This is a genomic window from Streptomyces sp. NPDC021212, assembly GCF_044332925.1.
Classification (GTDB): Bacteria; Actinomycetota; Actinomycetes; order Streptomycetales; family Streptomycetaceae; genus Streptomyces.
In genome coordinates, this window is the sequence record NZ_JBIRPZ010000007.1 from 1 (window position 1) to 112470 (window position 112470).

Annotated in this window: 104 protein-coding genes and 2 pseudogenes (1 of these 106 only partly in view); 45 read left to right on the plus strand and 61 right to left on the minus strand. The window is 72.5% G+C overall.

The features are described from left to right. Positions 1-80: 80 nt before the first annotated feature. Positions 81-440, minus strand: a pseudogene (locus tag ACH4SI_RS19500) (hypothetical protein); the annotation flags it as partial. Positions 441-578: 138 nt separating this feature from the next. Here ACH4SI_RS19500 and ACH4SI_RS19505 point away from each other — a divergent pair. The 3 genes from ACH4SI_RS19505 to ACH4SI_RS19515 all read left to right on the plus strand — a co-directional run bounded on the left by ACH4SI_RS19505 (position 579) and on the right by ACH4SI_RS19515 (position 3127). After that, positions 579-1346 carry a maleylpyruvate isomerase family mycothiol-dependent enzyme gene (locus tag ACH4SI_RS19505; protein ID WP_398297145.1) on the plus strand — a complete coding sequence of 256 codons (768 nt, stop codon included), beginning with the start codon at positions 579-581 and terminating at the stop codon, positions 1344-1346. Positions 1347-1554: 208 nt separating this feature from the next. Beyond that, a complete protein-coding gene (gene hemC, locus ACH4SI_RS19510; RefSeq protein WP_398297147.1) occupies positions 1555-2490 on the plus strand; it encodes a hydroxymethylbilane synthase in 936 nt (311 codons plus the stop codon). A gap of 136 nt (positions 2491-2626) precedes the next feature. Further along, positions 2627-3127 (plus strand): hypothetical protein, encoded by a 501-nt coding sequence (locus ACH4SI_RS19515; RefSeq protein WP_398297149.1) that lies wholly within the window; start codon positions 2627-2629, stop codon positions 3125-3127. Between the two features lie 24 nt (positions 3128-3151). On the opposite strand, the gene ACH4SI_RS19520 is transcribed toward ACH4SI_RS19515, so the two are convergent. Both ACH4SI_RS19520 and ACH4SI_RS19525 read right to left on the minus strand, forming a co-directional pair. Then, on the minus strand, positions 3152-4564 hold the full coding sequence (locus ACH4SI_RS19520) for a phytoene desaturase family protein (protein ID WP_398297965.1): 1413 nt from the start codon (positions 4562-4564) through the stop codon (positions 3152-3154). Between the two features lie 139 nt (positions 4565-4703). Next, the gene (locus ACH4SI_RS19525; protein WP_398297151.1) at positions 4704-5531 is read right to left on the minus strand and encodes an inositol monophosphatase family protein; all 828 of its coding nucleotides are present in this window, start codon (positions 5529-5531) and stop codon (positions 4704-4706) included. A 191-nt stretch (positions 5532-5722) separates the two neighbouring features. Between ACH4SI_RS19525 and ACH4SI_RS19530 the strand changes: the two genes are divergently transcribed. The 9 genes from ACH4SI_RS19530 (at position 5723) to ACH4SI_RS19570 (ending at position 15372) form a co-directional block, all read left to right on the plus strand. Beyond that, complete coding sequence (locus ACH4SI_RS19530; RefSeq protein WP_398297153.1) at positions 5723-6604, plus strand: transketolase; 882 nt, start codon at positions 5723-5725, stop codon at positions 6602-6604. Next, positions 6601-7572, plus strand: a complete 972-nt coding sequence (locus ACH4SI_RS19535; protein ID WP_398297155.1) for a transketolase family protein — start codon at positions 6601-6603, stop codon at positions 7570-7572. The genes ACH4SI_RS19530 and ACH4SI_RS19535 overlap by 4 nt, the downstream gene beginning before the upstream one ends. Next, complete coding sequence (locus ACH4SI_RS19540) at positions 7559-9121, plus strand: FGGY family carbohydrate kinase (protein ID WP_398297157.1); 1563 nt, start codon at positions 7559-7561, stop codon at positions 9119-9121. Before ACH4SI_RS19535 ends, ACH4SI_RS19540 begins: the two co-directional genes overlap by 14 nt. After that, the gene (locus tag ACH4SI_RS19545) at positions 9118-9906 is read left to right on the plus strand and encodes an SDR family oxidoreductase (protein ID WP_398297159.1); all 789 of its coding nucleotides are present in this window, start codon (positions 9118-9120) and stop codon (positions 9904-9906) included. Before ACH4SI_RS19540 ends, ACH4SI_RS19545 begins: the two co-directional genes overlap by 4 nt. A 34-nt stretch (positions 9907-9940) precedes the next feature. Next, positions 9941-10963: an ABC transporter permease gene (locus ACH4SI_RS19550; RefSeq protein WP_398297161.1), complete on the plus strand. Its 1023-nt coding sequence runs from the start codon at positions 9941-9943 to the stop codon at positions 10961-10963. A gap of 61 nt (positions 10964-11024) precedes the next feature. Then, entirely contained in the window at positions 11025-12002 is a 978-nt protein-coding gene (locus ACH4SI_RS19555) for a sugar ABC transporter substrate-binding protein (protein ID WP_398297163.1), read from the plus strand. A gap of 25 nt (positions 12003-12027) precedes the next feature. Further along, the gene (locus ACH4SI_RS19560; protein ID WP_398297165.1) at positions 12028-13533 is read left to right on the plus strand and encodes a sugar ABC transporter ATP-binding protein; all 1506 of its coding nucleotides are present in this window, start codon (positions 12028-12030) and stop codon (positions 13531-13533) included. A gap of 7 nt (positions 13534-13540) precedes the next feature. Beyond that, positions 13541-14572, plus strand: coding sequence for a sugar-binding transcriptional regulator (locus ACH4SI_RS19565; protein ID WP_398297167.1), 1032 nt, complete (start codon positions 13541-13543; stop codon positions 14570-14572). A gap of 32 nt (positions 14573-14604) precedes the next feature. Then, positions 14605-15372, plus strand: coding sequence for an SDR family oxidoreductase (locus ACH4SI_RS19570; RefSeq protein ID WP_398297169.1), 768 nt, complete (start codon positions 14605-14607; stop codon positions 15370-15372). Between the two features lie 29 nt (positions 15373-15401). On the opposite strand, the gene ACH4SI_RS19575 is transcribed toward ACH4SI_RS19570, so the two are convergent. Genes ACH4SI_RS19575 through ACH4SI_RS19585 form a run of 3 tightly spaced genes read right to left on the minus strand, consistent with a single transcriptional unit; the run spans position 15402 to position 18320 of the window. Further along, a complete protein-coding gene (locus ACH4SI_RS19575; RefSeq protein WP_398297171.1) occupies positions 15402-16217 on the minus strand; it encodes a sugar phosphate isomerase/epimerase family protein in 816 nt (271 codons plus the stop codon). Between the two features lie 29 nt (positions 16218-16246). Further along, on the minus strand, positions 16247-17167 hold the full coding sequence (locus ACH4SI_RS19580) for a sugar phosphate isomerase/epimerase family protein (protein ID WP_398297173.1): 921 nt from the start codon (positions 17165-17167) through the stop codon (positions 16247-16249). A 4-nt stretch (positions 17168-17171) separates the two neighbouring features. Continuing rightward, complete coding sequence (locus tag ACH4SI_RS19585) at positions 17172-18320, minus strand: Gfo/Idh/MocA family protein (protein ID WP_398297967.1); 1149 nt, start codon at positions 18318-18320, stop codon at positions 17172-17174. A 141-nt stretch (positions 18321-18461) separates the two neighbouring features. Here ACH4SI_RS19585 and ACH4SI_RS19590 point away from each other — a divergent pair, with 141 nt between their 5' ends. From ACH4SI_RS19590 to ACH4SI_RS19610, 5 genes are all read left to right on the plus strand, one after another. Then, positions 18462-19745, plus strand: coding sequence for an ROK family protein (locus tag ACH4SI_RS19590; RefSeq protein WP_398297175.1), 1284 nt, complete (start codon positions 18462-18464; stop codon positions 19743-19745). Positions 19746-19897: 152 nt separating this feature from the next. Beyond that, on the plus strand, positions 19898-21022 hold the full coding sequence (locus ACH4SI_RS19595; RefSeq protein WP_398297177.1) for a Gfo/Idh/MocA family protein: 1125 nt from the start codon (positions 19898-19900) through the stop codon (positions 21020-21022). Between the two features lie 59 nt (positions 21023-21081). Further along, positions 21082-22407, plus strand: a complete 1326-nt coding sequence (locus ACH4SI_RS19600) for an MFS transporter (protein WP_398297179.1) — start codon at positions 21082-21084, stop codon at positions 22405-22407. A 246-nt stretch (positions 22408-22653) separates the two neighbouring features. After that, a complete protein-coding gene (locus ACH4SI_RS19605; protein WP_398297181.1) occupies positions 22654-23460 on the plus strand; it encodes a hydrolase in 807 nt (268 codons plus the stop codon). A 134-nt stretch (positions 23461-23594) separates the two neighbouring features. Then, positions 23595-24023: a hypothetical protein gene (locus ACH4SI_RS19610; protein WP_398297183.1), complete on the plus strand. Its 429-nt coding sequence runs from the start codon at positions 23595-23597 to the stop codon at positions 24021-24023. A 585-nt stretch (positions 24024-24608) separates the two neighbouring features. Here ACH4SI_RS19610 and ACH4SI_RS19615 read toward each other — a convergent pair. The 8 genes from ACH4SI_RS19615 to ggt form a co-directional block, all read right to left on the minus strand. After that, positions 24609-25211 (minus strand): TolB family protein, encoded by a 603-nt coding sequence (locus tag ACH4SI_RS19615; RefSeq protein ID WP_398297185.1) that lies wholly within the window; start codon positions 25209-25211, stop codon positions 24609-24611. An 83-nt stretch (positions 25212-25294) separates the two neighbouring features. Beyond that, the gene (locus tag ACH4SI_RS19620; protein WP_398297187.1) at positions 25295-26065 is read right to left on the minus strand and encodes a polysaccharide lyase; all 771 of its coding nucleotides are present in this window, start codon (positions 26063-26065) and stop codon (positions 25295-25297) included. A 67-nt stretch (positions 26066-26132) separates the two neighbouring features. Continuing rightward, complete coding sequence (locus tag ACH4SI_RS19625; protein ID WP_398297189.1) at positions 26133-27134, minus strand: TIGR03842 family LLM class F420-dependent oxidoreductase; 1002 nt, start codon at positions 27132-27134, stop codon at positions 26133-26135. 11 nt (positions 27135-27145) lie between these two features. After that, a complete protein-coding gene (gene hydA, locus ACH4SI_RS19630) occupies positions 27146-28546 on the minus strand; it encodes a dihydropyrimidinase (protein WP_398297191.1) in 1401 nt (466 codons plus the stop codon). Further along, a complete protein-coding gene (locus ACH4SI_RS19635) occupies positions 28546-29856 on the minus strand; it encodes an aspartate aminotransferase family protein (RefSeq protein WP_398297193.1) in 1311 nt (436 codons plus the stop codon). Before ACH4SI_RS19635 ends, hydA begins: the two co-directional genes overlap by 1 nt. Then, positions 29853-30695 (minus strand): nitrilase-related carbon-nitrogen hydrolase, encoded by an 843-nt coding sequence (locus ACH4SI_RS19640; RefSeq protein WP_398297195.1) that lies wholly within the window; start codon positions 30693-30695, stop codon positions 29853-29855. Before ACH4SI_RS19640 ends, ACH4SI_RS19635 begins: the two co-directional genes overlap by 4 nt. Before the next feature lie 196 nt (positions 30696-30891). After that, positions 30892-32685, minus strand: a complete 1794-nt coding sequence (locus tag ACH4SI_RS19645; protein WP_398297197.1) for a hypothetical protein — start codon at positions 32683-32685, stop codon at positions 30892-30894. Between the two features lie 177 nt (positions 32686-32862). Further along, a complete protein-coding gene (gene ggt / locus ACH4SI_RS19650; RefSeq protein ID WP_398297969.1) occupies positions 32863-34653 on the minus strand; it encodes a gamma-glutamyltransferase in 1791 nt (596 codons plus the stop codon). Positions 34654-34868: 215 nt separating this feature from the next. On the opposite strand from ggt, the gene ACH4SI_RS19655 reads away from it, so the two are divergent. Next, entirely contained in the window at positions 34869-35618 is a 750-nt protein-coding gene (locus ACH4SI_RS19655; protein WP_398297199.1) for a hypothetical protein, read from the plus strand. 173 nt (positions 35619-35791) lie between these two features. Then, complete coding sequence (locus ACH4SI_RS19660) at positions 35792-37381, plus strand: alpha/beta fold hydrolase (RefSeq protein ID WP_398297201.1); 1590 nt, start codon at positions 35792-35794, stop codon at positions 37379-37381. A 3-nt stretch (positions 37382-37384) separates the two neighbouring features. Here ACH4SI_RS19660 and ACH4SI_RS19665 read toward each other — a convergent pair whose 3' ends face one another. From ACH4SI_RS19665 to ACH4SI_RS19685, 5 genes are all read right to left on the minus strand, one after another. Next, the gene (locus ACH4SI_RS19665; protein ID WP_398297203.1) at positions 37385-38248 is read right to left on the minus strand and encodes an amino acid ABC transporter permease; all 864 of its coding nucleotides are present in this window, start codon (positions 38246-38248) and stop codon (positions 37385-37387) included. Then, positions 38245-38889 (minus strand): amino acid ABC transporter permease, encoded by a 645-nt coding sequence (locus ACH4SI_RS19670; RefSeq protein ID WP_398297205.1) that lies wholly within the window; start codon positions 38887-38889, stop codon positions 38245-38247. Before ACH4SI_RS19670 ends, ACH4SI_RS19665 begins: the two co-directional genes overlap by 4 nt. A 25-nt stretch (positions 38890-38914) precedes the next feature. Continuing rightward, the gene (locus ACH4SI_RS19675) at positions 38915-39835 is read right to left on the minus strand and encodes a glutamate ABC transporter substrate-binding protein (RefSeq protein ID WP_398297207.1); all 921 of its coding nucleotides are present in this window, start codon (positions 39833-39835) and stop codon (positions 38915-38917) included. 17 nt (positions 39836-39852) lie between these two features. Continuing rightward, the gene (locus ACH4SI_RS19680; RefSeq protein WP_398297209.1) at positions 39853-40599 is read right to left on the minus strand and encodes an amino acid ABC transporter ATP-binding protein; all 747 of its coding nucleotides are present in this window, start codon (positions 40597-40599) and stop codon (positions 39853-39855) included. Between the two features lie 90 nt (positions 40600-40689). Continuing rightward, the gene (locus tag ACH4SI_RS19685; RefSeq protein WP_398297211.1) at positions 40690-41130 is read right to left on the minus strand and encodes a DUF6278 family protein; all 441 of its coding nucleotides are present in this window, start codon (positions 41128-41130) and stop codon (positions 40690-40692) included. A gap of 155 nt (positions 41131-41285) precedes the next feature. On the opposite strand from ACH4SI_RS19685, the gene ACH4SI_RS19690 reads away from it, so the two are divergent. Then, positions 41286-43115 carry an SGNH/GDSL hydrolase family protein gene (locus ACH4SI_RS19690; RefSeq protein ID WP_398297213.1) on the plus strand — a complete coding sequence of 610 codons (1830 nt, stop codon included), beginning with the start codon at positions 41286-41288 and terminating at the stop codon, positions 43113-43115. An 810-nt stretch (positions 43116-43925) separates the two neighbouring features. Here ACH4SI_RS19690 and ACH4SI_RS19695 read toward each other — a convergent pair. The 14 genes from ACH4SI_RS19695 to ACH4SI_RS19760 form a co-directional block, all read right to left on the minus strand. Continuing rightward, positions 43926-44705 (minus strand): exodeoxyribonuclease III, encoded by a 780-nt coding sequence (locus tag ACH4SI_RS19695; RefSeq protein ID WP_398297215.1) that lies wholly within the window; start codon positions 44703-44705, stop codon positions 43926-43928. A 30-nt stretch (positions 44706-44735) separates the two neighbouring features. Beyond that, positions 44736-45380 carry an MBL fold metallo-hydrolase gene (locus tag ACH4SI_RS19700; RefSeq protein ID WP_398297217.1) on the minus strand — a complete coding sequence of 215 codons (645 nt, stop codon included), beginning with the start codon at positions 45378-45380 and terminating at the stop codon, positions 44736-44738. A gap of 38 nt (positions 45381-45418) precedes the next feature. Then, positions 45419-46759, minus strand: a complete 1341-nt coding sequence (pcaC, locus tag ACH4SI_RS19705; RefSeq protein ID WP_398297219.1) for a 4-carboxymuconolactone decarboxylase — start codon at positions 46757-46759, stop codon at positions 45419-45421. 33 nt (positions 46760-46792) lie between these two features. Then, on the minus strand, positions 46793-47398 hold the full coding sequence (locus tag ACH4SI_RS19710) for a hypothetical protein (protein ID WP_398297221.1): 606 nt from the start codon (positions 47396-47398) through the stop codon (positions 46793-46795). 32 nt (positions 47399-47430) lie between these two features. Continuing rightward, positions 47431-48582 carry an ROK family glucokinase gene (locus ACH4SI_RS19715; RefSeq protein ID WP_398297223.1) on the minus strand — a complete coding sequence of 384 codons (1152 nt, stop codon included), beginning with the start codon at positions 48580-48582 and terminating at the stop codon, positions 47431-47433. A 215-nt stretch (positions 48583-48797) separates the two neighbouring features. Beyond that, complete coding sequence (locus ACH4SI_RS19720) at positions 48798-49580, minus strand: ATP-binding cassette domain-containing protein (protein WP_398297225.1); 783 nt, start codon at positions 49578-49580, stop codon at positions 48798-48800. Beyond that, positions 49577-50644 (minus strand): ABC transporter permease, encoded by a 1068-nt coding sequence (locus ACH4SI_RS19725; protein ID WP_398297227.1) that lies wholly within the window; start codon positions 50642-50644, stop codon positions 49577-49579. Before ACH4SI_RS19725 ends, ACH4SI_RS19720 begins: the two co-directional genes overlap by 4 nt. Continuing rightward, positions 50641-51654: a sugar ABC transporter substrate-binding protein gene (locus ACH4SI_RS19730; RefSeq protein ID WP_398297229.1), complete on the minus strand. Its 1014-nt coding sequence runs from the start codon at positions 51652-51654 to the stop codon at positions 50641-50643. Before ACH4SI_RS19730 ends, ACH4SI_RS19725 begins: the two co-directional genes overlap by 4 nt. A 126-nt stretch (positions 51655-51780) precedes the next feature. After that, on the minus strand, positions 51781-52554 hold the full coding sequence (locus tag ACH4SI_RS19735; RefSeq protein WP_398297231.1) for a GntR family transcriptional regulator: 774 nt from the start codon (positions 52552-52554) through the stop codon (positions 51781-51783). A gap of 270 nt (positions 52555-52824) precedes the next feature. Further along, a complete protein-coding gene (locus ACH4SI_RS19740; RefSeq protein ID WP_398297233.1) occupies positions 52825-53265 on the minus strand; it encodes an ATP-binding cassette domain-containing protein in 441 nt (146 codons plus the stop codon). A gap of 36 nt (positions 53266-53301) precedes the next feature. Further along, positions 53302-54150: a transporter substrate-binding domain-containing protein gene (locus ACH4SI_RS19745; RefSeq protein WP_398297235.1), complete on the minus strand. Its 849-nt coding sequence runs from the start codon at positions 54148-54150 to the stop codon at positions 53302-53304. Positions 54151-54284: 134 nt separating this feature from the next. Then, positions 54285-54941, minus strand: a complete 657-nt coding sequence (locus tag ACH4SI_RS19750; protein ID WP_398297237.1) for a bifunctional 4-hydroxy-2-oxoglutarate aldolase/2-dehydro-3-deoxy-phosphogluconate aldolase — start codon at positions 54939-54941, stop codon at positions 54285-54287. Positions 54942-55126: 185 nt separating this feature from the next. Next, positions 55127-56092: a sugar kinase gene (locus ACH4SI_RS19755; RefSeq protein WP_398297239.1), complete on the minus strand. Its 966-nt coding sequence runs from the start codon at positions 56090-56092 to the stop codon at positions 55127-55129. A gap of 227 nt (positions 56093-56319) precedes the next feature. Beyond that, positions 56320-56745 (minus strand): ribonuclease domain-containing protein, encoded by a 426-nt coding sequence (locus tag ACH4SI_RS19760; RefSeq protein WP_398297241.1) that lies wholly within the window; start codon positions 56743-56745, stop codon positions 56320-56322. 167 nt (positions 56746-56912) lie between these two features. Here ACH4SI_RS19760 and ACH4SI_RS19765 point away from each other — a divergent pair, with 167 nt between their 5' ends. The 4 genes from ACH4SI_RS19765 to ACH4SI_RS19780 are packed head-to-tail and all read left to right on the plus strand — an operon-like array spanning position 56913 to position 59518. Beyond that, positions 56913-57560 carry a helix-turn-helix domain-containing protein gene (locus ACH4SI_RS19765; RefSeq protein WP_398297243.1) on the plus strand — a complete coding sequence of 216 codons (648 nt, stop codon included), beginning with the start codon at positions 56913-56915 and terminating at the stop codon, positions 57558-57560. A 5-nt stretch (positions 57561-57565) separates the two neighbouring features. After that, positions 57566-57748 carry a DUF6126 family protein gene (locus ACH4SI_RS19770; RefSeq protein WP_398297245.1) on the plus strand — a complete coding sequence of 61 codons (183 nt, stop codon included), beginning with the start codon at positions 57566-57568 and terminating at the stop codon, positions 57746-57748. 20 nt (positions 57749-57768) lie between these two features. After that, positions 57769-58626, plus strand: a complete 858-nt coding sequence (locus ACH4SI_RS19775; protein WP_398297247.1) for a maleylpyruvate isomerase family mycothiol-dependent enzyme — start codon at positions 57769-57771, stop codon at positions 58624-58626. A gap of 31 nt (positions 58627-58657) precedes the next feature. Continuing rightward, on the plus strand, positions 58658-59518 hold the full coding sequence (locus ACH4SI_RS19780; RefSeq protein ID WP_398297249.1) for a hypothetical protein: 861 nt from the start codon (positions 58658-58660) through the stop codon (positions 59516-59518). Positions 59519-59584: 66 nt separating this feature from the next. Here ACH4SI_RS19780 and ACH4SI_RS19785 read toward each other — a convergent pair whose 3' ends face one another. Beyond that, a complete protein-coding gene (locus ACH4SI_RS19785; RefSeq protein ID WP_398297251.1) occupies positions 59585-61111 on the minus strand; it encodes an alpha/beta hydrolase in 1527 nt (508 codons plus the stop codon). Positions 61112-61325: 214 nt separating this feature from the next. On the opposite strand from ACH4SI_RS19785, the gene ACH4SI_RS19790 reads away from it, so the two are divergent. Beyond that, positions 61326-61799, plus strand: a complete 474-nt coding sequence (locus ACH4SI_RS19790) for a carboxymuconolactone decarboxylase family protein (RefSeq protein WP_398297253.1) — start codon at positions 61326-61328, stop codon at positions 61797-61799. On the opposite strand, the pseudogene ACH4SI_RS19795 reads toward ACH4SI_RS19790, so the two are convergent. The 3 genes and pseudogenes from ACH4SI_RS19795 to ACH4SI_RS19805 all read right to left on the minus strand — a co-directional run. Further along, positions 61775-62121, minus strand: a pseudogene (locus tag ACH4SI_RS19795) (M20/M25/M40 family metallo-hydrolase); the annotation flags it as partial. The gene ACH4SI_RS19790 and the pseudogene ACH4SI_RS19795 overlap by 25 nt on opposite strands. 244 nt (positions 62122-62365) lie before the next feature. Continuing rightward, positions 62366-62584, minus strand: coding sequence for a hypothetical protein (locus ACH4SI_RS19800; RefSeq protein WP_398297255.1), 219 nt, complete (start codon positions 62582-62584; stop codon positions 62366-62368). 131 nt (positions 62585-62715) lie between these two features. Further along, on the minus strand, positions 62716-63888 hold the full coding sequence (locus tag ACH4SI_RS19805; RefSeq protein WP_398297257.1) for an epoxide hydrolase family protein: 1173 nt from the start codon (positions 63886-63888) through the stop codon (positions 62716-62718). An 82-nt stretch (positions 63889-63970) separates the two neighbouring features. On the opposite strand from ACH4SI_RS19805, the gene ACH4SI_RS19810 reads away from it, so the two are divergent. Continuing rightward, positions 63971-64546, plus strand: a complete 576-nt coding sequence (locus ACH4SI_RS19810) for a CGNR zinc finger domain-containing protein (RefSeq protein ID WP_398297259.1) — start codon at positions 63971-63973, stop codon at positions 64544-64546. Positions 64547-64578: 32 nt separating this feature from the next. Here ACH4SI_RS19810 and ACH4SI_RS19815 read toward each other — a convergent pair whose 3' ends face one another. Then, the gene (locus tag ACH4SI_RS19815; protein ID WP_398297261.1) at positions 64579-65832 is read right to left on the minus strand and encodes an APC family permease; all 1254 of its coding nucleotides are present in this window, start codon (positions 65830-65832) and stop codon (positions 64579-64581) included. 51 nt (positions 65833-65883) lie between these two features. After that, a complete protein-coding gene (locus ACH4SI_RS19820; protein ID WP_398297263.1) occupies positions 65884-66735 on the minus strand; it encodes a helix-turn-helix transcriptional regulator in 852 nt (283 codons plus the stop codon). Positions 66736-66830: 95 nt separating this feature from the next. Here ACH4SI_RS19820 and ACH4SI_RS19825 point away from each other — a divergent pair, with 95 nt between their 5' ends. Further along, complete coding sequence (locus ACH4SI_RS19825) at positions 66831-67613, plus strand: SDR family NAD(P)-dependent oxidoreductase (RefSeq protein ID WP_398297265.1); 783 nt, start codon at positions 66831-66833, stop codon at positions 67611-67613. Between the two features lie 158 nt (positions 67614-67771). Here the strand turns inward: ACH4SI_RS19825 and alc are convergent, their stop codons facing one another. Beyond that, on the minus strand, positions 67772-68896 hold the full coding sequence (gene alc / locus ACH4SI_RS19830) for an allantoicase (protein WP_398297267.1): 1125 nt from the start codon (positions 68894-68896) through the stop codon (positions 67772-67774). Further along, positions 68893-70290, minus strand: coding sequence for an allantoinase AllB (allB, locus tag ACH4SI_RS19835; RefSeq protein WP_398297269.1), 1398 nt, complete (start codon positions 70288-70290; stop codon positions 68893-68895). The genes alc and allB overlap by 4 nt, the downstream gene beginning before the upstream one ends. Before the next feature lie 253 nt (positions 70291-70543). Between allB and ACH4SI_RS19840 the strand changes: the two genes are divergently transcribed. Next, on the plus strand, positions 70544-71329 hold the full coding sequence (locus tag ACH4SI_RS19840; protein ID WP_398297271.1) for an IclR family transcriptional regulator: 786 nt from the start codon (positions 70544-70546) through the stop codon (positions 71327-71329). 5 nt (positions 71330-71334) lie between these two features. Here ACH4SI_RS19840 and ACH4SI_RS19845 read toward each other — a convergent pair whose 3' ends face one another. Beyond that, positions 71335-71643, minus strand: coding sequence for a DUF5955 family protein (locus tag ACH4SI_RS19845; protein ID WP_398297972.1), 309 nt, complete (start codon positions 71641-71643; stop codon positions 71335-71337). 195 nt (positions 71644-71838) lie between these two features. Here ACH4SI_RS19845 and ACH4SI_RS19850 point away from each other — a divergent pair, with 195 nt between their 5' ends. Next, a complete protein-coding gene (locus tag ACH4SI_RS19850; RefSeq protein WP_398297273.1) occupies positions 71839-72459 on the plus strand; it encodes an NTP transferase domain-containing protein in 621 nt (206 codons plus the stop codon). 102 nt (positions 72460-72561) lie between these two features. After that, on the plus strand, positions 72562-74181 hold the full coding sequence (aceB, locus tag ACH4SI_RS19855) for a malate synthase A (RefSeq protein ID WP_398297275.1): 1620 nt from the start codon (positions 72562-72564) through the stop codon (positions 74179-74181). A 60-nt stretch (positions 74182-74241) separates the two neighbouring features. Here the strand turns inward: aceB and ACH4SI_RS19860 are convergent, their stop codons facing one another. From ACH4SI_RS19860 to uraD, 5 genes are all read right to left on the minus strand, one after another. Continuing rightward, on the minus strand, positions 74242-76107 hold the full coding sequence (locus tag ACH4SI_RS19860) for an alpha-L-fucosidase (protein WP_398297277.1): 1866 nt from the start codon (positions 76105-76107) through the stop codon (positions 74242-74244). 157 nt (positions 76108-76264) lie between these two features. After that, positions 76265-77635, minus strand: a complete 1371-nt coding sequence (locus ACH4SI_RS19865) for an 8-oxoguanine deaminase (protein ID WP_398297279.1) — start codon at positions 77633-77635, stop codon at positions 76265-76267. A gap of 13 nt (positions 77636-77648) precedes the next feature. Next, positions 77649-78530 carry a factor-independent urate hydroxylase gene (gene pucL, locus ACH4SI_RS19870; RefSeq protein WP_398297281.1) on the minus strand — a complete coding sequence of 294 codons (882 nt, stop codon included), beginning with the start codon at positions 78528-78530 and terminating at the stop codon, positions 77649-77651. A gap of 6 nt (positions 78531-78536) precedes the next feature. Continuing rightward, positions 78537-78866, minus strand: a complete 330-nt coding sequence (gene uraH, locus ACH4SI_RS19875) for a hydroxyisourate hydrolase (protein WP_398297283.1) — start codon at positions 78864-78866, stop codon at positions 78537-78539. Then, positions 78866-79393 carry a 2-oxo-4-hydroxy-4-carboxy-5-ureidoimidazoline decarboxylase gene (uraD, locus tag ACH4SI_RS19880; protein ID WP_398297285.1) on the minus strand — a complete coding sequence of 176 codons (528 nt, stop codon included), beginning with the start codon at positions 79391-79393 and terminating at the stop codon, positions 78866-78868. Before uraD ends, uraH begins: the two co-directional genes overlap by 1 nt. Before the next feature lie 104 nt (positions 79394-79497). On the opposite strand from uraD, the gene ACH4SI_RS19885 reads away from it, so the two are divergent. After that, positions 79498-79977: a hydrolase gene (locus ACH4SI_RS19885; RefSeq protein WP_398297287.1), complete on the plus strand. Its 480-nt coding sequence runs from the start codon at positions 79498-79500 to the stop codon at positions 79975-79977. On the opposite strand, the gene ACH4SI_RS19890 is transcribed toward ACH4SI_RS19885, so the two are convergent. Further along, positions 79925-80323, minus strand: a complete 399-nt coding sequence (locus ACH4SI_RS19890; protein WP_398297289.1) for a helix-turn-helix domain-containing protein — start codon at positions 80321-80323, stop codon at positions 79925-79927. The genes ACH4SI_RS19885 and ACH4SI_RS19890 overlap by 53 nt on opposite strands. Next, complete coding sequence (locus ACH4SI_RS19895) at positions 80320-80571, minus strand: hypothetical protein (protein ID WP_009714285.1); 252 nt, start codon at positions 80569-80571, stop codon at positions 80320-80322. Before ACH4SI_RS19895 ends, ACH4SI_RS19890 begins: the two co-directional genes overlap by 4 nt. Positions 80572-80770: 199 nt before the next feature. Between ACH4SI_RS19895 and ACH4SI_RS19900 the strand changes: the two genes are divergently transcribed. Next, on the plus strand, positions 80771-81463 hold the full coding sequence (locus tag ACH4SI_RS19900) for a hypothetical protein (protein ID WP_398297292.1): 693 nt from the start codon (positions 80771-80773) through the stop codon (positions 81461-81463). Between the two features lie 52 nt (positions 81464-81515). After that, the gene (locus tag ACH4SI_RS19905; protein WP_398297294.1) at positions 81516-82235 is read left to right on the plus strand and encodes a hypothetical protein; all 720 of its coding nucleotides are present in this window, start codon (positions 81516-81518) and stop codon (positions 82233-82235) included. A 1-nt stretch (position 82236) separates the two neighbouring features. Here the strand turns inward: ACH4SI_RS19905 and ACH4SI_RS19910 are convergent, their stop codons facing one another. Together ACH4SI_RS19910 and ACH4SI_RS19915 are read right to left on the minus strand one after the other, a co-directional pair. After that, the gene (locus tag ACH4SI_RS19910; protein ID WP_398297297.1) at positions 82237-83934 is read right to left on the minus strand and encodes an AMP-binding protein; all 1698 of its coding nucleotides are present in this window, start codon (positions 83932-83934) and stop codon (positions 82237-82239) included. 52 nt (positions 83935-83986) lie between these two features. After that, the gene (locus ACH4SI_RS19915) at positions 83987-85699 is read right to left on the minus strand and encodes an AMP-binding protein (RefSeq protein ID WP_398297974.1); all 1713 of its coding nucleotides are present in this window, start codon (positions 85697-85699) and stop codon (positions 83987-83989) included. A gap of 111 nt (positions 85700-85810) precedes the next feature. On the opposite strand from ACH4SI_RS19915, the gene ACH4SI_RS19920 reads away from it, so the two are divergent. Further along, positions 85811-86662 carry a response regulator transcription factor gene (locus tag ACH4SI_RS19920; RefSeq protein ID WP_398297299.1) on the plus strand — a complete coding sequence of 284 codons (852 nt, stop codon included), beginning with the start codon at positions 85811-85813 and terminating at the stop codon, positions 86660-86662. Positions 86663-86748: 86 nt separating this feature from the next. Here the strand turns inward: ACH4SI_RS19920 and ACH4SI_RS19925 are convergent, their stop codons facing one another. Continuing rightward, positions 86749-87333, minus strand: coding sequence for a TetR/AcrR family transcriptional regulator (locus ACH4SI_RS19925; RefSeq protein ID WP_398297301.1), 585 nt, complete (start codon positions 87331-87333; stop codon positions 86749-86751). Between the two features lie 338 nt (positions 87334-87671). Between ACH4SI_RS19925 and ACH4SI_RS19930 the strand changes: the two genes are divergently transcribed. After that, positions 87672-88868, plus strand: a complete 1197-nt coding sequence (locus ACH4SI_RS19930) for a magnesium and cobalt transport protein CorA (protein WP_398297303.1) — start codon at positions 87672-87674, stop codon at positions 88866-88868. A gap of 197 nt (positions 88869-89065) precedes the next feature. Further along, entirely contained in the window at positions 89066-89950 is an 885-nt protein-coding gene (locus ACH4SI_RS19935) for a phosphatidylinositol-specific phospholipase C domain-containing protein (protein ID WP_398297305.1), read from the plus strand. 65 nt (positions 89951-90015) lie between these two features. Here the strand turns inward: ACH4SI_RS19935 and ACH4SI_RS19940 are convergent, their stop codons facing one another. The 4 genes from ACH4SI_RS19940 to ACH4SI_RS19955 all read right to left on the minus strand — a co-directional run bounded on the left by ACH4SI_RS19940 (position 90016) and on the right by ACH4SI_RS19955 (position 95559). Continuing rightward, positions 90016-91584 (minus strand): glycoside hydrolase family 6 protein, encoded by a 1569-nt coding sequence (locus ACH4SI_RS19940; protein ID WP_398297307.1) that lies wholly within the window; start codon positions 91582-91584, stop codon positions 90016-90018. A gap of 164 nt (positions 91585-91748) precedes the next feature. Then, positions 91749-94118: a xanthine dehydrogenase subunit D gene (gene pucD, locus ACH4SI_RS19945; RefSeq protein WP_398297309.1), complete on the minus strand. Its 2370-nt coding sequence runs from the start codon at positions 94116-94118 to the stop codon at positions 91749-91751. A gap of 2 nt (positions 94119-94120) precedes the next feature. Beyond that, on the minus strand, positions 94121-94678 hold the full coding sequence (locus ACH4SI_RS19950; protein ID WP_398297311.1) for a (2Fe-2S)-binding protein: 558 nt from the start codon (positions 94676-94678) through the stop codon (positions 94121-94123). Further along, the gene (locus ACH4SI_RS19955) at positions 94669-95559 is read right to left on the minus strand and encodes an FAD binding domain-containing protein (protein WP_398297313.1); all 891 of its coding nucleotides are present in this window, start codon (positions 95557-95559) and stop codon (positions 94669-94671) included. The genes ACH4SI_RS19950 and ACH4SI_RS19955 overlap by 10 nt, the downstream gene beginning before the upstream one ends. A gap of 205 nt (positions 95560-95764) precedes the next feature. On the opposite strand from ACH4SI_RS19955, the gene ACH4SI_RS19960 reads away from it, so the two are divergent. Then, positions 95765-97489: a PucR family transcriptional regulator gene (locus ACH4SI_RS19960; protein WP_398297315.1), complete on the plus strand. Its 1725-nt coding sequence runs from the start codon at positions 95765-95767 to the stop codon at positions 97487-97489. A gap of 169 nt (positions 97490-97658) precedes the next feature. After that, positions 97659-98435: a hypothetical protein gene (locus ACH4SI_RS19965; protein ID WP_398297976.1), complete on the plus strand. Its 777-nt coding sequence runs from the start codon at positions 97659-97661 to the stop codon at positions 98433-98435. Positions 98436-98617: 182 nt separating this feature from the next. Here ACH4SI_RS19965 and ACH4SI_RS19970 read toward each other — a convergent pair whose 3' ends face one another. Then, on the minus strand, positions 98618-99307 hold the full coding sequence (locus ACH4SI_RS19970) for a GntR family transcriptional regulator (RefSeq protein ID WP_398297317.1): 690 nt from the start codon (positions 99305-99307) through the stop codon (positions 98618-98620). Positions 99308-99800: 493 nt separating this feature from the next. Here ACH4SI_RS19970 and ACH4SI_RS19975 point away from each other — a divergent pair, with 493 nt between their 5' ends. Then, positions 99801-101024, plus strand: a complete 1224-nt coding sequence (locus ACH4SI_RS19975; protein ID WP_398297319.1) for a DUF2637 domain-containing protein — start codon at positions 99801-99803, stop codon at positions 101022-101024. A gap of 31 nt (positions 101025-101055) precedes the next feature. On the opposite strand, the gene ACH4SI_RS19980 is transcribed toward ACH4SI_RS19975, so the two are convergent. Further along, positions 101056-101508: an ATP-binding protein gene (locus ACH4SI_RS19980; protein ID WP_398297321.1), complete on the minus strand. Its 453-nt coding sequence runs from the start codon at positions 101506-101508 to the stop codon at positions 101056-101058. 176 nt (positions 101509-101684) lie between these two features. Between ACH4SI_RS19980 and ACH4SI_RS19985 the strand changes: the two genes are divergently transcribed. The 6 genes from ACH4SI_RS19985 to ACH4SI_RS20010 all read left to right on the plus strand — a co-directional run bounded on the left by ACH4SI_RS19985 (position 101685) and on the right by ACH4SI_RS20010 (position 108744). Next, a complete protein-coding gene (locus tag ACH4SI_RS19985; protein WP_398297323.1) occupies positions 101685-104834 on the plus strand; it encodes an alpha-mannosidase in 3150 nt (1049 codons plus the stop codon). Positions 104835-104913: 79 nt separating this feature from the next. Next, a complete protein-coding gene (locus ACH4SI_RS19990) occupies positions 104914-105639 on the plus strand; it encodes a GntR family transcriptional regulator (RefSeq protein ID WP_398297325.1) in 726 nt (241 codons plus the stop codon). 84 nt (positions 105640-105723) lie between these two features. Beyond that, a complete protein-coding gene (locus ACH4SI_RS19995; RefSeq protein ID WP_398297327.1) occupies positions 105724-106791 on the plus strand; it encodes an Ldh family oxidoreductase in 1068 nt (355 codons plus the stop codon). Then, positions 106788-107090: a putative quinol monooxygenase gene (locus tag ACH4SI_RS20000; RefSeq protein ID WP_398297329.1), complete on the plus strand. Its 303-nt coding sequence runs from the start codon at positions 106788-106790 to the stop codon at positions 107088-107090. The genes ACH4SI_RS19995 and ACH4SI_RS20000 overlap by 4 nt, the downstream gene beginning before the upstream one ends. Positions 107091-107124: 34 nt before the next feature. Next, complete coding sequence (locus tag ACH4SI_RS20005; RefSeq protein WP_398297330.1) at positions 107125-107559, plus strand: cupin domain-containing protein; 435 nt, start codon at positions 107125-107127, stop codon at positions 107557-107559. A 78-nt stretch (positions 107560-107637) separates the two neighbouring features. Beyond that, positions 107638-108744: an alpha/beta fold hydrolase gene (locus ACH4SI_RS20010; RefSeq protein ID WP_398297331.1), complete on the plus strand. Its 1107-nt coding sequence runs from the start codon at positions 107638-107640 to the stop codon at positions 108742-108744. 5 nt (positions 108745-108749) lie between these two features. On the opposite strand, the gene ACH4SI_RS20015 is transcribed toward ACH4SI_RS20010, so the two are convergent. From ACH4SI_RS20015 to ACH4SI_RS20025, 3 genes are all read right to left on the minus strand, one after another. After that, positions 108750-110492, minus strand: a complete 1743-nt coding sequence (locus ACH4SI_RS20015; RefSeq protein WP_398297333.1) for a pyruvate dehydrogenase — start codon at positions 110490-110492, stop codon at positions 108750-108752. Between the two features lie 80 nt (positions 110493-110572). Further along, positions 110573-111883 (minus strand): protein phosphatase 2C domain-containing protein, encoded by a 1311-nt coding sequence (locus ACH4SI_RS20020; protein ID WP_398297335.1) that lies wholly within the window; start codon positions 111881-111883, stop codon positions 110573-110575. Between the two features lie 473 nt (positions 111884-112356). Next, positions 112357-112470, minus strand: partial view of a dihydrolipoyl dehydrogenase family protein gene (locus ACH4SI_RS20025; RefSeq protein ID WP_398297337.1) — the end only. It continues 1338 nt past the right edge of the window; only the last 114 of its 1452 coding nucleotides appear in the window; its start codon lies off the right edge, out of view — the gene reads right to left on this strand; its stop codon occupies positions 112357-112359.

The window sequence follows — 112470 nt, forward strand, 5'->3', positions numbered from 1 at the left end:
AGACCGACGGTTCTCCCGAAAGACAGCCGAAGCGCCAGTGAGTCCTCGAGTCAGGTCTCCAGGCGGTGCCACCGCAATCATCACTGTGAGTCCTGTTTCCAGGACAACTGTCGCTCAGCCGCGCGCTCCGAACGGTGTTGGGCTCGCTGGTCGCCCGCGTTCGCTCCGCTGCCGGGCGGCACGGATCTCGTCCGTGGTCCGGGAAGGCGGGGGCGGGGTCCCTCACGCCGTCGGGCATCCGGTCGGGCCTGGACGGTCCGATGCCCCACGGCGATCTTCCCCAAGCTCTCGGCTTCGCTCGAGCAGGGGAGACCTCATTGGTCGTCGTGGGGCGGTGCCGTCCGTCGCCGGATCGGATGCCCGAGGGCGCGTCGCCCGATCGCGATGCTGCCCGCATCGTGCCGGGAAACCTTGCGGTTGCTGGTAGTGAGGGGCTGCTGCTTCCGCTCGTGTCGTTGCAAGCTCCGCACGCACGTCCCGGCCACCGGCATCAGGCTCACTCAGAGCGCCCAGCACGCCTACTGCCGGGCGGTCTTAATCGAGTGCGAGAGTTCCGGTCCGGGTGATACATGGTCTGTGTGACTGAGCATCTCCACTTACCCACCCTGCTGCGGATGATTGACGAGCGGTCCGCCGCGTTCCGCGCCACCGTCGCCGCGGCCCCCAGCCTCGACGCCGACGTCCCGTCCTGCCCGGGCTGGACGCTGTACGACCTGGCGAACCACCTCAGTGAGGGGGACCGCTTCTGGGCCTACATCGTGCTGAACACCGCGCCGGGCGACGAGCGGCCGAGCAAGGACGGGCTGGCGGCGCCCAGGGAGCGCGAGGCCCTCATAACCTGGCTGGCCGACTCGACGGAGCAGTTGCTTACTGCTCTGCGCGAGGCCGGCCCGGACCGGGGCTGCTGGGCCTGGTGGGAGCCGCTGGCCTCGCCGCACACGGTGGCCGCCGTGGCCCGCCGCCGCGTCCCGGAGTCGCTGATCCACACCTACGACGCCCAGCTGGCCTCCGGTACCCCGCAGGAGCTGCCGACGACCGAGGCGGGCGACGCCATCGAGGAGTTCCTCGCCACCGTCTGCACCGGCACGGTCCCGTGGCCGGGCGAGCCCGCCACCATGGACTACCACGCAGCCGAGGCTGGCTCCTGGCGCCAGACGGTGGACGCCGCCGGTTCCCGCTTCACCCGCCTCACCGCGGCGGAGGCCGCGGAGAGCAAGCCCACCGCCGCCATCTACGGCACGGCGAGCGAGATGGCCCTGCTCATGTACATGCGCATCCCGGCCGGCTCGCTGCGGATGGAGGGCGACGCCGACCTGCTCCAGCAGCTGCAGGACTGGGACTCATAGGACTCCGTCAGGTCTTCCGGTTCGAGCTGGAGCCCGGCCGAACGACGACCCGGCCGAGCGGTTCCGGGCGCGGTGCCGCGGTGTGGTGGTCGTGCCGTACGACGAACATCTGACGATCCCGGGCGAGATCGACCTCGCGGCGCTGGTCGCGGAGGGGTTCCCGGGGGCCGGGCAATAGGGCCCCCGCGGAGGGCCTATCCTCTACGCCATGTCGTCCGCCGAACTCATCCGCATCGTCTCCCGTTCCTCCCCCATGGCCCTGGCCCAGGTCGAGCGGGTCCGCACCGAACTGGCCGCCCTGCGGCCGGGTATCCGTACGGAGGTCGTGCCGGTCACCACCTCCGGCGACCGGTGGATGGGCGACCTGTCGAAGCTCGGCGGTAAGGGCGCGTTCACCAAGGAGGTGGACGCCGCGCTGCTGGCGGGCGAGGCGGATCTCGCGGTGCACTGCATCAAGGACGTGCCTGCCGACCGGCCGCTGCCCGCGGGCACGGTCTTCGCGGCCTACCTCAAGCGGGACGACATCCGGGACGCGGTGATCCATCCCGAGGGGCTGACGCTGGACCAGATGCCGGAGGGGACCAGGATCGGCACCTCGTCCGTGCGGCGCGTCGCCCAACTGGCCGTCACCCACCCGCATGTGGAGTGCGTCCCGATGCGCGGCAACGCCAACCGGCGGCTGGAGAAGCTGGCGGCGGGCGACTGCGACGCGCTGATGCTGGCCGTCTCCGGGCTGGAGCGGATCGACCGTACGGACGTGATCACCGAGATCCTTCCCGTGGAGACGATGTGCCCGCCCATCGGGGCCGGGGTGCTGGGGCTGCAGTGCCGGGAGGACGACACCGCCACCATCGACGCGGTCGCCGGGCTCGGTGACGCGGACGTGTGGAAGGAGATCACGGCCGAGCGGATGCTGCTCCACGTGCTCCAAGGGCACTGCAACTCCCCCATCGCGGGCTTCGCCAAGGCCGAGCGGGACGGGCGGCTGTCGCTGCGCGCCCGGGTCTTCAGCCCGGACGGCAAGACGGTGCTGGACGCCCACGAGTGGGCGGGCCCGCTGGACCCGGCCACCCTGGGGACATCGGTCGCGGTGGCGCTGCTGCGGCAGGGCGCGCGCGAGGTCATCGACACCATCCCGCACTAGGATTTCCGCACTTTACGATCTCGATCGGTTTTGTAGGCACGCACCGTAGGTCATGGCGGACCGGGTCGCGACTGGGCAGCCTTGGATGCGTTTTCAGCGCATTCGTACCCATCCGACCTCCGGGAGGACGACGGACATGACCTCGACGACGAACCGGGCCGAGCAGGGCCCTCGCCGACGCGGCCTGCGGCGCACACTCCGCGGCGCCGCCCTCGCGTTCGGACTGGCGGCCCTCACCCCGCTCACGGCCGAGGCCGCGCCCGGGCAGAGCGCGAGCTACGGCACTCTGCCGGGCGAGGGCCGCTACCCCGAGCAGACCGCGTGCGCGGGCCGCTACACCCAGCCGAAGGTGCCCGGCGGGGCGACGAAGAAGGCGGTGTACCAGGGGCACACGATCACGCTCAAGTACTTCCGCAACTCCGGCTGCGGCTCGTACGCCCGTATCGAGAACGCCCCGCAGGGCTGTGCGGCGCACAGCAATCGGCTCGACGGTTCCAAGATCGTGTGGGTGCTGGAGACGGTCGACCCGGGCAGCACCTCGGCGAACACCAAGGTGCTCGGCAACCCCGACGGCCGCCCGAGCCGGGCCGTCCTGATCTGCGACAACCAGACCCTGGCCGCGACCGCCTGGTATTAGGGCCGGTGCACGCCGGTGGACCCGCTAACCGGCGGGTCCCCGCAGCCGCCGCCACACCGCGCGCGCCGCGTGGTGGCCGGACATGCCGTGGACGCCGGGGCCAGGCGGGGTGGCGGAGGAGCAGAGGAAGACCGCGGGGTGGGGCGTGGCGTAGGGGACGCGGGCGAGCCGGGGGCGGATGACGGACTGAAGGCCCTCGAAGGCGCCGCAGGCGATGTCGCCGTCGATGTAGTTGGCGTTGCGGGCGGCGAGTGCGGGGGGACCGGCGACCGCACGGGCGAGCACCAGGTCGCGGAAGCCGGGGGCGAAGCGGTCGAGCTGGCGCTCGATGGCGTCGGTGAGGTCGCCCGTCCAGCCGCTGGGGGCGTGGCCGTAGACCCAGAACGTGTGCTTGCCCTCGGGGGCGCGGGTCGGGTCGATCAGGCTGGGCTGGGCGGAGATCAGGAAGGGGACGGCCGGGGGGTGGCCGTCGAAGGCGGAGCGCAGGGCGGTGCCGATCTCGCCCGCGGTCGGGCCGATGTGGACGGTCCCGGCGCGGCGCGCCTCCGGCGCGGTCCACGGCATCGGGCCGTCCAGCGCGTAGTCGATCTTGAAGGCGCCGGGCCCGTAGCGGTAGCGCCGGTACGCGTTGCCAAGACCCGCGATCCGGGCGAGGGCGCGCGGTGAGGTGTCGAAGATGTACGCGCGGGCCGGGGGCAGCTCGTCGAGCCGCTTGACCTGCGCGCCGGTGTGGATGACCCCGCCGTGTTCGCGCAGGTACGAGCCGAGCGCGTCCGCGATCGACTGGGAGCCGCCGCGCGGGACCGGCCAGCCGACCTCATGGGCCGCGATCGCGAAGATGAGGGCCAGGCCGGCGGTGGCCGGGCCGCTGGTGGGGGCGATGGCATGGCCGGCGAGCCCGGCGAGTATGGCCCGCGCCTTCTCGCCGTGGAAGCGACGGCTGAGGAGCGAGACCGGCAGGACCGCGTTCAGCCCGAAGCGGGCCCAGGTCAGCGGGTCGCGCGGGACCCCGTCCCACTGGGCGCGCAGCACATCGGGAGCGAATGTGGCCCAGCGGCCGACGTACGGCGCGACCAGGCGCCGGTACGCGCCCGCGTCGCGCGGGCCGAGTGACCGGGCCGTCTCGCCGACCGAGCGGGCCAGCACGGCGGCGCTGCCGTCCAGGAACGGGTGGGCGAGCGGCAGCTCGGGGTGCAGCCACTCCAGGCCGTGCCGGGCGAGCGGCATCCGGTCGAACGCCGGGGAGCCGATGGCGAGGGGGTGCACGGCGGAGCAGGGGTCGTGCCGGAAGCCGGGCAGGGTCAGCTCTTCGGTGCGGGAGCCGCCGCCGATCCCGTCGGCGGCCTCGAAGATCTCCACCGCGCAGCCGCGGCGGGCGAGTTCGACCGCCGCGGTCAGCCCGTTCGGCCCGGCCCCCACCACTACCGCGTCGAGCATCGACGGCACGTCGGCCTCCTCCTCGTCATTGAGGTCCTCGTCCTCAGGGGGTGTCTTGCCGATCATGCCGGGCTCCCGACGCCTGGCATGATCGGCAAGACACCCCCTGGCCCGGCCCATGAGGGGCCGGCGAATCCACTCAGCCGGCGGCGGCCAGCAGGCCCAGGATATGCCGTACGGTCGCCTCGTTCCGCGCCGCCGTGAAGGGAAGCGCGTTGCCTCCGGCGATACGGAACGGCTCGCCCGAGAGCGTCACGCTCGCCCCGCCCGCCTCCGCGACCAGCAGCAGCCCGGCGGCGTGATCCCAGGCGTTCTCCCAGGTGAAGGCGATCGCGTCGAGCCGGCCACGGGCGATGTTCAGATATTCCAGACCGGCCGAGCCGCAGGGGCGCGGCTCCACGCCGTCGGTCCGCAGCCCGGCCAAGGCGCGCTTCTCCAGGTCGGTGGTGAAGTCGTAGTGGGATATGGCGACTTCGAGGGGCTTGCCGGGCTCCGGCGCACCGGCCCGGAGCGGCTCCCCGTTGAGCACCGCGCCGCCGCCGCGGCGCGCGACGGCCATCAGGTCCTGCGCGGGGGCGTAGGTCCAGGAGGCGAGAAGCTCGCCGTGGTGGGCGAGGGCGACGAGGGTCGCGAAGCCCGGCTCGCCGTGGACGAACTGCCGGGTGCCGTCCACCGGGTCGACGATCCATACGGGCGCGTCGCCGCGGAGGTGGGCGAGGAGGCCGGGATCGGCGTGCACCCCCTCCTCGCCCACCACGACCGACCCGGGCAGCAGCGCGGTGAGCGAGGCCGTCAGGTGCTCCTCGGCCTGCCGGTCGGCGGTGGTCACCAGGTCGTGCGGGCCCTTCTTCTCCACGATCTCGTGGGCGGCGAGCTGCCGGTAGCGCGGCATGATCTCCACGGCGGCCGCGGTGCGCACCGCCTGCTCCACCTCGGAGAGATCACTGGCGAGAAAGTCTTCGAACATTCGCTCATGGAATCACGTGCCGCCGACAGCCGGTGACCGGACGGCGGACTGACGATGGCATCGACGTGAACCGTTCCCAGGGAGCCGCGAGGAGCCCCTGCGCAACCCATTGACACCTGGCTGAAACGCGACCTACGTTTCCTGGCAACACAATTCACTAGTGAATAAATATTCACGCCAAGGACGTTCAGATGCTCAGCACAGACCCAGCCGGCGCCGAACGGTTCCGGGCGCGCCGCCGCCACATCGCCGATGAAGCCCCGGAAGCACAGGTCCGCGAGCTCCAACTGCTGGCCGCCGAGGTGCGCCGGGCCGTGGTGCACATGATCGACAAGGCACAACTCGGCCATATCGGCGGCGACCTGTCGGTGACCGACATCCTCGCCACCCTCTTCGGGCGGGTGCTCGACGTGGACCCGGCACAGCCCGACAGACCCGACCGCGACCGGTTCATCCTCAGCAAGGGGCACTGCGCGGCCTCCCTGTACGCCACGCTCGCCCACTGCGGCTACTTCCCGGTGTCCGAGCTGTCCACGTTCATGGCCCCGCTCTCCGCGCTCAACGGCCACCCGAACCGGACCAAGGTCCCCGGCGTCGAGACCAACACCGGACCGCTGGGCCACGGCTTCCCCGTCGCCGTCGGCTGCGCCCTGGCCGCCCGGCTCGCGGGCCGCTCGTACCGCACGTACGTCGTCCTCGGCGACGGCGAGATGCAGGAGGGCAGCAACTGGGAGGCGGCCATGACCGCCGCCCACTACGACCTCGGCTCCCTCACAGCGATCGTCGACCGCAACCGCCTCCAGCAGGGCGCCCGCACCGAGGAGACCAAGCGCCTGGAGCCGCTGGCGGAGAAGTGGACCAGCTTCGGCTGGGAGGCGCGCGAGGTGGACGGGCACGACCACGCGGGACTGCTGCACGCGCTGCGCCCCTCCCCCGCCGGCCGGCCGGTCGCGGTGATCGCGCGGACCGTCAAGGGCAAGGGCGTGTCGTTCATCGAGGACCGGGTCGAGTGGCACCACAAGGTGCCCGACGCCGGACAGGTGCGCACCGCCCTGGAGGAGCTGAGCCGATGACGACCGGACTCATACCCGAGAACGCCGCACAGACCTACGACTGCCGCCAGGCGTTCGCCGAGGAGCTGATCGCCCTGGCCGCCGAGGACCCGCGCGTCGTCGCCGTCTGCAACGACTCGGTGGGATCGAGCAACCTGGTGCGCTTCCGGGAGCTGTACCCCGAGCGCCTGATCAACGTCGGCATCGCCGAGCAGGACCTCGTGGGCGTCGGGGCCGGGCTGGCCAACGGCGGGCTCATCCCCTTCGTGAGCGCGGCGGGCCCGTTCCTCACCGGCCGGGCCACCGAGCAGATCAAGACCGACGCCGCCTACAACGGGCTGCCCGTCGTCCTGTGCGGCCAGAGCCCCGGCCTGGCGTACGGGGAGCTGGGGCCGACCCACCACTCCATCGAGGACCTGTCGTGGATGCGGGCCATCGCGGACCTCGCCGTCGCGGTCCCGGCCGACCCGGCCCAGACACGCGCCGCCGTCCGCTGGGCCGCCGCCCACGACGGCCCGGTCTACCTGCGCATCCCACGGTTCAAGATCCCCGCCGTCACCCCGCGGGACGCGCCGTTCCAGCCCGGGCGGTCCCTCCAGCTGACCGAAGGGGACGACGTCACGGTGATGGCCGTCGGCACGTTGGTCTCCCGGGCGCTCACCGCCGCCGAGACGCTGCGCGCCGAGGGCATCGGCGTCCGCGTGCTGAACATGACCTTCGTCGAACCGATGGACATCGACGCGGTGCTGCGCGCCGCCCGCGAGACCCGCGGCATCGTGACCGCCGAGGAGGCGACCACCACGGGCGGGCTCGGCGCGGCGGTGGCCGGCGTCGTCGCCCAGAACCGTCCGGTGCCCATGCGGATCCTGGGAGTGCACCGGAGGTTCGCGCCCACCGGCAGCGCCTCCTTCCTGCTGGAACACTTCGGCCTGACCGCCGACGGCATCGCCGTCGCCGCCCGGGAGCTGCTGTCCCATGAGCACCGCTGACCCGCTCGTCCTCGCCATCGACCAGGGCACCAGCGCGACCAAGGCGATCCTGGTCGACCGGGGCGGGGACATCGTCGCCCACGGCTCGGTCCCCCTGGAGCTGTCCACCCCGGCACCGGGGTGGGTGGAACAGTCGGCGGAGGAGATCTGGGCCGGCTGCGGGCGGGCCGTCGCCGCCTGCCTCGTCGGCCAGGACGCCTCGCGCGTCGCCGCCATCGGCCTGAGCACCCAGCGCGAGTCGCTGCTGCTGTGGGACCGGGCGACCGGGGAACCGCTGAGTCCGCTGGTGAGCTGGCTGGACAAGCGCACCGCGGGCGACCCGGCGCTGCTGCGGGCCGTCCCCCACGCGGAACTGGTCCGCGAGATCAGCGGGCTGCCGCTGGACCCGATGTTCTCGGCCCCGAAGGCCGCCTGGCTGCTGGACCGGTACGACCCCGACCGCCGCCGCGCCCGTGCGGGCGAGCTGTGCCTGGGCACGGTCGACTCCTGGCTGCTGTTCAAGCTCGGCGGCGCCCATCTCATCGAGGTCGGCAACGCGGCGCGCACCCAGCTGCTCGATGTGCGCCGGTGCGCCTGGGACCGGCGGCTGACCCGGATCTTCGACGTACCGCCGGAGGTGCTGCCCCAGGTCGTACCGTCACAGGGCCCGTTCCCCGGCACCCGCGGGCTGGCACCGCTGCCCGACGGGGTGCCGGTGACCGCGGTCCTCGGTGACTCCCACGCGGCGCTGTTCGCCCACGCGGGCTGGGCGCCGGGGACGGTCAAGGCGACGTACGGCACCGGGTCGTCGGTGATGGCCGTGGTTCCCTCCGCGGCCCAGGTCTCCTCCGGGCTGTGCCTGACCGTCGCCTGGCAGACAGGTTCCAGCCCGACGTGGGCGGTGGAGGGGAACGTCCGCTCCACCGGCGCCACCGTGAACTGGCTGGCGGGCGTGCTCGGCCACGGCCCCGGCGAGCTGGCGGAGCTGGCCGCCGACAGCAGCGAGGGCGTGGTCGTCGTCCCCGCCTTCGGCGGTCTTGGCGCGCCCTGGTGGGACGAGAACGCGGTGGGCCTGATCAGCGGGCTCACCCTGGGCACCCACGCCGGGCACCTCGCACGGGCCGCGCTGGAGTCGATCGCGTTCCAGGTCGAGGACGTGGTGGCGGCCGTCGAGCGGGAAACCGGCCCGGTCACCCGGCTGCTCGCGGACGGCGGGCCGACCGGCAACCCGGTGCTGATGCGGCTCCAGGCCGACACCAGCGGGCGGCGCGTCGAACGGGCCCTGGCCCGCGACCTGTCGGCCCTCGGCGCCGCCCATCTCGCGGGGCTGACCCGCGGGGTGTGGGACCGGGCCGCCCTGGAGCGGCTGGACCGGCCCCGCGAGACCTACGCGCCGGACGGCGACGAGACCACCCGGGCCGGGAGGCTCGCGCATTGGCACACGGCGGTACGCCGGGCCCGCCTCCAGGCCATCACCGGCGACGACACCCCGTCGGCCGGCGACGGCGCCCCGCCCACCGCCGTACCGCACCGCACCCCCGAACCCTCGGCCGCCCAAGGAGCGTCATGACAGCGCGATACGCGGGACAGGGCGTCGTGGTCACCGGGGCCGCGCGCGGCATCGGCCTGGGGATCGCCGCCCGGTTCGCCGACGAGGGCGCCGATGTCCTGCTGGTGGACACGGCCGCCTCCGTCGAGGACACGGCCGCGGAACTGGCCGCCGACAGCGGCACCCGCACCCTCGGCGTCCGGGCCGACATCACCTCGCCCGAGGACGTGGCCCGCGCCTTCGCGCTCGCCGAGTCCACCTGGGGACGGCTGGACGTCCTGATCAACAACGCGGGCGTCATCACCATCAGCAGGCTCGAAGAGCTGACCCACGACGACTGGCAGAAGGTCCTCGCCGTCAACACCACCGGCACCTTCCTGTGCGCCCAGGCCGCGGCGGCCGCCATGCGGCGGTACGGACACGGCGGGCGCATCCTCAACGCCGCCTCGGGACAGGCGCGGCAGGGGTTCGTCTACACACCGCACTACGCGGCCAGCAAGTTCGGAGTGGTCGGCCTCACCCAGTCCCTGGCCAAGGAACTCGCCGCGGACCGGATCACGGTCAACGCCTACTGCCCCGGAATCGTCGGCAGCGAGATGTGGGACTACAACGACCGCGCGTGGGGGCGGCTGCTCGGCGGCTACGCGCCCGGGGAGCTGATGGCCGAGTGGGTCGCGGGAATTCCCCTCGGCCGCGCCGGAACCCATGACGACATCGCCAACCTGCTGCTCTTCCTCGCCTCGCGGGAGGCGGAGTACATCACCGGCCAGACGATCAACGTCGACGGCGGGATGTTCATGAACTAGCTCCGACGACGTCGGAGGACCCTCGGAGGTTTCGATGAGCACGACCGGCAACGCCGCACCGGCTGTTGACGCTCCCCCACCCCCCTCGGACACCCACCGCCTCCAGCTGCCGTCCTGGGTGACGGGCGTCCTCACCGGATCGCGCGGCCCCGCCCTCGGCCTGCTCGCCATGTGCGTCGTCTTCTTCATCGCGACGCCGTACTTCCTCACCCAGAGCAATCTGCTCAACATCGTCGACCAGACCGCCGTCCTCGGTCTGCTCGCGCTCGGCATGACCGCGGTCATCGTGATGGGCGGCATCGACCTGTCCGTCGGCTCCGTACTGGCCCTCGCGACCATGGTGGTCGGCTGGCTCTCGCACGACCAGGGATGGCCGCTGTGGCTGAGCGCGGTGACCGCGATCGCCGTCGCGGGCGGATGCGGGCTCGCCAACGGGCTGGGCATCACCTACACCAAGCTGCCACCGTTCATCGCCACGCTGGCCATGATGTCGATCGCCCGCGGCCTGGCCAACGTCATCACCGACGGGCAGCAGATCGTCGGCTTCCCCGACTGGTTCGACAACCTGTCCACCAACCGGTACATCGGCGTCTTCACCGCGTGCACCGCCGTACTCGGCGCCCTGTACGTGGCGGGGTGGGCGTACATGCGCTACCGCAGCGGCGGCCGCGCCCTGTACGCGATCGGCGGCAGCGCCGAGGTCGCCCGGCTCGCCGGGATCAAGGTCAAGAAGCGGACCGTGCTCGTCTACACGGTGACCGGTCTGCTGGCGGGCCTGGCCGGGGTCTTCCTGACGATGCGCCTGGACTCCTCCCAGCCGAGCGCGGGCACCGGCTACGAACTCGACACCATCGCCGCCGTGGTGATCGGCGGGGCCAGCCTCAGCGGCGGCGTCGGCTCGATCACCGGAACCCTGTTCGGCGTCCTCATCATCGGGGTGCTGCGCAACGGCCTCAACCTGCTGGGGGTCTCGCCGTTCATCCAGCAGATCGTCATCGGCCTGGTGATCGCGCTGGCCGTCATGCTCGACGTGCTCCGCCGCCGCGAAGCGCGCTGACGCTCCCCCTCCTCCTCTCCTCTTCTCTCCCCCCCGGGCACAAGCCAAGGAGTTGGTTCCCATGAAGACACGAGCGACCACACGCGTGGTGATAGCCACCGGGATCGCGGCCACCCTGGTGGTCGGCGCCACCGCCTGCGGACGCGGCGGCAGTGGTGCGAAGACCGCCGACGGCAAACAGATCACCATCGGGCTGGCCGTGGCCAACCTCCAGGCCGACTTCTTCAACCAGATCAAACAGTCGGTGACCGCCGAGGCGAAAAAGAAAGGCATCAAGGTCGTCGTCTCCGACGCCCACGGCGACGCGGCCACCCAGGTCAACCAGATCCAGGACTTCATCAGCCGTCAGGTGAGCGCCATCATCTACATCCCGGCGGGCGCGACGGCGGCCGGCGTCCCCGTGAAGGCGGCCAACCGCGCCAAGATCCCGGTGGTCACCGTGGACCGCAACCCACCCGGCGAGCCCGGCAAGTCGTTCATCGCCAGCGACAGCGTCGCGGCCGCGCGGACGCTGGGCGGCTACGTGGCCAAGGAGTCCGGCGGCAAGGGGCAGCTCGCCATCCTCCAGGGCCAGATCGGCACCACCCCGCAGGTGGACCGGCAGAAGGGGTTCGGCCAGGCGCTCAAGAAGGCGCCCGGTATCAAGGTGGTGTCCCAGCAGCCCGCCGACTGGGCGCAGGACAAGGCGTACTCCGTCGCCCAGGACATGCTCCAGGCCCACCCCGGCATCGACATCCTGTGGGGCCAGGCCGACGCGATGGCGCTCGGCGCCGCCCAGGCCGTCAAGGCGACCGGCTCGCACAAGAAGCGCCTGATCGTCGGCTTCGACGGCGACATCGCCGGGCTCAAGGCCGTCCGACAGGGCACCATCGACGCCACCATGGTGCAGCAGACGCGCAAGATGGGCCGGATGTCGGTGAACACCGCCGTGGACATCATCAAGGGCAAGAAGGTCCCCGCCGTACAGCTCCAGCCCGCCTTCCTCCTGACCAGCAAGGACAAGGAGAAGGCCACCCAGTACATCAACACCCACCCGTAAAACGAGGCGTGGAGGAGACACGGCGATGAGTTACGCCGACGAGCACCCGGCCGCGGGGCCCTCCCAGGGCCTGGTCGTACGGGGGATATCCAAGCGGTTCGGGGTCACCCAGGCGCTGGACCGGTTCGACCTGGAGGTACGCCCCGGGGAAGTGGTGGCGCTGCTCGGCGAGAACGGCGCGGGCAAGTCCACCGTGTCCAACGTCATCGCGGGCACCTTCCCCTCCGACACCGGCGGGATGACCTGGCAGGGGCGGCCGTACGAGCCGAAGACCCCCGGGGACGCCATCAGCCACGGCATCGGCCTCATCCACCAGGAGATGCGTCTGCTGCCGGACCTGTCCGTGGCCGAGAACGTCTTCCTCGGGCGGCTGCCGCGCCGGGGCGGGCGCGTCGACCGCGGCGAGATGAACCGGCGGGCCCGGGAACAGCTGCGGCGCCTCGGCCTCGACATCTCCCCGACCCGCCTGGTGCGCACCTTGCGGGTGGCCGAGCAGCAGCAGGTCGAGATCGCCAAGGCGCTGACCCTGAACGCGCGGCTGCTGATCCTCGACGAGCCGACGGCCGCGCTCGGCGGCGAGGAGACCGACCACCTCTTCGAGCGGATCGACGCCCTCCGCGGCGAGGGCATGTCGTTCGTCTACGTGAGCCACCGGCTGGAGGAGATCGCCCGCATCTGCGACCGCATCGTGGTGATGCGCGACGGACAGCTCGTCGCCGCCCACGACACCGCGCAGGTGCCGGTGGTGCAACTGGTGGAGGAGATGGTCGGGCGCAGCATCGAGCGCATCTTCCCCGACACCGGCACCGCCCGTCCCCGGGAGGTGCTCCAGGTGCGGAACCTGACCGGCCCGTCCTTCCAGGACGTGTCGTTCACCGTCCACGAGGGCGAGGTCCTCGGCGTCGCGGGCATCGTGGGGGCGGGCCGCACCGAGTTGGTGCGGGCCGTCGCGGGCGTCGACCCGGTGACCGGAGGCACGGTGGCCGTCGAGGACCGGGCGCTGCGACTGCGCGGGCCCAAGGACGCCATCGACGCCGGTGTGGTGCTGGTGCCCGAGGACCGCAAGGGCCAGGGCGCGGTCCTGGACCTGTCGATCGGCGACAACGTGGCCCTCCCCAACCTCGACCGCATCGCCCGCCGGGGCTGGCTGAGCCCGCGCCGGGTGGCGGCGGTGGCCGGGGAGTCCATCAGCCTGCTGACCGTCAAGGGGCGGGCCGGACAGCCGGTGCGGACGCTGTCCGGCGGCAACCAGCAGAAGGTCGTCATCGCCAAGTGGCTGGAGCGCAAGCCCAAGGTCGTCATCCTGGACGAGCCGACCCGCGGCATCGACGTCGGCGCGCGGGCCGCGATCTACGAGGTCATCGCCGACCTTGCCCGCTCCGGCATGGCGATCGTCGTGGTCAGCTCCGACCTCGACGAGGTCCTGGGGCTTTCCCACCGGGTGCTCGTCCTCAGCCGGGGACGGCAGCGGGGCATCCTCCCGGCGGCCGAGGCCACCGACGCCGCGGTCATGCGCCTGGCCACGGCATGATGCCGATATGAACCACCGCAACCGGACCGGCAACCCCGTGACCCGCACCACACGCATGGCCACCAGCGACGAGCAGTTGCGGCTGATGACCCGGATCGCCCGGCTCTACCACGAGCAGGGTATGCGGCAGCCGCGCATCGCCGAGGAGCTGCACATCTCCCAGGCGCGTGTCTCCCGGCTGCTCACCCAGGCCGCCAAGCTCGGCATCGTGCGCACCATCGTGGTGCCGCCCGAGGGGGTCTTCGCCGAGCTGGAGGAGGAGATCGCGGCCCGGTACGGGCTGCGCGACGTGGTGGTCGTCGATGTCGAGGGCGAGGCCGACTCCGTCATCCCGGCGCTCGGCGCGGCGACCGCGGTCTATCTGGAGACCACGCTCATGGAGGGCGACCGGCTGGGCATCTCCTCGTGGAGCGCCACCCTGCTCGCGGCGGTCGAGGCCATGCGCTCCCGACCGGGCGGGCGCTTCCTTGAGGAGGTCGTCCAGCTGATGGGCGGGGTGGGCGATCCGCAGGTCCAGGTCCAGGCGACCCGGCTGATGGGGCGACTCGCCGAACTGACCGGTGCGGAACCGGTGTTCATGTCGGCCCCCGGGCTGGTCGCGGGCGCCACCGTACGGGACGCCATCCTCGCCGACCCCAAGGTGAGCAACGTGGCCGCGGCGTGGAAGAACCTCACCATCGCCATCGTGGGCATCGGCAGCCTCGACCCCTCGCCGCTGTTGCGCCGCAGCGGCAACATCTTCTCCGACGACGACCAGGAACAGCTGCGCGGGCTCGGCGCGGTGGGCGACATCTGCCTGCACTTCTTCGACGAGCACGGCACCCTGCTCGACACCGAGCTGAACGACCGCGTCATCGGCATCACCCCCGACGTCTACCGCGCCGTGCCGCGCCGCGTCGCGGTGGCCGGCGGCGACCGCAAGTACGCGGCGATACGGGCCGCGGTGCTGGGCGGCTGGGTCGATGTCCTGATCACCGACCTGGGCGTGGCCCGCCGACTGGCCGGCCGCCCCGACCGAACCGAACGACAAGCGCCGTAGCGACGGCCGCACCCACCTTTCGAGGAGTCCTCATGCCCGTCCCCTCCTTCCGTCTCGACGACAGCGTGGCCCTGGTGACCGGAGCGGGCAGCGGCATCGGCCGGCGGCTGGCGATCGGGCTCGCCGAGATGGGGGCCGACGTCGGATGCCTGGACCTGCCGCACAGCGATCTGGCCGGTACGGTCGAGGCGATCGGGGACGCGGGGCGGCGCGCGGTCGCCCTCCCCGCCGATGTGACCAGGGCGGAGGACCTGGCGGAAGCGGTGGCCGTGGCCGAACGCGACCTGGGCCCCCTCCGGCTGGCGGTCAACGCCGCGGGCATCGCCAACGCCTCTCGGGCCGAGGACATGCCGCCGGAGCAGTGGCAGCAGGTCGTGGACGTCAACCTCACCGGGGTGTTCCTGTCCTGCCAGGCCGAGGGCCGGGCGCTGCTGCGCAACGGCGGCGGCTCCATCGTCAACATCGCGTCCATGTCGGGCACCATCGCCAACCGGGGGCTGACCCAGGCCCACTACAACGCGTCGAAGGCCGCCGTGATGCACCTGACGAAGAGCCTGGCCACGGAGTGGTGCACCCGCGGCATCCGGGTCAACAGCGTGAGCCCCGGCTACACGGCCACGCCGATGAACCTGCGCCCCGAAGTGGCGACACGCGTCGCCCAGTTCGAGGCGGACACCCCGCTGGGCCGGATGGCGACGGTGGACGAGATGGTCGGGCCGACCGTGTTCCTGCTGAGCGACGCGGCGAGCTTCGTCACCGGTACGGACCTGCTGGTGGACGGCGGGGTCACCTGCTGGTGACCCCGCCGCGGGGGGTCGCCGCACGAGGTTCAGGCCCAGCGCGACAGGCCCGCCTCGGCCAGCCAGGCGGCGTTGCCGGCCAGCAGCTCGAACGGGTCGTGGTCGGTGACGTCGATCTCCGCGACGTGCCAGACCGGACCGGGCCCCGCGGCGCGGACGGCCGCCGGGGTGTCCACGTCACCGGTGCCGAGCGGGGTCTGCGGCGCGCCGCGCCGCGCGGGGCCGTCCTTGAGGTGGACGGACACGGCGCGGGCGCCGAGCCGGGCCAGCACCTCGGTGGGGGAGGCTCCGGCCACGGTCGCCCAGTAGACGTCGAGTTCGGCGAGGATCGCGTCGTCCGCCGCCGCCCAGAACGCGTCGTAGCCGCTGCGCCCGTCGGGCAGCGCCGCCCATTCGAAGTCGTGGTTGTGGTAGCCCAGCCGCAGCCCGGCACCGGCCAGGGCCGCCCCGGCCGCGTTCACCGCGTCCGCGAAGGCCGCCACCCGGCCGGGGTCGCCGAAGTCGTCCTCGCTGAAGCCGCTGACGAGCCGGGGGTGCGGCACGAACACCGTGTCCGCGCCGATCTCCGCGCACTCCTCGGCCAGGGAGCCCACCGCGTCGGGCAGCCCGGCGTGGGTGGCCGAGACCCGCAGGCCCGCGGCGTCCAGCCCGCGCCGCAGCGCCTTGGCGGCCACCAGCCGGTCCGCGGCGCTGCGGTCCGGGGACCCGAGGCCGAAGGGCTCGACGTAGCGGAAGCCGATCTCCGCCAGGCGGGCCAGGGTGCGGTCCTGGTTCTCGGCGAGCGCGTCCCGGACGCTGTAGAGCTGCACGGACAACAGACCGTGCCGGTCACCTTGCTGATCCATGGTGCTTCCTCTCCCGTACGACGTCGTCGTCAGCCGATGACCAGCGGACGCAGGGTGCGGTGGGCGATCCGCAGCCCCTGGATGACCTTCTCGTCCGTCCCGCCCCAGACCGGGTCCTCGTGCTCGACGGAGAGCGTTCCGGTGAAGCCGTGCTCGTAGAGGCGGTCCACGACGCGCGTCCAGTCGACCTGGCCGAGCCCCGGCACCCGGTAGCGCCACCAGCCGTTGTCCCACGGGTCGGGGCGGCCGACCGCCTTGCCGAAGAAGCCGTACCGGTCGAGGTCCCCGCTGCCCAGCTCGACGTCCTTGGCCTGGGCGTGCACGATGCGGTCGATGTAGGGCGCGATGGTCTTCACCGGGTCGATGCCGATCCAGGTGAGGTGCGAGGGGTCCCAGTTGAGGTAGAGGTCCAGGGAGAACATCCACTCCCACAGCTCCGGGGAGTAGGCCAGGTTGCCCGGATAGCCGTCGGGGTGCCAGCCCTCCATGACGCAGTTCTCGATGATGATTTTCACGCCGCGCTCGCCCGCGTAGTCGACCAGTTCGGGGAAGACCCGCTCGGCCTCCTTGAGGTTGTCCGCGACCGGCTTGGTCCAGTCCCGGCCGATGAACGTGCCGACGTAGGGCACGCCGAGCGCCGAGGCCGCGTCCACCGCGTGCTTGAAGTGGGTACGGATCTCCGCCCGGCGCTCGGTGTCGGGGTGCAGCTGGTTCTCGTAGTAGGCGAGCGCGGACAGTTCGAGGCCGTGCTTGGCGAACAGCGCGAGCGTCTCCTCCGCGCGCGCCGCCGGGAAGTCGGCGACGGGCAGATGGCTCGCCTCGAAGTCGCGGCCGCCGGTCCGCGGCCAGACGGCGACCTCCAGCGCCTCGTAGCCGTTGCCGGACGCCCACTCCGCGATGCGCGGGAGGGACCAGCCGGGGAGACATGCCGTCAGGAACCCGAGTTTCATGCGTTCATACCTCTGTCCACGAGCCGTTACGGGAGGATCGGAGAACCGCCTCGGTGATGCGGGCGGCGCGCAGTCCGTCGTCGAAGGTCGGCAGGCCCTCCGGCCGGTCGCCTCGAACCGCGGCGTAGGTGTCGGCGACGAACGCCTCGAAGCACTGCGCGTACCCCTGGGGGTGCCCCGGGGGCAGTACCGAAAGCCGCCGCTGTTCGGCCGAGCCGCGCCCGGGGTCGCGGCTGACGACCCGGGCGCCGTCCTCGCCGCCCAGCCAGATGGTCTCCGGGTTCTCCTGGTCGAAGACCGCGCTGGCCCGCGCGCCGTCCAGCTCGAACCACAGCCGGTTCTTCCGCCCGGCGGACACCTGGGAGACGGTCGTGGACGCCAGGACGCCGGAGGCGGTGCGCAGCAGCAGCGCGGCGCAGTCCTCCGTACGGACGTCCATGTACTCCCCGGCGCCGGGGCCCTCCGCGTCCGGGGCCCCCTCGAACGTATGCGCCCCGGCGGCGGGCCGCTTGTCCACGGCGACCGACATCGAGGCGGTGACCTCGGCGAACCGTTCGCCCGACACCCACTCGACCAGATCGCACCAGTGGGAGCCGATGTCCGCGAAGGCCCGGGATGGGCCCCCGGCCACCGGGTCCACCCGCCAGCCGGACGCCTGCGGCGAGAGCATCCAGTCCTGGAGGTAGCTCCCGTGGATCAGGTGCCAGCCGCCGAACTCGCCGTCGATCCGGCGCGCCCGGATCTCCCGGACCAGGGGGTGGTAGCGGTAGACGAAGGGGACGGCGGCCACCAGCCCGCTGTCGCGGGCCGTCTCCGCCATGCGCTCCGCGTCGGCGACGGAGACCGCGAGGGGTTTCTCGCACACCACGTGCTTCCCGGCGGCGAGGGCGCGCAGCGCGTAGGACGCGTGGGTGGCGTTGGGCGAACAGATGTGGACCACGTCCACGGAGTCGTCGTCGAGGACCGCGTCCAGGGACGGATAGGCGGGGACGCTCCACTCCGCGGCCACCTGGGCGGACCGTGCGGGTGTGGAGGCCAGGACGCCGGTGACGCGGGCGCCGGCCACCGCCGCGGCCCTGCGGTGGATCGCGCCGATCATCCCGGCACCGACGAGGGCGGTGCCGATTGCTGTGCCGTGCTGTGGGGGTGTGATGACAGCCCTCCCAGGAGGAACGTCTGCGGGGCGGTTTCGTCCGGCGGTGAGCCTAAGACAGCGATTACCGCCTCACAAGACATTGAATTCTGCATCTTGTGAGTCATAAAAGGCGGCGGAATTGCGGTACGGTGGCCCGCCATGGGAGCGCAGAGCACGACGGACCCCCGCCCGATACCCCGGCTGTCGATCGCCGGACTGCGGCCGCAGAACACCGGCGGCCCCGTCCACAGCTCGCTGGCCCGGCTCATCGCCTCCGGCCTCGCCGACAGCCGCGCCGACCTGGTCAAGGCCACCGGCCTGGCCCGCTCCACGGTGACCCGGCACCTCGACACCATGATCGACGCCGGGGTGGTCACCGAGGGCGGCACCGTCGCCCGGCCCGGCCGCGGCCGCCCGCCGCTGCGGCTGGCCCTCAACCCACGGGCCGGGGTGGTCGCGGTGGCCGACGTCGGCGCGCACAGCGCCCGGCTGGCGCTCGCCGATCTGTCGCAGAACCTCCTGGCGCAGGAGGAGATCGCGCTGAAGGTGGCGCAGGGCCCCGAGGCGACGCTCGATCTGCTGACGGAACGGCTGCGCCACACGCTGGCCGAGTCGGCGGGGGCCGACCACCCGTCCGCCCTTGTCGTCGGCCTCCCCGGGCCCGTCGACGCGCGCGCCGGTACGCCCGTACGGCCACCCATCATGCCGGGCTGGGACGGCTTCCCGGTCGGCCGGACCATGGCCGAGCGGTTCGGTTGCCGGACCTTCGTCGACAACGATGTGAACCTCATGGCCCTCGGCGAGGCCCGCGCGCTGCCGGAGGGCGAGGCGCCGCTGCTCTTCATCAAGATCGGCACCGGTATCGGCGGCGGCCTCATCTCGGCCTCCGGTGAACTGCACCGCGGCGCGGAAGGAGCCGCGGGCGACATCGGCCACCTGCGGGTGCCCGGCGCCGACGACACCGTGTGCAGCTGCGGCAACATCGGCTGCGTCGAGGCCGTGGCGTCGGCCACCGCGATGGCGGCCCGGCTCGGCCGGGAGGACGCGGGCCTCGCCGAGCACGAGCGGCCGCGTGGCGCCGCCGACCTGGCCCGGCTCGTCCGCGACGGCCACCCCGGAGCCGTACGCGTCGTCCGCGAGGCCGCGACCACCATCGGCGAGGTGGTGGCGCTGCTCGTGCACGTCTACAACCCGGCGCGGATCGTGATCGGCGGGGCGATCGCCGCCGCCAGCGACGATCTGCTGGCCCGGATCCGCGGCGTCGTCTACCGGCGGGCGCTGCCGCTGGCCACCCGCCGGCTGACGCTGACCCAGAGCGTGCTGGGGATGTCCGCCGGGGTCGTCGGCGGGACCGTGGTCGGCGTGGAACACGTCCTCTCCCCCGAGGGCATCGGCGACGTGCTGGCGCGTCCCGTCGCGCACTCCGCCGCACATTCCGCCTGACCGGACCCTTGACCCCGCCGGGAAGTCGGTGCTTGCATGTCACACGTTTCAACGACAGCGGTTTCGTCCAACTCCGTTGCTCCGAGGCGTCGTTCAGCTGCGCGGCCCACCGCCGCCCCAGCGTCCGTCGCCCGCCACACACCGGGAGAGACATGGACGACACCACGCCGCGCGTCCCCATCGGCGTCATCGGCACCGGCTCGATCTTCAACGCCTACGCACTCGGCCTCTCGACCATCCCCCGCCTGCCCCTCGTGCGCGTCGCCGACCTCGACGGCGAGCGCGCCCGCGCCGCCGCCGCGGAGTGGAACATCCCGGCATGGGGCACGACCGAGGAACTGCTCGCCGACCCCGAGGTGCAGGTCGTCGTCAACATCACCCCGCCCAGGGCCCATGCGGCGCTGACCGACGCGGCCCTGCGCGCCGGAAAGCACGTGTACGTCGAGAAGCCGCTCGCCGCCACGGTCGACGAGGCCCGGCGGAACATCGAGACCGCCCGGGAGACCGGCATGCTGCTCGGCGGCGCGCCCGACACCTTCCTCGGCCCCTCCGGGCAGACGGCCCGCGCCGCCGTCGACGCCGGGCTGATCGGGCGTCCGTTCGGGGCGACGTCCTTCGTCCGCTCCTCGCGCGCCGAGACCTGGCACCCGGACCCCACGTTCCTGTTCACCGAGGGCGGCGGCCCGGTCCTGGACTGGGGCCCGTACCACATCGCCGCGCTGGTCAACCTGCTCGGACCGGTCAGCCGGGTGGTCGGGGCGACCACCCGCGCCGCCGACGAGCTGACCGTGACCGCCCCCGAGCGCCGCGTCGAGCGGATCGACGTCACCGTCGCCACCCACGCGACGGCGATCCTTCAGTTCGCCTCCGGCGCCCTGGCCACGGCCATGTACAGCTTCGACGTCTGGGACACCACCCTCCCCCACCTGGAGATCTACGGCACCGAGGGCACCCTCCAGGTGCCCAACCCCAACCGCTTCGACGACCCTGTGCTGCTGAAGCGGCGCGGTGACGACGAGTGGACCGAACTTCCCGCCGTGATGGACCCGCTCACCCCCGCGGGCGCCCGCGCCATCCGCGGCCCCGGAGTGCTGGACCTCGTACGCCACCTCGGCGGCGACCTCCACCGGGCCTCCGCCGACTTCGCGTTCCACGTGCTGGAGGTGCTGGAGCGGCTGGAGCGCATCGCCCCGGAGGACGGCGCCGTCGAGATCACCAGCACGGTGAAGCGCCCGGCACCGCTCCTCGACATCGACGCCGGGCCCCTGACCCGCTAGGCCCTGCCCACTCCTCCTCCCCTCCCCCCCACGGGACCTCATCCGCAAAGGAGCGGACGATGCTGTCTGCCCGGAAGCCCGGCGCCGCCACCCCCCACACCCCCGAAAGCCCCCATACCCCCGTGCCGCCGCACGGACCGGAACGGATCGCGAAGGCCACCGGCCAAGAGGTGAACGGGGTGTTCATCGCCCTGTTCATCCTCGCCTACATCGGCCTGTGGATCGCCCTGTGCACCCCCGCCTCGGTCACCCTGTCGCTCCGGGTCGCCGACCTCGACCCGGCCGGCAAGTCGGACAGCCTGTCGACCATCGCGGGCGCCGGTGCCTTCTGCGCGCTCGTGGCCAACCCCGTCTTCGGCAGGCTCAGCGACCTGTCCACGTCCCGCTGGGGCCGGCGCAGGCCGTACATCCTCGGCGGCATGGTCCTGGGATTCGGGGCACTGCTGGTGATGGGCACGGCACCCAACCTGTTCGTGCTGGGCCTCGGCTGGTGTCTGGCGCAGGTGCTGTTCAACGCGGCCCTCGCCGCCGCGACCGCGCTCCTGCCCGAGCGGGTGACGGACCGGTACCGGGGGCGGGTCTCCGGGCTGATGGGCACGACCACCCAGATCGGCATCGTCAGCGGCACGTTCCTCGTCCAGTTCACCGGGACGGACAACCTCTGGATGTTCCTCGCCCCCGGGCTCCTCGGCCTGGCCATGACCCTGGTCTTCGTCTGCTACCTCAAGGAACTGCCCCGCTCCCGGGCGGAACTCCCCCGGCTCCGGTGGGCGGACATCCCCAGCAGCATGTGGATCAACCCGGTGCGCCACCGCGACTTCGCCCGGGCCTGGTGCGGACGGTTCCTGACCTGGACCGGCGTCAGCTTCCTGACCACGTACAAGGCGTACTTCCTGATGGACCGGCTCGGCTACACCGCCGAGGACGCCACCCCCATCCTCTTCTGGTCGATGCTGCTGCTGGCCACCACGACCACCCTCAGCAGCTACACCGCCGGGTGGCTCTCCGACCGGCTGCACCGGCGCAAGGTCTTCGTCGCCGCGGCGTCCGTCGTCTTCGCCTGCGCCATGGTCGTGGTGGCCCTGGCCCAGTCGACCGAGATGTTCCTGGTGGGAGTGGGCCTCTCCGGGCTCGGCCAGGGCATGTACATGGGGGTCGACTACGCCCTCGTGGCCTCGGTGCTGCCGAACAAGGAGACCGAGGCCGCGAAGGGCATGGGCGTGTTCAACCTGTCCAGCACGATCCCCCAGACGATCGCCCCGATCCTCGCTCCCGTCTTCCTCGCCCTGGGCGGCGACGGAAACTACGCGGCCCTGTACGCCGCGGCGGCGGCCTTCTCCATCGCGGGCGCGTTCGCCATCCGCCTGGTACGCGGCGCCCGCTGACCGCGAGCCGGGGTCGTCCCCGACCACATGGACGCCGCCACCGGGCCGGCCGCATGCGCGACCTGCTGCGCCCGGGCGGCGTCCTCGCCGTCGTCGGGCTCGTCGTCGGCGCCGCCCACCGCCCCGGGAAGGGCCACTGGCAGCATCCGTGCTGCGGACAGGTTCCCGACTTGTCATGTCTCGGCTAACCTGGGGACACAGAACTTGGGAGCGCTCCCACACCCTCTGCCCCCGCCGGAGGACCCGATGACCCTCGTGTCGCACCGCCGTCGCACCGCGTCAGCCGCCGTCGCCGCCCTCGCCATGACGGGCCTCGCCGCGCCCGCCGCCTCGGCCTCCCCCCGCCCGGGGGCCGGGGCCGCTTGCAACGCCACCGGATTCTGCGAGGACTTCGAGTCCCAGACCGGCACCACCCCCGCCGGGCGCTGGACCACGGCGGTGGCCAACTGCTCGGGCACCGGCACCGCCACCGTCGACTCCACGGTGGCCCACACCGGCACCAAGTCGGTGCGGGTGACCGGCAGGGCGGGCTACTGCAACCACGCCTTCGCGGGGACCGCCCTGCCCGCCCTGCCCGCGACCGGCGACCTCTATGTACGCTTCTGGGTCCGCCACACCACCGCGCTGCCCGCCCAGCACGTCACCTTCGCAGCCCTGAAGGACCCGAACGACAACGGCAAGGACCTGCGCATGGGCGGCCAGAACAAGGCGCTCCAGTGGAACCGCGAATCGGACGACGCCACCCTCCCCGCCCAGAGCCCGGCGGGCGTCGCGCTCAGCACCCCGCTGCCCGTCAACACCTGGACCTGCCTGGAGTTCCGCCTCGGCCGCGCCGCGGGCCGCCTCGACACCTGGATGAACGGCACGCTCGTCACCGGCCTGGTGGTCGACGGCACCCCGACCCAGGACGTCGACCAGCAGTGGCTGGCCCGCGGCGGCTGGCGGCCCGCCCCGACCGATCTGCGGCTGGGCTGGGAGAGCTACGGCGAGGGCGACGACACCCTCTGGTACGACGACGTGGCCGTGGGCACCGCCCGCAACGGCTGCGCCTGATGCCGCGCGCGCATTTCCCGCCACCCGCACCGAAAAGCCCCTTCCGACCGGAAGGGGCTTTCGGCAATTCCGGATTGGCGCCAACAGCCGCTGCCCCGCTAGAATTTGAGTCAGCACCAAGAAAAGGGGAAGCAGTGGCAGTTCGCTTTGTTCAGGTTCCGGAAACCGAGAAGGACCAGGAAGGAGTTCAGGAAACCGTCACGCCGGTCGTCGTCAACGGACAGACGGTCGAGACGCGAATCTACGGACGCACGGTAATTCACTGTGACATCGAACCCGATGTCACCGAGGACGTGCATTCGGTGGAGATCGTGGTTCCCGTCTGGGCCGACGAGGAGTACGAAACCGGGGAGCAGAACGAGGACGGCAGCAACACCATCGCCGTGCGGCAGGCCCTGAAGACGGAGCGCCGGATCGTGGACCTGGGGCCGGATTCACTGAAGGCCCTTCAGGAAGCGCTCCAGCCCTTCTCGGTGGTGTCCAGGCCGGTGGAGGAGCCCACCTCCAAGAAGCGCGGACGCCCCGCCAAGAAGGCAGCCCAGACGCCTCCGAGCGCGAACTGATGCCCGTCGGGGCGGGAACGAAAACGGTCCCGCCCCGCCGTTCCCACGCGCGGCCGGCAAAGAAAGAATGCCGAGTGCGTCAGCAAGTAAAAACAGCACCGCGCCGCAGGCTGCAACCGCCCGTTCATCCATCAGAAGCCCGACGCCCAGCAACATCGCCCCGATCCAGCCGACCACCACCCAGGACCGGAAGGCGATATGGGCATCAATTCCCCGTAACGATGGCCAGGCACTTGACGCCGGGAACGCAAGGGCGAAAATAACCGCCTCACCGGTCAGAATGGTCGCGAAGAACGCCACGCTGAACTGTGCCGCGACGCCGTACACCGGCGGCACCGGGTTTTGCAGGAGTGGCAAGCGTGTGGCCGTTGCGGCCGCGTCGGCCGTCTCACCGTTCAGCCGCCGGGCGGTCCCGGTGGGGCGGCCGGCCGCGTCGAGGGCGCTGAGGTGCAGCGTGCCGCCGACGACGTACGCGGTGTGCCGGCCGTTCCGGCGCGTGGACGGGTCCGGCGTCGATGCGGTTGGCGAGGGACTTCCCCGGCACCGGTTCGTCGTAGTGGGGCTCACCGGTGGCGAGGTCGACGGTCAGGATCTGGTTGGTGCCCTCGCGGTACCGGGGGGACGGGCACCGGCGCGGCGCAGGACAGCCGGGTGCCGTCGGCCGAGAAGGTGGGCCTGCCGGGCGCGTTGAGCGGTCCGGTACCAGTAGGGCTGTGCCTCCTGGGCGGTGGCGTCGTCGCCGGGCGCCGCCCAGACGCGGGACGCACCGCTGTCGAGGTCGAGTACGTGGATCGCGTAGCGGCCCTCGGTCTCGGCCGTGTAGGCGATGCGCCTGCCGTCCGGGGAGAAGCGCGGCTCGCGGTGGTCAGCCGCGCCGGACGTCAGCCGGCGTGTCCCGGTGCCGTCGGCGCGCGCGAGCCAGAGAGGGAAGTTGCCGTCGGTGTAGCCCTGGAAGACCAGGTGGCGGCCGTCGGGCGAGAAGTCGGGTTCGGTCGCCTCCTGGTCGATGCCGGTCAGACGGATCGCCTCACCACCGCGGGCGGGGACCGACCACACCATGTTGAGCAGGTCCAGCACCACCGTCCGGCCGTCCGGCGACAGGGCGGCGGAGGCGTTGGTGGCCTGACCGACGACGATCCGCCGGGCGCCGTCCCCGGCCTCCTCGGCTCCCTCGGCCGCGTGCGCCACGGAGTCGATCCCGGTCAGCCGGCCACCCAGCCACAGCGATCCCGCCGCCGTGCCACTTCGCCGCAGTTCCGGGAAGTGGCGGGTCAGGTCCAGTTGGCCGGTTCGGCCAGGACGTACGACGAGGCGATGCGGTGCTGGTCGTGAAGGACCGTCAGGGTCGAGGGTCCGGCGGGCGTGCCGTCGCGCCATGCCGTGCAGTAGATGCCGCTGGACCAGCGGATGGTGCGGGAGGTGGACGGCAGCAGGGTGATGCCCGTCGAGCTGACCGTCTTCTTGCCGTTCAGCCAGACCTCGAAGGCGCCCTGGCCGCTGCCTGCGAGCTTGAGGCGTACGACGATACGGATCCAGGTTCCGCGCAGATCGGCGATCGACCCGACCGTGCCGGAGACCGCGCGGCCGCCGTACTGGATCATGTTGCCCATGACGAACATCAGCAGCCACGGGCCCTCCGGGTCCTCGGGGGAGAACTGCTGGAAGGTGACGTTCTGGTTGTGGAACCGCCAGTCGGAGCCCAGGTAAAGGGCCTGGCCGTAGTAGCGGTCCTCGCCGACGCTCTGGGCTCCCTGCCGGATGACTTCGCTGTGATAACCGCCGGTCTCGTTGATATAGGTCTGGGTCGCCGCGATGGCGTCGGCGCCCTTGTAGGTGGGGTTGTCGATGGTGGTGATGGTGCCCTGCTTCTGGGCGTAGCCCTTGTCCCAGCCCGCCACGCTGCCCCGGTTCTGGAAGAACACGCCCTCCGGCAGGTCGGCGGCGGCCGCCGGGCCGGAGGGCGTGATCGCGGCGAGGGGTCCGGCTAAGCCGAGACCTCCGAGCACTGTGAGCATCTGCCGTCTCTTCATGACTGACTTCATGCCGGAATGATGGGCTCGACCGCCTCAACAAGCAAGAAGCATGCACGAAGAGATCCGATGACTGATGCTATCCGTTCAGCGCCGGGATGACCTCGGACCCGTACGCGTCGATCGTCCGCTCCTTCGCGTCGTGCATCGCGTACACCGCGAACTGGTCCACGCCGAGACCCCGTAGCGTGCGCAGCTTTTCCACGTGGGCCTCCGCCGGACCCAGCAGGCAGAAGCGGTCGACGATGTCGTCCGGGACGAAGGCCGTGTCCGGGTTTCCGGTGCGGCCGTGGTGGCTGTAGTCGTAGCCCTGGCGCTGGGCGATGTACGCGGTGAGGGATTCGGGGATGGCGCCGGAGTGTTCGCCGTAGCGGGAGACCAGGTCGGCGACGTGGTTGCCGACCATGCCACCGAACCAGCGGCACTGCTCGCGCGCGTACGCCAGGTCGTCCCCGATGTACGCGGGCGCGGCGACGCAGACGGTGATCGCGTCCGGGTCGCGGCCGGCGTCGGCCGCGGCGGCGCGGACCGCGTGGACCATCCACTCCGTCAGGAACGGGTCGGCCAGCTGGAGGATGAAGCCGTCGGCCTTGCGGCCCGCGAGAGCGAGGGCCTTGGGCCCGTACGCGGCCATCCAGACCGGCAGCCGGCCGTCCTTGACCCAGGGGAGGCGCATCCGGCCGCCGTCCACCTCGGCCTCCCGGCCCTCCGCCAGGTCGCGGATGGCGTCGATGGCCTCGCCCAGCCGGGCGAGGGTGTTCGGTCTGCGGCCGGCGACCCGCATGGCGGAGTCGCCGCGGCCGATGCCGCACACGGTGCGGTTGCCGTACATGTCGTTGAGGGTGGCGAAGGTGGAGGCCGTCACCTCCCAGGTGCGGGTGCCGGGGTTGGTGACCATGGGGCCGACGATCAGCCGCTCGGTGTGTTCCAGGATGCGGCTGTAGATGACGAACGGCTCCTGCCAGAGCACGGCGGAGTCGAAGGTCCAGCCGTAGCGGAAGCCGTTGCGCTCAGCACGGCGCATCAGGTCGACGACGTCCGACGCGGGCGGATCGGTCTGCAGCACGAGTCCGAAGTCCATGGCCTGGCCTCCTAGTCGAGATACTGACAGGTCGAGCGGCGGACGAACCGGCCGTGGCCGGCGCGGCCGGTGTAGGCGTGCCCGTCGATGACCGGGAGGCCGCGCGAGAGCACGGTCTCGACCTGACCGGTGATCCGCTTGCCCTCGTAGGCCGAGTAGTCGACGTTCATGTGGTGGGTCTCGGCGGAGAGGGTCTGCTGGGCGGCCGGGTCGTAGATGACGATGTCGGCGTCCGAGCCGGGCGCGATGGTGCCCTTCCGGGGGTAGAGGCCGAACATCCGGGCCGGGGTGGCGCAGGCGATCTCGATCCAGCGGCGGCGGGTGATGTGGCCGTCCACGACGCCCTGGTGCAGGAGGTCCATGCGGTTCTCCACGCCCGGCATCCCGTTGGGGATCTTGGAGAAGTCGCCGCGGCCCATCTCCTTCTGGCCGGTGAAGCAGAACGGGCAGTGGTCGGTGGAGACGACCTGGAGGTCGTTGGTCCGCAGCCCCCGCCACAGCGCCGCCTGGTGTTCCCGCGGCCGCAGCGGTGTCGAGCAGACGTACTTGGCGCCCTCGAAGTCCGGCTCGGCGAGGTTGTCGGTGGACAGGAACAGATACTGCGGACACGTCTCGCCGAAGACCGGCAGCCCCTTGTCCCGCGCCCGCGTCAGCTCCGCGACGGCCTCCTCCGCCGACACGTGGACGACGTACAGCGGCGCCCCGGCCACCCGGGCCAGCTGGATGGCGCGGTGGGTGGCCTCGGATTCCAGCAGCGCCTTGCGGACCTCGCCGTGGTAGCGGGGGTCGGTCCTGCCCTCGGCGAGGGCCTGTTCGACCAGCACGTCGATGGCGATGCCGTTCTCGGCGTGCATCATGATGAGCCCGCCGTTGGCGGCGCCGCGCTGCATGGCGCGCAGGATCTGCCCGTCGTCGCTGTAGAAGACGCCGGGATAGGCCATGAAGAGCTTGAACGAGGTCACGCCCTCGTCCACGAGGTGGTCCATCTCCTTCAGGGAGCCCTCGTCGACGTCGGAGAGGATCATGTGGAAGGCGTAGTCGATCGCGCAGTTGCCGCCCGCCTTCAGATGCCAGGCGTCCAGGCCCTCCCGCAGGGCGTGCCCCTTGGTCTGGATGGCGAAGTCCACGATGGTGGTCGTGCCGCCCCAGGCCGCGGCCCGGGTGCCGGTCTCGAAGGTGTCGGCGGCGAAGGTGCCGCCGAACGGCATCTCCATGTGGGTGTGCGGATCGACGCCGCCCGGGATGACGTACTTGCCGGTCGCGTCGATCGTACGGTCGGCCGTCCAGCCGCGCGCGACGTCGCTGTCGGACGCGGCCAGCGCCACCACCCGCTCGTCCTCGACCAGGACGTCGGCGTGGGTCTCCTCGGCGGCGGTGATGACGAGCCCGCCGCGGATCACGGTACGAGGCATCAGCCCGCACTCCTTCCCGACTGGGTAGTGCTCAGGGCGGCTTCGAGGATGTCCGCGCCCTCCTCCGCCTCCGCCACGGTGAGGCTCAGCGGCGGGGCGATGCGCAGGACTCTGCTGTCGTGGGCGCCGCCCTTGCCGAGGAGCAGCCCGCGCTCGCGGGCGGCCTCCAGGACGGCCGAGGCGGCCTCGGGCGCCGGGTCGCCGGTGCCCGGCTCGACCAGTTCGACGCCGATCATCAGCCCGCGGCCGCGTACTTCGCGTACCGCGTCGAGCCCGGCGCAGGCCGCGCGCAGCCGCTCGATGAGCAGTCCGCCGACGCGGCGGGCGTTGCCCTGGAGGTCGTGTTCGACGAGATGGTTGAGGTTGGCGAGGCCGGCGGCCATGGTGACCGGGCTGCCGCCGAAGGTGGAGATGGAGTTGGCACCCAGGCAGTTCATGACCTCCGCGCGGGCCACGACCCCGCCGATCGACATGCCGTTGCCGATGCCCTTGGCGAAGGTGAGGAGGTCCGGCGGGCCCGCGGCGTCGTGCGCCTGCCAGCCCCAGAAGTGGTCGCCGGTGCGGCCCCAGCCGGTCTGCACCTCGTCGGTGATCCACAGGATGCCGTGCCGGTCCAGTACCTCGCGGAAGGCGGCGAACAGCCCGTCGGGCGGGGAGGTGAAGCCGCCCACGCCCTGGATGGGTTCGGCGATCAGCGCGGCGACGTTGCCGTGCGCCTGGCCGAGGATGTCTTCGAGGTCGGCCACGCACGCGGCGATGAACTCGCCGTCCGACAGCCCGGCGAACGGCCCCCGGCCCCGCACCCCGCCGTGCACATACAGCGTCTGGAGCGGGGAGATGCTGGTCGGCGACCAGGAGCGGTTGCCCGTGATGCCGACCGTCGAGAACGACCGGCCGTGGTAGCTGTTGCGCAGCGCCAGGACCTGGTTGGAGCGGCGGTACGTGGTGGCGAGCAGCAGCGCCGTGTCGTTGGCCTCGGTGCCGGAGGTGGTGAAGAAGACCCGGGCGTCGGGAATGCCGGACAGCCGCGCGACGCGCTCGGCGAGGTCGACCATCGGGCGGTCGAGGTAGAGCGTGGAGCTGTGCAGGATCCGGCCCGCCTGCTCGGTGATGGCCTTGGTGACCTCGGGGAGCGCGTGGGCGGTCATCGTGGTGAGGATGCCGCCGAAGAAGTCGAGGTAGCGGTTGCCGTCCGCGTCCCAGACGTGGCGTCCTTCGCCGTGGGTGATCTCGAGGGGCCGCTGGTAGTAGAGCGCCAGCCAGTCCGGGAGGACGGCCCGGTGGCGTGCGTACAGGTCCTCGCCGGTCATGGCTTCACCAGCCCGTCGTAGGCGTCGGGGCGTCGGTCCCGGTAGAAGGCCCACTGCTGCCGCACCTCGTCGACGAGGCCGAAGTCGAGGTCGCGGACGACCAGCTCCTCGTCCTTGTCGCTGGCCACGTCGCCGACGAACTGGCCGCGCGGGTCCACGAAGTAGCTGGTGCCGTAGAAGTCGTTGTCCCCGTACTCCTCGGTGCCGACGCGGTTGATCGCCGCGATGAAGTACTCGTTGGCGACCGCAGACGCGGGCTGCTCCAGCTGCCACAGGTGCGACGACAGCCCGCGGGAGGTGGCCGACGGGTTGTAGACGAGCTGCGCACCGGCCAGCCCGAGCGCGCGCCAGCCCTCCGGGAAGTGGCGGTCGTAGCAGATGTAGACGCCGACCTTGCCGACAGCGGTGTCGAACACCGGCCAGCCCAGGTTGCCGGGCTTGAAGTAGTACTTCTCCCAGAACCCCTTGAGCTGGGGAATGTGGTGCTTGCGGTACTTGCCGAGGTAGGTGCCGTCGGCGTCGATCACGGCCGCGGTGTTGTAGTAGAAGCCGGACTGCTCGACCTCGTAGACCGGTACGACCATCACCATCTCGGTCTCCCGGGCCAGCTCCGCCATCCGCCGCACCGTCGGCCCGTCCGGGACCGGCTCCGCCCACCGGTAGTGCTCCGGCTCCTGCACCTGGCAGAAGTACGGGGCGTTGAACACCTCCTGGAAGCCGATCACCTTGGCCCCTTGGGCGGCCGCCTGCCGGGCGTAATCCTCATGCTTCGCGATCATCGATTCGGTGTCGCCGGTCCAGGTGCACTGGACGAGGGCGGCACGTACGACGTTGGCCATGATCAGCTCCTTCACAGCAGTGATCCGGGGGCCTACCCCCGTCGTCAACCTGTGTCTACGCACGTAGAATTTCGCTGTGGTGAAGAACGTAGAAGCGCACTCACCACTCTGGCAATACCGCCGCCGTTACTCAACGAGGACCATCGCTTTCCCTGCGATGTCGCGCGATGCCGTGTGATGTCGGGCCCGGGTGGGGTCAGCTCTGAATGCCCGCCATGCGGAGGGCGTGGGCGAGGTCGTGCTGACTGCCCGGGGACATCGCACTCGCCGCGTCCAGGAGCAGGGGCACCAGCGCGCCCGGGTCCTCGGCCGCCGCCTCGGCCACCTCGGCGGCCGTACGGGCCTGTATGAACGCCGTCAGCAGGAGCAGCACCTCCCGGTACCCGCCGTTCCCGAGCAGCGCGAGCGCGGTCCGCGCCACCTCGGCGACGGGCTGCGCGACGCTCTGCCGCAGGAGCCGCTCCCCGTCGGGCTCCCGGCCCGCCGCGATCAGGGCCTGCGCGGCGGCGGAGAGCTGCTCGGGCGGCAGGGAGGACATCTCCCACAGCAGCGTGGCCACGTCGGCGCCGAGCCCCGCGCGCTCCAGCTCGGTCGCCAGTACCGGCAGCCGCCCGGCGGGCCAGACGGCCGTCTCGCACAGCACGGCGTGCGCCTCCCCGCTGCGCCCCTCCGCCCGCAGCCGCCCCAGCCGCGCCACGGCCTCACCGGCCGCCTTCCGGGCCTCGGCCAGCTCCTGCCGCTCACTGATGGCCCGGGCCCGCTCCTCGGCCTCCCGCTCCCGCTTCCGCGCGCCGCCCCGCACCCCGGGGAAGCGGGCCCCGCGCGGGCGGCTCAGCGGTTCCGCGGCCGGGGACGCGGGCGGTGCGGGGTCCGGATCGCCCTCGTACGACGCCGCGAACCGCGCCCCGCGCGGCGCGGCCAGGCCCGAGGCCGACGGGTTCCGCAACCCACTCGCCGCCCGGGACGACCCCGCCGGGCCGGACGGCGGGCCCTCGTCACGCGGCGGCGGCTCTTCCGCGCGCGGGGGCGGGCCCTCGGCGCGGGGCGAGGGCCCCTCGGCGCGCGGGGGCGGCCCTTGCGCGCGCATCGACGGCCCGACGCCGGGGATCCGGGGCCCGGCCTCCCCCTCGCCCCACTGCCCCGCCGGGGGCGGTGCGCCGCCCGCCTGCGCCCCCGGGGCCGGTGGGCCGGCCGGGCCTCCGCCCGAAGGGACACCCCGCGGCCCCGTGGCCGCGGGGCCCTGCCCGCCACCCGCGTCCGCCAGTGGCGGCTGCCACGCCGGACCGGACGGGGCACCCTGCCCCGGGGCCGGGTGGCCACCAGCGGCCCCGGGCAGCGGGCCCGCACCCGGCGGGCCGGGACGGGCTCCGCCGGGCTGGGGGCGCTCGGCCGAGGGGTCCTGCGGACCTCCCGCGGCCCATGGCACGGGCGGCGGGTCCAGGGGGTCGGCGGCGCCCTGCGCCGACGCGCTCTCGCCCGTCGGGGCCGGGAGGGCGGCCAGGCGGGCGGTGAGTTCCTCGCAGCGGGCCGTGGCGCGGTGGTGGTCGTCCTGGGCCCAGGCCAGGGCCGCGTCTACCGGGTCGCCGTCCGGGGTGGTTTCGGCCCCGGCCCGCTGGGCCGCGAGGAGGTCGCGCTCGCGGTCGGCCGCGGCGAACTGTTCACGGTGCATCGCGGCCAGGCGGGTGAGGAGCGCCTCGCGGGTGCCGGGGGCCGCGTCGTGGGTGGTGATCGAGGCGCGGTACAGGGTGGCGGCGCGGGCCGCGGCCACGTTGGCCGTCCGGGCGCCGCGCTGGGCGGAGAGGTCCTGGAGGAGCGCTTGGACTACGTCCCACGGCGGGATCTCCAGGCCGTCGAGACACGCCCTCAGGCCCTCGGGGTCGCGCTGCGCGAAGACGGCGTACCAGCCCTGCTCCGGATCGATCCGCCGAGTCAACGCACGCAGATAGCTCGCGAACTCCTCGATCGCCGCCGGGAGTTGCCTGCCCGCCATCGCCACCCCCCGCATTCGACACCCCGCATGTTACGGACCAGGTGACCGGCGCGCTACGACCACTTTTCCGGATTCGCACCTGACGCACATGACGGGCAAGGTTGTACGGATTCCTGGGGGGATCCTACGGTGGCGGCCCGGCCGGGGCCCGACCGCCACCATGCCCCACGGGCCGGGTCAGCCGGCGGGCCTCACCACCATCGCCGAGCCGCCGCCCCGCCGCGTCGTCTCGGCCGCGGCCAGCCACCGGCCGTCGCCGAGCCGCTGGACGCCGGTCGCGGCCCCGATCTCGGGGTTCTCCTTGAAGGCGTGGCCCAGCTTCTCCAGCCGGGCCCGCTCCGGGCTGTTCCACAGCCCGGGCTCCAGCTCCGTCTGGGCGGCGTTGCGCTGGCTGGCGCGCGGTGCGGCGATCGCGTCGACCAGGGGCATGCCCCGGTCGAGGTGGTTCAGCAGGGTCTGCAGCACGGTGGTGATGATCGTGGCGCCGCCCGGTGAGCCGAGCGCCAGCACCGGCTTGTGGCCGTCGAGCACGATCGTCGGCGACATGGACGAGCGCGGCCGCTTGCCCGGACCCGGCAGGTTCGGGTCGTGGACGGCGGGGTCGGCGGGCGCGAAGGAGAAGTCGGTCAGCTCGTTGTTGAGCAGGAAGCCCCGGCCGGGGACGGTGATGCCGCTGCCGCCGGTCTGCTCGATGGTGAGGGTGTACGCGACGACGTTGCCCCACTTGTCGGCGGCCGTCAGATGCGTGGTGTTCTCACCCTCGTAGGTGGTGGGGGCGGCGTGTCCGCGCGTGTCGCAGGAGCCGGGGGCGCCCGGGTTCGTCGGGTCGCCGGGGGCGAGCGGGCTCTTCAGCGCCGTGTCGGGCTTGATGAGACAGGCCCGGGAGTCGGCGTACCGCTGCGAGGTGAGCGCCTTGGTCGGCACGTCCTCGGCGGCCGGGTCGCCGACCCAGCGGCCGCGGTCGGCGAAGGCTATCCGGGACGCCTCGATGTAGCGGTGCAGATAGTCGCGCTGGTCGAGCTTGGAGAGGTCGGTGCGCTCCAGGATGTTCAGCGCCTCGGCGACGCTGGTGCCGCCGGAGGACGAGGGCGCCATGCCGTACACGTCCAGGCCGCGGTAGGAGGTGCGGGTCGGGGCCTGCCGCTTCGTGCCGTACGCCCGCAGGTCCTCGGCCCGCAGATCGCCGGGCCGCACGACGCGCTGCGCCTTCGGGTCGACGGGGGGCTTGCGCACCGTGGAGACGATGTCGCGGCCCACCTCGCCCTTGTAGATCGCGCCGACGCCCTTCTTCGCGAGCAGGGCGTAGGTGCGGGCGAGATCCGGGTTGCGGAGGGTCGAGCCGACGGCCGGGGGCTTTCCGCCGGGCAGGAACAGCTCGGCAGTGGCCGGGAAGTCCTTGAAGCGGTCCTCGTTGTCGGCGGTCTGCTGGCGGAAGGTCCTGTCGACGGTGAAGCCGTCGCGGGCCAGCCGCTCGGCGGGCTTCAGCACCTGTCCGAGCGACCGGGTGCCCCAGTCCTCCAGGGCGTCCTGCCAGGTGGCCGCGGTGCCGGGGGTGCCGACGCTGAGCCCGCTGGTGACGGCGTCGCCGAACGGCAGCGGCTTGCCGTCCTTGCCCAGGAAGAGGTTCTTGTCCGCGCTGAGCGGGGCGGTCTCGCGGCCGTCCAGCGTGGAGACGGTGTGCCGCTTGGCGTTGTAGTAGACGAAGTATCCGCCGCCGCCGATGCCCGCCGAGTACGGCTCGGTGACCCCGAGCGCGGCCGCCGTCGCCACCGCCGCGTCCACCGCGTTGCCGCCGCGCCGCAGCACGTCGATGCCGGCCGCCGAGGCGTCCGGGTCCACGCTGGAGACCGCACCGCCGTAGCCGGTGGCCACGGGCGTCTTGGCGGGCGTACCGGAAGCGGGCGTGCTGCCGCTTGGTGCGGTGGCGGCCCGCGCACCGGCCGGGGCGATGCCGAGCACGGCGACCATTCCGACCGTGGCGGCGAACGCGGGCAGCGCCCGCCGTGCGGCCCGCGCCGTGGATCTGGTTGCTGCGGCTGGTCGTGCGGCGTGCCCCATCCGGACCTCCAAGCGGACGACAGAGAGAGCGGAGCCTACCCGTGATGCTCATGCTCACGACAGAGGGCGAGTGCCCTTCGGCCGTCACTCGAACACCGCTCGGATGGCAGCTACGATGCGCGGCCATGACAGACACCGTGCAGGACTTGATCGCTTCCGGAACGGCCCTGATCGTGGGGCTCGCACTCGGCTGGGCGGTGCACTCGGCGGCGACGCGCCGGGCGCGCGCCCGTGAGCAGCGCTTCTTCGGCCTGCCCGACGGCTCGGAATGTGTGCTGGTCACCCACCGGGACAGCACCTCGACACACTGGTCCATCCCGCGCCACGACGCCCTCGCGCTGCTCGGGATCGCCGCCGTCGTGGAGAGCTGCGGGGCACACGCCGAGGTGGCCCCGCACGACACGGGGCTCCAGGGTTTCGGGGCGCGCACCGAGTTCTGCGTCGGCGACCCGACCGCGCACCGCCGACTGGCCGCGCACATGACGAACCTGCTGCCGGGGGTGTCCGTGAACCCGGGCGACGAGTCCGGCGAGAACCGGGGCACCTTCACCATCGGCGGCACCGAGTACAGCGCGCAGCCCGGCGCGGTCGAGCACGTGCTCGTGGCCCGGCTGACGGCGAACGGCGGCGGCCGTCCCGTCTTCCTGGCGGCCGGGCAGCGCCCGGTCACCCACCGCGCCGCCGTACGCCATCTGGTGCGCAACCGCGCCAAGCTGGCGCGCAAGTACGGGCAGGGCTCGTTCTGCCTGCTGCTGAAGGTGGTCAACTCGAACGCGTACGGCCCGGATGTGGTCGAACTGATCGCGGACGTGACCAAGCAGGCCACCACGGCGAGCGGCAAGGCGTCCACGAAGACGCTCCTCAAGGAGGGGTGAGCGGGGGCCTATCGCATCGCGGACGATGCGCGGGGTCCCTGCGCCCGCATCGTTACCCAGGCGCAACTTACCGCACTATTACCACTGGTAACCAGCCGAGTTACCGTCAGGTCACTTAGGCCCGTCCCGGGCCTGCACCGGTGCTCCCCCCAGCCCCCACGTCTGGAGCCACAGTGACCCCTGCCCGCCGAGCGCTGCGCGCCACCGCCGCCGCCTCCCTTTCGGCGACCGTCCTGGCCGGTGCGACCTTCGTCCTCGCCCCCGCCTCCCAGGCCGCCCCCGCCACACCCGCGTCCGCCACCGCCGCCGACACCTCCGTACGGTTCGTCGACATCCCGGGCGACGGCGGCATCACCCTGGCCGCCAACGTCGTCGCCCCGGCGGACACCTCCGGCCGTCACCCCCTCGTCGTGCTGCCCACCAGCTGGTCCCTGCCACAGGTCGAATACCTGGCGCAGGCCAAGAAGCTCGCCGACTCCGGCTATGTGGTGGTCAGTTACAACACCCGCGGCTTCTGGCAGTCCGGCGGCCGGATCGAAACGGCCGGGCCGCCCGACGTCGCCGACGCCTCCAAGGTCATCGACTGGGCGCTGGCCAACACCGCCGCCGATCCCGACCACATCGGCATGGCGGGCGTGTCGTACGGCGCCGGGATCAGCCTGCTCGCCGCCGGATTCGACAAGCGCATCAAGGCGGTCGTCTCGATGAGCGGCTGGTCGGACCTGATCGGGTCCATCTACAGCGGCCGCACCCAGCACGCCCAGGCCGCCGGGCTGCTCGGCGGCGCGGGGGCGCTCACCGGCCGCCCCAGCGACGAATTCCAGCAGATCCTCAAGGACTTCCTCGGCTCCAACCTGGCCAAGGAACAGGACATGATCGAGTGGGGTCGCAAGCGCTCGGCGGCCACCTACCTCGACAAGATCAACGCCAATGGCGCGGCCATCATGCTGGGCAACGCCTGGGGCGACTCCATCTTCCCGCCCAACAGCTACGCCGACTTCTACGACAAGCTGACCGGCCCCAAGCGGCTGGAGTTCCGGCCGGGCGACCATGCGACCGCCGAGTTCGGCGGGCTCTTCGGGCTGCCGAACGACACCTGGGAGCACAGCCGGCAGTGGCTCGACCGCTACCTCAAGGGCGAGCGCAACGGCATCGACCGCGAGCAGCCGGTGCAGCTCATGTCCCGTACCGGCGGCGGCTACGAGGGCTACGCCAGCTGGTCCGCCGTACCCTCGGAGCGGCGCCGGGTGGCGCTCGACCGGGCCGAGACGGTCACCGCGAACCACGACTCGGGCGCCAACGCCGGGACTGTCATGCTGACCGGCGCGCTCGACCAGTTCCTCAAGCTCCCGCCGCTCGCCTCGATCCCGCTGCTGCCGCGCTCGTACGCCGCCGTCTGGCAGACCGGGGCGTACGCGACCGAGCAGCGCGTCCGCGGCACGGTGTCCCTGCACACCACCCTCACCAGCGACAAGGCCGACGGCACCGCGGTCGCCTACCTCTACGACGTGGGCCCGCTCGGCGTCGGCAAGCTCATCAGCAACGCGCCCGTCACCTTCCACGACCGCACCCCGGGCAAGCCGTTCCCCGTCGACCTGGACCTGTTCTCGACGGCGTACGACGTCCCGGCCGGGCACCGGCTCGCGCTGGTGGTCGACACCGTCGACCCGCTCTACATCGAGCACAACCCGGACGGCGCCCACCTCACGTTCTCCTCCCCGGAGGCCGACCCGTCGTATCTGTCGGTCCCGGTGCGCGACTAGGCCCTATCCGGCGGTGTCGCCCGGCAGCGGGGCCCCCGGGCCGGGCGGTGCCACCCGCACCTTCTCCGTCTTCACGCTGCGCCGCTGCCGCTTCGCGACCCAATTCGCGCACCACGACAGCAGCATGCACATCCCGATGTAGACCGGCGAGATGACCATCACGACGGGGATGAAGGGCAGGTCGTAGTCGAGGTTGGACGCGATGAGCTTGCCCGCGTGCAGGAACTCCTCGTAGGTGATGAGGAAGCCGAGCGAGGTGTCCTTCAGGGCCACCACCAGTTGGCTGATGATCGCGGGCAGCATCGCCCGTACCCCCTGGGGCACCAGGACGTACGTCATGACCTGCGTCTTGCGCATCCCCAGCGAGTACGCCGCCTCCCGCTGCCCGCGGTCCACCGCCGCCACGCCCGCGCGGAACACCTCGGCGAGCACCGAACCGTTGTAGAGGGTCAGGCCGGTGACCAGGGCGGTCAGCGGCTGCGCCTTCAGCGCCACGAAGACGAAGAAGATCATCACCAGGACGGGCATCGCGCGGAAGAACTCCACGACGAGCGTGGCCGGCCGGCGCACCGGGCGGTGCTCGGACAGCCGCCCGGCGGCCAGCACCCCGCCCAGCGCCAGCGAGAGGACGGCGGCGAGCCCGAACGCCTTGAGCGTGTTGACGAGCCCGCGCAGCAGCAGCTCCTGGATGCCCGCGTACTCGAAGGGCATCCACTTCCGGTACGCGAACTGACCCGTGTCGACAAGGAGAGAGATCACCCAGCCGATCAGGGCCAGCAGCGCCAGCGCGGCGATCAGCCCGTAGAGGCGGTGGCGACGGGCGGTGCGGGGCCCGGGGACGTCGTAGAGGACGGCGGTGGCGGTCAACGCGGCACTCCCCAGCGCTTCTCCAGCACGGTGAAGATCGCGCTGATGGTCAGGGTCACGAGCAGATAGCCCACGGCGATCCAGACGAAGGACCAGACGATGCTGTAGCCCATCTCGTTGAGCTGCTTGTAGGTGCCGAGCAGTTCGGTGACGCTGAACGACCCGGCGATGGCCGAGTTCTTGGCGAGCGCGATCAGCGTCGAGCCGATCGGCGGGATGACGGCGCGGAACGCCTGCGGCAGCACCACCGCCCCCAGCGTCTGCTCGAAGGTCATGCCCAGGCTGCGGGCGGCCTCGCCCTGCCCGACCGGCACCGTGTTGATGCCCGAGCGCACCGCCTCGCAGATGAACGCCGAGGTGTAGCAGCCGAGGGCGAGCACGGCGAAGGTGGTGAACGGCAGGATCAGCCCGAAGCGCGGCAGGCCCAGCATCACCGCGAAGAACAGCAGCGTCAGCGGGGTGTTGCGGAGCACCGTCACCCAGGCGGTGCCGAAGGCGCGCAGGGAGGCGACCGGCGCGACCCGGAAGGCGGCCATCAGGACGCCGAGCGCGAGGGCGAGCAGCGAGGCGTAGACGGTCAGCTCGACGGTGCCGAGCAGACCGCGGCCGTAGAGCGCGAAGTTTTCGGTGAGCACGTCCATATGAGCACGTCCATAAGCGCGGGCCTCAGTGGTAGCGGTCGACGGCGGGCGGTTTCGGGGCGGGCACACCGGACAGGCCGAGGGTCGCGTGGTACGCCCTCCTCCAGTCGCCGTTGCGCTCATGCGCCTCGATCGCGTCGTCCAGCGCGAAGCGCAGCGCGATGTCGTGCTTGGGCACGCCGACGCCGTACGGCTCCTTGGAGAACGGCCTGCCCACGACCTTCAACTCGTCGGGAGCCTTGGCCGCGTAGCCGAGCAGGATGACGTTGTCCGTGGTGACCGCGTCGACCTGATAGCTGAGCAGGTTGTCGACGCACACCGAGTACGTGTCGTACGCGACCGCGTGGGCCTTGGGGTAGTCGTGCTGGATGCGCTGGAGCGGGGTGGAACCGGCCGCCGAGCAGACCGTCTTGCCGGCCAGGTCCTCGGGGCCGTGGATGTCGTGGGTATCGGCGCGCACCAGCAGCGACTGACCGGCCATGTAGTAGGGACCGGCGAAGCCGACCAGCCGTTTGCGCAGCGGATTGATGGTGTAGGTGCCGACGTAGTAGTCGATCTGGCCGTTCTGGAGCGCGGTTTCCCGGTTGGCGGAGGCGATGGTCCGGAACCGGATGGCCCGGGGCGGGAAGCCGAGGGAGGCGCCGAGCATCTTGGCGATCTCGATGTCGAAGCCGGAGTAGCGGCCGGTTGCCGGGTCCTTCTCGCCCAGGTAGGGCTGGTCCTCCTTGACCCCGACGACCAGGTACCCGCGCCGCTTCGCCTTCCGCCAGGTGGGCGAGGAGGGCAGCCGGAAGTCCGTGGCCACCCGGTAGCGCGGCAGTTCCTCGGACTTGGGGCCCTTGGCGGGCGGACTGCCCGCCTTGCCGCAGCCGCTGAGGGCGCCACAGGCGGTGAGGGCGAGGAGCAGCGCGAGGACGGCGGTCAGGATGCGCCTCATATGCGTCATGTGCGTCATCGCCCGGCTCAGTGCTTGAGGATCTTGGACAGGAAGTCCCTGGCCCGGGCGGACTCCGGCGCCTTGAAGAACTCCTCCGGGCTGCGGTCCTCCACGATCCGGCCGTCGGCCATGAAGACCACGCGGTTCGCGGCGTACCGGGCGAAGCCCATCTCATGGGTGACGACGGCCATCGTCATGCCGTCCCGGGCGAGCTGCCGCATGACCTCCAGCACCTCGTTGATCATCTCCGGGTCGAGCGCCGAGGTCGGCTCGTCGAAAAGCATCACCTTCGGGTCCATGGCCAGCGCCCGGGCGATCGCCACCCGCTGCTGCTGACCGCCGGAGAGCTGCGCGGGGTACTTGTCCGCCTGGTCCGCGAGCCCCACCCGGTCCAGCAGCTCCCGCGCCCGCCGCCCGGCCTCCGCCTTGCCGCGCCTGCGGACCTTCACCTGGGCGAGCATCAGGTTGTCCAGCACGGTCCGGTGGGCGAACAGATTGAACGACTGGAAGACCATCCCCACTTCGGCCCGCAGCCGCGCCAGCTCCCTGCCCTCCTCCGGCAGCGGCCGCCCGTCCACCACGATCGAACCGGACTGGATGGTCTCCAGCCGGTTGATCGTCCGGCACAGCGTCGACTTCCCGGACCCGGACGGCCCGATGACCACCACCACCTCCCCGCGGCCGACGGTGAGGTCGATGTCCTGGAGGACGTGCAGCGCGCCGAAGTACTTGTTGACGTTGCGCAGCTCGATCAACGGTTCACCCACGGCCATACCGCGCAAACTATCCACACAAAAGCGGCACTTCGGTCAGGACACGCACCGTTGAGCGGATAACGCCCGAAATGGGAGTGGGGTGGGGCGCTAGCCCTCCGAGACCTCCGCGTACAGCTGGGACAGTTCGGGGGCGCCGTCGGCGGCCCACTGGTGGCCCGCCTCGACCACGTCGACCTCCCGGCCGGAGCCGAGCCTGACCACCGGGCGGCCGTTGGGCCACACCTGCCAGACGGCGCCCGGCACGGTGCGGATGATGACCGTGCCCAGATACAGCCCCGCGTCGTTACCGAGCCAGGGCAGCTCCTCCGGGTCGTCGCGCCAGCGCGGCACCAGCTGGTCCAGCGCCTCCAGGGAGTCGGGCGAGTCGTCGAGCCCGATGCCCGCCTGCGCGGCCCGGGCGCGCAGCAGTTCGCACTCCGAGAGGAGTTGCGCCACGCCTTGGGGGTCCGCCTCCTGGGCGCTCATCAGAGCCGTACCGGAGGCCGCACCATGCCGCTTGCGCCAGTTGTCCAGGAAGGGGATGTTCATACTTCTCAGCGTCGCACCAAGTGCACGAGCACACCACAGGGCGCGCGGTGGGGGTCCGTGACCCGTTGCTTGTCTTGACGACACCCTGCCGTCTTTCTACGTTCGCCATGCACCTGTCGAATCACCGGTCGGGCTGGTTACGAGAGGGGACACATATGCGCGTCGGCAGACCATGGTCGGTGGCCGGGATCGTCGCGGGAGGTGCCACCCTCGTACTCCTCGCACCGGCCGCACCCTCGGTGGCCCAGGCCCCCACCACCACCAAGCCGCTCCCTTTGGAGCGGCTTTTCGACAACCGGGCGGTCGGTGACGACACCGCGCCGGGCACGGCCGACTTCGACGGGGCGGGCAACTCCCTGTCCGCACAGGACCTGCGGGCCGCGGGCTGGACCCCCGGGCGCGCCATCGCCCTCGACGCGGCGCGGCTCATCTGGCCGCGGGGCGCCGGGTCCCGGCCCGACAACGTGATCGCCGACGGGCAGTCGGTGGAGCTGCGGGGGCACGGCGACGCGCTCACCTTACTGGTCGCGAGCAGTTCCCCGGACGGCCCCGGCGCCGGGGCGAGTGGCACCGGCCGGATCCGCTACCAGGACGGCTCGTCCGGTACGTACACCCTGAGCGCCCCCGACTGGCGCGCGGGCCCCGCCGCCACCAAGGCGGTCGGCCTCCCGCACCTCAACACCGCCGACGGGCAGCGGGCGGAGGCGGCCCGGCTGTACGCGGTGACGGTGCCCCTGCGCGGCGACCGGCAGGTCGCGTCGGTGACGCTGCCGAAGGATCCGGGCCCGGGGGCCGATCTGCATGTCTTCGCCGCCTCGCTGCGGCAGCCCGCGCGGGGCTGGACCGGCAGCTGGGCCGCGAGCACCGCCGGTTACACCAAGGTCGGGCCGTGGACCGACCAGACGCTGCGGCTCGTCGTGCACACCAGCGCGGGCGGCCCTGGCGCCCGGGTCCGGCTGGAGAACACCTTCGCCGCCGCCCCCGTCGAGATCGGCCACGCCACGGTCGCCCTCCAGGCGGAGGCTGGCGGCGCGGCGGCGAGCGGCACCCCGGTGCCGCTCACCTTCCGTGGCCGGGCCGGGGCGTCGATCCCGGCGGGCGCGCAGGTCTTCAGCGATCCTGTGAACTTCCCCGTGCCGGCCGACGCGAACCTTTTGGTCAGCATTCACCTTCCCGGGCCGGTCGCGGCGGTGCCGGTGCACACGCAGGCCACGCAGCGTTCCTTTCTGAGCGCGCCGGGCAGCGGTGACCGTACGGGCGAGGCGGGCGCCGACGCGTACACCGGCACCCTCACCACGTGGCCGTTCCTCACCGGTGTCGACGTCCGGGGCGGCCCGGGGTCGGTGGTGGCCCTCGGCGACTCCATCACCGACGGCACCAAGTCCACGACGGACGCCAACCGGCGCTGGCCCGACGTCCTCGCCCGGCGGCTGCGCGCCCAGTCCGGTGTGTCCGGTGTGCCCGCGTACGGCGTCGTCAACAGCGGCATCTCCGCCAACCGCGTGGTCACCGACGTCTACCCGGGCGACGGGGTCTCGACGGTCACCAGCGGGGTGAGCGCGCGCAGCCGCCTGGAACGGGATGTCCTGGCCCAGACCTCGGCCCGTACGGTCGTCATCTTCCAGGGCATCAACGACCTGCGCTGGGGCACGTCTGCCGAGGACGTCATCGCGGGGCTGAAGGACCTTGCCGCGCGGGCGCACGCACGGGGGCTGCGGGTGGTGGGCGGGACGATCACGCCCTGCGAGGGCGAGTCGCTGTGCACCGCCGACGCGGATGCGCGGCGTTCCGTGGTGAACGCCTTCATCCGCGACAACGGCGGGGTGTTCGACGCGGTCCTGGACTTCGACGCGGTCGTACGCGATCCCGGGCACCCGTCGCGGATCCTGCCCGCGTACGACAGCGGCGACCATCTGCACCCGGGGGATGCCGGTTTGAAGGCGATGGCGGACGCGATCCCCCTGCGGTCGCTGGCAACGGGCTGAGTTCCCCCACCCCGCCCCTCCCCGACCCTCCCCGACCCCGGGGGCAAGCCCCCGGCCCCCCGGCTGGGGGCTCCCGCCCCCAAACCCCCACCGGGGCTCCGCCCCGGGCCCCCGGGGGCCCGGGGTGCGCAGCCGGGAGGCAAGCCGCCCCGCCCGGGGCTCCGTTCTTGGACCCCGGCCCGGGGCGCGCGGAGGTACACAGGCGGGAGGCCGGAGCCTCCACCCGGGGCTCCGCGCTGGCCCCGCAGTGGGGACTTCGCCCCCACACCCCCACCGGGGCTCCGCCCCGGGCCCCCGGCCGGGAGGGAGCTTGGAGGCGCACAGCCGGGATGCGGTGGCCGCCCCGCCCCTAGCCCCCGGTTCGGCCCCGGGCCAGGGCCGCAGTCCGGCAGGACTTCGCCCCTGGACCGGTGCGGGACTCGCCGGAGACGCACAGCCGAGAGGTGATCCTGCCCCGCCCGGGCTCCGCGCTGGGGGCTCCGGTGCGGGGCACGAGGCCCCTGCCGGGAGATTGGGGCCGCGCCCAGGGCAGGACCCCGTGGTTGTGGGCAATCGTTCCGCGGAGGGGGCACCTCCCAGCGGTAGCTGGGGGAGGGACGGGTGGGCACAACCCGGCCACCGGGCCGCACCCGCGCACGAGAGCCCCGGGGCACCCCGGGACAGGCGCAACCACCCACCAGGCCGCACCCGCATACGAAACCCCCGGGCGCACCCTCGCGCGAGGACCCCGGGGGCGCCCCGGGCGGGCGCAACCGCCCACCAGGCCGCGGTCGGGATCAAAGGCACCGGCCACCCGGCCGGGCATCGGGGTCAGACCTGGACGTCCACCACCACCGGCGCGTGGTCGGACGCGCCCTTGCCCTTGCGCTCCTCGCGGTCCACGTACGCGTCCCCGACCGCACCGGCGAACGCGGCGTTGCCGTAGACCAGATCGATCCGCATGCCGCGGTTCTTCGGGAAGCACAGCTCCCGGTAGTCCCAGTACGTGAAGGGGTGGTCGTACTTCAGGGGCCGGGGGACGACATCCGACAGGCCACCCTCGCGCAGCGCGGCCAGGGCCTCGCGCTCCTTGTCGGTGACATGAGTCAGGCCGTCGAAGCGGGTGCGGTCCCAGACGTCGTCATCGCTCGGAGCCACGTTGAAGTCGCCGAGGACGGCGAAGGGCCGGGGGCCCTTCGCGTCCTCGGTGACCGCGGCCCGCAGGGCGTCCAGCCAGCGCAGCTTGTAGTCGTAGTGCGGGTGGCCGATCTCGCGCCCGTTGGGCACGTAGACCGACCAGACCCGCACCGGCCCACAGGTGGCGGCTATGGCACGGGGCTCCTGGTCGCCGTCGTAGTCGGGGCCGCCGGGGAGGCCGGAGACGATGTCGTCGAGGCCGACCCGGGAGAGGACGGCCACCCCGTTCCACCGGCCGGTGGCGTTGACCGCGGCCTCGTAGCCCAGCTCGCGCAGCGGCTCGTACGGGAAGGCGGCCTCGGCGCACTTGGTCTCCTGGACGCACAGCACGTCCGTGCCGCTGCTCTCCAGCCAGGCGAGCAGCCGGGGCAGCCGGGCGGTGATCGAATTGACGTTCCAGGTCGCGATGCGCATGGGGGACAACCTACATCCCGGGTCGGACACCTAAAGCGGGAGCGATTCGCCCGGGGTCAGCCGGACGTGCTCCGCGGTGCCGGTCCCCGGTCCGTCCGGGCCCAGCATCCGGCCGTACACCATCGGCGCCAGGTCGGACAGCAGTGCGTCGTGGATGTCGACCGCGCGCCGCGGCGCGACCTCGCGGACGTAGTCGAGGATCTCGGAGAACTTGTTCCAGGGCGCGTGCAGCGGCAGCAGCAGGGTCTCCACGGGGCGGTTCGGCACGGTGAGCGCGTCGCCCGGGTGGAAGACCGCGCCGTCCACCACGTAACCGACATTGGTGATCCGCGGGATGTCGGGGTGGATGACGGCGTGCAGCTGTCCGTGGACCTCGATGTCGAAACCGGCCGCGGTGAAGGTGTCGCCCTCGCCGACCGTGTGGACCCGGCCCGGGAACGCCGCCGAGATCTGCTCGGCGACACTGGCGAGGGTCCAGATCCGCGCGGCGGGGTTGGCGTCGAGCGCCGACCGCAGCCGCTCCTCGTTGAAGTGGTCGAAGTGTTCGTGGGTGACGAGGATCGCGTCCGCGCCGGCCGCAGCGTCCTGTTCGCTGACGCCTCCGGGGTCGATGACGAGCCGCTGCCCGTCCTTCTCCAGGTGGACGCAGGCGTGACCCTTCTTGGTGAGCTTCATGAGGATCATTGTCCTCCCCCGGCGCCCGCGTCACACGCCTACTCCCCCGGGCTGGTCTCCTCGCGGATGACCCGCTGGGCGACGGCGAAGGCGGAGTTCGCGGCGGGCACCCCGCAGTAGATGCCGGTGTGCAGCAGCACTTCCTTGATCTCGGTCGGCGTCAACCCGTTGCGCAACGCGGCCCGGGTGTGGAAGGCGAGTTCGTCGAGGTGGCCGCGGGCGGCCATGGCGGTGAGGGTGATCACGCTGCGGGTGCGGCGGTCGATGCCGGGCCGGGTCCACACCTCGCCCCACACATAGCGGGTGAGGAAGTCCTGGAAGTCGCCGGTGAAGTCGTCGACCTGGGACTCCGCGCGGTCCACATGGGCGTCGCCCAGCACCTCGCGCCGGACCTTCATGCCCTGGTCGTAGGTGTCGGCGCGGCTGTCCGGCGCCACCGCGGGCGGCTGGGTGTAGCCGATCTCGACGGGCGGGCCGGCGGGCGCGGCGGCGGCCGGGGCGCTACGCGGCGGGGCCGGGGCGGTGTCCGGCGGCGGCACCGGCGTCAGCACGGGCTTGACGGGCGGGGCGGAGACCGCGGTCATCCCGGTCGGGTGGTCCGAGGACCGCCACGAGCTGGAGAAGTGGCGTACGAGCAGATCGGTGACGGCGGCGGGCTGCTCGACGGGCGCCAGGTGCGAGGTGCCGGGGACGAGCGCGAGCCGGGCGTCGGGTATGCCCGCGACCAGGACGCGGGCGTCGGCGGCCGGGGTGACCTGGTCCTCGGCCCCGGCCAGGACGAGCGTGGGGATCCCGATCCGGCCCAGCTCGGGACGGATGTCGAAGGCGGCCAGCGCCTCGCACGCGGCGATGTAGCAGCCGGGGTCGGTGGTGCGGACCATCTGGACGGCCCAGTCGACGATGGCGGGCTGGGCGGCGGCGAAGGTGGGGGTGAACCAGCGCTCGGGGGTGGCGCGGGCGATCGGGTCGAGGCCGTTGGTGCGGACCACGACGCCGCGCTGCCGGAAGGAGTCGGCGGTGCCGAAGCGCGGGGCGGCGGAGACGAGGGCGAGTGAGCCCACTCTCATGGGATGTCGTAGCGCCAGCTCGGCGCCGATGGCCCCGCCGAGCGAGCAACCCGCGTAGCCGAAGCGGTCGATGCCCAGCATGTCGAGGGTGGCCAGCAGCCGCGCGGCGAGTTCCGCGACGGAGGGGGCCGGGTGGGCGGGCGAGCCGCCGTGGCCCGGCAGGTCGAAGCGGAGGACGCGCCAGTGGCGGGACAGCTCGGGTATCTGGCGGTCCCACATGTGCCAGGTCGTGCCCAGCGACGGGCCGAGGACGAGTACGGGCCCGTCCTCGGGGCCGTCGGTCCGGTACTGAAGTGTCTTGGTCTCGCTCACCCGGAAACGGTATCCCGAACGTCGTAGGGGTCCCTACGGCGTAATCGTGGAGACCACGTAGACCTTCGGATGCGCCGGGTTGTCGTTCCTGACCGTAATCCTCAGCTTCGGCTGCGGATGCTTCTGCTTGATCACCATTCCGGACCAGTCGTGACCGGCGGCTCCGACCTGCCAGCCGACCTTCTTGGCCTGCGCGTCCGTGATGGTCACCGCGCCCTGCTTCAGCGCGGAGGGACCGGTGCCGAGCTTGCCCAGGAAGCTGTCGAGTCCGTCGCGGGACGTGACGAACTGCACGTACAGCGAGCTGACCTTCCACGAGTTGGTCTCGAAGGAAGCGACCTTGAGGGAGTTCGGCGGAATCGGAATGTCGTAGATGCGCCGCTGCACCCGGGACGGGTAGCCCGCGGAGAGGCCCTTGGCCTTGGCCGCCTGGACCTTCTCCGAGCCGCCGTCGCGGCTCTGACTGGCGGAGATCGCCAGATAGCCCGCCGGGATCGCGATCAGCAGGAAGACGATCACGGCCTTGAGCCAGCGGCGCGGCGGACGGCCGCCGTCACCTCCGGACGCACCGGGCATACCGGGCGGCTCGCCGGGCGTACCGGGTCGCTCGGAGACGGGGCTTGTGTGGGCACCGGACACGGGGGCTCCTCCGGGACGCTGCTCGGCGGTGGTCACTCGCGGCCTGCCTGACCGCGCGGCGCCAGCCGCAGCGGGGAGGTCCCGGCACGCTCGTACCGCTCGACGCGGCGGCGGGTGGCGCGGCGGAAGCGGCGGGCGACGAGCCGGGCGAGGTCGGCGGCGCCGACCATCCCCGCCTCGGGCCCCAGCTGGGCCTTGACGATACGGGCCTCCGGCCGGTAGCCGCGCCCGGTCAGGGTGCGCCGGAACGCCTCCCGGGCCGGGACGATCAGCAGGTCGTCGGCGGCGCTGACGCCACCGCCGATCACGAAGCAGGAGGGGTCGAGGGCGGCGGCGAGGTTGGCGATGCCGACGCCGAGCCACTGGCCGATGTCCTGGAGGAGTTCGATGCACATGGCATCGCCGTCCCGGGCCAGCTCGGTGATCAGCGGCCCGGTGATCTCCTGGATGTTGCCGCCGACCCGGTCGTTGATCCCGTACGCCACCGGCGACTCGGCGGCGGCCAGCTCACGGGCCTCCCGGACCAGCGCGTTGCCGGAGCTGTACTGCTCCCAGCAGCCCCGGTTGCCACATGGGCAGCGGTGGCCGGCGGGCACGACCTGCATATGGCCGAACTCCCCCGCGACCCCGTACTTGCCGCGCTTGACCTGGCCGTCCTCCAGGATCGCGCCACCGATGCCGGTGCCGAGCGTGATCATGACGAGATGGTCCTCGTCGCGTCCGGCGCCGAACCGCCACTCGGCCCACGCGGCCGCGTTCGCGTCGTTGTCGACCATGACCGGAACGGCGAGCCGCGCGGCGAGCCGGTCGCGCAGCGGCTCATTGCGCCAGGACAGATGCGGCGCGAACAGGACCCGGTTGCGGTCCGCGTCCACCCAGCCCGCCGCCCCGATGCCGACCGCGTGCACATCGTGCCGGTCGGACAGGTCCAGGACGAGTTCGGTGATGGTGTCCTCGACGACCTTGGGGCTCTTGGACTTGTCGGGCGTCTCGGTGCGCAGCTTCTCCAGGATGTTGCCGTCGGCGTCGACGACCCCGGCCATCACCTTCGTGCCGCCGATGTCGATGCCGACCGTGGGGACCCGGGGCGCGCTCAGATGCGAGCGGCGCTCACGCGTGCCGACGGTCCGCAGCACGGTGGCCCGGGCCGAGCCCCGGTGCACTCTTTCGCGGTAGATGCTCATCGGCCGGCCCCTTCACCGGTGCGGGGGATGCGGTCGCTGCGGGTGCGTGCTCGCAAGAGTTCGTCGTCCCTGCGGGTGTCTCGGGAGGCCGGGGCCTCGGCGTGCGATGGTCATGGAGCGGGTGGGGCCCGCCGTGCGATTGTGCCTCAACCGCCCCTCGCGGTGCATGGTGAGCAATCGGACACCCGGCGGATCCCGCCCCCTTCACGCACCAGTCAACGCGCCAGCTCGTGGGTGAGCTGTTCCAGCTCGCTGCCGCCCGCCATCTGGCGGGTCAGGTCGTCCAGGGCGATCTCGTCCTTGGCGTGACTGCCCGCCATCGTGCCGCGCTTGAGGAGGACGAAGCGGTCGCCGACCAGGTAGGCGTGGTGGGGGTTGTGCGTGATGAGGACCACGCCGAGCCCGGCGTCGCGCGCGGCGGCGACGTACTTGAGCACCACCCCGGACTGCTTGACGCCCAGCGCCGCCGTCGGCTCGTCCAGGATCAGGACCTTGGCGCCGAAGTGGACGGCGCGGGCGATCGCCACGCACTGGCGCTGTCCGCCGGAGAGGGTGCCGATGGGCTGGTCGACGTCGCGCAGGTCGATGCCCATGCGCAGCAGCTCGCGGTGGGTGGTCTCGCGCATGGCGGGCACGTCGAGGCGGGTGAAGGGGCCGCGGCCCTTGCGGATCTCGGAGCCGAGGAAGAAGTTCCGCCACACCGGCATCAGCGGGACGACGGCGAGGTCCTGGTAGACCGTGGCGATGCCGCGGTCCAGGGCCTCGCGCGGCGAGCCGAGCCGGGTCTCCTCCCCCTCGACGGCGAGGGTGCCCTCGTCGTGCTGGTGCAGCCCGGCGACGATCTTGATGAGGGTGGACTTGCCCGCGCCGTTGTCGCCGAGGACGCAGGTGATCTGCCCGGCGTGGACGTCGAGCGAGACGCCCTCCAGGGCCTTGACGCTTCCGTAGTGCTTGCCGATGTCGCGCAGCTCGATCAGCGGAGTCCCGGATGTGGTCATGCGCTTGCCTCCGCCCGCTTGCGGACCCACCAGTTGAGCAGCGTGGCGAGCAGCAGCATCGCCCCGAGGAAGAACTTGAACCAGTCCGCGCCCCACTGCGCGTACACGATGCCCTTGTTGGTCATGCCGAAGATGAACGCGCCGACGGCGGCGCCGACCGCCGAGCCGTAGCCGCCGGTCAGCAGGCAGCCGCCGATGACGGCCGCGATGATGTAGAGCAGTTCGTTGCCGACGCCCTCACCGGACTGGACGGTGTCGTACTTGAACAGCAGATGCTGTCCGGAGATCCAGGCCGCCAGGGCGACCCCCATGTAGAGCCCGATCTTGGTGCGGTTCACCGGCACGCCGACCGCGCGGGCCGCCTCCTTGGCACCGCCCACCGCGAAGATCCAGTTCCCGGCGCGGGTGCGCAGCAGGATCCAGGTGGCGAGCGCGATCAGGGCGAACCACCACACCACGGTGATCTGGACCTCCACGTCCCCGATGGTCAGGTGGGAGGCGAAGACCTGGCGGGCGGAGGGGAAGCCCTCCATGTCAGCGATGGTCTTGGTGGAGACGGTCTCGCTGATCAGCTTGGTGAAGCCGAGGTTGCAGCCCTGGAGGATCAGGAAGGTGCCGAGCGTGATGATGAAGCTCGGCAGGTCGGTGCGCACCAGCAGATAGCCGTTGAAGAAGCCGATGGCGAGGGTGACCAGCAGGGACACCCCGGCGCCGACCCAGACGTTCGCCGTCATCTGGTACGAGACCATCGACGAGATCAGCGCGGACGAGGTCACCAGGACGCCCGTCGACAGGTCGAACTCACCGCCGATCATCAGCAGCGCGACCGGCACCGCCATGATCCCGATGGTCGAGGAGGCGTAGAGCACGGTGCTGAAGCTCGACCACTGGAGGAAGGCGTCGGCGGCGATCGAGAAGAAGACGAAGACGGCGGCGGCGCCGACGACCGCGCCCAGCTCCGGGCGGCCCGCGAGGCGCCGCAGCAGCGGGGTCCGCGTCACCGGGCGCGCCTCGGCGTCGTTCGGCTGCGGCTCGTCGTTCTGCGGCAGGGTCTCCGCGCTCATCGGGTGCCCCGCTTCGTGAACGCCGCCAGCTTCTTCGCGTCGTCCTTGGTGACGATCTGCGGGCCGGTGAGGACCGGCTTGCCGCCGCCGAGCACGTCCGCGTTGTAGCGCTGGAGCCAGAGCAGGTCCACCGCCTCGTACCCCTGGAGGTACGGCTGCTGGTCGACGGCGAAGCCCAGCGTGCCGTCCTGCAGCCCGGCCGCGACCTTCGCGTTGAGGTCGAAGGTGTCGATCTCCGCCTTGCTGCCCGCCTGCTCGACGGCCTGGGAGGCGGTGTCGGCGAACGGTGCGCCGAGGGTGACGACGGTGTCGATGTCCTGGTCGGACTGGAGCTTGGCCTCGAGGGAGGACTCCACGTCGGGCATGTTGGTGCCCTCGACGTAGATCTTCTCCAGCTTGCCGTCGAAGGTCTTCTCGGCGCCGTCGCAGCGCTGCTCGTGGCCCACGTTGCCCTGCTCGTGCAGGACGCACAGGGCCTTCTTGCGGCCGCGCTTGTTCAGCTCGTCGCCGACGGCCTCGCCCGCGATGGTCTCGTCCTGGCCGACATGGGTGAGCGCGCCGAACCTCTTGGACTCCGCGGAACCGGAGTTGACCGTGATCACCGGTATCCCGGCCTTCTCGGCGCGCCGCACGACGGACTTCATGGCGTCGGGCTTGGCGAGGGTGACGATCAGGCCGTCGACCTTCTGGTCGATGTACGACTGGACCAGCTGCGCCTGTTCCTTGCCCTCCTCGTTGTGGGCGTAGAGGAACTTCACGTTGTCCTTGACGGCGGCCTGCTTGGCGCCGTTCTGCACGATGTCCCAGAAGGTGTCGCCGTCGCCGGAGTGGGTGACCATGGCGAAGGTCATCCGCGGGGTGTTGACCGCCGCATGCCCCGAGGCCGCCTGCGCGGCCCGCTTCTCGGCCCGCAGCCCGCCGGTACTGCTGCACCCGGCCAGGGCCGCGCCCAACAGTGTCGCCAGCACGGCGGCGGTCAGCGCGCGTGCCCCTGTCCCAACTCTGGCCACGAAGAAGCCTCGTCCCTCTTGTCCCGTTTCATGTCGGCGGCCGGGAGCGACATGATCGGCCCCGGCCGCCGCCAAGTATCCGTTACGGGACGCGGCCGGGGTTCCAGGGGGCCGTGGGACGCGGGCTCAGGGACGTACGAGCAGCTGGAACTCGAACGCGTAGCGCGAGGCGCGATAGGTGTGCGAGCCGAACTCGACCGCCCGGCCCGTGTCGTCGAAGGTCGTCCGCTCCATGGTCAGCAGCGGTGCGCCCTCGGGCTCGCCCAGCTGCTTCCCCTCGTCGACGGTGGCCGCGCGGGCGCCGACCGCCTGGCGGGCGCTGTGCAGGGTGATTCCCGCGGCGCGCATCAGCCGGTAGAGGCCCGTCTCCTCCAGTTCCGCGCTGTCCAGCTCGAGCAGCCCGGCCGGGAGCCGGTTGGACAGGTGCGCCATGGGTTCGCCGTGCGCCAGCCGCAGCCGCTCGATCAGCACCACCTCGGTGCCCTCCGCGATGCCGAGCGCCGCGGCGACCTCGGCGGTGGCGGGCTCGGTGGTGTTCAGCAGCACCCGGGTGGCGGGGCGCTGACCCGCCGCCTCCAGGTCGTCGTAGAGGCTGCTCAGCTCCAGGGGGCGCTTGACCTGGCTGTGCACCACCTGGGTGCCGACGCCCCGGCGCCGCACCAGCAAGCCCTTGTCGACCAGCGACTGGATGGCCTGGCGGACGGTGGGGCGGGACAGCCCGAGCCGCCCGGCCAGCTCGATCTCGTTGCCGAGCAGGCTCCCGGGTGCCAGCCGTCCCTTTTCGATCGCCGACTCCAGCTGCTGGGACAGCTGGAAGTAGAGCGGGACCGGGCTGCTGCGGTCGACGCTGAACTGGGGCGCATCCGCCCCGCCGGAGGAGTCTTCTTCCTGCTTTGCCACGGGGCGAGCGTAGCCGGATGAACAGATGACGGGAAGTCGTGAAGTTCTGTTGTCCGGACAAACTACGCAGGGGAATCGACAACGCTGTCGTTCGTGTCTGTCCGTAACCAGCAGCGCGACCCGTGGCCCGGGCCCACCTCCATCTCGGGCGGCCGCCGCGTACAGGCATCCATGGCGTACGGGCAGCGCGGCCGGAATACGGGTGGCGGGGCGCGAGGATCACCTCGTCGCTGGGGCCGCGCTCGACGATCTCCCCCCGGTACATGACCCTCACCTCCGAGGCGAAGTGCCGGGCGGTGGCCAGATCGTGCGTGACGTACAGCAGGGCGAGCCCACGCTCGTCCTTGAGCCGGTCCAGCAGCCCCAGGATCTCCAGCCGATCGACACGTCCAGCATCGACACCGGCTCGTCGGCCAGCAGCACCTCGAGCCCCGGCGCCGGCGCGCGGGCGATCGCGACGCGCTGCCGCTGCCCGCCCGACAGCTCGTGGGGGCGCTTGTGCGCCATGTCGTCGGCGGGCGTGAGGTTCACCGAGCGCAGCAACTCCCGCGCCTTCGCCTCGGCGTCCGCCCCGCGCCGCGCCCGGCCGCCCGCCGGCAGCGGGCGGGTGAGGCGGTGGCCCACGGTGTGCGCGGGGTTCAGCGAGGCGAACGGGTCCTGGAACACCATCGGTACGGCCCGCCGGTACTCCTTGCCCCGGGTCCGCCTCACAGCACGGTGACGAACAGCGGGCCGCCTTGGACATCGTCACTCAACCGGGCGCGCCAGCCACTCGTCCGCGTACTTCCGGTACGTCCCGTCGTGCGTCGCCAGATGCACCCACTGGTCGACGTAATTCTTGAACTGGGCGTCGGCGCGGGGCAGCGCGTACGCCTTCTCCGAGAACGAGAACGGCTTGTCCGGGTGGACCGCGCACAGTTCGGGGTGGATCTTCGACTGGTAACGCGTCTCGCTCGCGTCGGTCATCATCACGTCCGCGCGGCCGTCGATGATCTCGTCGAAGATCGTGGTGTTGTCGGGGTGGACGGTGAGGGTGGCCCGCTTGATGTGGGCGCGGGCGAACTGCTCGTTGGTGCCGCCCGGGTTGACCACGACGCGGACGCCCGGCTGGTCGATGTCGTCCAGCGTCTGGTACTTCTTCTCGTCCTCGCACCGCACGATCGGCGTCTTGCCGTCGGTGAGGTACGGCTCGCTGAAGGCCGCCTTGCGGGCCCGCTCCAGGGTCACCGACACCCCGCCCATGCCGATGTCGCAGCGCCCGGCGGCGAGGTCGTCGACCAGCTTCGCCCAGGTCGTGGCGACGAACGTCGGCTTGGCGTCGAGGCTCTTGGCCAGGTCGCCCGCCATCGCGATGTCAATGCCGGTGTAGGCGCCGGTCTTGGCATCGCGATGGCTGAACGGCCGGTAGTCGCCCGTGGTGCACACGCGCAGCACGCCACGCTGGGGCACCCGGTCCAGCAGAGTGCCGTGCCGCGCGGTGGAATCGGCCGCGGCGGCGGCGCTCGGCCGGGACGCCGTGCCGTCGGCCAGGGCCGAGCCCGCGGCGGTGGCGGCGAGCACGGCGGCGACGGTGGCGAGCGTGACGGCGCGTCTCATGGGGACTCCTCGGCAGCGGCATGATCACGGCGCGCTCAGGGTGCCAGAAGACGCCGTCCGGGTGAACCCGTCGGTCACCAGCCGGAATCCGGGAAATCCGGGAAACGGGACGCGCCGCAGGGGGCGAGCCGCCGTCAGTACCGCTCCGACCCGGGGTCGTCCAGCGGCGGGTCGGCGTCGGCGAGGCGGGCCAGCAGCTCGGAGGCGCGCTTGGCCACGGTGTCGCGGTCGCCCTCGGAGAGCGCCGAGCCCATTCCGCAGGCGACTGCCCCGGCGGCGATCCAGTCCGGCGCGTCGGCCACGGTCACCCCGCCGGTCGGCACGAAGGCGGCCTGCGGCAGCGCGGCCCGTACGTCCTTGATCCAGCGCGGCCCGTACGCCGCGGCGGGGAACAGCTTCAGCGCGTCCGCACCCAGCTCCATCGCGCGCACCGCCTCGGTGGGGGTGGAGACCCCGGGGAAGACCGGCAGGCCGTAGCGGTGGCCGGTGCGGATGACGTCGGCGTCCAGGCTCGGGGAGACGAGGAAGCGGGCGCCCGCGTCGACGGCCATCCGGGCGGACGCGCCGTCGAGCACCGTGCCCGCGCCGATCACCGCGTCGTCTCCGATCTCCCGGATCAGGGTGGTGACCGCCTCCAGCGCGAAGGGCGTGGTCAGCGAGATCTCCAGGCTGGTGATGCCCGCCGAGAGCAGGGTGTCCGCCGTCGCCGTGGCGTGGTCGTAGGTGTCGCTGCGGACGATGGCGAGGACGCGCTGCGCGAACGCGGCCCGGGTGATCTCCCAGCGGTACACGGCAGTCGCCGCCTTTCCTCTCCTAGGGTCTGCTGCCTGATCGTGCCGCACCCCTGTGCCTCCGGGATATGCGGCGGTGAGCGGTGTGCGATGGGTGTGGTGCGGTGCTGCGATGCGCTTGAGGATCTTGCTTTCTCCGAACTGAACCGAACGGGACGCGGGTGCCGGCGGGCCTGGACCCGGTGCTAGCGGTGGACCCCGTCGCCGCCGTTGACGATCTCGGCGAGCGCCCGGTCCCGCGCGAGCGCGGAGGGCAGTCCGTCCGTGTCCGACGCGGCCTGGACGACGAGCGCGGCGACACACGCGGCCTCGGCCAGCGCCCGGGGCTCGGACAGCCCGCGCAGCCTCGCCGACAGATACCCCGCGGCGAAGCCGTCACCCGCGCCTATCGGGTCGACCAGCGGCACCGAGTGCGGCGACTGCTGCCAGCGGCCGTCCGAGGTGATGACGGTCGCGGAGTGGTCGGCGCGCTTGATCACGACCTCCTGGGTGCCGCCCTCCAGCAGCTCCTGCGCGGCCTCGTCGGCGGGCTGCGCGGTGAGCAGCTCCAGCTCGTCCTCCCCCGCCAGGACGAGATCCGCCTCGCGCAGCAACGGCCCCGCCGTCTGCGCCCACTGGGCCGCACCGCCCAGCTTGCGCCGGACGTTGGGGTCGAAGGACACCTTCGCCCCGGCCTCCCGGGCCAGCTCCACCAGCCGGCGGCTGGCGGCCGCGGCGGTCGGCGAGAGCATCGGCGTGATCCCGGATATGTGCAGCATCCGGGCGCCGACCAGCGCGTCGGGGCTGATCTCGTCGGAGGTGAGACGGGACGCGGCCGATCCCATGCGGTAGTACTGCACGTCGATCGCGCGGTGCGGATGGCTGTCGCGCAGCAGCAGCCCGGTGGGCGCCTGCTCGTCCACGACGGCCTGCGAGACGTCCACCCCGTCGGCGCGCAGCTCGCGCAGCACGGCCTCGCCCGCCGGGTCCGCGCCGACCCGGCCGAGCCAGCGCACGGTGTGGCCGAGCCGGGCCAGCCCGGCGGCCACATTGGACTCGGCGCCCGCCACGGAGCGGCGGAAGTGCACGGCCCGGTCGAGCGGTATTCCCGGCTCCGCGAGCAGCAGCAGCATCGCCTCGCCGCACGTGACCACTTCCGGACCGTTCGCCACCGCTGCCTCCCCGCGCGTCCACTACTACCGGAACGGTATCGGCAACCACCGACAAACGGCGGCCCGGGGGCACGAGATCGTTCCCAAAGAGACCGAGATCATTCGCGCACCCGCGTGCGTGCACAGCACAACGGCCGCTGCCTGGCGGGGCGGCGGCCGTTGCGCGTGGGGGGTGGCGGTTCGTGAGGTGCGGTTCGTGCGGTGGGCCGTACGGCTGGGGCGACGGCTCAGCAGCCGCGGTCCACCAGGTCGAACGACTCGTAGTGGTCCGCGGTGTAGTAGTCCTCGTCCTTCTTCTCGCCGGTGACGATGCGGCGGGCGCCGCGGTCGTCGGAGCCGGGAGTGATGACGGTGTACTCGTGGTAGTAGCCGGAGGACTGGGCCGGAAGGATGCCCTCGCGGTTCTGGAAGACCGTGTCGTCCTGCGGGAACGGGTACGGGCCACCCTTTTCGATCAGGTCGAGGGTGTCATGGGCCTGGGACGGCAGCTTCGAGTAGCAGATGTCGCCGACGTCCGCGATGACCTGGGCCGACGCGACGGTCGTGGGTGCGGCCGGGGTGGCGGTGGCCGTGGCGGCCGTGCCGCCGACGAGAAGCGAGGCGGCGAGGGCGCCGAAGGCGCCGATGCGGGCAATCCGTGGGGGGATTTTCATGCCCTCTAGCATGACGCGCGTAGACCATGGCATGTCAATGCCAAGTGACGGGAGTTTTCGCGGAGTTCACGGGTGACGCGCGAAGCGGAGAAGGCGAGACCGGACCGTGATTTTGCCTCTCAGGCAAGCTTTTTGCCTTGGAGGCGAAGACCTCGTATACCGGAGATATGAACCCGTTCCCCGAGGGGGACCACGCGGAACCGTCCGCCCAGCCTTCCGCCGAACTGCCCACCGTCGCTCCCCGCCTGCGGGATCTGCGGCGCGGCAGCGGGCTGACCCTGGAGACGGCGGCCCACCGCGTCGGGCTCTCCCCCGCGCATCTGTCCCGGCTGGAGACGGGCCGCCGCCAGCCGTCGCTCCCCATGCTGCTGGCCCTGGCCCGTACCTACGGAACCACGGTATCCGACCTCCTCGGCGAGGTGCCGCCGAGCCAGGACCCCATTGTGCGCGCCGACCGGATGGAGGCGCAGGAGGCGGGCGGCTGGACGTACTGGCGGGCCGGCGGCTCCGGCCGGGCGATGCAGGCGCTGCGGCTGCACGTGCCGGAGGGCTCGGGTGCCCAGGACGACTTGGTGCGCGTCCACACGGGCGAGGAGTGGCTGTACGTCATCAACGGGCGGCTGCGGCTGACCCTCGGCGACGCCGTCCACGTACTCGACGCCGGCGATGCCGCCCACTTCGACTCGCTCACCCCGCACCGCATCGCCGCCGCCTCCCCTGGCGGTACGGATCTGCTCTTCGTCCACACCCTGCTGCAGAGCGGGGCCGCCGAGCTGTGCCTCGGCGACGCCGCCCGCCGCGGAGGAAGGCCCTGAACTCCATGAACGACGCGACCCCTCACCAGTCCCCAACAGACCCGGCTCCGGCCCCGGCTCCGAAGACGGCGCGGGAGCAGGACCGGGCACCGATCCCGGTCTCCGTCCGGGTCTTCATCTATGTCGTCGGCGTACATATTTTCGCCGGTTTCCTCTATCTGCTGTTCTACCTGGGCGGCGCCAAGTAGTCCTGGCACAATCCCCGGGCATGGACTGGTCACGCCTCGGGCCCCCGCTGGACGTACGCCCCCTCTTCCCTCTCGACCGCGGCGCCCTGCTGGACCTGCTGACCGGGCTCGATCCCGCCGACTGGCGGCGCCCGACCGCGTGCCCCGGATGGGACGTGCACGATGTGGCCGGGCACCTCCTCCACGACCACATCCGCCGGCTGTCCGGCGGCCGCGACGGCCACCCCGGGCAGCCCTTCGGCCCCGGCGAGACGCTGCCCGCGTACATCACCCGTACCAACCAGGAGTTCGTACGCGGCACCTCACGGCTGCTCAGCCCCCGGCTGCTGACCGACCTGCTGGCCACGCTGGGGCCACAGCTGGACGACCACTGGGCGCGCCTCGCCCCTGACGCGCCCGCCGGTTTCGACGTCTCCTGGGCCGCGCCCGGGGTCCCGGCCCCGAACTGGCTGGACACCGCCCGCGAATACACCGAGTTCTGGGTCCACCAGCAGCAGATCCGCGACGCCGTGGGCCAACCGGGTGCCGATGGCCCGGAGTTGCTGCACCCGGTGCTCGACACGTTCCTGCGCGCCCTCCCCCACACCCTCCGCGACCACCCGGCCCCGGACGGCACCTCCGTACGGATCCGGGTGCCCGGCCCGGCGGGCGGCCGGTGGACGGCCGTACGCGAGGAGGATCACTGGCGCCTCGGCACGACCGACGCCCCGCCCACCGCCGAGGCCGTCATCGACGCGGACGGGCTGTGGCGCCTGGCCACCCGGGGCATCACCTCGGAGGCGGCCCGCTCCCGGGCGACGCTCCACGGGGACGAGCGGCTGGCCGGTGCCGCGCTGACACTCCTGGCGATCATCCGGGAGCCCGACACACAGCCCTGATCGACACCCTGCCCGGAAAGGCGGCCCACCGATGGAGGACCGCGCGGCGTCGACCGCCCGCACCATGTGGACCCTGTTCGAACCGATCCACGCCGTCGCCTACTTCGCCCCCGAGGCCCTGGCGGCGTACGAGGACGCGGGCCTGCGCGGCTTCTGGCGCGGCTACTTCGCCTGCCGTGCCGCGCCGCTGGGCCCGGTCGGGCCGGAGCCCGTCGCCGCCGCCTTCTTCTCCTTCGCGCCCGCCATGGTCGCCCGCGCCCTGCCCGACGTATGGCAGCTGACCGCCCCCGAACGCGCCCTGGAGCTACGCCGCGCGGGCGCCGTGGCCGCCCTGCGGCGCCTGCTCACCGGCCACGAGCGCGAGGCGGAACGAGCGGGCGAGGCCCTGGTGCCCCGGGCCGCCGGACTCGACACCGCCGGCCGCGTCCTGGCCGCCGCCCACGCCTCGCTGGACTTCCCCGACCAGCCCCTGGCCCGCCTGTGGCACGCCGCCACCCTGCTGCGCGAACACCGTGGCGACGGCCATGTCGCCGCCCTCGTCGCCGCCGGGCTCGACGGCTGCGAGGCCCTCGCCCTCCGCGCGGGCACCGACATCCCGCGCACCGAACTCCAGCCCTACCGCGGCTGGACCGACCAGGAGTGGGAGGCGGCCCGCCTCCGCCTCACCGAACGCGGCCTGCTCCTCCCCGACGGCACCGCCGGCCGGAACGGACGCGAACTGCTGCGGGCCGTCGAGTCGGCCACCGACCGCGCGGCGGGACGCCCCTGGCGCGCCCTGACCCCGGAAGCGGCCCGGGACCTCACCACCCTCCTCACCCCGGTCTCCCGCGCCTGCGCCGCCGCGCTCCGCTTCCCGAACCCGATCGGCCTGCCCGAGCCGAGTGGCCGGTGACAGTGGGCATGACCGGCCCGAGCACGCCGCACTCGACCACGGCGGGACCGTACGGCGCTGCCAGGGCTACGCATCGCAGGTCAGGTCGTGTGCGGGGAGCCGCCCCGTGCGCAGGTAGGCGTTGACGCGCTCGTCGACGCAGGCGTTGCCGTACTCGCCGTACAGACCGTGCTGGCGGGCGCCCTCCACGGTGAGCAGCCGGGAGCTCGGCCACCGCTCGCGCATGGCCTCGGCGCCGGCGTAGAGGGTGCGGGGGTCGCCGGTGGCGTTGACGAGCAGGGCCGGGACGTCGTTGTCGAGCACGGTCGGCGCCTCGGCGGGCCGGTCCCAGAACTCGCAGGGGGTGATGTTGCCGGCCAAAGGCCCGGCGAGTGGGAACCGCTCGCGGGACTTCTCGACCGCGCGCCAGTAGCTGCCGACGCCGCGCCGCTCGGCCACGTCGCCGCAAATGATCGCGGTCATCTGGCTGGAGGGGGCCGAGCCCGCCGCGGTCAGCAGCAACTCCAGCTGCTGCGCCAGCTTGTGGGGCGGCTCGACCGGCTCCCGGTCCGCGGCGCGCGCCAGGAGACGTACGGTCCGGGCCAGGTCGGCGCGCCGCTCGTCGAGGTCGCTGCCGAGGCCGCCGATGAAGAGGGCGGGGAGGACGTGCTCGTCCAGCAGGTACGCCTCCCCGATGCGCAGCGGCTGCTGCGCAGCGGCGTCGAGGATGTGGTTCACCGTCGCGAGGACCTCGCCGCGCGTGGCGCCCAGCCGGTAGGTGGCGTGCCGTGCGGCGGCCCAGGACGCCCAGGCGCGCAGGGCCGCCTCGTTGGCCGCCTCGGCGCCGCGCAGCAGGGTCTGGTTGTAGTACTCGGGGGAATTGACGCCGTCGAGCACCATGCGATCGGTGCGGCCGGGGAAGAGCTGTGTGTAGACCTCGCCGAGGTAACTGCCGTAGGAGTAGCCGAGGTAGGAGATGGTCTCCTCGCCGAGGGCGGCGCGGACGACGTCCATGTCGCGGGCGGTGTTGCGGGTGGTGACGTACGGAAGCACGTCACCGTGGGCGCGCTTGCACCGCCCGGCCAGGTCACGCGCGACGGCGACCTCCTGGCGGTACGCGACGAGGTCGGCACCGGCCGAGCGGAGGAAGGCGGAGCCGAGGTCCCAGCCGCAGTCGAGCGGGGTGCTGCGGCCGACGAAGCGCGGGTCCATGCCGATCAGGTCGTAGCGGTCGGCGACCTCTCCCATCACCTCCGACTTGGTCAGCGGCATGTGGAGGCTGGGGCCGGCCGGTCCCCCGTCGTTGAGCAGCAGCGGACCGACGCGGTGGGCGGTGTCGGTGGCCTTCAGGCGGGATATGGCGACGGTGAGGGTGCGACCGCCGGGGTGGGCGTAGTCGAGCGGCACGGTGATGTCGGCGCAGTCGGCGCCTGCGGCGTCCAGCCTCTGGCCGAGCTCGTCATCGGGGCCGAGCGCGCAGGCGTGCCAGTCGACGTACTGGCCGTGGAAGCGGGCCAACGGGTCCGGGGCGGCGACGGCGGCGGGGGCCGTCGCGGTGGCGGCCAGCACCGCCGCGCACGCCGCGAAGGCCCTGATGTGTCGGAATCCTGACATGCCCGCACGCTAGGGACGGCGGACACTTCAGCACACTCCGGGAAACCCCCGAAACCGGATGGGGTTGTCACCCGAAAAACTCAGTCGGCGGGTTTCTGGTGTCTCCGGACCATGCCCCTCACAGGAGACGCGGGTCACACTCGCCGATGTCACACTTCGCCGCGCTGTTCCGTCAGAGAGGTGTATCGACCTACGACGACACGAGGAGCCCACGATGGATGCTCGCTTGAACCTCTTCGGCAACCCGGCCGGCGCCACCTTCCTCAAGCACCTCACCGCGGGCGGCAAGGCGGTCTCGGATTCGACGCTGCCGGCCGCGACACAGGAACTGGTCAAGCTCCGCGCCAGCCAGATCAACGGCTGCGGCTTCTGCACCGACATGCACAGCAAGGAGGCCGCGCACGCCGGGGAGACCTCGGTGCGCCTCAACCTGGTCGCGGCCTGGCGGGAGGCCACGGTCTTCACCGATGCCGAACGGGCCGCGCTGGAGCTGACGGAGCAGGGCACCCGCATCGCCGACGCGGCCGGTGGCGTCACGGACGAGGCATGGGCGAACGCCGCCAAGTACTACGACGAGGAGCAGCTCGGCGCCCTGGTGTCCCTCATCGCCCTCATCAACGCCTACAACCGCCTGAACGTCATCGTCCAGCAGCCCGCCGGTGACTACCGGGTCGGCCAGTTCGGCTGATCACCGGGCTCTTCACCGGACGCCAGGAAATCCCCGGCCGTACCGGCCAGTCGTCGCAGGAGTCCGGCGACCAGGGCGGTCTGGGCGGGCACGGTGTCGGGGTAGATGAACTCGCCCTGGGCATGGGCGCCGTCGCCGACGGCGCCCATGCCGCACAGAACGGGCAGGCCGAGGGCGGCGACGAAGTTGGCGTCGCTGGCGCCGCCGACGGCGGCGTCGGGCAAGTCCCCGCGGCCCTGCTCGCGAGCGACCTCGCGGGCGAGGTCGAGCAGGGGGCGGAGGCCGCGTTGAGGGTCATGGGCGGCCGGTTCCAGGCGTGTTCCGCTCTCGGCACGTTCCACGCGCCGACGCTGCTGTGAGCCACCCTGGCGTCGGGCCCCTCCCGTGGGGCCCGCCGGCCCGGCGCAGGGCCTCGATCTCGGCGAGCGGGTCGCGCGGCTGTGGGAAGCCGGGCGCGCAGCCGGGGCACGCCTACGCGGTCCCGCCGCCGACGCCGGCGCCGTACTCCACCGCGACGACGACCGGCTCCCGGGTCGGCCGCCGGCAGCGCGCGCAGACCTGCGACATCACCGCGCACTCTCCTGACCGGCCAGAACCAGGGCCTCGCGCAGCCGCGCGGCGTCGGTGAGGTAGCGGTCGAGTCCGACGGGAATGCGCCAGTAGGTGCCCGGCCGCACCAGCCAGTACAGGGGCCCGTGCCGGTCCTGGATGACGGCGCCCGCCCGGCACCCAGCCGCTTCCGCGTGGCCCTCGCCCGCGAGGGGGCCGAGGTCGTCGGGCTGCACACCCGCATCCTGGACGGGCTCCCCGTGGAGCGGGTGACCCTCACCATGCGCCCGGGCCCCGAGGCCGCGGCGGCACACGCGACGTACGCGGCCTGGGATTACCGGAACATCGGAAAGTCACCCAGCCGCGTTCACCGATTGGCGGCCAGCACTGCCGCGAGGCCCTCTTGCAGATCTTTGACGAAATACTCGGGAACCTCCAAGGACGGGAAATGTCCCCCGCTTTCGGGCACCCTCCATCGGACGATCTGTCGGTACCGTTCCTGTGCCCAGGGGCGCGGGCACTTCTCGACGTCGCGGGGATACATGGTCACTGCTGACGGGACGTCGACCCGAAGTTCGGGGTCCAGCGAGTTGTGGCTTTCGTAGTAGATGCGGGCCGATGATGCGCCGGTCCGCGTCAGCCAATACAAGGTGACGTCGTCAAGAACCCTGTCTCTGGAAATCGTCTCGAACGGGCTGTCTTCGGTGTCCGACCATTCCGCGAACTTGTCGAGGATCCAGGCAAGAAGCCCGACCGGTGAGTCGACGAGCGAGTAGCCGATGGTCTGCGGCCGGGTCGCCTGCTGCTTCGCGTACGCCGCGCGGTGGCGCCAGAAATCGCGGGTTTCCTCGGCCCACCTGCGCTCGACCGCCGTCAGCCCGTCCGTTGTCACCCCGGGCGGTCCCTCCGCGAACGTTGTGTGGATGCCGAGAACGTGCGCCGGGAACCTGCCGCCGAGCACCGTGGTGATATTGCCTCCCCAGTCGCCGCCGTGGGCTGCGAACGTGCCGTAGCCGAGCCTTCCCATCAGTTCCACCCATGCGGCCGCGATCTTTTCGGTTCCCCATCCGGTGGTGGCCGGCTTGTCGCTGTAACCAAAGCCCGGCAGCGACGGGACCACGACGTGGAACGCCGGCGCGTCCGCGTCCTTCGGATCCGCCAGCTCGTCCACTACATCGATGAATCGAGCAATGCTGTCCGGCCAGCCGTGCGTCAGGATCAGAGGAGTGGCATCCGCGCGCGCGGATCGGCGGTGCAGGAAGTGGATTCCCAGACCATCGATGGTCGTGCGGAACTGGCCGATCCGGTTGAGGCGCTCTTCGAACGTCCGCCAGTTGTACCCGGTACGCCAGTAGTTCACGACATCGACGAGGTCGGCGAGAGGAACGCCCTGATCCCATCGGCGAGGGTCGGGGCCGGCGCGATGGACCGTCTCGGCCTCCGGTAGCCGCGCCGCGGCCAGTCGCGCGCGCAGATCGTCGAGGTCGGCCTCAGTTGCGTGGGCTTCGAATGTGTGGACGTCGCTGGTGGGACCGAGCATGAGACCTCCTGGTCATCGCGGAACCGGCTAAGACGGTTCTAGCATGTGTTCATGCCGACGCACAACCAGCTAAGGTGGTTCCATGCGTGATGGGTTCCCTGACTTTCGCCTCGGTAAGGTGCTGGCGACCAGCTTCACGGCGACCCTGACGGAGCGCCGTGGCGACGCCGTGGAGCGCATTCCCGTACCGCACCGACTCGTCGACTGGCTGGCGGTGAACGGCCTCGCCGTGGACTCCTGCACCACTGCCCAGCTCGACCTCGCCCGGGAACTGAGGGAGTCGATTCACGCGGCCGCGACAGCGGCCGCGCTCCAGGACGCCCTCCCTGCACCTGCTGTCCAGATCATCAATGACCGCAGCATTCAGGGCCGGGCCGCGGCCGTCCTGACGCCCGAGGGTGAGCGGCGATGGCGGCTCAGCTCGGCTTCCCGCGTGGAAGACGCCCTCGGCGTGATCGCCGCCGACGCGATCGACATCATCTCGGGCGAACGAGACGGAAAATTGGCCTTGTGCGCATCACCCACCTGCCAAGCCGCCTTCTTCGACACCAGCCAGAGCCGCACCCGCAGATGGTGTGAGATGAACACGTGCGGGAATCGCCAGAAGAAGGCGCGATTCCATGCCAACCAGCGCAGAACCCCCAGATCAGCGGGGTGATCATTACTGCGGTCCCGGCACCGTGGCCTGGGCTAGACCCTCCGCCGCAGGCCGTACGCGACCGCACCGGCCGCGATCACCGCCGCTCCCGCCACGACGGACGTGAGCGGCAGGGCGAAGGCCAGGGCCACGCACCCGGCCAGGCCCACGACCGGCACGGCACGGGCGGGGCGGCCCTCGGCCGGCATGAGGGTCCAGGCTGAGGCGTTGGCGATGGCGTAGTAGACGAGCACGCCGAACGACGAGAAGCCGATCGCGCCACGGACGTCCGTCGTCGCGGCGAGGACGGCGACGACCGCGCCGACGGCGAGTTCGGCGCGGTGCGGGACGTGGAAGCGCGGGTGGACGGCGGCGAGGGCGGGCGGCAGATGGCGGTCGCGGGCCATCGCGAGGGTGGTGCGCGAGACGCCGAGGATGAGGGCGAGGAGGGAGCCGAGCGCGGCGACCGCAGCCCCGATACGGACGACGGGCGCGAGCCCGGGGGCGCCCGCGGCGCGTACCGCCCCGGCGAGCGGGGCGGTGGCGTGCGCGAGGCGGTCCGGCCCGAGGACGGCGAGGACCGCGAGGGCGACGGCCGCGTAGGTGACGAGCGTGATGCCGAGGGCGACCGGGATCGCGCGGGGGATGGTGCGTTCCGGGTCGCGCACCTCCTCGCCGAGGGTCGCGATGCGCGCGTACCCGGCGAAGGCGAAGAACAGCAGCCCGGCGGCCTGGAGGGTGCCGCCCGCGGTGGCGTCGGCGCCGAGGTCGAGACGGGCGGGCTCGGCGGTGCCGCCGGTCAGGCAGGCGATGACCACGGCGGCGAGCACGGCCAGCACGAGGGCGACGATCAGCCGGGTGAGCCAGGCGGCCTTCTGTACGCCCGCGTAGTTGACCGCGGTGAGCGCCACCACGGCCGCCACGGCGACCGCGTGCGCCTGTCCGGGCCATACGTAGGAGCCCACCGTGAGGGCCATCGCCGCGCAGGAGGCGGTCTTGCCGACGACGAATCCCCACCCGGCCAGATAGCCCCAGAAGTCCCCCAGCCGCTCGCGGCCGTACACATAGGTGCCGCCGGAGCGCGGATAGCGGGCGGCGAGCCGGGCGGAGGAGGTCGCGTTGCAGTACGCCACCACGGCGGCCAGCGCGAGCCCCGGCAGCAGCCCGGACCCGGCGGCGGCCGCGGCCGGGCCGAGCGCGGCGAAGATGCCCGCGCCGATCATCGCCCCGAGCCCGATCACCACGGCGTCGAACACCCCGAGGTGCCGCCGCAGCTCCCCGGTGGCGGCTCCCGTCGGCGTTCCCATCGACTCGCTCCTCAGTACGGCCGGGCATCGGGGCTTCACGATAGGCGGGTGTCAGCGGGGCAGGTCCATACGCTGCGTGCCGACGACCGACAGCAGCCGCAGGGCCTCCTCGGACGAGGAGCCGGGGGTCGCGGTGTAGATCACGACGCGCTGGTCCCGGTCGGTGATGTCGAGGGAATCGCAGTTGACGGTGAGGGGGCCGACCATCGGGTGGTGGAAGGTCTTGCACAGGGTCGGCTCGGTGCACACGTCGTGGGAGTCCCACAGCCGGGCGAACTCCTCGCTGCCGTCGCGGAGTTCGGCGATCAGTTCGGCCACCTCGGGGTCGTCGGGGTAGCGGGCGGCGGTGGCGCGCAGCCGCTGGGCCGAGGTACGGGCGAACACGTCCGCGTCCGACACTCCATACAACCGCCGTCCCTGTGGGTGCGGCCCGAGGAAGGCACGGCGCACCAGGTTGCGGTCGCGCCGCGGCAGGGCGGAGAAGTCCTCCATGAGGGCAGTCGCGAGATCGTTCCAGGCAAGCACCTCGAGCGTCGCGGACGTCACGATCGCGGCGGCCTGCGGCAGCCGGTTCAGCAGGTCGAGGATGCTCTGCCGCACCTCGCGGGAGGGTCCGGGCGGCGGGGCGGGCGGGGCGCCGGCGAGGTGGTGGAGGTGGGCTCGCTCGGCGTCCGACAGGCGCAGGGCCCGGGCCAGCCCGGTCAGTACCTCGCGCGAGGGGCGCGGGCCGCGGGCCTGTTCGAGCCGCGTGTAGTACTCGGTCGAGATGTAGGCCAGCTGGGCCGCCTCCTCGCGGCGCAGCCCCGGAGTGCGGCGGCGCGGCCCGGCGGGCAGCCCGACGTCGGCGGGGGTGATCCGCTCGCGCCTGCTGCGCAGGAAGGCCGCCAGTTCTCGTCTGTCCACGGCCCCAGTGTGCGCGACTGCCAAGGAGCTATCCAGGTACCGCCGGTGCCTGGATGGGCTCCGCGGCCGGACGCAGGCTCGCTGCCATGGACATCATGGAGAACACACTGACCACCGCGCCGGGCCTGCTGGCCGGCAAGGTCGCCTTCATCACCGGTGCCGGTCGCGGCATCGGCGCCGCCGCGGCGCGGCTGTTCGCCCGGGAGGGCGCCCGGGTGCTGCTCGCGGCCCGTACGGAGGCCCAGCTCAAGGCCGTGACCGAGGAGGTCCGGGCGGCGGGCGGCACCGCGGAGTACGTGGTGTGCGACCTGGCCGACGCGGCGAGCGTACGCGCCGCCGTGGACCGGGCCGTGGAGCTGTACGGACGGCTCGACGTCGCCTTCAACAACGGTGCGACGATCACTCCGCCCGGTCCGATGGACCAGCTGGCGGAGGCCGACTTCGACCATGTCTACGCCGTGAACCTCAAGGGCCCGTGGCTGGCCATGGCCGCGGAGGTCGCCGCCATCAGGGCCACCGCCGGGACGGGGGCCATCGTCAACAACTCCAGCGTCGGCAGCCTGCGGGGCAATCCCGAGCTGCCCGCCTACGGGGCGATGAAGCGGGCGGTCAACAGCCTCACCGAGTCGGCCGCCGTGACGTACGGTCCGGAGGGCATCCGGGTCAACGCCATCGCCCCCGGCTCCACGCTCACCGAGATGATCCGCACCTGGGAAGCGGAGTCGCCCGGTCTCCTGGACAGGCTGACGGCGCGTACCCCGCTGGGCCGCACGGCCGACCCCGAGGAGATCGCCGAGGCCGCCGCCTGGCTGCTCAGCGACCGCTCCTCCTACGTGACGGGCACGGTCCTCAGGGTCGACGGCGGCGCGTGGGCCTGACGCGACGATGAGCGGGTGACCGTCGGGCTGCGGTTCCGCTCCCTGGGCGCGGCGCGGGCGCTTCTCGCGTCGGCGCGGACGCGGAAGTCCTCGCGCCCGGCGTGCCACGCCGCACCGTGGCCCGCCGGGCGGCCGCCCGTTCCACGGACGGGACCTGGTTAGGCCAGCTCCGCATACCGCGCGGCCAGCCGCTTCGCGCCGTCCGCCGTCAGGGAGCCGTGGAGGCGGAGGCGGGCCACGCCGCCGTCCGGGTAGATGTCGATGCGGACATGGGTCACCGGCGGGGCCTGGTCGAGGAGGAAGCGGTGCACGGTGTCCGGCTGGAGCGCCGTACGGGGCAGGAGTTCGGTCCAGGGGGCGTCGGCGTCCGCGGTGGTGTCGCGTCCGTACAGAGCCGCCCAGCCGGGTGAGTTGCCCTTGTAGCAGCCGGTGTCGATCTCGACGGCGCGGATCAGGGCCTGCTCGGTGAGGCGGTAGCGGACCCAGTCGTTGCCCCGGTCGCGGCGCCGGCGGGTCTCCCAGCCTTCGTCCATCTTCTGGGACCGGCCCGGCGCGATGGAGTTGGCGGGCGGCGAGTAGAAGCGGTCTGAGGCGTCCTCGGCCGCGCCGCCGTTCTCCAGGGCGGCCAGGTCGAAGGTGCCGAGGGCGGTGAGCCAGGCCGGGTCGGGGACGGCCTCGCCGTGCACCCGGAGGCGGGCGATGCCGCCGTCGGGGTGCTGCTTGAGGCGCAGGTGGGTGAAGCGGCGCCCGGGCGTGACCTCGAAGCCGTTGGCCGCGTGGCCGCCGACGGGGGTGCGGGGGACGAGGGTCGTCCACTCGGTGTCGTCGGCGAGCAGGTCCCCGGGGGACGGCGTGCCCGGCAGCGAGGTGGCCTCCACGCTCACCGCCTGCGGGTAGTTGCCGCGGAAGTGGGCGGTGTCGACCACGATGCCGTGGATGACGCCCGGTGCGCCCAGCTTGATCAGGGCCCAGTCGTGGTCCTCGTCCGTGGGGTGCGGGCTGTCGGCGGAGGCCCCGCGGCGGCGCCTGGTCTCCCAGCCGTCCATGACCTTGCCCTTGTGGCCGAAGTCCTCGGGGTCGAAGTGCGGCGTCCCGGGCCGCAGCAGGTTCTCGCGCTCGGCGAAGAACTCGTCGTTGGCCGCGGTCACGCTGCCGCCGAGCCGCCGGTCGGCGAGGTCGGGGAGGTGGGCGAAGGGGAAGTCGGCGGTGCGGTAGTCGGCGTACGGGTCGCCGCCTCCGTACGGCTCGGCGTCGCCGGTGAATCGGGGGGTCGGCGCGGTCATACGCGGGGCTGCCTTTCCAGGAGTCGGCCGGTGAGGGCGCGGCCGGTGGGGCCGGTCGGTGCGCCGTGGTCGGCGATCTTGTGGCCGCGCAGCCAGGTGGACCGTACGACGCCGTGCAACGTCTTCCCGGCGTACGCGGTGACCTGATTGCGGTGGTGGAGGGCGGCGGGGTCGACGGTGAAGGTCTCCTCGGGCGCCAGGACCGCGAAGTCGGCGTCCCGGCCCGCCTCGATGGCGCCCTTCTGGCGGAGCCCGACCAGGGCGGCGGGGGCCGTGGACATCCACCGCACGACGTCCTCGATCGTGTGGCCGCGACGGCGGGCCTCGGTCCATATGGCGGGCAGGCCGAGCTGGAGCGAGGAGATGCCGCCCCAGGCCTGCCCGAAGTCGTCGGTCTTGAGGTCCGCGGTACAGGGCGAGTGGTCGGAGACGACGCAGTCGATGGTGCCGTCGGCCATGCCCTGCCACAGCGCGTCCTGGTTGACGGCCTCGCGTATCGGCGGGCAGCACTTGAACTCGGTGGCACCGTCCGGTACTTCCTCGGCGGTGAGGGTGAGGAAGTGCGGGCAGGTCTCGACGCTGACCCGGACGCCCTCGCGGCGCGCGGCGGCGATGCGCGGCAGGGACTCCGCGGAGGACAGATGCAGGATATGCACCCGGGCGTCCAGCTCGCGGGCGAGGTCGATCAGGCCCTCGATGGCCCGGTTCTCGGCCTCGCGGGGGCGGGAGGCGAGGAAGTCGGCGTAGCGCGGGCCGCTGGGCTGCGGGGCTCGGTCGATGAGGTGCGGGTCCTCGGCGTGGACGATGAGCAGCCCGCCGAAGCCCGCGATCTCGCCGAGGGAGGTCTTGAGCCCGGCCGGGTCGAGGTGCGGGAACTCGTCCACGCCGGAGTGCAGCAGGAAGCACTTGAAGCCGAGGACGCCGGCGTCGTGCAGCGGCCGCAGGTCGGCCGTGTTGCCCGGGATCGCACCGCCCCAGAAGCCGATGTCGATGTGGGCCGCCCGGCGGGCGACGTCCCGCTTGATCTCCAGCGCCTCGACGTTGGTGGTGGGCGGGATGCTGTTGAGGGGCATGTCGACCAGGGTCGTGACGCCGCCGGCCGCGGCGGCGCGGGTGGCGGTGGCGAAGCCCTCCCAGTCGGTGCGGCCGGGGTCGTTGACGTGGACGTGGGTGTCGACGAGGCCGGGGAGGAGGACGTCGTCCCCGAGGTCTTCGACCCGTGCCCCGGGCGGCACGGCGCGGGGGGCCGCGTGGACGTCGTACGGCAGGACGGCGAGAATGCGGCCCTCGGCGGTGGAGACGGCGACGGACGCGGCGCGCGGGCCGTCGGGGGTGATCACGCGCGTCGAACGCAGTACGAGGTCCGGCTCCAGCTCCGGGTCCAGCTCGGGCACCCCTGCTCCCCTCTGTGGTTCCACTCTGCGATTCCGCAACACGGAATAAGTTTTCCGTTCGGAGTCTTCCCTTCTCGTTCCATCTGGTCAAGACTTCCCGAACACCCTCGTTCGATTCCGTAGCATGAAAGTGGATTTTCGAGACGTAGAACGCGGCACCAGCACGGACCGGTAGGCTGCCGAGGGCCGGTCGGCCGCGGTATCCGACACGGGCGCGAGACCGGTGCCGCCCGCTGCGAAAGGAAACGCCGACGTGCCGTCCGCCGAGTCCAAGACCGCCGCCACCAACGCCGGTGGTGTCCAGTCCCTGGAGCGCGCCTTCGACCTTCTGGAGCGGATGGCCGACGCCGGGGGCGAGGTCGGGCTGAGCGAGCTGTCCGGCAGCAGCGGCCTTCCCCTGCCCACCATCCACCGGCTGATGCGCACGCTGGTGGCCTGCGGTTACGTACGCCAGCAGCCCAACCGCCGGTACGCCCTCGGCCCCCGGCTGATCCGGCTCGGCGAAAGCTCGGCCCGGCTGCTGGGCACCTGGGCGCGGCCGTATCTGGCGCGCCTGGTGGAGGAGACCGGCGAGACCGCGAACATGGCGCTGCTGGACGGGGACGAGGTGGTGTACGTCGCCCAGGTGCCCTCCCGCCACTCCATGCGCATGTTCACCGAGGTCGGGCGGCGGGTCCTGCCGCACACCACCGGCGTCGGCAAGGCGCTGCTGGCCTCCACGCCCCCGGACGAGGTACGCGCCCTCCTGGCCCGGACCGGCATGCCCGCCGCGACGAAGAAAACGATCACCTCGCCGGACGAGTTCCTGGACGCGCTGCGACTCGTGCGCGAGACGGGGTACGCCGTGGACGACAACGAGCAGGAGATGGGCGTGCGCTGCCTGGCCGTGTCCGTGCCGGACTCCCCGACGGCGGCCGCCATCTCGATCTCGGGCCCGGCGGGACGGGTGACGGACGAGGCCACGAAGGAGATCGTCCCGATCCTCAAGGAGGTCGCCGTCGACCTGTCGACGGCCCTCGCCAGCACGGACGGCACCTGACAGCGCTAGCGCGAGACCGTACCGAAGAGGTCGATCGCCGCGCGGACTGCCCTCAGGGCCGGGTTCAGGGCGCTGACCGAGCCCAGGGCGCCGGCGACCAGGAGCAGGGAGCGGCGGAGGCGGTGCAGTTCGGGGGCGCCGGTGCGGGCCATGGCGTCGAGTGCGGCCAGTTCGTCGTCCGCTATCGCCCGGTCCGGTAATTCCGCCGGGTGGGCGGCCAGGTCGCGCCTGAGCCGGGCCACGGCCACGCGCAGTTCCGCGACCCTCGGGTCTTCCTCGGTGCACGCCACTGCGGCGCCCTCCACGTCGGACAACACGGCCCTTCTCCCCCTCGCGCACGGCTGCACGAGCCCCGCCCCCTCTCCCCTGCCCCCGGAACGCCGAATCGGACACAAGGGGCTGCGGATCAGTTAACGCCACCGTGTGCGCAGTGCGCCATACGGAGAGCGAAAATCAGACCGGCTGGGATGAAGCGTCCACGCGGCGCCCCGGTGCGGTAAGCAGGGGCCATGGATCGCACCACTGAGGACAAAGCGCAGGTCGCCGGGTTGCTGCTGGCGGCGGGCGGGGGACGGCGGCTGGGCGGGCGGCCGAAGGCCCTGCTGGAGTACCGGGGCAGGCCGCTGGTGGAGCACGCGGCGCGCGCGCTGCGGGAGGGGGGCTGCACACCGGTGCACATCGTGCTGGGTGCCGCCGCCGGGGCGGTACGGGAGCGGGCCGAGCTGCCGGGGTGCGTCCTGGTCGACAACCCCGACTGGGAGCACGGCATGGGCACCTCGCTGCGGGCCGGGCTGGCCTCGCTGAGGGATGCGGGGGCGCGTGCGGTGCTGGTCACGCTGGTGGACCAGCCGGGGATCGGGGCACCGGCGGTGGCGCGCGTACGGGAGACCTGCCGCGAGGCGGCGAATCCGGCGGAGGCCCTGGTGACGGCGGAGTACGGCGCCGAGCGCGGACACCCGGTGCTGTTCGGCGCGGACCGGTGGGCGGACGTCGCGGCGAGTGCGCGGGGGGATCGTGGGGCACGCGCGTATCTGAGGGCACATCAGGCCGAGATCATCCGGGTCGACTGCGCGGACATCGCCCGGGTGGACGACATCGACACCCCCGAGGATCTGCCGCTGCTGCGGTGAGGCGCCCACCCTGTGCAGCGTTTTTCACACCCACAGCCGATTGAACTTCCACGATGAGGAAATTAATATCCAGAATCGCTATCGACCTAGGAGTGAACGCCCATGTCCGCATCAGCGCCATCCCCACTGGCCATCGTCGACGCCGAGCCACTGGAGCGTCAGGGAGAGGTGCTGACCGACGCGGCCCTGGCCTTCCTGGCCGAGCTGCATCACCGCTTCACCCCTCGCCGCGACGAGCTGCTCGCGCGCCGCGCCGAGCGACGGGCCGAGATCGCCCGTACGAGCACCCTGGACTTCCGCCCGGAGACCGCGCACATCCGCGAGGACCCGGACTGGCGCGTGGCGGAGGCCCCGCCCGCGCTCCAGGACCGCCGGGTGGAGATCACCGGTCCCACCGACCGCAAGATGACGATCAACGCGCTCAACTCGGGCGCCAAGGTCTGGCTCGCCGACTTCGAGGACGCCTCCGCGCCCACCTGGGCAAACGTGATCGGCGGCCAGCTGAACCTGACCGACGCGTATGAGCGCCGGATCGACTTCGCCACCCCCGAGGGCAAGAGCTATGCGCTGCGCCCCGCCGAGGAGCTGGCCACCGTCGTCGCCCGGCCGCGCGGCTGGCACCTGGACGAGCGCCACCTGCGGGACGCGGAGGGCCGGGCGGTGCCCGGCGGGCTCGTCGACTTCGGCCTGTACTTCTTCCACAACGCGCGCCGCCTGCTCGACCAGGGCAAGGGCCCGTACTTCTACCTGCCGAAGACCGAGTCGCACCTGGAGGCCCGCCTCTGGAACGACGTCTTCGTCTTCGCGCAGGACTACGTGGGCGTTCCGCAAGGGAGCATCCGCGCCACCGTGCTCATCGAGACGATCACGGCCGCGTACGAGATGGACGAGATCCTGTACGAGCTGCGCGACCACGCCTCCGGGCTCAACGCGGGCCGCTGGGACTACCTCTTCTCCATCGTCAAGAACTTCCGCGACGCGGGCCCCGGCTTCGTCCTCCCCGACCGCAACGCGGTGACGATGACCGCGCCGTTCATGCGCGCCTACACCGAGCTGCTGGTCCGCACCTGCCACAAGCGAGGTGCGCACGCGATCGGCGGCATGGCGGCCTTCATCCCCTCGCGCCGGGACGCCGAGGTCAACGCGGTCGCCTTCGACAAGGTGCGGGCCGACAAGGACCGTGAGGCGAACGACGGCTTCGACGGCTCCTGGGTCGCCCACCCCGATCTGGTCCCGATCGCCCGCGCCTCCTTCGACGCGGTCCTCGGCGAGCGTCCGCACCAGAAGGACCGGCTGCGCGAGGACGTCCGGGTCACGGCGGCCGAGCTGATCGACGTCGCCTCGCTGGACGCCAAGCCCACCTTCGACGGCCTGCGCAACGCCGTGCAGGTAGGCACCCGCTACATCGAGGCGTGGCTGCGCGGACTGGGCGCCGTCGCCATCTTCAACCTGATGGAGGACGCCGCCACCGCGGAGATCTCCCGCTCCCAGATCTGGCAGTGGATCAACGCCGGAGTGGTCTTCGAGAACGGCGAGAAGGCCACCGCCGACCTGGTGCGCACGGTCGCCGCCGAGGAGCTGGCCGCGATCCGCGAGGAGGTCGGCCCGGAGGCGTTCGCGGCCGGCCGCTGGGCCCAGGCGCACGATCTGCTGCTGAAGGTCGCGCTGGACGAGGACTACGCGGAGTTCCTGACGCTGCCCGCGTACGAGCTGCTGGACTGAGGCCCGCAGGAACGGCGAGGGGCCCCGGGACGACCCGGGGCCCCTCGGCGTACGGGCGGGTTACGACGTGTAGAGCTGGGTGCGCGGCACGATCTGCTGGGGCTGGCCGGGGCTGGACCACAGCAGCTTCATATGCGCCTCACCGGTCTGCTCGGTGTACTCGATCTTGATGGCGTGGCGCTGCCCGGCCTTCAGATCGACGGTCGCCTTGTCGACCTTCACCGTGTGCGGCGTGGTGCTGTCGATGACGAGCTTGCCGTCGATCCACACCCGTGCCGTGTCGTCGGAGACGGTCGTGAGCGTGTACGTCTGGCTGTAGCGGGGCACCAGGGAGCCGGTCCAGCGGACGCTGAAGCGGTCGGCCGGGACCCGGGCGTCCGGTGAACCGGCGGTCCGCCAGGCGTGGTTGACGGTACGGTCGGTCCGGGTGACGGCGGGCGGCCCGGTGAAGGTGTCGTTCGCGAACACCTCCTGCCGCAGTCCCGTGCCCTTGCCCGGCGGCACGGACGCCCCGGACGGCTTGACGGTCAGCTCGATGACCGACGCGATGTCGTTCACCGGTCCGCCGGAGGGGTCAAGGTCGAAGCCGTCCCCGGCCGCCGTGACCGCGACCCGCTGGTCGCTGCCCAGCACCCGCGCCCCGGTCACCTCGAACGGCGCCCGCGCGGTGAGGTGGAGGGGCTGCCCGGCGGCGGGCCAGGACGTCACGGACGCGTAGAGCTTGTTCCCTGACCGGCTGACCGAGCCCCATCCGGGCTCGGACACCAGCCCGGCGTTCCCCGCTCCGTACACGGCCCGGCCCTGACCGGACGTCCGCAGCCAGGAGCCGATGTCGCGCAGCCGGTCGACGGACGGCTGGGGGATCCGGCCGAGCTTGTCGGGGCCGACGTTGAGCAGGTAGTTGCCGCCGCGCCCTGCGATGTCGAGGAGGTTGCGGGCGAGGGTCCGGGGCGACTTCCAGTTCTGGTCGTACTTCGCGAATCCCCAGTGGCCGTTGAGGGTCATGCAGGACTCCCAGAGCTGGCCGTCGACCTGGGTGCCCGGGATCTCCTGCTCGGGGGTGCCGTAGTCGCCGTCCACGACGCGGCGCTTGCCGACCCGGTTGTTGATGACCAGGTCCGGGTCGAGGCCGCGCAGATACGCCTCGAGCTGTTCGCCGTCCTTCGGGGACCAGGTGTTGGTGGGGTTGTCCGCGTCCCATTCGCCGTCGAACCACAGCAGTGCCGGGTCATAGCCGTCGATCAGCTCTTTGAGCTGCGCGTACATCCGCTTCCGGTACTGCGGGAAGGTGGCCGGGTCGGCGAAGTCGGGGTCGTGCCAGTCCCAGATCGAGTAGTAGAAGCCGAGCTTGATGCCCGCCCGGTCGGCGGCCTTCTTCAGCTCGGCGAGGATGTCGCGCTTCTTGTCGAACGAGGAGTGGTCGCGCAGGTTCCAGGTGTTCTGCTTCGTCGGCCACATCGCGTATCCGTCGTGGTGCTTGGACGTGATGACGATGTACCGCTGACCGGCGTCCTTGGCCGCCTTGACGACGGCCTCCGCGTCGAAGGACGACGGATTGAAGCCCTGCGCGATGTCCTCGTACTCGCTCATCGGGATCTGGCAGTTCCGCCTGATCCACTCCGCGTCCCGGCACACGGTGCCGTCCGGCCGGGTGTACTCGCCCTCCAGTTGGGAGTACGCACAGAAGTGGATGAACATCCCGAACCGGTCCTGCCGCCACCAGTCGGTGCGGGCGGAGGTGAACGGGTCGTCGGCCGCGTAGTCGGTGCCGGGACCGGGGTCGGCCGCCGGTTTCGCGGTGGCGGGCGCGGCGGCCGAAGACCCGGCGAGGGGCCCGGCGACGGTCAGCGCCAGGAGCAGGCCGAGCAGCAGGCTCAGCCCTCGGAACAGACGGAACGGGGATAACGCCCCTGGGGACACACGCATGGCGGCTCCTGTGCTCGTGGATGGTCGGACAGGAGGGCTGGCCAGCCGCGTACCGGAACCTAGAGCCGCAAAGGTGGGATGTCAACGGGACATAAAGCGCCACGCACGCCTCAACAGCGCATCATCGCAGCTCCCCCGCCTCAATACCTCCGATCAATCACCCCTCCGCCGCGATACGGGCCAGCCGCCGCGCCTCGTCCCGCGCGTCGCGCGCGACGGCGTCCTCGTCGGCGGTGAGCAGCCGCCCCGCCTCCACCACCGGCTCGCCGTTCACCAGCGACAGGGTCACCGGCGCCGCCGCGCCCAGCACCAGGGCCGCGACCGGGTCGGCGATCGTCGAGTGGCCGATGCCGTCCAGCTTCCACAGCACCAGATCGGCGAGCTTGCCCGGCTCCAGCGACCCGATCTCGTCCTGGCGGCCCAGCACCCTGGCCCCGCCGTGGGTGCCGAGGCGCAGCGCCTGGCGGACCGTCAGCGCCTTCTCGCGGTGCTCGCCGAGCCGGTTGATCAGCAGCGCGTTGCGCAGCTCGGTGTGCAGCTCACCGGACTCGTTCGAGGCGGTGCCGTCCACGCCGAGCCCGACCGGCACGCCCGCGGCGAGCAGGTCGGGCACCCGGGCGATCCCGGCGGCGAGCCGGGCGTTGGACGACGGGCAGTGGGCGACGCCGGTGCCGGTGCGGCCGAAGGCGGCGATGTCGGCGTCGTTCATGTGGACGCAGTGCGCCATCCACACGTCCTCGCCGAGCCAGCCGGTCGAGGCGAAGTAGTCGGTCGGGCCCATCCCGAACCGCTCGTGGCAGAACCGCTCCTCCTCGGCCGTCTCCGAGCCGTGGGTGTGCAGCCGTACGCCCTTGCCGCGCGCCAGCTCGGCGCTTTCGCGGAGGAGTTGGGTGGTGACGGAGAAGGGCGAGCAGGGCGCGACCGCGATCCGCAGCATCGCGTCGAACGAGGCGTCGTGGTGGGTGTCGATGGCCTCCTCGGTGGCGGCCAGCGCGCCCTCGGTGGTCTCGCAGGCGAAGTCCGGCGGCAGCCCGCCGTCCGAGGTGCCGAGGTCCATGGAGCCGCGCGCGGCGGTGAACCGCACGCCCAGCTCGCGCGCCGCGCGGATCTCGGCGCCCAGCAGATCGCCGGAGCCGCGCGGGAAGACGTAGTGGTGGTCCATGGCGGTGGTGACGCCGCCGCGCACCAGCATCGCGAGCGAGCCGCGGGCGGCGGCGTACACCATCGACTCGTCGATCCGGGCCCAGGTGGGGTAGAGCGCGACCAGCCAGTCGAAGAGGTTGTGGTCCTGGGCCAGGCCGCGGGTGAGCCACTGGTAGAAGTGGTGATGGGTGTTGACCAGGCCCGGGGTGAGGAGATGGCCGGTGCCGTCGACCCGGCGGGCCACCCCGTCCAGGCCCTGCGGCGCGGGGCCCGGGCCCACCGACTCGATGCGGTTGCCCGCGACGACGACATGGCCCGAGGCGTGCTCGGTGCCCTGCGCGTCCACGGTCGCGATGGCGCAGTTCTCGATGACGATGCGGTGCACGGGGCGGTGCCCTTCAGTCGGTGGGAATCCTGGAATCGGCGCCGTCCCGCAGGACGGTGGCCTCGATGAGCCCGTACGGCCGGTCGGCGGCGAAGTAGACCTCGTTGTCGTTGGTGAGGCCGAAGGGCGCCAGGTCGACCAGGAAGTGGTGCTTGTTGGGGAGCGAGAGCCGTATCTCCTCGATCCCGGGACGCCGCTCGATGACGCGCGACCCCATCGCGTACAGCGTCTGCTGGAGCGAGAGCGAGTACGTCTCGGCGAACGCGGCCAGCAGGTCCGCGCGCGCCCCCTCGTACGCGGCGTCCCAGTCCGGCTCCGGCTGCGCGGCGTCGTTCCAGCCGTGGCGCCAGCGGGCGTGGACGTCGGTGGCGAGGATGCGGTCGCGCGCCTCCGGCAGGGTCGTGTACGCGTCCTTGACGTAGCCGTGGAACTCGGAATCGGTGGAGTTCATGACCGTGAGGTCCCGCAGGCCGGACAGCACCTCCCAGTCCCGGCCGTCGTAGTGGATCTGGGCGGTACGGGTCTCCTGGCCGGCGCGGACGAAGGAGTGCCGGGCCTCGCCCCCGGTCTCGATCCGCTCCCAGGCGTACTCCTCGATCCGGACGCGGGCGGTGCGGATCGTCTCCTGGCTGCCGACGAAGTGGCGGGCCAGCTCCATGCCGAAGTGTTCGGCGGTGGCGATGCCGTGCTTCTTGGCGAAGGCGTACACCGTGTTCTTCATGGTGTCCGTCGGCAGGACGCCGGTGTTGTCGCCGTGGCGGTGGACGTCCGCCATGTCGCCGGAGAGCGCGACGGAGACGTTCAGGTCCTTGATGTGGTGGACGTCGCCGTCGCGCACCATCCGGACCACGCGGGTCTCCGCCTTGCCGTACTGGTTCTGGCCGAGCATGGGCATCGGGCTTCAGCTCCCTCGGTATACGGAGTAGCCGAACGGGGTGAGCAGCAGCGGCACGTGGTAGTGCTCGCCGGGCTCGACGGCGAAGACGACCGTCACCTCCGGGAAGAAGGGCCCGCGCGACTCGGTCTCGAAACGCAGCCGTACCTGGGTGGTGCCCTCGGGCAGGGCGGGCAGATCCTTGCAGCGGCCGTCGGCGTCGGTGCGGGAGGCGGCGTGCGCCGCCCAGTCGGCACCGTCCCCGGGGCGCACCGACAGCTCGACGGGGACGCCGGGGGCCGGGCGGCCGAGGCTGGTGTCCAGGATGTGCGTGGACACGGAGGTGGGGGTCGCCATCAGCGCTCTCCTTCCGCCGTTGTTTCCACGGTGACGAGGTGGGTCAGCCGGATACGGTTGATCTTGCCCAGTTCGGCGCGGACGATCTCGCGTTCGGTGCCCGTGTCGTTGCCGATCCGGTGACGGAGGGCGGTGAGCATCTCCTCGCCGGTGCGGCCGGTGGCACAGATCAGGAAGACGTGGCCGTGGCGCTCCTGGTACGCGAGATTCAGCTCCAGCAGCTCCGCGCGCAGCTCGTCGTCGGAGTCGCTCACCCCGCGCTGCTCCCGCGCCGAGGTGGCGTCGCCCGGCTTCGGCCGCCCGATGGGCGGATGCCCGGCCATGGCCTCGGCCAGATCACCGGCGGTCAGCCCGGCCATGGCCGCGTCGGACGCGTCCAGCAGGGCGTCCACGTGGCGGTACGGCCGTCCGGCGGCCACCGCCGCGCCCCAGGCCCTGCTGGCGCACACCTCGTACAGCAACGCGGCCACGTCCGGCCGGTCCGCCGCGTTGAACCGGGCCAGGCCCGGTGGAGCACTGGTAGTCACACCCGAAAGTTATGAGCTTCCCCGGGATGCGTCAACACTTTGTTGAATGTCAGGCTGGATTCACGGGTGCCGGGCGGCGCCCCGGACACCACAGGATGGGGCCCATGACCGCAGACCTCGTGGCCCGGCTGCCGGACCGCTTCTGGTCCGTCCCGTACGTCGGCGTGCGCTTCCCCGGCTCCCCGGCGGTCGCCGAGCGCCCGGACCTCGCCGAGGGCGCCAACTGCCAGCTGTTCGTGTACGCCGTGCTCCGCCACTTCGGCCTGGAGCCGCCCCCGCTGCGCTCCAGCGACCTGTGGGCCGACACCGCGGCGACGACCCGCGTCGCGACGGGCCATGCAGCGCCGGCCCGCCCGCTGGACCTGCTGCTCTTCAACGCCACCGATGACGCCTATGGCGCCCACGTGGGCGTCTGGGCCTCCCCGGACCGGGTCCTCCACCTGTGCGCCGAAGCCGGAAGCCCCGCCGTATGGCCGCTCGACGCCTTCGCCGACCGCCCCCGCTACCGCACCCTGATCGGCGTCAAGCGGGTCATGGCTCCGAGCGCTCAGGCTCCGAGCGCTCGGCGCCCTTCTCCCGGTTGAGGTAGTTGTAGACGGTGAAGCGGCTCACGCCGAGCGCGCTCGCGACCGTCTCGACGCCGTGGCGCACCGTGAAGGCGCCGCGCTGTTCCAGGGCGCGGACGATGCCCTGCTTCGTCTTGCGGTCCAGGGCCGACAGCGGGACGCCGTGGCGGCGCCGGAGGTCGGCGAGGATGTGGTCGAGGGACGCCGAGATGTGCGGCAGCCGTACGGCCACCACCGCGCGGCCCTCCCAGGACAGCACCACGTCGTCGTCCCGCGCCCGGTCCGGGGCGATCAGCTCCCCGCCCATCGCGTCGACCAGCGGCCGGACCGCCGAGACGAAGGGGTGGTCCGCCGGGGCGGTCATGCGTCGGGCTCCGCGACGACGTTGACCTGGAGCGACACCCGCGTGGCGCCCGCCTCCAGGGACTTGCGCAGCAGGTCGTCCACGGCGGCCAGCACCGCGTCCGCCCGGCCCTCCGCGGTGTTGCCGAACGGGCCGACGTCGACGGTGTCCAGCGGCGCGGCCTGGACCGCCTCGCGGGCGACCACGGCATGCGGCGGCACCTCGTCGAGGTCGAACGGCTCGGTGGTGAACTCAACCCTCAATCTCACGCGGCCAACCTACTGCGCCCGGCCGCGCCTCCGGCACCCTCGCGCCGCGCGGTCTCCGGCCGTCATCCGTCAGGCGTCCAGCCCCGCCTCACGCGGCCGTCCCACTGGAGGTGGGCAGAACGCCCAAGTACCTCCCGTGACTCCCCCGCTTCGTGGAGCATGGGCCCCGATACCGCAGACATCCGCTACGGAGCGTCAGATGCCAGAGAGCGTGCCGGTGCGCTGTCCCGCGTGCCGCCGCGAGCAGTCGTTCACTCCGCCCACCTTCCCGTGCTCGTGCGGCGCGCCGCTCACCCTTCCGGTGCTGCGCGACGGCACGCCGGAGGAGATCGAACGCCGCACCTGGCAGGACATATGGGTGACACTGGACTGCCCGTCCTGCGGGCGTCAGGGCCACTGGCCGCAGCCGGAGTTCGGCTGCGGATGCGGGGCGGTCGTGCGGGTCCCGGTCGCGCCGGTGCCGGACGTCGCGGACGGCGGCCGGGAGGGCGAGCCCGAGGCGCGTCCGGCGTTCCGGCCGGTGACGATCCGTACCGCGCGGGACGCGGTCACCGCCGCCGCCCAGTATCTGCGGTGGCTCGGCTTCGGCTGTCTGCGGCGTCCGGACGACCCGGCGGCGTCCGGGGTGGACCTGTACGGGAAGGGCGTCGTCGCCCAGGTCGATCCGACCACCCGCCCCACCGGGCTGCGCGAGGTCGAATGCCTGTGGCTGAACGGTCTCAACGAATCGGCGCTGAGCGTCTTCTTCTCGCTGGCGGGCTACGCCAGGGAGGCGCGAGCGCGCGCGGACGCGCTGCACATTCCGCTCTTCATCATGGACCTGACCGGCACCCCACAGCCCGTCAACGACCCCGCGGACACGTTGATCCGCTGTGGGCCGCCCCGCGTGTGAACATGCCCACTGATCCCCCCCGTCGACCACGACCGGCCGGAGGCCGCATTCGATGGCTGTTCCTTGGTGCCGCAGGATCGCGGCGTCGCTCCTGACGGTCCTGACCGTCCTCACCCTGCTGACGGTCTCCGGCTGCGGCGGTGGCGGGCTGCCGCGGCCTCCGGCGACGAGCCGGCCCGCGAGCGCCCCCGATCCGGGGGCGGGCGACAGCGTGGAGGGGGACATCGACGCGGCGGTGACCACCACCAACACCTACTGGTCCACCCACTGGAACGAGTTCTTCACCGGCACCTACCGCCCGCCCCGGGTCCTGGGCGCGTACGACGGCGCCGCCGCCGACGCGCCCTCCTGCGGCGGCACCCCGCTCCCCGACGACAACGCCGTCTACTGCCCGGGCGGCGACTACGTGGCATGGGACATGGACCTGATGCGGGCGGGCCACCGGCGCGGCGACGCCTGGGTCTACCTGGTGATCGCCCATGAGTGGGGGCACGCCGTCCAGAACCGGCTGGACGCGGGCCTGGTCGACCTGGCCCGCGAACTCCAGGCCGACTGCCTGGCCGGTGCCGTCCTCTTCGGCGCGGCCCGGGACAACACCCTGACCTTCGAGGACGGCGATACGAACGAGCTGGGCGACGCGCTGTCGGCGCTCGCCGACGCGACGCCGTGGACGAACACCTCCGACCACGGCAACGCCTCGCAGCGCGTGTCGGCGTTCAGCCGGGGCGCCGAGTCCGGGGTGAAGGGCTGCCTCCCGAACGCCGTCCGGTAGTTCACCTCGTGGGCTGGGATCTCCGGTCCGGGTCGGTACGGGACTCCGGCACCCCGGACAGCTCGCGGACGCCCGCCTCCCGCAGCTCGACCTTGCGGACCTTGCCGCTGACCGTCATCGGAAAGGCGTCCATCACGCGCAGATGGCGCGGCACCTTGAAGGCGGCCAGCCGCCCGCGGCAGAAGCGGGCCAGCTCGTCGCGGGTGAGCGCGGTGGCGCCCTCGCGCAGGATCACGCAGGCGAGGATCTCCTCGCCGTACTGCTCGTCAGGCACGCCCACGACCTGCACATCGGCGATCTTGGGGTGGGTGTGCAGGAACTCCTCGATCTCCCGCGGGTACACGTTCTCCCCGCCCCGGATGATCATGTCCTTGATCCGGCCGACGATCTGGACGTAGCCGTCCTCGTCCATCACGGCCAGGTCCCCGGTGTGCATCCAGCCCGCCGGGTCGATCGCCTCGGCCGTCAGGTCCGGTTCCTCCCAGTAGCCGAGCATCACCGAGTAGCCGCGGGTGCACAGCTCGCCCCGGGTGCCACGGGGGACGGTCAGACCGGTGGCCGGGTCCATGACCTTGACCTCGACGTACGGCAGCACGCGGCCGACCGTGCCGGTGCGGCGCGCGAGGTCGTCGTCGCGCCGGGTCTGGGTGGAGACCGGGGAGGTCTCGGTCATGCCGTAGCAGATGGACACCTCGGCCATGTGCATCTCGGCGACCACCCGCCGCATCACCTCCACCGGGCAGGGCGATCCGGCCATGATCCCGGTGCGCAGCGAGGAGAGGTCGAAGGTGGCGAAGTCGGGCAGGGCCAGCTCGGCGATGAACATCGTGGGGACGCCGTACAGCGAGGTGCAGCGCTCCCGTTCGACGGCGGAGAGGGTGGCGGCCGGTTCGAAGGTGGGGGCCGGGATGACGACGCAGGCGCCGTGGGTGGTGGCGCCCAGGTTGCCCATCACCATGCCGAAGCAGTGGTAGAACGGCACCGGCAGGCAGATCCGGTCGTGCTCGGTGTAGCCGACCGTCTCCCCCACGAAGTAGCCGTTGTTGAGGATGTTGTGGTGGGAGAGGGTGGCGCCCTTGGGAAAGCCGGTGGTGCCCGAGGTGTACTGGATGTTGACCGGGTCGTCGCAGGACAGCCGGGCCTCGCGCGCGGCCAGCTTCTCCCGCGGCACCCCTTCGCCCGCGCGCACCAGCCCGTCCCAGGTGCGGTCGCCGATGTAGACGACATCGCGCAGGGCGGGGCATTCGGCGCGCACCTGCTCGACCATGCGGCGGTAGTCGCTGTCCTTGTGCTCGATGGACGAGACCAGGACCGACACCCCGGCCTGCCGCAACACGTACCGCAGCTCGTGGACGCGGTAGGCGGGGTTGACGTTGACCATGACGGCGCCGATGCGGGCGGTGGCGTACTGCACCAGCACCCATTCGGGGCAGTTGACCGCCCAGATGCCGACCCGGTCGCCCTTGCAAACCCCCTTCGCCATCAGCCCGAGCGCGACCGCCTCGACCGACCGGGCGAATTCGGCGTACGTCCAGCGGCGGCCGGAGGGGATGTCGACCAGCGCCTCGCGGTCGCCGTAACGCTCGACGGCCCGGGCGAGGTTGGCGCCGATGGTGTCGCCGAGCAGCGGCAGGTCCCCGGTGCCGCTCGCGTACGACGGAGGGGCCGGGGGCGGGGCGTCGGAGATCGGGTCGGTCATGGTGTCTCCTTGCGGTCACATGCCGTGGGGTCACATGAAGGGGAGCTGCTGCCTATGAGGTTCCCTCATGAAACTCGACGCCGTCTCCACTCGCCGTGCGTTCCCGCAGTTCGATCCGGCGAATCTTGCCGGACACCGTCTTGGGCAGCTCCGCGAACTCCAGCCGTCGCACCCGCTTGTACGGCGCCAGCACCGCCCTGGAGTGCGCGAACAGCACCTTCGCCGTCTCGGGTCCCGGCTCCCAGCCCTCGGCGAGCACGATGTACGCCTTCGGCACGGCCAGCCGCACCGGATCGGGCGCCGGGACGACGGCGGCCTCGGCGACCGCCTCGTGCTCCAGCAGGGCGCTCTCCAGCTCGAACGGCGAGATCTTGTAGTCGGACGCCTTGAAGACGTCGTCCGCGCGCCCGATGTAGGTGATGTAGCCGTCCGCGTCGCGCGAACCGATGTCGCCGGTGCGGTAGTAGCCGCCCGCGGTGGCCTCGGCGGTGCGCTCCTCGTCGCCCTCGTACCCCGTCATCAGGCCCACCGGGCGCCCGTGGCGGCCGGTCAGGTCGAGGCAGATCTCGCCCTCGTCGCCGGGTTCGCCGGTGACCGGGTCGAGGAGGGCGACGGCGAAGCCGGGGGTCGGGCGGCCCATCGAGCCGGTCTTGAGCGGCTGACCGGGGGTGTTGGCGACCTGGACGGCGGTCTCCGTCTGGCCGAAACCGTCGCGGATCGTCACGCCCCAGTCGCGCCGGACGTGCTCGATGACCTCCGGGTTCAGCGGCTCACCGGCGGCGACGGCCTCACGCGGCGGGTGCCGCAGCTGGGTCAGGTCGGCCTGGATGAGCATGCGCCAGACGGTGGGCGGGGCGCAGAAGGTGGTGACGCCGCAGCGGTCCATCTCCGCCATGAGACGGGTGGCGTCGAAGCGGGTGTAGTTGTGGATGAAGACCGTCGCCTCGGCGTTCCAGGGCGCGAAGAGGTTGGACCAGGCGTGCTTGGCCCAGCCCGGGGAGGAGATGTTGAGGTGGACGTCGCCGGGCCTGAGCCCGATCCAGTACATCGTCGACAGATGGCCGATGGGGTACGAGATGTGGGTGTGCTCGACGAGCTTGGGCTGAGCGGTGGTGCCGGAGGTGAAGTAGAGCATGAGGGGGTCGGTGGCCAGGGTCGGCCCGTCCGGTACGAAGCGGTCCGCCGCGGCCGTCGCCGCGCCTTCCGTGACGTCGTCCGGCACCGCGTCCGTCCCGGCGTCCTCGTACGCCAGCCAGCCGTCCGGCGCGCCGCCCACCGCGATCCGGGTGTAGTCGCCCGCGACCTCCGCGAACTTGGCCGTGTCCTCCGCCCGCGCGATCACATGCCTCGCCCGGCCGCGGCCGATGCGGTCCGCCAGGTCCAGCGGGCCGAGCAGCGGGGTGGCGGGGATGACGACGGCGCGCAGCTTCATCGCCGCCAGCGCCGTCTCCCACAGCTCCCTCTGATTGCCGAGCATGACCACGATCCGGTCCCCGACCCGCACGCCCCGCGCGCGCAGCCAGTTGGCGGCCCGGTCGGAGCGGCGGCGCATCGCGTCGAAGCTCAGCCGGGTCTCCTGGCCGTCCTCCTCCACGATGTGCAGAGCGGTGCGTCCGTTCCCCTCCGCGATCGGGTCGAACCAGTCCAGGGCCCAATTGAAACGGTCCGGGCGGGGCCAGTCGAACCCTTCGTACGCCGCCGCGTAATCCTCCCGGCGGTCGAGAAGGAAGTCCCGTGCCACGCGGAATTCGCGAGACGGACCCATTACTGTCACTGCTTCCTCCTGATTTGACGTGCCGCTCGCTAGCATCGTGCGACGGGTGATCTGTGTCTCACCACCCCCCGACGGGGGTGGTGGCGTTTCGGGGAGGCGACCGTGGCGGAATCGGAGCGTGCCGTCGACGTACGGGCAGCGCTGCTGCGGCTGCGTCGGCGCGGCGGGCTGCCCGTCGCCTTCGGCGGACTGTTCTCCGGCGCACAGCAGTTCCGCATCTCCGAACTCACCGGAACCACCACGGACTCGTTGCGCGGGCTCGCCGTCGCGGCGGGGAACGGGCTCGGCGGCAAGGTCCTGAGCGTGTCCCGGCCGATATCCGTGATCGACTATCCGGTCTCGCGGGCGATCAGCCATGAATACGACGGCGCGGTCGGCACCGAGGGGCTGCGCTCGGTGATGGCCGTCCCGGTGGTCGTCCGGGGCCGGGTGCGCGGCGTCCTGTACGGGGCGCTGCGGCAGCCGCTGATCCTCGGCGACCGCGCCCTGAGCGCGGCGGTGGAGGCCGCCCGCGAGCTGGAACGGTCGCTGGACACGCAGGACGAGGCGCGGCGGCTGATGACGGTCGCGGAGCGGCCGGTGCCGGAGGCCGAGCCCGACCCGGCGATCTGGGAGGAGGTCCGCCAGGCCCATGCCGACCTGCGGACCCTGGCCCACCGGGTGGACGACCCGAGGCTGCGGGAGGAGATCCTGACCGCCTGCGGCCGTCTGGCCCGCGCCTCGTCGGGCGACGGCAGCGCCCCCGCGTCCCGCGGGGGCGTGCGGCTGTCCCCGCGCGAGGTGGACGTGCTGGCCTGCGTGGCCTCGGGCGCGACGAACTCGACGGCGGCCGACCGGCTGGGGCTGCGGCCGGAGACGGTGAAGAGCTATCTGCGGTCGTGCATGCGCAAGTTGGGGGCGCACACCCGTCTGCACGCGGTGGTCGAGGCCCGGCGCGCGGGACTGTTGCCGTAGGGCGTGACCACACGGTCCGGCCGGGCCCGCGACGCCCGGCCTGCTCCCCAGGGGGTCTCTCTGTACGGTGGCGGTCACGGCGGCGGCTACGACAGGACCGCGTCGAGGGCCGGGGCGTACAGCTCGGCGACCTCGTCGGGAGTGAGGGCGGCCACGTCCGGGACGCGCAGCAGATAGCGGGTCAGGGCGAGGCCGAGGAGCTGGGCGGAGACCAGCCCGGCGCGGCGCGGGCCCATGGCCTCGCCGAGGGCGGGGGCGACCTGCCCGGCGAAGATCTCGCGCAGCCGCTCGGCGGCCCGCTCGTTGGTGACGGCTGAGCGCAGCAGGACGAGCAGGGCGTCGTCGGCGGGGTCGCCCTCCCAGCGGTCGAGGAAGGTGCGCAGAAGGACGTGCGCGAGGTCGTCGCGGGCCACGGCGGTGAGGTCGGGCAGCCGCAGGTCGATGGTGAGGGCCGCGTCGAAGAGCTTCTCCTTGCTGCCGAAGTAGCGCATGACCATCGAGGCGTCGATGGCCGCGTCGGCGGCGACGCCGCGGATGGTGGTGCGCTCGTAGCCGTGCCGGGCGAAGTGTGCGCGGGCGGCGCGGAGGATGACGGCGCGGGTGCGGTCGGAGCTCCGGGCGCCCGGCGGGCGGGGTGCGCCGCCGGAGGGGCCGGGCCCGGGATCGTCCATGCCAACAATCGTAGGCAAACAGTCGTTGGCGCGCCAGGAGCGGACACGCAGGTCCGGGGTGGGTGGTTCCGTTTTCCGTCGCCCCGGCCGCGGCCCGGGCATATCGGGGGATATCCTGCACTGAGGCCGGTGGTCCGCGCTCCGGGCCGCCAGGGGGCCGCGACAAGGAGGTGAGGTGTACGCGATGACCGGCGAACCTCCCAGTCGCATGCCGCGAGCCGCCACCCCTTCCCGGCCGCGCTGAGCGCGGTACGGCCCGGGGCCGGCGCCCCGCAGTGTGTCCGGATGCCCCGCCCAGCGCCGGCTGCCCGGCGCCACCCCTTCGTAAAGGACCCCTCATGTCCGAGCGCCGTTCCCACACCCCGCGCCCGCTGAAGAAGTACCCCTGGCAGCGGGCCGCGGCGGAGCGCGGCGCGGGCGCCGGCCCGCGCTCCGCGGCCGGGGCCGGAGTGCCGGGCCCCCCGCACTCCGAGTCCGCGCCCGGCGCGGTCGACGGCACCCCGGTCAACGACGAGCACAGCGTCGTGGACGCGGCCGTCTACCGCGAGGGCCGCCGGGTCGGCGCGCCCGACAGCCTGGCCGCCACCTACCGGCGGCTGCGCGAGCAGCCGGGCGCGATGGCATGGATCGGGCTGTACCGGCCGAGCGAGGCGGAGCTGCTCTCGCTCGCCGAGGAGTTCGATCTGCACAAGCTGGCCATCGAAGACGCGATGGAGGCGCATCAGCGGCCCAAGCTGGAGCGCTACGGCGAGACGCTGTTCGTCGTGCTGCGCGCGGCCCGCTACCTCGACGCGGTCGAGGAGGTGGACTTCGGCGAGCTGCACGTCTTCGTCGGCCCCGACTTCGTCATCACCGTCCGGCACGGCGCCGCCCCGGACCTGTCCGCGGTGCGCACCCGACTGGAGGCGGCCCCCGAGCTGCTGGCCCTCGGCCCGGAGGCCGTGCTGTACGCGATCCTGGACGCGGTCGTGGACGGCTACGCCCCGGTCGTGTCCGGAGTGCAGAACGACATCGACGAGATCGAGACCGAGGTCTTCCGCGGCGACCCCGCGGTGTCGCGCCGCATCTACGAACTCTCCCGCGAGATGGTCGAATTCCAGCGCGCGACCCGCCCGCTGGTGGGGATGCTGCGCGGGCTGATGGCCGGTTTCGACAAGTACGGCACGGATGAGGAGCTGCAGCGCTATCTGCGGGACGTCGCCGACCACGTCACCCACACCAGCGAGCGCGTGGACGGCTTCCGCTCGGCCCTCACCGACATCCTCGCGGTCAACGCCACCCTGGTCACCCAGCAGCAGAACGCCGAGATGAGGGCGCTGGCCGAGGCGGGCTTCGAGCAGAACGAGGAGGTCAAGAAGATCTCCGCGTGGGCGGCCATCCTCTTCGCCCCGACCCTGGTCGGCACCATCTACGGCATGAACTTCACCCACATGCCGGAGCTGCACTGGGTGCTCGGATACCCCTTCGCGCTGCTGCTGATGGCGGTGGTGTGCGTCAGCCTGTACGTCATCTTCAAGCGGCGCGACTGGCTCTGAGTCCGCCCGGGCCCTTGGACCGGGGACAGCGCCCCTCGCCCGTACGGCGACGGAACCCGCGGTGGCCCGGCTCGTGCCGCAGCCCCCTCGCCGGTCCGCAGACCGGTGGAGCCGGACCTCAACCTTCCTCTGCGGCCCTCGTTTGTGCTTCGATGCCGTGCTCACGGCACGAACGGGTGAGCGACGGGAGTATGTGTATGGATCGGCGAGGGTTCCTCAAGGGCGCGGCCGCACTGTCCGCCACGGGGTTGGTCACGGGGTTAGGGGGCGTCGCTGTCGCGGCGCCGACTCGGCCGCCGGCCGCCACGGACTGGCTGTCCGGCATTGCCGACGCCACGCCCGTGCAGCGGCTGACGCTTCCCGGGACGCACGACTCGGGTGCTCGTTACGGCGGGCCGTGGACCGAGTGCCAGAACACCACCATCGCCGACCAGCTGAACAGCGGCATCCGCTTCCTGGACATCCGCTGCCGCGCGTTCGAGAACGCCTTCCCGATCCACCACGGCGCCTTCTACCAGCACCTCAACTTCGACGATGTGCTCGGCGCCTGCCGCGCCTTCCTCTCCGCGCATCCGTCCGAGACCGTGCTGATGCGCGTCAAGCAGGAGTACTCGGAGGAGAGTGCGGCCGAGTTCCGTCGGATCTTCGACACCTACCTCGACGACAAGGGCTGGCGCTCCCTCTTCCGCCTCGACGCCACCCTCCCGACCCTGGGGCAGGCCCGCGGCCGGGTGGTGCTGCTCGGCGACTCCGGCGACATGCCGGGCGTCCGGTACGCGGATCCACAGCTGTTCGACATCCAGGACGACTATATGGCGGAGCCGTTCGGCAAGTACCCCAAGATCGAGGCGCAGTTCCGGAAGGCGGTGGCGCAGCCCGGCAAGCTGTACATGAACTACGTCAGCACCGCCGCGCTCCTCCCGCCCCGGGGCAACGCGGACCGGCTCAACCCGCAGGTCAAGACCCTGCTGGAGAGCGCGAGCAACCAGGGCTGGACCGGGCTCGGCATCGTTCCGATGGACTTCCCGCACACCACATCGGGCCTGGTCGACGCCCTGGTGAGGCACAACCCGGCGGGCTGACGACGGGTCGGCGGCGGCTCGTGTGCGATGAGCCGCCGCCCCACCCGTGCGTCACGTCGCCGGTGTCAGGGGGTGACCGAGGGGCGGGCGAAGCGTACGAGTTCCAGGGCCTGGTCGGGGAACCACTCGCCCGCCTCGGGGTTCACCGTGCCGCGCACCGGGTCCGAGGGGCCGGAGGTGCCGCGGAGGCAGCGGCCGTCGGACTGGCCGGGCGTCTTCACCCACAGGTCGGCGTCGTGCAGCGGATCGCCCGTGGCGGTGGTGGGGCGGGCGCCGAGGCCGCGGCGGGGCGGGTTGCACCAGGGCTGGGGGTCGGCGTGGCGACCGTAGCGCGGCGTCCAGGGGCCGCGCCCGTTGCGGCTGGTGTCGGTGACGAAGTGCTTCATCCCCGACCGGTCGTGCGGCTCATGGGCGCGCAGCCAGGCCCGGATGTGCGGCCGCGGCCAGCTCCGCTCGGCGCAGGACTCCGGGTCGCCGCCGTCGGCGACGTAGGCCAGGCAGGCGGAGACGAGCCGTCCGTACAGGGCGCTGGCGCGGTCCGTCTGGTAGTGCGAGACGTTGAGGGCGAAGCCGGTGGCCTCGTCGATACCGGCCTTGACGAGACGGGGCACGATGCTGCTGACGTCGTGCCAGTCCGCGTGGCCCGCGTCGAGGTACACCTTGGTGTCGGGGAGGGCCATGAGGGTGTCGACCGCGTACTTGATCTCGGTGAAGCGGGCGGCGGTCAGCGCGTCGTCGCCGGTCTCGGTCTCCGCTTCCGTCGCCACCTCGGGCTCGGGCTCCGGCTTCGGCTCGGCGACCGGCCGCTCGCCGGCCTCCGGCTCCTTGTCGAGGTCGGCGGGGTCGGCGGGGAGGAACGGGGTGGGGCTCGCGGCCGGAGGGGCCGGTTCCGGAGCGGGGGCCTCGGCGGTGACGGCCGCGTCGGGGGCGGGCTCGGTGCCGGGTTGCGGTTCAGGGCCGGGGGCGGTGTCGGTGGTGGGCTCGGTGAGCGCGGGGGCGGGGGTCAGCTCGACCGTGGCCGTGCCCGTGGCCGTCTCCGTGGCCGCGCCCGGGTCCACAGCCGCGCCCGTACCGGCGGTGGTGGTGGTCGGGTGGACCGCCGGGGTGTCCTCGCCCGCCTGCGCGCCGCAGTCGGACGGCAGCAGCGCCAGCGAGTCGGGTTCGAGGACGATCATCGCCTCGCGGTCACCGATGCCCCGGGCCACGGCGTCGATCCACTCCTTGTACTCCTCGGCGTTCCGCGCTCCCCCGGCGGAGTAGCTGCCGCAGTCACGGCCGGGAACGTTGTAGAGGGCGAGCACGGGCAGCTGGTCGTGCCGGGCGGCGTCGCTCGTGGTCATCTGGACCAGGCGGGCGACCCTGGCCGGGGGCTCGTCCCCGTACCAGACCGCCTGCGGGGTGCGCACCATGGCGAGGAGTCCGGCCGCCGTGCGGTAGTCCCCCCGCCAGGTGAGCTGGGTCACCTGGCGGTATGAAGCGCGGTCGGCCGGGGGGACGTACAGGGGCACGCCGCGCGAGGGCGCGGCGGCGCGCCCCTGCACGGCCGCCTGCACGGTCGAACCGCTCAGCAGGGGAAGGGACGTTGCGGCCAGAACGGCCACCGACACGGCGAGGGTTTTTCGTCTCGTTCGCACGGGCGCACTCCAAGGGGCGGGTCGCATAGGTCGGTTTCTGAGGCTCACTCAGAAACCGGGACCCGGCAACGCGAGCGTCCGCCGACTGGCGCAACCGGATTCCCGCCCAGGCGTGGCATTCCGTCAGACAATCTGCCCGACAGCTCCCCCGGGGCGGGAGCGCGTCATGTGCCCGTCAGATGCTCAGGCCGCACCGGCACCCGCCCCAGCCGGAGGCCCGTCGCGGCGCGGATGGCCGCGACGACCGCCGGGGTGGAGGAGAGGGTCGGGGCCTCGCCGACACCACGCAACCCGTAGGGGGCGTGATGGTCCGCCAGCTCGAGGATGTCGACCGGCATGGTCGGGGTGTCGAGGATGGTGGGGATCAGATAGTCGGTGAAGGACGGGTTGCGAACGCGGGCGCCGTCCGAGACGAGGATCTCCTCCATCACGGCGAGGCCGAGGCCCTGCGTGGAGCCGCCCTGGATCTGGCCGACGACGGAGAGCGGGTTGAGCGCCTTGCCGACGTCCTGGGCTGCCGCCAGCTCGATGACCTTGACCAGGCCGAGTTCGGTGTCGACCTCGACCACGGCGCGATGGGCGCAGAAGGAGTACTGGACGTGGCCGAAGCCCTGACCGGTCGTGAGGTCGAAGGGCTCGGTGGGGCGGTGCCGGAATTCCCTCTCGATGTCGATCGCGTCGTCGCCGAGGATGTCCGTCAGATCGGCGACGACCTCCCCGGCGACCGTGACCACCTTGCCGTCCAGCAGGCGCAGCTCCGTGTCACCGCCAACGGCACCGCAGCGGCGGAAGACCTCCTGCCGCACCGCCTCGCAGGTGTGCTTGATGGCGCCGCCGGTCATGTACGTCTGGCGGGAGGCGGAGGTGGAGCCGGCGGAGCCGACCCGGGTGTCGGCGGGGTGGATGGTGACCCGGCTGACGCCGAGTTCGGTACGGGCGATCTGGGCGTGGACGGTGACGCCGCCCTGGCCGACCTCGGCCATCGCGGTGTGGACCAGGGCGACGGGCTCGCCGCCGATGACCTCCAGCCGCACCCGGGCGGTGGAGTAGTCGTCGAAGCCCTCGGAGAAGCCGACGTTCTTGATGCCGACCGCGTAGCCGACGCCCCGCACCACGCTCTCGCCGTGGGTGGTGTTGGACAGGCCGCCGGGCAGGGCGCGGACGTCGACCTCCCCGTCCGCCGTCTGCCAGGCGCGCTCCGGCGGGAGGGGGAGGTCCCGGACCCGGCGCAGGATCTCGGCGACCGGGGCCGGGGAGTCCACGATCTGGCCGGTGGGCATGACGGCGCCCTGCGCCATGGCGTTGCGCTGCCGGAACTCGACGGGGTGCAGGCCGAGTTCGTGGGCCACGGCGTCCATCTGGGCCTCGTACGCGAAGCACGCCTGCACCGCGCCGAAGCCGCGCATCGCGCCGCAGGGCGGATTGTTGGAGTAGAGGGCGAGCGCCTCGACGTCCACGTGGTCCACGACGTACGGGCCGATCGCCAGGGAAGCGGCGTTGCCGACGACCGCCGGGGAGGAGGAGGCGTACGCTCCGCCGTCCAGCACGATGCGGCACCGGACGTAGAGCAGCCGACCGTCGCGGGTGGCGCCGTGCTCGTAGGTGAGCTTGGCGGGGTGCCGGTGGACGTGGCCGAAAAACGACTCGTACCGGTTGTAGACGATCTTCACGGGCTTGCCGGTACGCAGCGCCAGCAGGCTGGCGTGCGCCTGCATGGACAGGTCCTCGCGGGCGCCGAAGGCCCCGCCGACGCCCGACAGCGTCAGCCGCACCTTGTCGGGCGGCAGGCCCAGCACCGGGGCGAGCTGGTCGCGGTCCACGTGCAGCCACTGGGTGGCGATGTAGAGGTCGATGCCGCCGTCCTCGGCGGGCACCGCGAGCCCGGATTCCGGGCCCAGGAAGGCCTGGTCCTGCATGCCGACCTCGTAGTCCCGGCGTACGACGACATCGGCGCGGGCCTTCGCGGCGGCGACGTCGCCGCGCCGCACGGGCTGGCGGTGGACGACGTTGGGGTGCGGGGCGTGGGCGGCGTGGTGGTCGGCGCGGTCGGGGTGGAGCAGCGGCGCGCCGGGCGCGGTGGCGGTGGCCTCGTCCACCACGAGCGGCAGCTCGGCGTACTCGACCTTGATCCTGGCGGCGGCGCGGCGCGCGGTCTCGGGGTGGTCGGCGGCGACGATGGCGACGGCCTCGCCGTGGTAGCGGACCCGGTCCTTGGCGAGGACGGGCTGATCGTGGATCTCCAGGCCGTAGTGGGTGGCGGCCGGGAGGTCGTCGTGCGTCATGACGGCATGGACGCCGGGCAGGGTCAGCGCCCCGCTGATGTCGATGGACCGGATCTCGGCGTGGGCGTGGGGGCTGCGCAGGGTGAAGCCCCACAGCATGTCCTCGTGCCACAGGTCGGAGGAGTACGCGAACTCCCCGGTCACCTTGAGCATGCCGTCGGGGCGCAGGGTGGATTCGCCGATGTGGCCCTTGCCCCGGCCCTCGGTCAGATGGGCCTGGGTGATCCTGGTGGGGGCGCGGTCGGGTCCCATGATCAGCTCGCCTCCCCGGCGGCCGGGGCGGAAGTGCGGGCGGCGGCCAGGCGCACCGCGTCGAGGATCTTCTCGTAGCCGGTGCAGCGGCACAGATTGCCGGAGAGCGCCTCGCGGATGTCGGCGTCGGACGGGTCGGGGTGCCGTTCCAGCAGCTCGTCGGCGGCGACCAGCAGCCCCGGGGTGCAGAAGCCGCACTGCACGGCGCCCGCGTCGATGAACGCCTGCTGGACAGGGGCCGGCGGGGCCTCCCCCGCGCCCGGCCCGACCGCGCCCGGCTCGCCCGTCGCGCGGCTTTCCGCCGCGCGACGCTCCGCGTACCGGGGGAGCCCTTCGACGGTCACCACCTCGCGCCCCTCGGCCTGCCCGGCGGCCACCAGGCACGCGCACACCGGCACGCCGTCGAGGCGGACCGTGCACGAACCGCATTCGCCCTGCTCACAGGCGTTCTTCGAGCCGGGCAGGCCCAGTCGCTCGCGCAGCACGTACAGCAGGGACTCGCCCTCCCACACGTCGTCGGCCTGCTGCGGCCGGCCGTTGACGGTCATGTTCACGCGCATGCCGCCGCCCTCCCTTCGCCCTCGCGGTACGCCTGCCAGGTCCAGCCGAGTGTGCGGCGCGCCATGACCGTCACCGCATGGCGGCGGTAGGCGGCGCTGCCTCGTACGTCGTCGATGGGGTCGCACGCGCCCGTGCACAGCTGGGCGAACTCCCGGGCGACCGCGGGTGGAATCGCTTCGCCGCTGTCCCAGAAGGCCCCGTCCGCGAGCGCCGCGTTCAGGAAGTCCTCCGCCGCCCGGGCCCGGACCGGCGTGGGCGCGGCGGAGCCGATGCCCGTCCGTACGGTGCGGGTGCGCGGATGGAGCGCGAGGGCGAAGGCGCACACCGCGATGACCATGGCGTTGCGGGTGCCGACCTTGGAGAACTGCTGCGGCCCGTCGGCCTTCTCGATGTGGACGGCCCTGATCAGCTCGTCCGGCGCCAGCGCGTTGCGCTTCACCCCGGTGTAGAACTCCTCGACCGGGATCATCCGGGTGCCGCGCACCGAGGCCACCTCCACCTCGGCCCCGGCCGCCAGCAGCGCCGGATGCGCGTCCCCGGCGGGCGAGGCCGCGCCGAGGTTGCCGCCCACGGTGCCGCGGTTGCGGATCTGCGGCGAGCCGACGGTGCGCGAGGCGAGCGCGAGGGCGGGCAGCTCGGGGCGCAGCCGCTCGATGATCCGGGTGTACGGAACGCCGGCGCCCAGCCGGACCGTCCGCTCACCGGTCTCCCACTCGGCCAGTTCGCCGATACGGGTCAGATCCAGCAGCCGTTCGGGCCGCCGGTGATCAAAGTTGATCTCGACCATCACATCGGTGCCGCCCGCGAGGGGCACGGCGTCGGGGTGCTCGGCCTTCGCGGCGAGCGCCTCCGGCCAGTCGGCGGGGCGCAGGAAGTCCATGGGCCTTCTCACCAGTCCTCGATCAGGAACTCATGCTCGCGGGGTCCCCATCCAGTAGACCTCCGCCGCGGGCGCCGGGGCAGTCACCGAAGGCATGAAGCAATTGGCTGGCCAGCGGGCCGGTCTTGTAGATTCGAACGAACGACGGGGAGCTGAAACCTCGCGGTATTCGACCGGCGACAAAGACAAGATCGGCTGGCACCCCATGCGGCTGCGCGCACTGCTGGAAACCGACGCCCTCGGCCTGCGCCTGCTCGGCGGCGAGGACGAGCTGGACCGCACCGTACGCGGAGTGATGACCACCGATCTGCGCGATCCGAGCCGCTATCTGTCGGGCGGCGAACTGGTCCTGACGGGGCTGGCGTGGCGCCGGTCGCCGGACGACTCCGAGCGGTTCGTCGCGATCCTGGCCGCCGCCGGGGTGGCCGGGCTCGCGGCGGGCGAGGCGGAGCTGGGCCCCGTACCGGAGGATCTGGTGCTGGCCTGCGCGCGGCACCGGCTGCCGCTGTTCTCCGTGGTCGAGGACGTGGCGTTCGCGTCGATCACCGAGCACGTCGTACGCCAGGTCTCCGGCGAGCGGGCCGGGGATCTGGCCGCCGTGGTGGACCGGCACCGGCGGCTGATGACCCCGGGGGCCGCGGGCGGCGGCCCCGAGGTGGTGCTCGACCTGCTCGGCTCGGACCTCGATCTGGCCGCCTGGGTGCTCTCCCCCACCGGCCGCCCGATCGCGGGGCCGACCGGCCCCGGGGCCGCGGAGCTGCCGCAGCCGGTCCGCACCCGGCTGGCCGGTGAGCACCTGGCCGCCCAGCGCGCCGGGCGCCGCGGCCCGCACCGGCTGACCGCCGCGAACGGCGTGACGTATTCCCTCTTCCCCATCCGCGGCGGTACGAGCGGCGGCGGCACCGGCGCCCCGCACGCGGCCGCGCCCGCCGACTGGCTGCTGGCGGTCGCCGCCGACGCCGGGGACTGGCCGGACGAGCGGCTGGACCTGCTGTACGGGGTCACCCAGCTGATCGCGGTCGAGCGCGACCGGCGGGACGAGGCCGGTACGGTGCGGCGGCAGCTCGCCCAGGAGGTGCTGGAGCTGGTGCAGACGGGCGCGCCGTCCGCCGAGGTCGCGGCCCGGCTGCGGGTGGCGGCGCCGGCGCTGCTGCCGGGGCTCGGCGGCGGGGAGGCGCCGCACTGGCAGGTCGTGGTGGCACGGCTGGAGGAAGCGGCTGACGGCGAGGGCGGGGAGCCGGGCGGCGGCCCGGCCGCCCAGGCGCTGCTGGAAGAGATCCTGGTGGACCCGCGGTCGGCCGGGGCCGGGCCCTCGGGCCGGATCGCGGTGGCGCACACCGGGGACGAGGCGGTGGCGCTCCTCCCGCTGCCCGCGCCCGCCGACGCCGACGCCACGTCCGGGGAGGCGAAGGCGGAGGCGGCGGACCAGGAGGCGGGGCTGCACGCGGACGCGCTGCTCGCCGCCGTCGGCGAACCGCTCGCGCGCGGGCTGGGCGACGACGCCCGGCTGACCCTGGGCGTCAGCGCCCCCGTGCACTCCGCCGAGGCGCTGCGCGGCGCGCTGGAGGAGGCCCGGCACGCCCGCCGGGTGGCCGCCGCGCGGCCGGGCCGGGTCAGCGCGGCCGGGCACCAGGAGCTGGCCTCGCACGTCCTGCTGCTCCCCTTCGTCCCGGACGACGTACGCCGCGCCTTCACCGCCCGGCTGCTGGACCCGCTGCGCGCGTACGACCGCCGCCACCGGGCCGAGCTGATCGCGACCCTGGAGGCGTTCCTGGAGTGCGACGGCTCCTGGACGCGGTGCGCGGCGCGGCTGCATCTGCACGTCAACACGCTGCGCTACCGGGTGGGCCGGATCGAGCAGCTGACCGGGCGCGACCTGGCCCGGCTGGAGGACAAGCTGGACTTCTTCCTCGCGCTGCGGATGAGCTGACGCGCCCGTACGCGCGCCCCGGGCCCCCTGGACCACCACCACTCTCCCCGGTGGTTTGTGAATTGATTCACACCAACCTCTTGGCCGGGCCCGCGCTTCCATGTTGAGATTCGGCAACGGCTTCCGGCTCGATGGCGCGCTTGGGGAGGGCAATGTGGCGGACACCGCCATGTCACCACCTGGATCGTCGAACTTCGGCCCCGACCCGGGGACCGGGCGGGCGGACGACCCGCTCGACACGGCGGTGTGGCGGCTGCGCTCCCGCGCGTGCTGGAAGGACGCCGCCGAGCTGCTCGCCCCGCACGCCGCGGCCGACGCGGCCGTGGCCCTCAAGCGCAGCGCCATCCTGATCGAGCGGTGCATGTACACCTCCCGGGGCTGGGACGCGGCCGAGGACGCGCTGCGCGCGGCGGAGGCCCTGGCGCTCACCGACGACGAGCGGGGCGCCATCGCGTGCGAGCGCGGCTATCTGGCGTACGCCTCCACCCTGCTCGGGAACCGGGACCGCGCCGACGAGGCGCGTACCGCCCTCGGCCGGGCCGCCGCGCTGCTCGGGCCCGGCTCGGCGACCCGCCCGCTGCTGGACTTCCGCCGCGGGCTGATCTCGCAGCACCTCGCCCACAACCCCACCGGTGCCCAGGCCGCCTACCAGCGCGCGCACGCGGGCGCCGCCGCGCACGGCGACACGCTGCTGCGCTCGTTCACCTGGCGCCATCTGGCCGGGATGGCCGAGGAGGAGGGCGATCTCGCCGAGGCCCGCCGCGGCTTCGCCGAGTCGCTGCGGATCCGCGAGGAGCTGGGCTACCTGGTCGGCATCGCCCCCGCGCTTGCCTCCCTGGCGGACGTCGAGGAGGAGCCGGAGGCGCACCGGCTGCGCGCCGAGGCGCTGCGGTTGGTGCGGCTGCTGGGTGGCGTGCCGGTCTGGCTGGCCGAGCAGTTAGCGTGACGGCGCCCCGGTGCCGCCTGGGCGGTTGTGCCCCTGGGGTTTCGCCGCCGGGTGCGGCCCGGTGGCCGGGTTGTGCCCACCCGTCCCTCCCCCAGCTACCGCTGGGGGAGTGTGAGGAGCGGGGGTGTGGGGGCGGAGCCGCCGCCCGGGGCCCGGGGCGGAACCCCGGGGTGGGAAACGGCTCAGGCGCCGGACGTGAAGTGCTCGCGGACCAGGGATTCCACCACGTCCAGGTCGCGGGCGGCGAGCGCGTCCAGGAGCGCCATGTGTTCGGCGGCGTCGGCGACCAGGTCGGCGGTGCGGACGGCGCGGCCGCAGGCCAGCGGCCACTGGGCGCGGCGGTGCAGCTCGTCGGCGACGACGACCAGCTGCTGGTTCCCGGCCAGGCTCAGCACCGACTGGTGGAACGTGCGGTCCGACTCCAGGTAGGCGGCGCGGTCGCCCTTCGCGGCGGCCGCCGCCGTCGCCTCCGCGAACGGCCGCAGCCGTACCCAGCGCTCGGGCGCGATCGCCCGGGCCAGGCTGAGCATCACGGGCACCTCCAGCAGGGCGCGGACCTCGGCCAGCTCGGCCAGCTCGCGCGCGCTGCGCCGGGCCACCCGGAAGCCCCGGTTCGGCACGACCTCGACGGCCCCCTCGCCCGCGAGCTGCTGCATCGCCTCACGCACGGGGGTGGGCGAGACGCCGAAGCGGTCGGCGAGGGCCGGGGCGGAGTACACCTCGCCCGGGGTCAGATCGCCCCCGACCAGCGCGTCCCGCAGGGCGTCCAGGATCTGCCCGCGCACGGAGTGGCGGCGCGGGGACCTGCGTGCCGCGGGCACGCCGGAGGGGTCCCGCGACTCCATTGCCGCCTCGGCTTCGGCCTGCTCCACTGGGGTCCTCCTGACATCCCATCGAACGATATGCGGATGCCGCCCGAGGACAAAGCCCACGCGCACACCGGTCGCTCCGAGCCCGGCGGACTGGACATGACCCTGACCACATTTCCCGGCCCGCGCCGCTCCACGTGATCGGCCGGACCGGACACCGGGAGCGATCGTTTTCGGCCACGGATGGGACGCTCCCGCGGCGCTCCCGAAGCGCTCATAGGCGGACAGGGGCGAGAAAAGATCACCAAGGGGTTCGGACGGCCGACGGCAAGCCGATGGGTCGGATTTACCCACGATCGGGTTACGTGAATAGAATCAAGCCGCTTGCAACGAGCGAGCGTTCGAACCGTATCGCACCTATCCGCGTGTCCCCCCGCCCACTTGGCGGCCTCTTGTCCAGAAACCGCTTGAGGCCCGGCAGGATTCCGCCAGGATGTCGCGCGAGTAGGGCCGCACTGCGGCCAGAACTTCACGGAAGCGAGGCAAGGGGCACCGGATGAGACTGACCGACATATCGCTGGGCTGGGCCCTGCCAGTCGTCATAGCGCTCGTCGGAGTCGTGGGGGCGGGAGTTGTCCTCGCGCGCGGCCGTTACGGGAAGAAGGAGGAGAACGGCATCGCCGACTCCTGGGAGCGCAGCGAGGAGCGCAGGCGGCGCAAGGAGACCGTCTACGCGACGGCCTCGTACGTCCTGCTGTTCTGCTGTGCCGCGGTCGCGGCCGCGCTCTCCTTCCACGGCCTCGTGGGCTTCGGGCAGCAGAACCTGAACCTCTCGGGCGGCTGGGAGTACCTGGTGCCGTTCGGGCTGGACGGCGCCGCGATGTTCTGCTCGGTGCTGGCGGTGCGCGAGGCCAGCCACGGTGACGCGGCGCTCGGCTCGCGGCTGCTGGTGTGGCTGTTCGCGGGCGCCTCCGCCTGGTTCAACTGGGTGCACGCGCCGCGCGGCATGGGCCACGACGGTGCGCCGCAGTTCTTCGCGGGCATGTCGCTGTCGGCCGCGGTCCTCTTCGACCGGGCGCTCAAGCAGACCCGCCGGGCGGCGCTGCGCGAGCAGGGTCTGGTGCCCCGCCCGCTGCCGCAGATCCGTATCGTCCGCTGGCTGCGCGCCCCCCGCGAGACCTTCGGCGCGTGGTCGCTGATGCTGCTGGAGAACGTGCGGACGCTGGACGAGGCGGTCGAGGAGGTCCGCGAGGACCGGCGCGAGAAGGAGCAGACGCGCAACCGCCGCCGGGACCAGGAGAAGCTGGACAAGGCCAGGATCCGGGCCCTCAACCGGCAGCACCGGGCATGGGGCCGGGGCGGTGGCCGCCAGGTGGACATCGCCCCGGCGGCGCAGCCGCCGCAGCTCACCGCGGAGTCTTCCCATGAGGAGAACGCGCTGGGAAAAGCCGAGGCGGCCGAGCTGTCCGCGCCCTCAGCTCGGCCCGCCTTGCAGTCCGCGGACGCGGCTGAGTCCGGTCAGCGCGACGACCGTCGCGACGACCGCGGCCGGGACTGGAGCCGTGACCTGGATTTCAGCTTCGGCTTCGGTGACGCCGGCGCCACCGAAGCCGACCAGGACGAGGCGAAGGACAAGGACGGCAAGGGCGACAAGGACGACAAGGACGTCAAGGACACGGCGCGGACCGTCGACCTCACCGCCGAGGACGACACCCTGACCATCCCCCGGCTGGACTCCCTGGAGGAGAAGCTCGCGGAGATCGAGCGGCAGTTCGGCTGAACCCCACCCCAGGGCAGATGGCCGGTGGCGCTCAGCCGCCGTCCGCGTCCAGCTCGAACCAGACCGCCTTGCCCACGCCGTGGGCCCGTACGCCCCACGCGTCCGCGAGCGTGTGCACCAGCAGCAGGCCCCTCCCGGAGGCGCTGTCCTCCGGGGGGTGTCCGCGCAGCTTCGGGTGACGGGACACGAAGTCCCGCACCTCGACCCGTAATCGGCCCGCCACCGGCCCGTCGGCCCCGCCGCTCAGCGTGGCCCTGACGTACGCACCCCGGTCGGTGTGCACCAGCGCGTTCGTCACCAGCTCGCTCGTCAGCAGCTCCGCGAGATCGGCCCGGCCGGGCTCGCCCCAGTGCCGCAGCATCTCGCGCAGCTCGGCGCGGACGTCCGCCACGGCCGCGTAGTCGTCATGCCTCAGTCGCTTGCCGAGGGCCCGGCCCCGCTCCCCTTCGATGGCCACCGCCCCAGAGTCCGGCCGGTTGGTCATCCGGCCCCGCCGTACAGGCCGACGCTTCATCCTCCCCCGCCCCGGCCGCTCCGGCGCGGCCGCGTCGCATACGGTCGAACATGCTCACGGAATGCATTCCCGCCTGTTGCCGTGCCACACACCGGGGGAAAGCATCAGGGGTGATCCGCTGAGCGCCGAGCCCCGAGGAGCCGTTGATGCACGACGACCGACTGTTGGTGGAGGGGCGCCTGGAGCGGGCGCTGCACCAGTTCATCCGGCCCGCCCAGTACCCGGCGCGCGTCCCGCTCTCCCTCTACGCCTGGCGCGCCCCTGGCGAGCCGGTCCCGGTCGCCGACGCGCTCGCCGGGACGTACGAGCCGTTCACGGCCGGTACGGAGTGGGGCGAGCCGTGGTCGACCTGGTGGTTCCGGCTGGAGGGCGCGGTGCCGGCGGAGTGGGCGGGGCGGCGGGTCGAGGTGGTCGTCGACCCCGGCTTCACCGACGACGGTCCGGGCTTCCAGGCCGAGGGGCTGGTGTACGACGCGCACGGCGTACCGCTGAAGGGCATCCACCCCCGTAACCGCCACATCCCCCTCGCCTCCCCCGCCGCCGGCGGCGAGCCCGTACGGCTGCTGCTGGAGGCGGCCGCCAATCCGTCCGTGCTGCGCGACGGCTTCGCCCCCACCCCGCTCGGCGACGTCCTCACCGCCGGGGACCGGCCGCTCTACCGCTTCGCCTCCGCCGATGTGGCCGTCCTCGACGAGGACGTGTGGCATCTGGTCCTGGACATCGAGGTGCTGTCCGAGCTGATGCGCGAGCTGCCCGCGGACCGGCCGCGCCGCCACGAGATCCTGCGCGCCCTGGAGAACGCGCTCGACGCGCTCGACCTGCACGACGTGCCCGCCACCGCGGCCGCCGCGCGCGCCGAGCTGACCGAGGTCCTGGGGAGCCCCGCGCACGCCAGCGCGCACCGCGTCTCGGCGGCCGGGCACGCCCACATCGACTCGGCGTGGCTGTGGCCGCTGCGCGAGACCGTGCGCAAGGCGTCCCGTACGTTCGCCAACGTCACCGCGCTCGCGGACGACTACCCGGAGCTGGTGTTCGCGTGCTCCCAGGCGCAGCAGTACGCGTGGGTCAAGGAGCACCAGCCGCACATCTGGGAGCGCATCAAGAAGGCGGTCGCGGACGGCACCTGGGCGCCGGTCGGCTCGATGTGGGTCGAGTCGGACGCCAACATGCCCGGCGGCGAGGCCCTGGCCCGCCAGATCGTGCACGGCAAGCGGTTCTTCCTGGAGGAGCTGGGGGTGGATACGGAGGAGATCTGGCTGCCGGACTCCTTCGGCTACACCGCGGCGTTCCCGCAGCTGGCCAAGCTGGCGGGGGTGAGGTGGTTCCTCACCCAGAAGCTGTCGTGGAACCAGTCCAACAAGATGCCGCACCACACCTTCTGGTGGGAGGGCATCGACGGCACCCGCGTCTTCACCCACTTCCCGCCGGTGGACACCTACAACGCCCAGTTCAGCGCGGCCGAACTCGCCCACGCCGAGAAGAATTTCGCCGACAAGGGCCTCGCCACCCGCTCCCTCGTCCCCTTCGGCTGGGGCGACGGCGGGGGCGGCCCCACCCGCGAGATGCTGGAGAAGGCGCGCCGGCTGGGCTCCCTGGAGGGCTCGCCGCGGGTCGAGATCCACAAGCCGTCGGTGTTCTTCGCCGAGGCGGAGCGGGAGTACGGGGCGAAGGCGCCGGTGTGGTCGGGCGAGCTGTACCTGGAGCTGCACCGGGCCACGTACACCACCCAGGCGGCGACCAAGCAGGGCAACCGGCGCAGCGAACACCTGCTGCGGGAGGCGGAGTTGTGGGCCACGGCCGCCGCGCTCCACGCGCCCGGGTATGCCTATCCGTACGACGACCTGGACCGGATCTGGAAGACGGTGCTGCTGCACCAGTTCCACGACATCCTCCCCGGCTCCTCGATCGCCTGGGTGCACCGCGAGGCGCGCGAGACGTACGCGCGGGTGCGCACCGAGCTGGAGGGGATCGTCGCGGACGCGGTGGGCGCCCTGAGCACCGCGGGTCCCGGCGGGCCCGACTCCCCCGTGGTGCTCAACGCCGCGCCGTACGAGCGCGAGGAGGTCGCCGTCCTGGACGCCGCGACGGCGGCGGCCCTGCCCACCGACGCCCCGGTGCAGCCGCTGGGCGACGGGCGCGCGGCCGCCGGGGTGCGGGTGGGCGCGCTGGGCACGGCGGCCCTCGCCGGTACGACGTGGGGCGCGCCGCCGGTGACCTCGCTGAGCGACGGCCACGCCATCGTCCTGGACAACGATCTGCTGCGGGTCACCATCGACGGCGACGGGCTGCTCACCTCCGTCCTCGACCTGACGGCGGGCCGCGAGGTGCTGGCCCCCGGCGCGCGCGGCAACCTCCTCCAGCTCCACCCCGACCACCCCAACCACTGGGACGCCTGGGACATCGACCGCCACTACCGCCGCAGCCACACCGACCTCACCGCCGCCGAGTCCGTCGAACTGACCGAGTCCGGTCCGCTGCGCGCGACCGTCCGCGTCGTCCGTGTCTTCGGCGCCTCGCGCGTCGTCGAGGAACTGACCCTGGCTGCGGGCAGCGGACGCCTCGACATCGCGGCCGAGGTGGACTGGCACGAGTCGGAGAAGGTCCTCAAGGCGGCGTTCCCGCTGGACATCCACGCCCGGGAGTCCACGGCGGAGATCCAGTTCGGGCATGTGGAGCGCCCCACGCACACCAACACCGGCTGGGACGCGGCCCGTTTCGAGATCTGCGCCCACCGCTGGCTGCGGGTCGCCGAGCCGGGGTACGGGGCGGCGCTGCTCAACGACTCGACGTACGGCCACGACGTGACCCGTACGGCGCACGAGAGCGACGACGGCGAGGTGCTGGGCACGACGGTCCGGCTGACGCTGCTGCGCGCCCCGCACAGCCCCGACCCCGAGACGGACCTCGGCACCCACCGCTTCCGCTACGCGCTGCTGCCGGGCGCGAGCGTCGGCGACGCGGTCGAAGGCGGCCTCGCCCTGAACCTGCCGCTGCGCACCCTGCCCACGGGCCCGGCCGGGCCCGCGCCGCTGCTCTCCGTGGACAACCCGGCGATCACGGTGGAGTCGGTCAAGCTCGCCGAGGACCGCAGCGGGGATGTGGTGGTGCGGCTGTACGAGTCGCACGGCGGCCGGGCGGCGGGCACGCTCATCGCCGGGTTCCCGGTGCTCTCGGCGGACGTCACCGATCTGCTGGAGCGCCCGCTGCACCCGGCCGCCACCGGCCCGGCCGGGCTGAGCCTGGCCCTGCGGCCGCACCAGATCGTCACCCTGCGGCTGCGGCCGGTGCCCGCGTAGGCGGGAGAGCGCCCGGGCGCCCGGCACCGACGGCTAGCCTGTATACAGGTAGGGGTGCGGGGCGACGGCGAGGAGAACCATGGCTCGGGCGACGGGCAAGAGCGAAGCGGTCTACGAGCGGCTGAAGGGGGACATCGAGACCCTGCGGCTGCGGCCCGGGGCGAAGCTGAGCGAGGTCCGGCTCGGCGAGGAGCTGGGCGCCTCCCGTACGCCCGTGCGGGAGGCCATCCGCCGGCTCGCGGGTGAGGGGCTGGTCGACTTCGTGCCGGGCGAGGTGGCGCGGGTGGCCGCCATCTCGCTGGGCGGCGTGCGCGCGCTGTTCGAGATCCGGATGTTGCTGGAGCCCCGGGCGGCCGCCCTGGCCGCGGCCTCGGGGGCGGCCGACGAGCGTGTACTGACGCCGTTCCGTCAACTGCTGGAGCGCCTGGAGGAGTTCGAGGAGTTCTTCCGCGCGCTGGACGCCGCCGGGCAGGTGCGCGGCTATCGCGACTTCTACGCGATCGCCGAGGACTTCGACCAGGCGGTCATCGCCGCGTGCCGCAATCCGTATCTCGCCCGCACCATCCGCGACCTGCGCAGTCAGACGGTGCGCCTGCGGCATGTCTCGCACAGCGGCCCACGGCGCATGCTGACGTCGCTGGAGGAGCACCGCGCGCTGCTGAAGGCGGTCACGCACGGGGACACCGAGGCCGCCGAGGCGGCCTGCCGCCATCACCTCACCCAGACCCTCCAGGCCCTCATCGAGAGCCTGACCGGCGAGGGCCTTCCCACGGGCGTGGAGGTCCGGCTGGACGCCGCCCGCTGACGTTCCGTGCCCTCGGGGGCATGGTTTTCCCCTGCGCAGTGCTGTATACAGGTCTGGATACAGTCTGGGGGTGAGGACGAACGCATGTCGCACATCGTCGGCGCCGCCGAACTGCACCGGTTCGCCGCCGCGGCGACCGAAGCCCTCGGAGTGCCGCCCGGAGACGCCCGGCTGCTCGCGGACACGCTGGTGACCGCGGAGCTGTGGGGTCATCCCTCCCACGGGATGCTGCGCCTGCCCTGGTACCTGAAGCGCCTCGACAGCGGAGCGACTGCCGCGGTCGCGCGGCCGGAGACCGTCGTCGACAACGGCGCGGTACTGGTGATCGACGGCCATCACGGCCTGGGGCAGGTGCTCACCCACCGGGCCACCGCCCTGGGTGTCGAGCGCGCCCGGCGGCTCGGAGTCAGCGCCGTGGCCGTGCGGAACTCGGGCCACTTCGGCACCGCCGCGTACTTCACCCGCCAGGCGGCCGCACAGGGCTGCGTGGCGCTGCTCGCCACCAACGCGAGCCCCGCCATGGCCCCCTGGGGCGGCCGCGAGAAACGGGTCGGCACCAACCCCTGGTCGATCGCCGCGCCCGGCGGCCGCTACGGGACCGTGGTGATGGACATCGCCAACACCGCCGTCGCGCGCGGCAAGATCTACCACGCCAAGGAGCGCGGCGAACCCATACCCGAGGGCTGGGCGGCCGACGCCGACGGCGTGCCGACCACCGATCCCCGGCAGGCGGTCGAGGGGCTGATCCTGCCGATGGCAGGGCACAAGGGCTATGCGATCTCGTTCATGTTCGACGTCCTGGCCGGGGTGCTGACCGGCAGCGCGTCGGGAAGCGCGGTGGTGGGCCCGTACGACCCGCAGGGCCGCAGCGGCGCCGGCCACCTGCTGGTCTGCATCGACATCCGGTCGATGACCGCGCCGGAGGAGTTCGAGCGGCACATCGAACGGCTGATCGAGGAGACCAAGGCGACCCCCACCGCCCCGGGCACGGAGGAGATCTTCGTGCCCGGGGAGCCGGAGGCCCGTACCGCCGAGCGCCTGAGGACCGAGGGCATCACGGTCGCCGACGACACCTGGCAGTCCCTCGTCCGCATTGCCGACCGGACCGGCGTACCGCACCCGCACGCCAACTGTGAGGAGCTTTCCGCATGATCGCCCTGACCGTCTCCCTCCACGTCCGGCCCGGCTGCCGCGACGACTTCCTCGCCGCGATCGAAGCGCAGGCCGAGCGGTCCTTCACCGACGAACCCGGCTGCCTGTCCTTCGACGTCGTCTGCGACCTCTCCGACGACCACCACTTCATCTTCCACGAGCTGTACGAGGACGAGGCCGCCGTCGAGGCCCACCGCGCCGCCCCGCACTTCGCGGTCTGGCGCGAGGCCGCGGCGGCGTACGTGGTCCCGGGCAGCCAGGTCAACACCCTCTCCCGCCGCCTGATCCACCACTCCTGAACCCCGGGAACCCCCAGAACGGAGCCAACTGCCCGTGTGCAACCACCCCACCGCGCCCTCCCTCCTGATCCACTCCGGCGAGGTCGAGCGCTTCGACCGCGGCGGAGGCGTCGCCACCCTCCCCTACGTGGGGAAGTGGAATTCGCAGACCGCCTCCATCACCACCGGCCAGACCGTCTTCCAGCCCGGAAACGGACTGCCACTGCACAGCCATGACGTCGAGGAGTCGGTGCTCGTCCTGGAGGGGGAGGCCACCGCCGAGATCGACGGCGAGACCTTCGACCTGGCGGCCGGGGACGCCACCTGGGTCCCGGCCGGCGTCCCGCACCGCTTCCTCAACCGCGGCGACGGCGTCATGCGCATCTACTGGGTCTACGGCGGCCGTGACGTGACCCGGACCATCACCGCCACCGGAGAGACCTTCGAGCACCTCTCCGTTCACGACAAGGGAGGCGCGCCCGTCTCCTGACGTACGGCGTGAGGAGTCTTTTCGATCAGGAAAGGGTAAGCGGGCGATCATCCAACCGCATACGACCAGGAGAAACACGTGCCCAGACCGCTCGTCACCGGTATCGCCGCCACCGCCGCCGCGGCCCTCCTGCTCACCGGCTCCGGGGCCGTGAGTGGCAGCGCCGCCGCCACGTCGCCGCGTGAGCCCCGCGCCACGGACGTTCATCGGGTCCGCATTCAGGACGAGTTCGACTCGCTCGGGCCCGAGGTGCGGGCGATGAAGCTGGGTTCGGGGCGCACCGCGCACTACATCGACGAGGGGCCTCGGGACGGGAAGCCGGTGCTCTCCATCGGGGGCACGGGGACCAGCGCGCGGGCGGCGCACATGACGGACTTTCTGCGCAGCACGCGGGAGTCCCTGGGACTGCGGCTGATATCGGTCGAGCGCAACGGCTTCGGGGACACGGAGTTCGACAAGGGCCTGGGCAAGGCCGACTTCGTGAAGGACGCGCTGCAGGTGCTGGACCGCATCGGAGTACGCAAGGTCGGCGTGATCGCCATTTCGGGTGGCGGGCCCTACGCCGCCGAGCTGGCTTCCCTGGCGCCGGACCGCGTTCAGTCGTTGCATCTGGCCGCCGCGTTGCCACCGTACGGGGCCACGCCGTCGTACTGCTCGATGTCCGACGAGGAGCTGGGCAGGTCGCTGGAGAAGCAGATCGCCGATCCGCGTATCTGGTGGGCGTTTCCGGAGGACAGTCCGACCAAGCGGGTGCCCGGGTTCGCCGACACCGCGTACGAGGACGGCGCCCGCACCTACAACCAGCGCGGGCAGAAGGCCGACCCCGGGCCACAGGTGCACGAGCAGAAGCTGTACTGCGAGCGGCCCGGACCGGATCTGTCGAAGCTGAAGGCGCCCGTCATCGTCTACAGCGGGAAGAAGGACACGACCGTGCCGCCCAGCACGGTCGGGACCTGGAAGGAGCATCTTCCCGGCGATCCGGCCGTGCGCAGCTATGCCGATTCGGGGCATGACGTGCAGTACCGGCACTGGGACCAGATCATGGTCGACCTGGCCGGGTACCCGGACCGCACCGTCGTCTGCTACCGGGGCCACAGCGCGATGCCGCCGGCCGAGGTCGCCGATCCGCTGGTGGAGAAGGGTCGCGCCACGCTCGGTAGCTGCGCCTGGCAGAAGTCCGGCTGATTCGGTCAAGGGCGAGGCACGTTGCGGAGGTTGGAGCGGGCCATCTGGACCATCCGGCCCACGCCCCCGTCCAGCACCATCTTGCTCGCCGACAGCGCGAAGCCCGTCACCATCTCGGCCCTGATCCTCGGCGGGATGGACAGGGCGTTGGGGTCGGTCACGATGTCGACCAGCGCGGGGCCCTTGTGGTGCAGGGCGCCGCGCAGCGCGGCCCGCAGGTGCTTGGGCTTCTCGACGCGTTCGCCGTAGGCCCCGGCGGCGCGGGCGAGTTGGGCGAAGTTCGGGTTGTGGTTGCCGGTGCCGTAGGCGGGCAGGCCCGAGACCAGCATCTCCAGCTCGACCATGCCCAGGGAGGAGTTGTTGAAGAGGATGATCTTCACCGGCAGGTCGTACTGGACGAGGGTGAGGAAGTCGCCCATCAGCATCGTGAACCCGCCGTCGCCGGACATCGAGACGACCTGGCGGCGGCGGTCGAGGAACTGGGCACCGATCGCCTGCGGCAGGGCGTTGGCCATCGAGCCGTGGGTGAACGAACCGATCACCCGGCGGCGGCCGTTGGGGGTCAGATAGCGGGCCGCCCATACGTTGCACATGCCGGTGTCGACGGTGAACACGGCGTCGTCGGCGGCCTCCTCGTCCAGGACCGAGGCCACGTACTCCGGGTGGATCGGAACGTGCTTCTCCACCTTGCGGGTGTACGCCTTGACCACGCCCTCCAGCGCCTCCGCGTGCTTCTTCAGCATCCGGTCCAGGAACCGGCGGTCGGTCTTGGGGCGCACCTTCGGGGTCAGACAGCGCAGCGTCTCGCGTACGTCGCCCCACACGGCCAGGTCGAGCTTGGAGCGGCGGCCCAGGTGCTCGGGGCGGACGTCGACCTGAACGGTGCGGACGTCGTCGGGGAGGAAGGCGTTGTACGGGAAGTCGGTGCCCAGCAGGATCAGCAGATCGCATTCGTTGGTGGCCTCGTACGCCGCGCCGTAGCCGAGCAGGCCGCTCATGCCGACGTCGTAGGGGTTGTTGTACTGGATGTGCTCCTTGCCGCGCAGCGCGTGCCCCACCGGTGCCTTCACCCGTTCGGCGAAGGCCATCACCTCCTCATGGGCCCCGGCGGTGCCGCTGCCGCAGAAGAGCGTCACCCGGTCCGCCTCGTCCACCATGCGCGCGAGCGCGTCGATCTCCGCGTCGCCGGGGCGCACGGTGGGGCGTGAGGTCACCAGCGCGTGCTCCTCGGCGCGCTCGGGCGCCGGGCGGGCCGCGATGTCGCCGGGCAGCGAGACGACGCTGACGCCGCGGCGGCCGACCGCGTGCTGGATCGCGGTCTGCAGGACGCGCGGCATCTGCTGGGGGCTGGAGATCAGCTCGCTGTAGTGGCTGCACTCGCGGAACAGCTGGTCGGGGTGGGTCTCCTGGAAGTAGCCGGTGCCGATCTCGCTGCTGGGGATGTGCGAGGCGAGGGCGAGGACGGGGGCCATGGAGCGGTGGGCGTCGTACAGCCCGTTGATCAGGTGCAGATTGCCGGGGCCGCAGGAGCCGGCGCAGCCCGCGAGCTTGCCGGTGAGCTGGGCCTCGGCGCCCGCGGCGAACGCGGCGCTCTCCTCGTGCCGCACCTGGATCCAGTCGATGGCGGAGTTGCGGCGGATCGCGTCCACGACGGGGTTGAGGCTGTCGCCGACCACCCCGTACAGCCGCCGTACCCCGGCGCGCGTCAGGATGTCCACGAATTGCTCGGCCACGGTCTGCTTGCCCATCGCGGCGCCTCGTCCCTGTCGTCCCCGTCGTCCCGGGTTGCTGTGGTCCTTTACGGTCCATCAACCCACGGACGGGACGCTCACGCCTCCCAGACGGCCGCCGCCGTACGGTCATCGGCGTAGCCCTTCACCCCCACCTGGGCGTCGGCGAGGAACCCGGCGAGGCCCGGCGGCTCGGTCGCCGCCCAGCGTTCCGCCAAGTGGGCGGCGAGCGGCGCCTCGGTGCGCAGCGGCTCGGCGAGGCCCGTTCCGCACAGCAGCAGGGTGTCACCCGGCCGGGCGACGGAGGCGCGGAAGCGGAACGGTCCGGCGGGGGGTGGGCCGCCGTCGTGCGGGGCGGCCTCCCACTCGGCGGGCAACTCGGGCGCGGGCGGCGGGTCCGGGGCGGGCGGGCGCCCGCCGCCGAAGGCGAGCACGGGCCCGCCGACGGTGTCGTGCCCCTGCGCATCCGGTTCCAGGTCCTGCCAGACGCCGTCACGCAGCCGGAACAGCCCGCCGTCGCCGACCCCGAAGAACACCCGGACCCGGCAGTCCGGATGGGTGGGCAGCAGCAGACAGCGCACCGGGGCGGTGTACGCGGCCGGGTCGACGCCGAGTTCGGCCCAGCGGGTGCGCAACCGGCCGTAGCCCCGGTCGGTGAGCCGGTGCAGGCCGGATTTGAGCGCGCCGCGCCGGGCGGCGCGGATGTCCTCCGCGAGCCGTGCGTGGCTGCGGCCGACGGCCGTTCCGATCCAGTCGCACAGCTCCCGCGCGGCGTCGGGCGATGCCCCGGCCGCCCCGCTCGCCACGGCCACCAGGACCAGGGCGCCGTCCCCGGTCCCGAACCGGGCCGTGAGCAGCGTGTCCCGCCGGGGCTCGCCGCGGGAGCGCGCCGCGTCGCCGCGCAGCGATACGGCCCGCAGGGTGAACGTCCCGTAGCGCGCGCCGTCGAGCACGGTGTCGGGCACCGGCCCGCCCGGCTCTTCGGGGTCGGCGACGGGCAGGGTGGTCGGCTCCGCCTCGTACGCGGGCGGCTCGTCCCCGACGAACCCGGACGCGGCGGCACGCCAGGGCCGATGCGGCGGGACGGGGTCGGTCGGGGGCGGTGCCGCGCCGGGTCCGTCGCGGCCCTCGGGAGGTCGCCACCCCTGCGGGCCACCTCCCGCGGCGCCGTCCGGCCCCGGCGCGGCACCGCCCGGCTCACCCTCCGGCGGGCCCCAAGGCGCCCCCGTGGCGGGCCTCTGCTCCCCGCCGGCCGGCCTGTCGCGGCCGAGTGTGCGGGACGCGGAGTCGAAGCGCTCGTCCACCGAATCGGCCGCGGCGGCGGGCCCGGCGTCGGCCCGCGCGGGGTCGTACAACTCGCCCCACCAGTCGTTTTCGTGACGGCGTCGGTCGTCCCCCTGCTGGCTCATCCCCACATTGTCCACAGGCGGGCTCCACGGGAACACCACGCGATGGTCTCCGCCGCCCCGCACGCGGTCGCCCGCCGCGGCGCGCGGACGAGGGTGACGCTCCCCCAGCCACCGCCGTTCGGCGCGCCCTTGCCGCCGCGGGCAGACCCGCCGCGCGCCGTGTCGTCGGACCGCCCGAGTGCGCCCCGGTCGGCGGCCCCGCCACACGGGACGCCCCGGCTCCCGACCGGAGGGCCCCTCGTTGCGTCGTCGGGCTCGGCCGAACAGGGCCGTCCCGGACACCGTCCGGAACGGTCACCCCACGAGGACGGCCCTCCACCTCGCAACCGCAAGCTCCCCAGCTACCGCTGGGCGGTGCAACCCTGACGCCGCGATCGGCGGCCGTCCGCCGTACGAGGTCCCCGCCTGTGCCGAGGGCGCATCGCCAGCCCGGGCAGCGGCTCGGCCACGGGGCCGTGCCCCGGCCGACCGGCCTACCCCCGGTACGCCTCCAGCAGCCGCAGCCACACCTCGCTCACCGTGGGGAACGACGGCACCGCATGCCACAAACGCTCGATCGGCACCTCACCGGCCACCGCCACGGTCGC

Excerpts from the sequence above, each read along its gene's own strand:
- ACH4SI_RS19685 (WP_398297211.1), bottom strand. The coding sequence starts at position 41,130 with ATGAACATCCCCTTCCTGGACAACTGGCGCAAGCGGCATGGTGCGGCC.
- ACH4SI_RS19965 (WP_398297976.1), top strand. The coding sequence starts at position 97,659 with ATGTCACCACCTGGATCGTCGAACTTCGGCCCCGACCCGGGGACCGGG.
- ACH4SI_RS19520 (WP_398297965.1), bottom strand. The coding sequence starts at position 4,564 with ATGCTCGACGCGGTAGTGGTGGGGGCCGGGCCGAACGGGCTGACCGCG.
- ACH4SI_RS19550 (WP_398297161.1), top strand. The coding sequence starts at position 9,941 with ATGAGCACGACCGGCAACGCCGCACCGGCTGTTGACGCTCCCCCACCC.
- ACH4SI_RS19720 (WP_398297225.1), bottom strand. The coding sequence starts at position 49,580 with ATGACCACATCCGGGACTCCGCTGATCGAGCTGCGCGACATCGGCAAG.
- pucL (WP_398297281.1), bottom strand. The coding sequence starts at position 78,530 with ATGCCCATGCTCGGCCAGAACCAGTACGGCAAGGCGGAGACCCGCGTG.
- aceB (WP_398297275.1), top strand. The coding sequence starts at position 72,562 with ATGTCCGCATCAGCGCCATCCCCACTGGCCATCGTCGACGCCGAGCCA.
- ACH4SI_RS19645 (WP_398297197.1), bottom strand. The coding sequence starts at position 32,685 with ATGGCGGGCAGGCAACTCCCGGCGGCGATCGAGGAGTTCGCGAGCTAT.
- ACH4SI_RS19695 (WP_398297215.1), bottom strand. The coding sequence starts at position 44,705 with ATGCGCATCGCGACCTGGAACGTCAATTCGATCACCGCCCGGCTGCCC.
- ACH4SI_RS19540 (WP_398297157.1), top strand. The coding sequence starts at position 7,559 with ATGAGCACCGCTGACCCGCTCGTCCTCGCCATCGACCAGGGCACCAGC.
- ACH4SI_RS19885 (WP_398297287.1), top strand. The coding sequence starts at position 79,498 with ATGACCGCAGACCTCGTGGCCCGGCTGCCGGACCGCTTCTGGTCCGTC.
- ACH4SI_RS19775 (WP_398297247.1), top strand. The coding sequence starts at position 57,769 with ATGGACTGGTCACGCCTCGGGCCCCCGCTGGACGTACGCCCCCTCTTC.
- ACH4SI_RS19815 (WP_398297261.1), bottom strand. The coding sequence starts at position 65,832 with ATGGGAACGCCGACGGGAGCCGCCACCGGGGAGCTGCGGCGGCACCTC.
- ACH4SI_RS19955 (WP_398297313.1), bottom strand. The coding sequence starts at position 95,559 with ATGGACTTCCTGCGCCCCGCCGACTGGCCGGAGGCGCTCGCCGCGAAG.
- ACH4SI_RS19765 (WP_398297243.1), top strand. The coding sequence starts at position 56,913 with ATGAACCCGTTCCCCGAGGGGGACCACGCGGAACCGTCCGCCCAGCCT.
- ACH4SI_RS19770 (WP_398297245.1), top strand. The coding sequence starts at position 57,566 with ATGAACGACGCGACCCCTCACCAGTCCCCAACAGACCCGGCTCCGGCC.
- hemC (WP_398297147.1), top strand. The coding sequence starts at position 1,555 with ATGTCGTCCGCCGAACTCATCCGCATCGTCTCCCGTTCCTCCCCCATG.
- hydA (WP_398297191.1), bottom strand. The coding sequence starts at position 28,546 with ATGCCTCGTACCGTGATCCGCGGCGGGCTCGTCATCACCGCCGCCGAG.
- ACH4SI_RS19925 (WP_398297301.1), bottom strand. The coding sequence starts at position 87,333 with ATGGACGATCCCGGGCCCGGCCCCTCCGGCGGCGCACCCCGCCCGCCG.
- ACH4SI_RS19760 (WP_398297241.1), bottom strand. The coding sequence starts at position 56,745 with ATGAAAATCCCCCCACGGATTGCCCGCATCGGCGCCTTCGGCGCCCTC.
- ACH4SI_RS19780 (WP_398297249.1), top strand. The coding sequence starts at position 58,658 with ATGGAGGACCGCGCGGCGTCGACCGCCCGCACCATGTGGACCCTGTTC.
- ACH4SI_RS19570 (WP_398297169.1), top strand. The coding sequence starts at position 14,605 with ATGCCCGTCCCCTCCTTCCGTCTCGACGACAGCGTGGCCCTGGTGACC.
- ACH4SI_RS19670 (WP_398297205.1), bottom strand. The coding sequence starts at position 38,889 with ATGGACGTGCTCACCGAAAACTTCGCGCTCTACGGCCGCGGTCTGCTC.
- ACH4SI_RS19785 (WP_398297251.1), bottom strand. The coding sequence starts at position 61,111 with ATGTCAGGATTCCGACACATCAGGGCCTTCGCGGCGTGCGCGGCGGTG.
- ACH4SI_RS19590 (WP_398297175.1), top strand. The coding sequence starts at position 18,462 with ATGGGAGCGCAGAGCACGACGGACCCCCGCCCGATACCCCGGCTGTCG.
- ACH4SI_RS19515 (WP_398297149.1), top strand. The coding sequence starts at position 2,627 with ATGACCTCGACGACGAACCGGGCCGAGCAGGGCCCTCGCCGACGCGGC.
- ACH4SI_RS19905 (WP_398297294.1), top strand. The coding sequence starts at position 81,516 with ATGGCTGTTCCTTGGTGCCGCAGGATCGCGGCGTCGCTCCTGACGGTC.
- ACH4SI_RS19640 (WP_398297195.1), bottom strand. The coding sequence starts at position 30,695 with ATGGCCAACGTCGTACGTGCCGCCCTCGTCCAGTGCACCTGGACCGGC.
- ACH4SI_RS19935 (WP_398297305.1), top strand. The coding sequence starts at position 89,066 with ATGGATCGGCGAGGGTTCCTCAAGGGCGCGGCCGCACTGTCCGCCACG.
- ACH4SI_RS19860 (WP_398297277.1), bottom strand. The coding sequence starts at position 76,107 with ATGCGTGTGTCCCCAGGGGCGTTATCCCCGTTCCGTCTGTTCCGAGGG.
- ACH4SI_RS19910 (WP_398297297.1), bottom strand. The coding sequence starts at position 83,934 with ATGACCGACCCGATCTCCGACGCCCCGCCCCCGGCCCCTCCGTCGTAC.
- ACH4SI_RS19530 (WP_398297153.1), top strand. The coding sequence starts at position 5,723 with ATGCTCAGCACAGACCCAGCCGGCGCCGAACGGTTCCGGGCGCGCCGC.
- ACH4SI_RS19825 (WP_398297265.1), top strand. The coding sequence starts at position 66,831 with ATGGAGAACACACTGACCACCGCGCCGGGCCTGCTGGCCGGCAAGGTC.
- ACH4SI_RS19850 (WP_398297273.1), top strand. The coding sequence starts at position 71,839 with ATGGATCGCACCACTGAGGACAAAGCGCAGGTCGCCGGGTTGCTGCTG.
- ACH4SI_RS19575 (WP_398297171.1), bottom strand. The coding sequence starts at position 16,217 with ATGGATCAGCAAGGTGACCGGCACGGTCTGTTGTCCGTGCAGCTCTAC.
- ACH4SI_RS20020 (WP_398297335.1), bottom strand. The coding sequence starts at position 111,883 with ATGAGCCAGCAGGGGGACGACCGACGCCGTCACGAAAACGACTGGTGG.
- ACH4SI_RS19790 (WP_398297253.1), top strand. The coding sequence starts at position 61,326 with ATGGATGCTCGCTTGAACCTCTTCGGCAACCCGGCCGGCGCCACCTTC.
- ACH4SI_RS19930 (WP_398297303.1), top strand. The coding sequence starts at position 87,672 with ATGTCCGAGCGCCGTTCCCACACCCCGCGCCCGCTGAAGAAGTACCCC.
- ACH4SI_RS20015 (WP_398297333.1), bottom strand. The coding sequence starts at position 110,492 with ATGGGCAAGCAGACCGTGGCCGAGCAATTCGTGGACATCCTGACGCGC.
- ACH4SI_RS19805 (WP_398297257.1), bottom strand. The coding sequence starts at position 63,888 with ATGCTCGGTCCCACCAGCGACGTCCACACATTCGAAGCCCACGCAACT.
- ACH4SI_RS19715 (WP_398297223.1), bottom strand. The coding sequence starts at position 48,582 with ATGAGCATCTACCGCGAAAGAGTGCACCGGGGCTCGGCCCGGGCCACC.
- ACH4SI_RS19915 (WP_398297974.1), bottom strand. The coding sequence starts at position 85,699 with ATGGGTCCGTCTCGCGAATTCCGCGTGGCACGGGACTTCCTTCTCGAC.
- ACH4SI_RS19690 (WP_398297213.1), top strand. The coding sequence starts at position 41,286 with ATGCGCGTCGGCAGACCATGGTCGGTGGCCGGGATCGTCGCGGGAGGT.
- ACH4SI_RS19560 (WP_398297165.1), top strand. The coding sequence starts at position 12,028 with ATGAGTTACGCCGACGAGCACCCGGCCGCGGGGCCCTCCCAGGGCCTG.
- ACH4SI_RS20000 (WP_398297329.1), top strand. The coding sequence starts at position 106,788 with ATGATCGCCCTGACCGTCTCCCTCCACGTCCGGCCCGGCTGCCGCGAC.
- ACH4SI_RS19605 (WP_398297181.1), top strand. The coding sequence starts at position 22,654 with ATGACCCTCGTGTCGCACCGCCGTCGCACCGCGTCAGCCGCCGTCGCC.
- ACH4SI_RS19725 (WP_398297227.1), bottom strand. The coding sequence starts at position 50,644 with ATGAGCGCGGAGACCCTGCCGCAGAACGACGAGCCGCAGCCGAACGAC.
- ACH4SI_RS19580 (WP_398297173.1), bottom strand. The coding sequence starts at position 17,167 with ATGAAACTCGGGTTCCTGACGGCATGTCTCCCCGGCTGGTCCCTCCCG.
- ACH4SI_RS19565 (WP_398297167.1), top strand. The coding sequence starts at position 13,541 with ATGAACCACCGCAACCGGACCGGCAACCCCGTGACCCGCACCACACGC.
- ACH4SI_RS19600 (WP_398297179.1), top strand. The coding sequence starts at position 21,082 with ATGCTGTCTGCCCGGAAGCCCGGCGCCGCCACCCCCCACACCCCCGAA.
- ACH4SI_RS19995 (WP_398297327.1), top strand. The coding sequence starts at position 105,724 with ATGTCGCACATCGTCGGCGCCGCCGAACTGCACCGGTTCGCCGCCGCG.
- ACH4SI_RS19620 (WP_398297187.1), bottom strand. The coding sequence starts at position 26,065 with ATGAAGTCAGTCATGAAGAGACGGCAGATGCTCACAGTGCTCGGAGGT.
- ACH4SI_RS19745 (WP_398297235.1), bottom strand. The coding sequence starts at position 54,150 with ATGAGACGCGCCGTCACGCTCGCCACCGTCGCCGCCGTGCTCGCCGCC.
- ACH4SI_RS19635 (WP_398297193.1), bottom strand. The coding sequence starts at position 29,856 with ATGACCGGCGAGGACCTGTACGCACGCCACCGGGCCGTCCTCCCGGAC.
- ACH4SI_RS19900 (WP_398297292.1), top strand. The coding sequence starts at position 80,771 with ATGCCAGAGAGCGTGCCGGTGCGCTGTCCCGCGTGCCGCCGCGAGCAG.
- ACH4SI_RS19675 (WP_398297207.1), bottom strand. The coding sequence starts at position 39,835 with ATGACGCATATGAGGCGCATCCTGACCGCCGTCCTCGCGCTGCTCCTC.
- ACH4SI_RS19525 (WP_398297151.1), bottom strand. The coding sequence starts at position 5,531 with ATGTTCGAAGACTTTCTCGCCAGTGATCTCTCCGAGGTGGAGCAGGCG.
- ACH4SI_RS19680 (WP_398297209.1), bottom strand. The coding sequence starts at position 40,599 with ATGGCCGTGGGTGAACCGTTGATCGAGCTGCGCAACGTCAACAAGTAC.
- ACH4SI_RS19595 (WP_398297177.1), top strand. The coding sequence starts at position 19,898 with ATGGACGACACCACGCCGCGCGTCCCCATCGGCGTCATCGGCACCGGC.
- ACH4SI_RS19980 (WP_398297321.1), bottom strand. The coding sequence starts at position 101,508 with ATGACCAACCGGCCGGACTCTGGGGCGGTGGCCATCGAAGGGGAGCGG.
- uraH (WP_398297283.1), bottom strand. The coding sequence starts at position 78,866 with ATGGCGACCCCCACCTCCGTGTCCACGCACATCCTGGACACCAGCCTC.
- ggt (WP_398297969.1), bottom strand. The coding sequence starts at position 34,653 with ATGGTCGCCGTGCTCGGCATCGCCCCGGCCGGTGCGCGGGCCGCCACC.
- ACH4SI_RS19555 (WP_398297163.1), top strand. The coding sequence starts at position 11,025 with ATGAAGACACGAGCGACCACACGCGTGGTGATAGCCACCGGGATCGCG.
- ACH4SI_RS19810 (WP_398297259.1), top strand. The coding sequence starts at position 63,971 with ATGCGTGATGGGTTCCCTGACTTTCGCCTCGGTAAGGTGCTGGCGACC.
- ACH4SI_RS19655 (WP_398297199.1), top strand. The coding sequence starts at position 34,869 with ATGACAGACACCGTGCAGGACTTGATCGCTTCCGGAACGGCCCTGATC.
- ACH4SI_RS19625 (WP_398297189.1), bottom strand. The coding sequence starts at position 27,134 with ATGGACTTCGGACTCGTGCTGCAGACCGATCCGCCCGCGTCGGACGTC.
- ACH4SI_RS19950 (WP_398297311.1), bottom strand. The coding sequence starts at position 94,678 with ATGCGCGTGAACATGACCGTCAACGGCCGGCCGCAGCAGGCCGACGAC.
- ACH4SI_RS19700 (WP_398297217.1), bottom strand. The coding sequence starts at position 45,380 with ATGAAGCTCACCAAGAAGGGTCACGCCTGCGTCCACCTGGAGAAGGAC.
- ACH4SI_RS19990 (WP_398297325.1), top strand. The coding sequence starts at position 104,914 with ATGGCTCGGGCGACGGGCAAGAGCGAAGCGGTCTACGAGCGGCTGAAG.
- ACH4SI_RS19960 (WP_398297315.1), top strand. The coding sequence starts at position 95,765 with ATGCGGCTGCGCGCACTGCTGGAAACCGACGCCCTCGGCCTGCGCCTG.
- alc (WP_398297267.1), bottom strand. The coding sequence starts at position 68,896 with ATGACCGCGCCGACCCCCCGATTCACCGGCGACGCCGAGCCGTACGGA.
- ACH4SI_RS19535 (WP_398297155.1), top strand. The coding sequence starts at position 6,601 with ATGACGACCGGACTCATACCCGAGAACGCCGCACAGACCTACGACTGC.
- ACH4SI_RS19975 (WP_398297319.1), top strand. The coding sequence starts at position 99,801 with ATGAGACTGACCGACATATCGCTGGGCTGGGCCCTGCCAGTCGTCATA.
- ACH4SI_RS19985 (WP_398297323.1), top strand. The coding sequence starts at position 101,685 with ATGCACGACGACCGACTGTTGGTGGAGGGGCGCCTGGAGCGGGCGCTG.
- pucD (WP_398297309.1), bottom strand. The coding sequence starts at position 94,118 with ATGGGACCCGACCGCGCCCCCACCAGGATCACCCAGGCCCATCTGACC.
- ACH4SI_RS19545 (WP_398297159.1), top strand. The coding sequence starts at position 9,118 with ATGACAGCGCGATACGCGGGACAGGGCGTCGTGGTCACCGGGGCCGCG.
- ACH4SI_RS19890 (WP_398297289.1), bottom strand. The coding sequence starts at position 80,323 with ATGACCGCCCCGGCGGACCACCCCTTCGTCTCGGCGGTCCGGCCGCTG.